The 85,069-nt window shown below is 56.1% G+C and carries 53 protein-coding genes; 30 read left to right on the forward strand and 23 right to left on the reverse strand.

The genetic code is table 11. The annotated features are described in order from the left end of the window. From SFX18_04290 to SFX18_04340, 11 genes are all read left to right on the forward strand, one after another. Positions 1-1,919: hypothetical protein (locus tag SFX18_04290; GenBank protein MDX1962346.1), on the forward strand; the 1,919-nt coding region annotated here is incomplete at its 5' end. Then, the gene (locus SFX18_04295; protein MDX1962347.1) at positions 1,916-4,552 is read left to right on the forward strand and encodes a hypothetical protein; all 2,637 of its coding nucleotides are present in this window, start codon (positions 1,916-1,918) and stop codon (positions 4,550-4,552) included. The genes SFX18_04290 and SFX18_04295, both read left to right, overlap by 4 nt. A 71-nt stretch (positions 4,553-4,623) precedes the next feature. Next, positions 4,624-7,143 carry a hypothetical protein gene (locus tag SFX18_04300; protein MDX1962348.1) on the forward strand — a complete coding sequence of 840 codons (2,520 nt, stop codon included), beginning with the start codon at positions 4,624-4,626 and terminating at the stop codon, positions 7,141-7,143. Between the two features lie 373 nt (positions 7,144-7,516). Continuing rightward, positions 7,517-9,751, forward strand: a complete 2,235-nt coding sequence (locus tag SFX18_04305; protein MDX1962349.1) for a hypothetical protein — start codon at positions 7,517-7,519, stop codon at positions 9,749-9,751. A 62-nt stretch (positions 9,752-9,813) separates the two neighbouring features. Continuing rightward, positions 9,814-11,139 (forward strand): hypothetical protein, encoded by a 1,326-nt coding sequence (locus SFX18_04310; GenBank protein ID MDX1962350.1) that lies wholly within the window; start codon positions 9,814-9,816, stop codon positions 11,137-11,139. A gap of 240 nt (positions 11,140-11,379) precedes the next feature. Then, positions 11,380-12,585, forward strand: a complete 1,206-nt coding sequence (locus SFX18_04315) for an NPCBM/NEW2 domain-containing protein (GenBank protein MDX1962351.1) — start codon at positions 11,380-11,382, stop codon at positions 12,583-12,585. 102 nt (positions 12,586-12,687) lie between these two features. After that, the gene (locus SFX18_04320; protein MDX1962352.1) at positions 12,688-14,718 is read left to right on the forward strand and encodes a trypsin-like peptidase domain-containing protein; all 2,031 of its coding nucleotides are present in this window, start codon (positions 12,688-12,690) and stop codon (positions 14,716-14,718) included. 79 nt (positions 14,719-14,797) lie between these two features. Beyond that, a complete protein-coding gene (locus SFX18_04325) occupies positions 14,798-15,880 on the forward strand; it encodes a trypsin-like peptidase domain-containing protein (GenBank protein MDX1962353.1) in 1,083 nt (360 codons plus the stop codon). A 63-nt stretch (positions 15,881-15,943) separates the two neighbouring features. Continuing rightward, positions 15,944-17,986 (forward strand): PDZ domain-containing protein, encoded by a 2,043-nt coding sequence (locus SFX18_04330; protein ID MDX1962354.1) that lies wholly within the window; start codon positions 15,944-15,946, stop codon positions 17,984-17,986. A 149-nt stretch (positions 17,987-18,135) separates the two neighbouring features. Beyond that, complete coding sequence (locus SFX18_04335) at positions 18,136-18,435, forward strand: hypothetical protein (GenBank protein ID MDX1962355.1); 300 nt, start codon at positions 18,136-18,138, stop codon at positions 18,433-18,435. A 141-nt stretch (positions 18,436-18,576) separates the two neighbouring features. Next, positions 18,577-19,521, forward strand: coding sequence for a DnaJ C-terminal domain-containing protein (locus tag SFX18_04340; GenBank protein ID MDX1962356.1), 945 nt, complete (start codon positions 18,577-18,579; stop codon positions 19,519-19,521). A 15-nt stretch (positions 19,522-19,536) separates the two neighbouring features. On the opposite strand, the gene SFX18_04345 is transcribed toward SFX18_04340, so the two are convergent. The 8 genes from SFX18_04345 to SFX18_04380 form a co-directional block, all read right to left on the reverse strand. Next, on the reverse strand, positions 19,537-20,718 hold the full coding sequence (locus SFX18_04345) for a tRNA adenylyltransferase (protein MDX1962357.1): 1,182 nt from the start codon (positions 20,716-20,718) through the stop codon (positions 19,537-19,539). A 56-nt stretch (positions 20,719-20,774) separates the two neighbouring features. Next, positions 20,775-21,344 carry a hypothetical protein gene (locus SFX18_04350; GenBank protein MDX1962358.1) on the reverse strand — a complete coding sequence of 190 codons (570 nt, stop codon included), beginning with the start codon at positions 21,342-21,344 and terminating at the stop codon, positions 20,775-20,777. Positions 21,345-21,493: 149 nt separating this feature from the next. Further along, positions 21,494-23,305 (reverse strand): ABC-2 transporter permease, encoded by a 1,812-nt coding sequence (locus tag SFX18_04355; protein MDX1962359.1) that lies wholly within the window; start codon positions 23,303-23,305, stop codon positions 21,494-21,496. Continuing rightward, a complete protein-coding gene (locus tag SFX18_04360) occupies positions 23,302-24,261 on the reverse strand; it encodes an ABC transporter ATP-binding protein (GenBank protein MDX1962360.1) in 960 nt (319 codons plus the stop codon). The genes SFX18_04355 and SFX18_04360 overlap by 4 nt, the downstream gene beginning before the upstream one ends. Positions 24,262-24,484: 223 nt before the next feature. Beyond that, the gene (locus tag SFX18_04365) at positions 24,485-26,710 is read right to left on the reverse strand and encodes a hypothetical protein (GenBank protein MDX1962361.1); all 2,226 of its coding nucleotides are present in this window, start codon (positions 26,708-26,710) and stop codon (positions 24,485-24,487) included. Positions 26,711-26,811: 101 nt separating this feature from the next. Continuing rightward, positions 26,812-27,105: a hypothetical protein gene (locus tag SFX18_04370; protein ID MDX1962362.1), complete on the reverse strand. Its 294-nt coding sequence runs from the start codon at positions 27,103-27,105 to the stop codon at positions 26,812-26,814. Between the two features lie 260 nt (positions 27,106-27,365). After that, a complete protein-coding gene (locus tag SFX18_04375) occupies positions 27,366-28,070 on the reverse strand; it encodes a transglutaminase-like domain-containing protein (protein ID MDX1962363.1) in 705 nt (234 codons plus the stop codon). Between the two features lie 301 nt (positions 28,071-28,371). Continuing rightward, positions 28,372-30,486: a S46 family peptidase gene (locus tag SFX18_04380; protein MDX1962364.1), complete on the reverse strand. Its 2,115-nt coding sequence runs from the start codon at positions 30,484-30,486 to the stop codon at positions 28,372-28,374. 258 nt (positions 30,487-30,744) lie between these two features. On the opposite strand from SFX18_04380, the gene SFX18_04385 reads away from it, so the two are divergent. After that, positions 30,745-31,074: a hypothetical protein gene (locus SFX18_04385; protein ID MDX1962365.1), complete on the forward strand. Its 330-nt coding sequence runs from the start codon at positions 30,745-30,747 to the stop codon at positions 31,072-31,074. Positions 31,075-31,325: 251 nt separating this feature from the next. Here SFX18_04385 and cls read toward each other — a convergent pair whose 3' ends face one another. Continuing rightward, complete coding sequence (gene cls, locus SFX18_04390) at positions 31,326-32,810, reverse strand: cardiolipin synthase (GenBank protein ID MDX1962366.1); 1,485 nt, start codon at positions 32,808-32,810, stop codon at positions 31,326-31,328. 190 nt (positions 32,811-33,000) lie between these two features. Between cls and SFX18_04395 the strand changes: the two genes are divergently transcribed. After that, positions 33,001-34,830 carry an ABC transporter ATP-binding protein gene (locus tag SFX18_04395; GenBank protein ID MDX1962367.1) on the forward strand — a complete coding sequence of 610 codons (1,830 nt, stop codon included), beginning with the start codon at positions 33,001-33,003 and terminating at the stop codon, positions 34,828-34,830. Between the two features lie 55 nt (positions 34,831-34,885). After that, positions 34,886-36,703, forward strand: a complete 1,818-nt coding sequence (locus tag SFX18_04400) for an ABC transporter ATP-binding protein (GenBank protein ID MDX1962368.1) — start codon at positions 34,886-34,888, stop codon at positions 36,701-36,703. A gap of 92 nt (positions 36,704-36,795) precedes the next feature. Here the strand turns inward: SFX18_04400 and SFX18_04405 are convergent, their stop codons facing one another. From SFX18_04405 to tsaB, 4 genes are all read right to left on the reverse strand, one after another. Continuing rightward, positions 36,796-37,731, reverse strand: coding sequence for an SGNH/GDSL hydrolase family protein (locus tag SFX18_04405; protein MDX1962369.1), 936 nt, complete (start codon positions 37,729-37,731; stop codon positions 36,796-36,798). Positions 37,732-38,054: 323 nt separating this feature from the next. Then, entirely contained in the window at positions 38,055-38,270 is a 216-nt protein-coding gene (locus SFX18_04410) for a type II toxin-antitoxin system HicB family antitoxin (protein MDX1962370.1), read from the reverse strand. 397 nt (positions 38,271-38,667) lie between these two features. Further along, positions 38,668-42,111 carry a pyruvate carboxylase gene (locus tag SFX18_04415; protein MDX1962371.1) on the reverse strand — a complete coding sequence of 1,148 codons (3,444 nt, stop codon included), beginning with the start codon at positions 42,109-42,111 and terminating at the stop codon, positions 38,668-38,670. Positions 42,112-42,371: 260 nt separating this feature from the next. Then, positions 42,372-43,079 carry a tRNA (adenosine(37)-N6)-threonylcarbamoyltransferase complex dimerization subunit type 1 TsaB gene (gene tsaB, locus SFX18_04420; protein MDX1962372.1) on the reverse strand — a complete coding sequence of 236 codons (708 nt, stop codon included), beginning with the start codon at positions 43,077-43,079 and terminating at the stop codon, positions 42,372-42,374. A gap of 239 nt (positions 43,080-43,318) precedes the next feature. Between tsaB and SFX18_04425 the strand changes: the two genes are divergently transcribed. The 11 genes from SFX18_04425 (at position 43,319) to SFX18_04475 (ending at position 58,706) form a co-directional block, all read left to right on the forward strand. Beyond that, on the forward strand, positions 43,319-44,362 hold the full coding sequence (locus SFX18_04425; GenBank protein ID MDX1962373.1) for a linear amide C-N hydrolase: 1,044 nt from the start codon (positions 43,319-43,321) through the stop codon (positions 44,360-44,362). Between the two features lie 327 nt (positions 44,363-44,689). Next, positions 44,690-45,442 carry a metallophosphoesterase family protein gene (locus SFX18_04430; protein MDX1962374.1) on the forward strand — a complete coding sequence of 251 codons (753 nt, stop codon included), beginning with the start codon at positions 44,690-44,692 and terminating at the stop codon, positions 45,440-45,442. Between the two features lie 243 nt (positions 45,443-45,685). Next, a complete protein-coding gene (locus tag SFX18_04435) occupies positions 45,686-48,175 on the forward strand; it encodes a YidC/Oxa1 family insertase periplasmic-domain containing protein (GenBank protein ID MDX1962375.1) in 2,490 nt (829 codons plus the stop codon). A gap of 53 nt (positions 48,176-48,228) precedes the next feature. Beyond that, positions 48,229-49,713, forward strand: a complete 1,485-nt coding sequence (locus SFX18_04440; GenBank protein ID MDX1962376.1) for a GTPase — start codon at positions 48,229-48,231, stop codon at positions 49,711-49,713. A gap of 319 nt (positions 49,714-50,032) precedes the next feature. Then, positions 50,033-50,500, forward strand: coding sequence for a helix-turn-helix domain-containing protein (locus SFX18_04445; protein MDX1962377.1), 468 nt, complete (start codon positions 50,033-50,035; stop codon positions 50,498-50,500). Further along, the gene (locus tag SFX18_04450) at positions 50,500-51,072 is read left to right on the forward strand and encodes a PIN domain-containing protein (protein ID MDX1962378.1); all 573 of its coding nucleotides are present in this window, start codon (positions 50,500-50,502) and stop codon (positions 51,070-51,072) included. The genes SFX18_04445 and SFX18_04450 overlap by 1 nt, the downstream gene beginning before the upstream one ends. 381 nt (positions 51,073-51,453) lie before the next feature. Further along, positions 51,454-53,139 carry a glycosyltransferase gene (locus SFX18_04455; GenBank protein MDX1962379.1) on the forward strand — a complete coding sequence of 562 codons (1,686 nt, stop codon included), beginning with the start codon at positions 51,454-51,456 and terminating at the stop codon, positions 53,137-53,139. Between the two features lie 324 nt (positions 53,140-53,463). After that, positions 53,464-53,853 (forward strand): hypothetical protein, encoded by a 390-nt coding sequence (locus SFX18_04460; GenBank protein MDX1962380.1) that lies wholly within the window; start codon positions 53,464-53,466, stop codon positions 53,851-53,853. 60 nt (positions 53,854-53,913) lie between these two features. Next, the gene (locus SFX18_04465; protein ID MDX1962381.1) at positions 53,914-54,348 is read left to right on the forward strand and encodes a hypothetical protein; all 435 of its coding nucleotides are present in this window, start codon (positions 53,914-53,916) and stop codon (positions 54,346-54,348) included. Between the two features lie 68 nt (positions 54,349-54,416). Beyond that, complete coding sequence (locus SFX18_04470) at positions 54,417-54,932, forward strand: hypothetical protein (GenBank protein ID MDX1962382.1); 516 nt, start codon at positions 54,417-54,419, stop codon at positions 54,930-54,932. A gap of 204 nt (positions 54,933-55,136) precedes the next feature. Beyond that, a complete protein-coding gene (locus SFX18_04475; GenBank protein ID MDX1962383.1) occupies positions 55,137-58,706 on the forward strand; it encodes a class I tRNA ligase family protein in 3,570 nt (1,189 codons plus the stop codon). A gap of 129 nt (positions 58,707-58,835) precedes the next feature. Here the strand turns inward: SFX18_04475 and SFX18_04480 are convergent, their stop codons facing one another. The 4 genes from SFX18_04480 to SFX18_04495 all read right to left on the reverse strand — a co-directional run bounded on the left by SFX18_04480 (position 58,836) and on the right by SFX18_04495 (position 63,331). Continuing rightward, positions 58,836-59,129 (reverse strand): type II toxin-antitoxin system RelE/ParE family toxin, encoded by a 294-nt coding sequence (locus SFX18_04480; protein MDX1962384.1) that lies wholly within the window; start codon positions 59,127-59,129, stop codon positions 58,836-58,838. Then, positions 59,122-59,361, reverse strand: a complete 240-nt coding sequence (locus SFX18_04485) for an addiction module protein (protein MDX1962385.1) — start codon at positions 59,359-59,361, stop codon at positions 59,122-59,124. The genes SFX18_04480 and SFX18_04485 overlap by 8 nt, the downstream gene beginning before the upstream one ends. Positions 59,362-59,664: 303 nt before the next feature. Then, positions 59,665-60,954 (reverse strand): thymidine phosphorylase, encoded by a 1,290-nt coding sequence (locus SFX18_04490; protein MDX1962386.1) that lies wholly within the window; start codon positions 60,952-60,954, stop codon positions 59,665-59,667. A 148-nt stretch (positions 60,955-61,102) separates the two neighbouring features. Further along, complete coding sequence (locus SFX18_04495; GenBank protein MDX1962387.1) at positions 61,103-63,331, reverse strand: HEAT repeat domain-containing protein; 2,229 nt, start codon at positions 63,329-63,331, stop codon at positions 61,103-61,105. A 661-nt stretch (positions 63,332-63,992) separates the two neighbouring features. On the opposite strand from SFX18_04495, the gene SFX18_04500 reads away from it, so the two are divergent. Both SFX18_04500 and comJ read left to right on the forward strand, forming a co-directional pair. Beyond that, on the forward strand, positions 63,993-65,657 hold the full coding sequence (locus tag SFX18_04500; protein ID MDX1962388.1) for a hypothetical protein: 1,665 nt from the start codon (positions 63,993-63,995) through the stop codon (positions 65,655-65,657). 309 nt (positions 65,658-65,966) lie between these two features. Further along, the gene (comJ, locus tag SFX18_04505) at positions 65,967-66,446 is read left to right on the forward strand and encodes a competence protein ComJ (GenBank protein MDX1962389.1); all 480 of its coding nucleotides are present in this window, start codon (positions 65,967-65,969) and stop codon (positions 66,444-66,446) included. Between the two features lie 110 nt (positions 66,447-66,556). Here comJ and SFX18_04510 read toward each other — a convergent pair whose 3' ends face one another. From SFX18_04510 to SFX18_04535, 6 genes are all read right to left on the reverse strand, one after another. Next, entirely contained in the window at positions 66,557-67,411 is an 855-nt protein-coding gene (locus SFX18_04510) for a purine-nucleoside phosphorylase (GenBank protein ID MDX1962390.1), read from the reverse strand. Positions 67,412-67,426: 15 nt separating this feature from the next. Then, positions 67,427-67,564, reverse strand: coding sequence for a hypothetical protein (locus SFX18_04515; GenBank protein ID MDX1962391.1), 138 nt, complete (start codon positions 67,562-67,564; stop codon positions 67,427-67,429). A gap of 325 nt (positions 67,565-67,889) precedes the next feature. Continuing rightward, positions 67,890-68,717: a DUF3445 domain-containing protein gene (locus SFX18_04520; GenBank protein ID MDX1962392.1), complete on the reverse strand. Its 828-nt coding sequence runs from the start codon at positions 68,715-68,717 to the stop codon at positions 67,890-67,892. A gap of 142 nt (positions 68,718-68,859) precedes the next feature. Next, the gene (locus tag SFX18_04525; protein MDX1962393.1) at positions 68,860-72,420 is read right to left on the reverse strand and encodes a LamG-like jellyroll fold domain-containing protein; all 3,561 of its coding nucleotides are present in this window, start codon (positions 72,418-72,420) and stop codon (positions 68,860-68,862) included. Positions 72,421-74,513: 2,093 nt separating this feature from the next. Further along, complete coding sequence (locus SFX18_04530; GenBank protein ID MDX1962394.1) at positions 74,514-75,617, reverse strand: cis-3-hydroxy-L-proline dehydratase; 1,104 nt, start codon at positions 75,615-75,617, stop codon at positions 74,514-74,516. Between the two features lie 225 nt (positions 75,618-75,842). Beyond that, a complete protein-coding gene (locus SFX18_04535; protein MDX1962395.1) occupies positions 75,843-76,655 on the reverse strand; it encodes a metallopeptidase in 813 nt (270 codons plus the stop codon). Positions 76,656-76,910: 255 nt separating this feature from the next. On the opposite strand from SFX18_04535, the gene SFX18_04540 reads away from it, so the two are divergent. The 3 genes from SFX18_04540 to SFX18_04550 form a co-directional block, all read left to right on the forward strand. Beyond that, positions 76,911-78,032 (forward strand): endonuclease/exonuclease/phosphatase family protein, encoded by a 1,122-nt coding sequence (locus SFX18_04540; GenBank protein MDX1962396.1) that lies wholly within the window; start codon positions 76,911-76,913, stop codon positions 78,030-78,032. A 581-nt stretch (positions 78,033-78,613) separates the two neighbouring features. Next, on the forward strand, positions 78,614-83,014 hold the full coding sequence (locus SFX18_04545) for an autotransporter-associated beta strand repeat-containing protein (protein MDX1962397.1): 4,401 nt from the start codon (positions 78,614-78,616) through the stop codon (positions 83,012-83,014). Between the two features lie 219 nt (positions 83,015-83,233). After that, positions 83,234-85,069: hypothetical protein (locus SFX18_04550; GenBank protein ID MDX1962398.1), on the forward strand; the 1,836-nt coding region annotated here is incomplete at its 3' end.

Raw genomic sequence — 85,069 nt, forward strand, 5'->3', positions numbered from 1 at the left:
TGCTGCGGGAGGATCGTCGCGGCCAAGACCAAGAGGCGACCGTGCTGCGGTTTTCGCAATGCGCCCTCAAAGGGCAGGCCCGGCGGCCCGACCTGGAAGCGCGGCTGGACGGCAAACTGGCCGACAAATTCGCCACCACCCTGGACCCCCTGGCTCCCACGGACCTGGCCACCGGGCCGCAACCCGTGCTCGAAGCCGTGCACAGCATGGTCCAAGAATCAGATCGCAATTATGTGGTGCACGTCGTGTCGGATTTTCGGGCCAAGGACTGGACCGAAACCGCGGCCCTGGAACAAGCGATTAAATCTCTTAATACATCCGGCGTTGAGCCTAACTTTATCACCGTGGTGGACCAGCGGCGTCCCAACCTGAGCTTGGTCAGCTTGCGGGTCTTGCCGGGAGCAAGGGCCGAAAATGTCCCCATAGGCGTGGAACTGGCGTTGGCAAATCTGGGGACCGAACAAGTCAAAAACGTTCCGGTAGCGATTATTGTCGATGATAAAAAGCCCGGGTTTGTCGAGCAATTTGAATCAATCAAACCAGGAGAAACCGCCTTTAAAAAGTTTGAAATCGGCAAGCTCAAGGCGGGACAACACACGATCCTAGCCAAAGTGGAAAACCCCAAACCGACCGAGGACACCTTGCCTCCGGACAATCAGCGGCAAACCACGCTCGAGATCGAAGCGGCCGCCCGCATCCTGTTAATCGAAGGGGCCAAGGTCGATTCCACTAATAAGACCGCCGTGGACACGCATTATTTGCAAATGGCCCTGGATCAAAAAGCGGCGGGATTGCAAACCACCACCGCCGATCCCCGCATTTTGCGCGATCCCAAGGTAAAACTGACGGACTTTCACGCGATCTTCGTGGCTAATGTCCGCCGTCTGGAAGAATCCGAGCTTAAGGCGCTCGAGGACTACGCCCGCGCGGGGGGCGGGGTGGCGTTTTTTATGGGGGACGAGGTTGATCCGCAGTATTACACCCAGCGGTTGTACAATAAGGGGGCGGGGATCTTTCCGGTTCCGCTGGTCGATACCACGATTCTACCGCCCAAAAAAGACGATCGACCGGATTTGATTTTTACGCCCCACGAAATCTTTTTTGACAATGTGCAGGACGCCTCGGCCGGGCGGGGGGGGGACGTGACTACGGCGTTTTTGCAGGCGGTGCTGGTTCAGCGTTATTTGGCCGTGGAAAAAGGTTGGGCCCCCTCGGCCAAGAGCACGGCCAAAATTATCGCCAAGTTGCGGAATGGCGCGCCGTTGATCCTGGAGAGCCGGTTTGGCGATGGGCGAATTTTGACGTTTCTCAGCGCGGCCAGTCCCGCCATGAAAAATGACGATCCAGCCACCATTTGGAATAACTGGGGGCGCGGCAATCCTAGTTTTCCCACCACCATTCAGCAAAGCCAGCGGTTTTTATCCGTCTGGAAACAGACCGATCCCATTCGTTTGGTCGGCTCGCCCATCCTCTGGGAAAGCCCGCCTGTGGAAAATCTGCTGGAGGATGTCGAGATCGAAACGCCCTACAGCGGCGTGCTGGCCACTTCCAAGGTGAAAATCGACAAAGCCAAAAATCCCTGGCGGCTCCAATACACCGACACCAACCTTGCGGGATTGTATTTCTTGGGATTTACCCGCCCCGATGGCAAAAAATTCACGCTCCGTTATCCCTACAATATCGACCCGCGCGAGGGAGACCTGGCCACGGTAAGCGGCCAGACCCTGACCGAGAGAATGCCCGACGCCAAATTTGTGTTTGTCAGTCGGGACGCCAGCGCCGCGGCCAGCGGCGACCGCGATAAAAACAATATCAGCATTTGGGTTTTGTACCTTTTGATTGCGCTGCTGGTTGGCGAACAGATTTTGGCTTATTCGGCCAGTTATCACTTGCCCTCGCGAACGGGGGGTGCGCCATGACGCAGGCAATCTCACTATCAATGGAAGGGATGGCAAATTTGTCAGGCATTCTCGGTTTTCCATTGCTATTGGGGCAAACACTTCCCCCCCGCTACGAATTTGCCCGGCTGCAGACCTTTACCGAAAACTGGCATTACGCCCTGTTGGCTGTCGTCTGCGCCGCGGTCATTGGATTTGTCATTTATATGTATCGCCGCGACAGCGCCGAACTCCACCCCGGCGTGGGCGTGGCGCTGATGTTCTTGCGATTGGTTGCGTTTACGGGATTGCTGTTGCATTTTTTACATCTGGAAAAGCGCGACCCGCGGGTCGCGGTGGAACATTCGCAGGTGTTGGTCGCCATCGACAGCAGCGTTAGCATGGATCGCGCCGATATGTCGCCGGGGGGAGGGACCAGCGGCCCGGGACGGTTAGAGGCGGTGATCGAGTTTTTAAAAACCAGCCCCTGGTTGGATGAGTTGCGCAAACAGCACGAGGTGCTGCTGTACCGCTTTGATAACGAACGGCGGGCCATCGCCCGGCTGCCTAAGTTAAATACTCCCGCCGCCACCGGAAATAATGCTCCCCCATCAACCGCCACCACGGGTCCAGAACCCGGCGGTACGGCCGGGACTGGCGGTATTTCCGGATTGAACAATGGCGAATACACCCTGCGCCCCCAGGACATCCGCTGGGAAGAATTGACGGCAAATAAGGGGACGGAATCGCGCTATGGGCAGATGTTACGCGAATTCATCGCCGACCAAGGAAAGCAGCCCACGCTGTCCGCTTTGCTCTTGATTGGCGATTTTGCCCATAACTCGGGCCTTGCTCCGGATATCGCGGCCAAGGACGCCGCCGCCGCCAAATTGCCTGTGCATACCGTGGGCGTGGGTTCCGCGGAAGTCCCGGTCAATATCAGCATCGCGGACTTTCGCGTGCCGCCGCGGGCCTATCCGCGGGATAAGTTCAAAATCGGGGCGCTGTTAACCGCACGGGGACTGCCCCGACGCGGCGCTGGTACGGACGCCCAACAGGGCAGTTGCACGGTGACCGCGGACCTCTATATGAAGCCCGCCGCCGCCGATGGCAAGGAATCCGCCGATCCTGGGACGCTGGTCACAAGTCAAACGCTGAATTTGCGCGAAGGGACCGAGGAACCGTTCGAACATGAATTGCCGGGATTGCCCGATCCCGGCAAATTGACTTTTACTTTGGTGCTCAAGGGGAGCGACCTTGCCAAGGACGCCAACAAGGCGGACAACCAGGCCCAGGGTGACCTAGAGATCGTGGCCCGTTCCAATCGGGTGCTGCTATTTGCAGGCGGACCGATGCGCGAATACCAGTTTTTGCGCAATCAGTTGCATCGGGACAAATTCTCGGAGGTCCACATCTGCCTGCAAAGCGCGGAAGAGGGGATATCCCAGGACACGGGAAAAATTTTGGACTACTTTCCGCAAACGCGCGAGGAACTCGCCCAATACGATGTGATCGTGGCTTTTGATCCCAATTGGCAGGAATTGACCGAGGAACAAATTAAGCTGTTGGATGATTGGGTGGCCAAGGATTCGGGGGGCTTGGTGCTGATTGCCGGGCCGGTATTTATGGACGAATGGTTACAGACGGACGAGCGCACTCGCAAACAGCTTAAAACAATTCGTTCGCTCTACCCGGTCGAATTTGACAGTCGACTGAGCGCGATCAACAACTCCAAATTCGAAAACGAAACCGCTTGGCCGATCGAGTTTACCCCGGAAGGACGCTTGGCCGACTTTTTGTGGCTAGGTTCCACGGCCGAAGAGAGCGAACAAAACTGGCAGGACTTTACTGGCGTGTATGGTTTTTACCAGGTTCGCGGGCCAAAGCCGGGCGCGCTGGTGTATGGGTATTTTTCCAATCCCGACGCCTCCAGCACCAGCGGCAAGCCGGTCTACATGGCGGAACAGTTTTGGGGGTCGGGCCGGGTGTTTTATCTGGGAAGCGGTGAAATGTGGCGGCTGCGACGGTTGGGGGATGGTTATGTCGAGCAGTTCTATACAAAGCTGATGCGGCATGTCTCGCAGGGGCGGTTGTTGCGCGGGTCGCGCCAGGGGGCGTTGCTGCTCGACAGAGAGCGTTATGTCCAGGGAAGCCAGATCCCCTTGCGGGCCACCCTGCAGAACAGCCGGTACGAACCATTAGAGGCCGCCAGTGTCGAGGCCCGCGTGCTCTTGCCGGATTTAACTTCAAAGACCGTCCTCTTAAAAGCGACCCCCGACCGGCCGGGGTTGTTTAGCGGATTTTTTAACCCGCTGACCGTGGGGACGTATCAACTGCAACTTCCCATTCCCGACACCGACGAAATATTAACCAAACGGATTCAGATTACCGCCCCGCAGTTAGAGGTGGATAATCCCCAACGAAACGATGCCGTGGGCAAGACCATCGCCGATTTGACGGGGGGAAAATACTATGTCGGGTTGGCTGACTTACTGGGCAATACCGAGCGTGGCGTGCCACCGCTGGCGTCGCTGCTGACCGACCAAACGCGGGAGAAACGCGAATACGGCGTGGACCAGGACTTTGAGCGGGAATGGCTCAAGTGGCTCATGATCGGCATTGTGACGGCGCTTTGCCTGGAATGGATTATCCGCCGAGTTTGCCGTCTGGCTTGATTCCTACTTTCGATGCGTAATTTACCCGCTGATACCTTAAACTTTCATTGCAGATTTTTACTTCCAGACGCATGGCCACCGCTTCCGCACACGACCGCGCATTTTCGCAACTTTCCGAATTGCTCTCGAGCGTCCGCGCGCGATTGAGACGGCATATTTGGCTGGAAGGGGCGTTGGCCATCTTAGCGCTCTTGTTTGCCGCTTTTTGGGTCACCCTGGGGATTGATTGGACCTTTGAGCCTCCTCCCTGGGTGCGGGGCCTCATGTTGGGGGTGGTGGGGGCGGGGGTCTGTTTTTTTATCGAGCGTTATTGGCTGCGGCGTCTGCGAGTGCCGGTCACCACTAACAATCTGGCGGTGCTGCTGGAACGGCGTTATGGAAACTTTCGGGACAGTCTGATCACCACGGTCGAGCTGGACGCCCAGCCCGTCCATGCCGGGCAGTTCCATCCCGACATGCTGGCCGCGACGCGCGGGATGGCGCTTGACCAGGTGCGGGAAGTGTCAATCGACCGCCTGTTTGATCGTACGGCCCTGACGCAAAAGTTTTTATTGGCGGCGCTCTTGGGGGGCGGGATGCTGGTATTTGCCCTTAATGCGGCGGAGCCGTTTCAGGTTTGGGTGCGGCGGTGCTTGTTATTATCCCCGGAACTTTGGCCGCGCAAGACGGCGCTGTCGATCACCGGTTTTGCCGATAAGGTCGAAAAGGTCGGCCGCGGGGGGGAGTACACCATCGTGGTGCAGGCCGATCCAGCCAAGGTCGTGCCGGAAAAAGTCCTGATCCGCTATCAATACGAAGACGGTCTGCGGGAATCCCAACCCATGGAAGCGGCCCGCGTTACCGCCCCGGGGGAGCCGCGCTTATTTACATTCAAAATGGCGGACCTAAAGCAATCCGTCGCGTTTGACATTAGCGGCGGGGACGCCCGTCTCAGCGGTTACCAGATCAAAGTGGTGGATAACCCGGCTGTCGTCGAAAAAGCCATCCAGCAGACGTTTCCCGGCTATATGGGCCTGTCGCCAGCAACGGTCAAGGTGACCGACGCCCAGCAAATTCGCCTGGCGACAAACGCCGTCATTCGCGCCCGTACAAATAAGCCCCTGGCATCGCTGCGTGTCCAGCGCATCCAGGGGGAAGACGCCGCTACTGAATCGCTGGGCTATCGGTTGATCGATCCCACGCAGTTTGAGGTTGTGTTGGGGCCGGTGCTGGCCGACCAGACCATTACCTTTTCCCTGACCGACACTGATGGCATCACCAGCCGTGATCCGGCGCGGTTGATGCTTAGCGTGTTGCCGGATGAGCCTCCCCAGGTGGGACTGCGCCTGACGGGTATCGGCAACGCCATCACGCCGCAGGCCCGGCTTCCCCTGGTCGGGACACTCAATGATGATTACGGAATATCGCGCGTCTGGGTGGAATATCAAATCGAACAATCGGCCGACTTGCATCAACGGGAATTGATTTTGCCCCCTCCGCGCGGTTCGGAAAGTGTCAAAACCGTGGATTGGAATCCGCAGACCGTTCCCGACCGGTACAAGGAATACACCGACGAAGCGCAATACCTGGGGCTGGACCTAGAGCGGTTGCGGCAAGCGGCCGAAGCGGCAAAGAAAAATGCCGCGGCGGCGCCTGCACCGGCTGTGCCTACACCAGCTGCGCCGGAATCCGCCGCACAGCCCGATCAAAACCCGGCCGCCGCCGGACCAGGGGCCGATGCCCCTACCGCCACCCCGCTCACGGTCAAAGTGGGCCAAAAGTTGGTTGTATTAACCAAGGCTCTGGATAATTCGACCTTGGAAAAGGGGCCATTTTTGGGGGCGGGAGAACGTTATACCCTGGAGGTGGTCTCGCCAGAGACCTTGGCCGCCATGCTCGAGGCGCGGGAAGTCGCCTTAAGGCAGCGTTTCGAGCGGATCATCGAGGAATTCAACATTACGCGCGATGACTTGTACGCGATGCAGTTCACCATTCGGCAAAAATCGACCGAGACGGACCTGGACGAGTTGGAACGCGGCATGACCGAAGGAGCCCCCGGCACGGAGAACGCCGCGGGTACGGGCACCGCACCGACACCGGCGGAACAACTGGAAATTCTCAGCCTGGAACGGCAGGAACTGACCAACCGCTCTCTGGAAAAACTGGAACGCAGCTCCTTTGAAACACTCACCGTGGCGAACGCGTTTTTGGACATCTTGGCCGAATTCGAAAACAACCGCATCGGCAATGAGCAAATCGATCAGCGTTTACGGCAGGAAATCGCCCAACCGTTAATCAATATTGCTGAAAAAATCGTTCCCCCCGCAACCACGGCCCAGCCGGTCAACAGCCAGCGGGAATCCCTGAAGGAACTCTTGGAACAGTTTAAGGCGGTTATCAACGACCCGGTGGCGGGTCCGCGGCGGCAAGCCGAATGTGTCGAACTGGCCGACAAGATTCTTTCCGAAATGCGGGGAGTCCTGGATAAGATGCTGGAACTCGAGGATTATAACGCCCTGTTGGCAAAGCTGCGTAAGCTGATTGAGGAACAAAATCAACTCAATGATAAAACTCGCCAGGAGCAAAAGCGGCAACTTTTGGAAGGAACCTAGGCAGGGCGCGGAGGGCCAGGGAGGATGGCAATGACACAAAGCCGCCGATGCTAGCGGCGGGTATAGGGGGGGCACAGGGGCAGGGGGGTGGCGTTGCCCTGGAAGGCCTCACTTTTTCGGTATAATTGGAACTTTTTTACCCCTTGGGGTACTAAGTATTAACCAGAATTTGCTAGCCAGCTTTTGGTCAAATATGTTAAATTGATGAAAATTGTGTTTGCGCGGTATAATTTGGCATGAAAAGTGTTGGTTAACCTGGAATTTGGGATTTCCCCCCCTTTTCCGGGCTTATGATGGCTAGCTGCCTAGGAACTAGGCGATCCGACGCTCTTACCCCTTTCAAAGTCCACTTTTGCTAGCTTCTGGGTCCTCTATGCACTCCTCCCCACGCCTCATTTGGAATGTTTTTTTAAGTCTGCTCTTGGGGATTGGTCTGGTTAAACTGGCCCTAGCCCAACAAGAGGGGGAAGAGTCGACCACCCCCGTGATCAAGGGTTCGCTGCCGCAAACGCAGGAACGCCTGGGGAACGAATTTCAAGATATCGAAAAGCTGATTTCCCGCTTAGCGCAGTCTTATGCCAAACAAGACCCTAAAAAGGCGGAGATCTTGCGACAGGCGTTTTCCACCAGCAAGCAAACGGGGATTGCGCTCAAATTTGACGAAATCGCGGCCTTGCTGCAGGAAGGGGAGTTTGCCAACGCGGGCAAGGGGCAGGGCCAATTGCAAAAAGACCTGCAAAAATTGCTGGAACTGCTGCAAAGCGGGGACCAACAAAAGGAGATCGATGACGAAAAAGCCCGGCTCAAGGAATACATTGCCCGGCTGCAGCGGCTGATTAAGGACCAAGAAGGCAAAATCGCCCAGAATGAAGGGGGGGTGGACCCGCGTGAACTGGCCACCCAGCAGAACAACACCGCGGACAAGACGGGTCAACTGGCGGACGACATTGCCAAAACCGAGGGCAAAAACGGCAAGAACCAATCGGGCGAGCAAGATTCCGGCAACAACCAAAATGGCAAAAACGCCAACGGCAAAAACGAGTCCGGCGATAATAAATCCGGGGATCGCAAGAATGGTGACAGTAAATCGGGCGATGCAAAATCCGGTGACTCTAAATCGGGCGATTCCAAATCCGGCGACAGTAAAAATGGCGACAGTAAATCCGGTGATAGTGAAAAGGGAAACAGTGAAAAAGGAAACAGCGAATCTGGCAAAAACGAATCGGGCGACAGTAAATCCGGTGACTCTAAATCGGGTGATTCCAAATCCGGTGACAGTAAAAATGGCGACAGTAAATCTGGTGATAGTGAAAAAGGAAACAGTGAAAATGGAAACAGCGAATCGGGCAAATCCGAATCGGGCAAATCCGAATCGGGCGACAGTAAATCCGGCGACTCAAAATCAGGGGACAGCAAGTCCGGGGATAGCAAATCCGGAGATAGTAAGTCCGGGGATAGCGAAAGTGGCAAATCCGAGTCCGGCAAAAGCGAGTCTGGTAAAAGCGAATCTGGCAAGTCTGAATCGGGAAAGAGCAAGTCCGGCAATAGCAAATCCGGCGACTCTAAATCGGGCGAGTCCAAATCCGGCGACAGTAAGTCAGGAAATAGCGAATCAGGGGATAGCGAATCGGGAAATACCGAAAGCGAAGGGGGCGAATCAGGCAATAGCCAATCGGGTGACAGCAAATCCGGGGATAGCAAGTCCGGGGATTCCATCACCCGCCGCGGGGATCAATCGGGTGAAGAGGGCGAAAACGCCGAACCCCCTCCCGCCGGCTCGGAAGACGTACCCGCCCGTAAGCGGTTAAAAGCCGCCGAAGAACGGATGCGCGAGGCCAAAATCAAGCTGGAAAACGCCAAGCGTACCCAAGCCCTCGATGCGCAAAAGAAAGCCCTCCAAGAACTTCAGGCTGCCAAGCAAGAATTGGAAGAGATTTTACGCCAGTTGCGAGAAGAAGAATTGGAGCGGGTGTTGGCCCAATTGGAGGCCCGCTTTCGCAAGATGCTGCAACTGCAAATTCAAGTCTACATGGCAACCAAGGGGATGGACAACCGCCCGGACGAGGAGCGGGGCCGCGACTTTGAAGTGGAAGCGGTCAAACTTAGCAAGCGTGAAAAAGTCATCATGGACGAATGCGATAAAGCGCTCATGGTGCTCAAGGAAGAAGGCTCCGGCGTCGCCTTTGCCGAGGCCGCGGAACTCATGCGCGAAGACATGGGGGGAGTCGCCAACCGACTCGAACGAACGAATGTGGGCGTGGTCACCCAGGGACTGGAAGAAGACATTATTCGCGCCCTTGAGGAAATGATCGCCGCCCTGCAAAAAGCCCAAAAAGAATTGCAGGCGGGAAAAGGTGGCGGCGGGGGAGGCGGGGGCGGACAACCGGATGACCAGCCCCTGGTTGATAAAATCGCCGAACTAAAAATGATTCGCTCCATGCAAGAACGCATTTTGCTGCGCACCCAGCGTTATGGCAAATTGCTGCAAGGCCCTGATGTCGAACAAGCGGAAAAACCCGAATTGGTCGAAGCGATACAGGGATTGGGAGAGCGCGAAGAGCGTTTGCACAAGGTTACCCGCGATATTGTGGTTGGACGCACCGAATAACCCGGCCTGGTTTTGCTTTTTTGGATGAGACGACATATTTTCCTTGGCGAGGCGGATTACTCATGAAACTGAAATTATTGCGACAACAGGGCCTGTGGGTCTGCCAGGCAGCAAGTGTGATGGCAGACCGTAAAACGGCAGTCCAAAAGGGGACGGCCTTGGTGGCTTGTTGGGGCGTGGCGTTGTTCATCGTCGCAGGTTCTTTATTTGCCCAGGATGCCCCCGCACCCGCGTCAGATCCGGCAGTGCCCGCCTCTGATCCGGCAGTGCCCGCGACGACCCCAGCTACGCCGACACCAACCACGCCCGCGGAAACGCCTGCGCCTGGCGCGGTTCCCACACCCCCCGCCGAGTCCCCCCCGCTAATTCAATCCAATTTTGGCGCGAATGAATTCACCAGTCAGGCCTCTTGGTCAATCCCCACGGCGGCCACGGCGCGGCGGCAGTTAATGGAATATCTGGACCAAATCCAAGCGACCGCGCAGCAGCGAGATCAAGTATTGACCCTGTGGCCCGAGACGGAATCGGGGGCCTTGCAGCCTGGAGAGATGCTTGACCGTTTGGCCGGCAGCCTGGCCGTGGTGGATCCCCGGGTGGCGGCCTTAGCGGATTTTTGCCGTCAACACCGGTCTGAGCGACTCTCCTGGAACTTTGACTGGCTCAACGATAGCGCCACGCATCCATTTGTCTCCCGCAACCTGCGGGTCTATTTTGGCCGTTGGTTGACCCAAGAGCGCTATTACGAGGAATCGCTGCTCATGTTGGAAAAACTGCAACCGACCGAGGTGCTGGATCCGATCTCGTTGTTGTTTTTTCAAAGTGTGAACTATCACACCCTGCTTTTCAAAAACGAAGGCCTGCAGACCATTGCCAAACTTTTTCAGCGGGCCGAGGAACTGCCTAAGCGCTATCGCTACCTGGGCTTGAGTATGCAACTGGATTTGCAGGGTCTCAAGGAGGATTCATTAGACCACGTGTCGCGGCGGATGAGCGATATTCAGCGGCGGCTCGATTTTGGCCGATCCGGCAAAAAGGTCCAGGGGGAAGAGCGAAAAGTGATTGCCGCCTTGGATAAACTCATCGAAGAATTAGAGAAAGAGAAAAACGGCCAAGGTCAGGGACAAGGCCAGGGCCAGGGTCAAGGGCAGGGACAGGGATCGGGCCCGCCAAATGGCATACAATCCAGCGGCCCCGCCAGCGAGAGCCAGATCGCGCGTGGCAAGGGGAACGGCGATAACGCCCGTAAAAATATCGGCAGCAAATCGGGCTGGGGAACGTTGCCAGCCAAGGAACGGGAAGAAGCCCTTCAGCAAATGGGGAAGGATTTTCCTTCGCATTACCGCGAAATTGTCGAGGAATACTTTCGCCGCCTGGCGGAGGCCGAATAATCCCGCTCCGGATTTTCGCACTGCAAGGCGATTTTGCCTATAATGGACACAATGAGGCACCCAGGCTGGGCGGGATGCCAATACTCGGTGGTTCCGGTGAACTTGCCGGTAGGTGACTTGCCAGGCAGGGACCGATTGTATTAGGCGGTATCCCGGCCAAGGCAGCCTCCCCGGGGGCATTGAATGCTACCGGCGCGGCAGTTGCCAGTTTTTAATGTAAATTTCCCGCGGGAATTATCCATGCAAGTATTTTGGGCCATCTTATCAGGCGTTTTATTGGCGGCTAGCGATGGGGATTGGACCGTTGCCACCATGGATGGCCAGAACATCCAGGGTAAAATAGGCAGCTTTTCCCCCACGGCCTTGGAGCTGACCACTCCCGCGGGTTCCACGGTTTCCATTCGCGCCAATCAGCTCAAGACGCTTACACCCCTGGTCGCTCCCGCTCCCTCCCTTACAAAGCCCGCGGTCTGGGTGGAGTTATTGGACCGCACGCGTTTGGCCGCACTCACCTTTGAGACCAAAGGCCAATTCGCGCAAGTTGAGTTACTGAATGGGGAAAAATTGGAGATTCCCCTCGCCGAATTGGCCACGGTTCAGTTTAGCGAAGAATTTAACCCCGATTTGCGCGCCAAGCAGGCGGAGGCCGCGGGGGATCAAATTGGCGTGAAAAAGAAAGCCAGTGTGGATTATCTCGAAGGCGTTCTGGGGGACGTAACCCGGGACGCGGTCAATTTTAAACTGGATGGCGACAACATTCCCGTGAATCGCAATAAAATAGCCAATCTGATCTATGTTGCTAAAAATCCCCGGGAATTCGACGCGCCCTTCGGTTTATTAATCGACTCCATGGGTGCGGAATATGCCGTGGCCAGATTGACACTCACCCCCGCAAAATTTCAAGTAACAACTTTAGCGGGCATCACGGTGGGGGTGCCGCGGGACACCGTGCGCAAGTGGGACTTTAGCGGCGGCAAACAGCAGTATCTTAGTGAATTAACCCACGAGAGCATCGCCGTCACTCCTAATCCTCTCTTGTATAAGGCGGATGTGCCCAATTTGGCGTTATATTTTGCCCCGCGATTTGATCGAGGGCATTTTGGCGAAAAATTTTTATTAGAGGGGCAGGAGTATGCCAAGGGAATCGGTTTGTCCACCAAAACCGAATTGATCTACAAACTTCCCCCCGGATACAAACGCCTGCAGGGACTGGTTGGCCTGGATGATGAAGTGGGGGATGAGGGGGAAGTATTATTCGTCATTTTGGCCGATGGCAAAGAACTGCTCCGGCAAGTGGTCCGTGGCGCGGATAAGCCGCTAGGTGTGGATGTCAGTATTGCCAATGTGCGCAAGTTGACATTAATCGCCGATTATGGCGAAGGGGCTCCACTGGCGTTGGACCTGGGGGATAAACTGAATTTTGTCGACGCGCGTTTGATAAAGTAACACTTGATTTTCCCCGCCGATATCCGCCGCCGCGGTGGATGTCCCAATTCGTGAGGCTGCTTTTACCCCCGCGATCATTTCCCTTCCTTTTGAAAGCTGGCTATGACAAAGATTCTTATATCCGGGATGACGCGCCGAAAAATCGCGGTCACAAGCGGGTTATTGTTGGCCGGGTTCATTTGGGGTGGGGGATGGTTTGCTCCGACACATTCTCCCGCCGCCGAACTCGATCCCGCCGTCGCCCAGCTAGAAGCCGCGCGCATCGCCGCCGTGAATAAGGCGCAGCCCAGCGTGGTGGCCGTCTTTGCCAAAGGGGGCGAAGGGGGTGGCTCTGGCGTGGTCATAACGCCCGACGGCTACGCCCTGACCAACTTTCACGTGGCCAAACCCTGTGGCAACTTCATGAAATGCGGACTCCCCGATGGCAAGTTATATGACGCGGTCATCGTGGGAATTGATCCCGTGGGGGATGTCGCGCTGATTAAGCTGCATGGGCGGGAGGATTTTCCCGTGGCGGAAATGGCCGACAGCGACCAGGTGCAGGTGGGGGACTGGTGCTTTGCCATGGGAAATCCGTTTTTGTTTGCGACCGATTTTACGCCGACCATTTCCTATGGCGTGATCTCGGGGACGCATCGCTATCAGTATCCGGCGGGGACGCTCTTGGAGTATGCCGACTGCCTACAGACCGATGCCGCGATCAATCCCGGCAACTCCGGCGGGCCCCTCTTTGACGCCGCCGGACGGCTCATTGGCATCAACGGGCGCGGCTCTTTTGAAAAACGCGGACGCGTAAATGTGGGCGTGGGTTACGCGATTTCCATCAATCAAATCAAAAAATTCCTGGGGGCATTGCGTAGCGGGAGAATTTTAGACCATGCGACCATGGGGGCTCAACTCAGCACGTCCGACACCGGCAAAGTGGTGGTAACAAATATACTGGAGGAATCGGACGCGTTTCGGCGGGGATTACGCCCCGATGACGAAGTTTTATCGTTCGCGGGCAAGCCCGTGAAAACCGTCAACGGTTTTAAAAACATCCTGGGGACCATTCCCCGGGATTGGAGGGTGCCGCTCACTTTTCGCCGCGAAAATGAGGAATTTAGCATTTTAGTTCGCCTGCGCGGCGTCCATCGCGAGGACGAATTGGCGGCGATCATGGCCGGCGAAGGGGAAGAAAAGCCTCCCGGCAAAAGGCCGGATGGACCCCCGCCAGAGAAAAAACCGGCGATCCCCGGTTTGCCCCTGGAAAAATTGTTTGGCAAGGAAAAAGAAGATGGTCCCCCGGCGGAGCTAAAAAAGCAGTTTGAGGCACGCACCGGTTATGCCAACTATTTTTTTAACAAGCTGGAACAAGACCGCCTGTGGCGGCAATTGAATCAACTGGGGGACTTTAAGGATTTATCCGGCACCTGGAAGCTATCCGGCGAGGTTGGACCCCGCGCCCCGTTTGAATTCGAACTCGGCCCGCAATCGGCCAAGGCGACGCTGCCGGTCGGAGATACCGAAATCGATGTGACGGGTGGTTTGGCCGAGGCGCTGAATCCCCCCGGCAGCGGCGGACTGTTGGCCGCGCTGCACCTGTGGAAAAAATACGTCGTGGGGGGACCGGCTAAATTTGGCAAGTTGGTTTACCTGGGCCAGTTGCCCTTGGCCAATCGACCGGACCTATGCGATGTGCTGGTCGGCACCACCGACGAGGTGGATATCCGCTTTTACTTTGATCCGCAAAGCCATTTGCTGACCGCCCTCGAGTTATTCACCGATGAAGCCAACGATCCCTGCGAGGTGTACTTTGATGGTTATCAAGAAATCGAAGGACGCCAGTGGCCGCGGCAGTTGACTGTGCAGTACGGCGACCGGACGTTTGGCGTGTTTCCCCTGACAAAAGTCGTGGCGGAATCCGCACTCAAAAAACCTGATGAAAAAGCCGCGGCCGCGCCCGCCACTGCCGGTGCGGCAGCGGAAAACGCCGCCACCATGAAAGATCCTCCCGCCGCTGATTCAGCGGAACCCGCGACCACAGAGGAAAAAACTACTCCGGCCGATTCCACCCCCGAAAAGCCCGCCGCCGACCCCTTTGGCGATTCTGCTCCCAGCGAAAAAACTCCCCCCACGGAACCGGGCAAATAGCCGCTTTCCCGGATATCACGCGTGATGGCCCGTAAGGCACGTTTCCAACTTGAGTTCCCTTTATTCATTAACATTATCCATGTCCTCCCGACTTTATTTTTGCCTTGCCGGGCGACACCTGGCGGTTTTGATTTTGGCCGCGCTTTGGGCGGGGTCAGCGCTGGATTGCCCGGGGGGGACAAATTTGCCCCAGATTATTCGCGACGCGCAGGCCAAGCAAGTCAAGTTATACGGGGCGGGTGGGTTTCGCGGGTTAGAATCCTACCAGTCTGGTTTTTTAATTTCGCCGGCGGGGCATATCTTGACGGCGTACAGTTATGTTTTGGATGCGGACTATATCACGGCCACCCTGGACGACGGGCGCAAGTTTGAAGCCAAGTTGTTGGGGGCCGATCCCAAATTGGAAGTCGCGGTGCTAAAAATCGAAGCCCCCGACAAAGAACTACCTTTTTATGATTTGACCCAGGTGGCCACGGCCGTTCCCGGGACGCGGGTGCTGGCGTTTAGCAATTTGTACGGCGTGGCCACTGGCGACGAACCGGTCAGCGTGCAGCGGGGCGTGGTTTCCTCCTCCACAAATTTAGAAGCCCGCCGCGGCGGCTATGACACCTTGTATAACGGTCCGGTCTATGTACTGGACGCCATGACCAACAATCCCGGAGCCGCGGGGGGAGCGCTCGTTAACTTGCGGGGCGAACTGCTGGGCATGCTGGGCAAAGAACTGCGCAACGCCCGCAATAACATCTGGCTAAACTACGCGGTCCCGATTTCCGCGCTAACCGAGGCGATCGAACGAATCAAATCCGGCAAAGCGCCCCCCGTGGGTAATGACCGGCCCAACCGCAAATTGCCCAACCCGCTCACGCTAAAGGCTTTGGGGATTGTGCTGGTCCCGAATGTCTTGGAACGCACGCCGCCGTTTATTGACGAGGTGCAATCCGGTTCACCCGCGGCGCGGGCGGGTCTGATGGCTGATGATCTGATCTTGTTTGTGGATGAACAATTGGTGCAGTCATGCCAGGCGCTCAATCGCTTGCTCGAGCGGATCGAACTGGAAACCCCGGTTAAGGTCATCATCATGCGTGAACGGATGCAGGTTCAGGAATTATTGGAAGTCACGTTGCAAGTGACCGCCGAACCTGCCGCCGCGGCCAACCCCTAGGGTTGCGATTGATCGGGGTTGTTGTGCTTTTCACCCTACAAAATTTTACCAACGGCTGATCGTATGTTTTGCGTGTTTGGGAATTGGCGAACTTGGTTGTTACTTGCCGCCGCGCTGTTGGTTGGCCCCGCTGTCGGCCGTTCCCAAGAATCGCCCCCCGGCGTCGATCCGTACGAAGCCGCCATCCAGGCCGCCGCTGAAAGCGTGGCTCCCCTGCTGGTGCGCATCGAGACACTCGGCGGATTTGAAAAAGTGGGTGACACCTTGATCGGGTCGGGGCCTACGACGGGTCTGGTGGTCAGCGCCGAAGGGCACATTCTTTCCAGCGCGTTCAACTTTGCCCAAAAGCCCGCGCAAATCCTGGTGTATCTGCCTGATAATACCCGTTATCCCGCGCAGTTGGTCGCCACGGATCATGGACATAACGTCGTTTTGCTAAAGATCGAAACCGATCGCCAGTTGCCGCTTCCCTCGGCCGCTCCGGCGGCGGAGATTGCCGTGGGACAAACGGCGATCGCCGTGGGGCGGGCCTTTGACGGCGATAAGCCAAACCTCTCTGTTGGCGTGGTAAGCGCGGTAAATCGTATTTGGGGCCGCGCCATCCAGACCGATGCCAAAATCTCCCCCAACAATTACGGCGGTCCGCTGATTGATCTGCGCGGCAGGGTGTTGGGCATACTTACACCGCTTAGCTTGACCCCCGGGGCGGATGACGCCGGTGTCGAATTGTACGATTCCGGGATTGGTTTTGCCGTTCCGCTGGCTTCCCTCGAGCGCGTCCTGCCGCGACTGAAAAAAGGGGAAGACCTGTATCCGGGGCTAATGGGTATCAGCCTCAAGGGGGGAGACCTGTATGGCACTCCCGCGGTGATCTCCGCGGTGCAGCCCAACACTCCCGCGTATGCGGCGGGATTTAAGGCGGGGGACACCGTGGTAATGATCAATGAAAAGCCGATCACCCGCCAGGCCGAGTTAAAGCATGCCCTGGGGCCGTTTTTTGCCGGGGATACCGTCACCGTCACGGTGAAGCGTGGAAAAAAGGAGACTCTGGAGCGGCAGATTAAGCTGATCGCCAAATTGGCCAAATACCAACACCCCTTTTTGGGGATCTTGCCGTTACGGGCCGCTGATCAGGAAAATGTAAAGGAAAAAGAGGACGCGGCGGACAATGAAAACAAACCGGCAAGCTCCAACGAAGGTGGCTTGGTGGTGCGGTCCGTGTATCCCGATTCCCCCGCCGCCAAAGGAGGCGTGCAACCGGGGGACGTGGTCATTTACGCGGATGAAAAGCCCATTGAGGAACGCGCGGCCTTGGCGGATTATTTAAATTCCCTGACAGTCGCGGACAAAGTCACACTGCGCGTGCGTCGCGCCGGGGGAGAGCATACCATCGCCTGCACCCTGGACAAACTGCCCGAAACCGTTCCGCTGGATTTACCCCCCGCGCGCCAGCCAGCGACGCCCCCCGCCGGAGATCCCCCCCGCACCGGCTTGATCACCTTTAAACTGCCCGAAATCGCCAATGAATGTGTCGCCTACGTTCCAGAAAGTTATCAAGCCAACGTGCCGCACGGTTTGGTGATCTGGCTGCATCCCGCTGGCGCTTATAAAAACGAGGAATTAGCCGCCCAATGGAAGGATCTCTGCTCCAAATATGACCTGATATTGGTTGCTCCCAAAAGCGCTGATGTGACACGCTGGCAAAAAAGCGAGTTGGAGTTCATTCGCAAGGCAGCGGACGACATCATGGCCAAATATAATATCGACCGCCCGCGGATCACCGCCATCGGCCAGGATGGCGGGGGAGCCATGGCGGCACTCTTGGCGGCGCAGCATCGCGCACTGGTGCGGGGTGTGGTGTTGATCAACTCCCTGCTGCCCAACGGCATCAAAATTCCCGAAAATGACCCTAATTATCGCCTTGCCATGGTATTGGCGGGGCCGGGATTGGGAAAGACCGGCGAAAAATATCAGGAACTGGTAAAAAAACTGCGTGACATGAATTATCCCGTCAGCGTGCTCAATCAAGGGGAAGTCGGGCGTCCCCTGACGGAACGCGAACTACTGGAGGTGATTCGCTGGCAAGATTGTTTGGATCGATTGTAATTTTTTCCAGGGACGCCATTCAACCGGCATCCAGGATTCCATTATTCGGGGGTAAATTGCCGTCTCGACGCCCGTTCTTTTTTTACCCTTGGTAAACCAGTTCCACGATTGAAACTTACCGGTGGTATTGCCCGGACGCCATGCCTTTTATGTTATCTCGACAACAAAGCCTGGGCTGGTTGGCGGCGGGGCTATTGTTGGCGGCGGGGGTGCTGGCCTGGAACCCCTGGGGTGGGGGCCATACCGAACATGCTGCTTATTCGCTGGTGCGGATGGGAGTTTTGGTGGGAATCTTATGGCTGGCGTGGCCAGACCTGCGGCGGCTCAATCCTTGGATGGTGGGGTTGGGCATGGGGGCGGGGTTGAGCCTGATTCTGTGGCCAAAGGTCTTTCCCGTGCTGGCGGTCCTCTTGGTGGCGGTTTATTTTTTGCGGCCCCGCTCGGCATAAGGGCCTTTCCGCAGCCCGATTGTGGCACACGCAGGATTTGCTAAAATTATATATTCACCGCCGCGTGGCGGAAAATCTTCCGTAAAAAACGGCAGTCAGCAAACTAATCCCAACTCTCCGCCCCGGGGCGGAATTCTTGGCATGGCCGAAGATTACTATAGTTTACTGGGCGTGCCCCGCACGGCGACCAGCGCGGAAATCCTCAAGGCGTATCGCGGCCTGGCGCGCAAGCACCATCCCGACCTCAATCCCGACGATAAGCAGGCCAAACAAAAGTTTCAGCAAATCCAAAAAGCTTTTGAAACGTTGAATGACGCCGAGAAGCGAAAGTTGTACGACCAGTTTGGAGCCGATTATGAGCAACTCGGTGCCGGTGGCAGGCCGGGGGGTGGAGCTCCTTACGGCGGGGAATGGTCGGGAACCATGCCGGAGGGATTTGAGGGGATCGATCTAGGGGATTTATTGCGGGGATTTGGCATGGGCGGGGGGCCGACGCCCGATCCCGTTCGCGGGACCAAGACCCGCGCCCGTCGCGGTCGCGCGGCGCAACCGGGTGACGACGTGCAGCGTGAAATCCTGGTCCCGTTTACCACGGCGGTTTTGGGGGGCAGCCTGGATGTGCCGGTCCAGCGGCCCGATGGCACGCTCGAGACCCTGGCCGTAAAAATCCCAGCGGGAATCGCCGCGGGGGGCAAAATTCGCTTGCGGGGCAAGGGAGGCCCCGGCGTCAACGGCGGTCCGGCGGGAGATCTGCTGCTGATCGCCAAGCTGGGGGGGCATCCCTATTTTAGCCGGGACGAACTGGATTTAGAGGTCAAGCTGCCCATCACCCTGGCCGAGGCGCTCCACGGTGCCAAGGTGGATGTGCCGACACCGGCAGGAGTGATCGCGCTAAAGATTCCCCCCGGGACAAATAGCGGCCGCCGCTTGAGGGCCAAGGGGCGGGGCATTGCCAAGGGGGACGGTACCACCGGCGATTTATACGCCGTGGTCCAAATTCAACTCCCTGAGGAAATTTCCCCGCAACTGCGCGCCGCCATAGACCAACTTCCAGAGGAAAATCCGCGCCAGGACCTAAAGTGGTAATCCGGCGGGACTTTTTTACGCCGCTTCATACAGCTCGCGAAGTTGCCGCAGCGCTAGGGGTAGTTGCCGCGGCGGCTGGCGGGGTTGACCGGCCCGCCGTTCGCATTCAGTCAACAACCGCAAGTCCGCATACGCGTCATGGGTTTCTAATTGGCGCGCTAATAACAATTCCCGCGGCTCCCGAAGTTCTCCCCGCAACAGCGGCAAATGCCGGATCAACCACTCTTGGCGGGGACTCATGATCCCCTCCAGCGCGTCCAATCCGGCGGCGACGGGGTCTTCCAGATCAATGGCCAATCCCACATCAGCCACCAGCGCGACCAGGGCCAGTTCCGTATCGGCCGGGCGGGCGCGGCGAACTTCCTCAAAAAACGCGAGCGCGTGCTCGAGCGCTGTCCCGGCCTGGGGGTCGCCGGTTTGTCCCCGCGGGGAATGCGGGACCCGGGCCAGCGGTTCGAGCAGCAGTTCAAATATTTGAAACCGGTCGATTTTGGCTTCCGCCTCTAACACCTCTTGCTCGAGGCAGGCGTCGGGATATTCATCGGCCAGCAAGCGGGTCAATTCGGCGATGCTGGCCCGTTCGATCGGTCGCCCCGTGATAGAGCTTTTGAGCACGGTATTGGCCTGGTTGGCCGGATAGAGGGTCAGTTCATAGGGATATTCGCCCACAATATGCAGATGCGTAAAGATTCGTTCGCCCGCCTCCTTTTTGACCCGTTTGCGCTCGATAGAATACGCGATCCCCGCGGCGGCCAGTGCGGCGGTGACGGGTTCCAGGGCGTCGGCAAACAGATGCACGTCAATATCCGATCCTTGGCGGATTGATCCGGACAGTACGCTGCCGATCAATCGGGGGCGAAAATTCGCCAGGATACGCATCAATCGCAGGGCCGCCAACCGCATCCGCCGCAACGCCCCCGAATTCTGTTCTCCCTCCAGCATCCGCGTGAGCGACTGCAACTGGCCGCGAACCTCGGCGTTGCTGGGCAGGTCCCGCGGGCGGACATCCGCCCCGCAGAGCCGCCGCGCGGCTTTGAGCTTGGCCCGTAGATATTCGGATTCGTCCCGCTCGTACATCAGACGGGCGGCCTCGTGGGCGATTTGCTGGCGGAGTTTGCCGGACATGGTCACCGTCCCTGGTGAAAAGAACAGGCGGGAAAAAGCACATACAGCGGCCGCGTGGTTGGGGTCGGGCATGCGCCGCCGGGCGCGCCAAAATTTTGGCCGGAATGTCGCGGCCCACACGGGTCGGCTTATTTTTTGCCGGGCTTCGCGGTTTCCTCTGTGGCGGCATCGTCATCCCGCGGCTTTTCCTCCACGATCTCAATTTGTGCGGGATCGCGGATTTCGATTTCGGGTTTTCCCTTGTGCATTTCAATCTTGCCCGTAACGCGAATCAGCTTGCCCGCAAAATGCAGCGCGGGATCGTCAATCTGGGCTTCTTTAAACTTTTCCAGATCCTTGGGAAAAATCACCACCTGAAAGTTGTCCTTGTCCTTGTAGTTTCCCTTGGAATTTAAAAAACAGGGGGATTTTTCGTTTTTTAAGTTCGACGACAGCACCTTAAATTCCACCACGCATAATTTGCCAACGTGGTCGGCCGCTTCCGCCAGCTTGATGGGGTGCGGTTTTTCCTGGTCGGCTTCCTGATCGGTGGCTTCCTTTTTAGGGGCTTTTTTATCGGCACCGCCCGCCGGGGGGGCTGGCTCCGCGGCTTGAACCACGCCCGGGGCGTGTTGCCACAACTCTATCGCCCCGCAGATGGCCCATGACAGACAAAACAACCGGGCAAATCGGCAAATCATCAGATGTGGCCCGCGCATGGAGGTGGTCCCCGGGGTTGGTAGCAAAGTGGTAATAAAAAAAGTTCAACCGCGCTTGGACGTTTATGCCAACTATTGTAAACCGACCGGAAAAATTTCGCCTAGGGAATTTGCCAAATTTTGCCGCCCCACCCTTAACAATGGCCTATTTATGGCTCCGACGAGTCCCAGGGGCTGGCGGGGCGGTGCAGTTGGGCCCGCGCTTGTTCGGCCTGGTCGAGGGCGACGCGTGTGGGGACCATTAGCCGTTCTTGCCGCATTTCGGCCATGATTCCGGGCAAATTAGCCAGCAGGCAGGCCCCTCCCGCCACTAGGACAAAGACCACCGGCGACTCCCGGTCGTAAATTCGATTTGCCGAATTCGAATACTCCAGAATAATCATCCAAAACGGATTGGTCCAATAGATCAAGGAATCCGCCGATACCACCGGGCGATCCAAAAAAACCAGATAAATCATCGGCCAGCCGATCCCGCACAGGATCATCAGCACATGCACCAAAATCCGCAAAAAAAACGAGCCGACATACGATCGCTGGGCATAGCGCAGAAAGATCGCCCCCAGGCCGAGGTACAGCATAAGATATCCGCCGATCATGAGCGCGACGCGGGTCATGCTAAAATTTAGTCTCCAGGACTGATAATAGTTATTTAAATTTGAAGTCTGCAAACTGGAAAACCAATAATATTCCAAAAACACAAACATCGCCGCCACGGCGATATAGTTGGCCAGCGCGTACAAATATCCCCGTCCCGGACCGGGGTACAGCCAGCTAAAAAAGACTTTGGCAAGCTCTGACCGGGGTAGTTCCCGCTTGACCCGGGGGGAGAGCAAATCGGATTCGCCGGTGGCGAATACGCCCATGATGTACCAATAGGCGGCGGAAACCAGAAACAGCAGGCGCATGATCAACTGGGCCTCGCCGGGGGAGTTATCGTTGATGATCAGTTGCAGCAGCGCGCAGGCCCAGCCAAAGAATAGCGCGTGCTGGATGACTGTCCAGACCCGCAGCGCGGTGGCCCGGTTGTCGCTGGGAAAAGTGATTTGCGATGCCCCGGCTAGATAAAACAGATAGCCGGTGGTGGTGATTGCCAGGATTAATCCGACCTGCACAATCCAATAGAGGGGAGTCTCTAACCCGCGGGAAAAGACTTGGCTTTGGATTAACTCGTACATCAGGGGCTGGCAGCCATAAAAGGCCAAAAACAGGCCAATGATCAGACCCACCATGACCAGCGTTTGCCAAAAGCGTTCCTTGGTCACGGTGGCCAGCATGAGCGCCGCGGTGGTGAATAAAAGCGACGCCAACACCAAATAAAGCAATACAAAACCGATCGTGGGAAAGTCAATCCCCCGCAGCATGTAGGTAAAGGTCAAACAAGGGACGACCGCGCTAAAATAGAGCAGCATTTGCACGACCGCGCTGGCGAATTTACCCCCCACGATCTGTCGAGGAGTCAGGTTGGTGACGGAGAGTAGCTCAAACGTCTTGTCCTCGGTCTCGGTCGCGAGCGAGCGAAAGGCCATAAACGGCACAATAATCAACAACGGAAAAGAAAGGATCGCGCTGTATCCCTGAAAGACAAAATCTCCGGGGGTTTGCTGCTGTTGGCCGGAACGGATCCACGTTGCGCTAAAAAACGACCAGATCCAGCAGGCCCCCAACATCAGCAAAAAGGTAATGAGGAATTGCCGGCTTTTGAGCGCTTGGCGGCATTCCTTGACCAAGATGGGGTTAAACCATTCCCCGGCGGTTTCCAACGTATCGTCGATCGCGTTGGCCCAGCCGCGCGGCGCGAGGCCCAGGGGAATATCAAGCGCGGCGGCTCCTCCCGCGGTACCCATCGTGGCTGTCGGGTGGGAAATAGCTGACCCTATACCACCGAGTCCCTCCCGGCCCCGGGATGTTAAGTCCGACTCGACGGCATCCGGGCCTGGGGAAATTGAAATGGGATCGCTCATTGGACTAGCCCCTTGGTGACTTGGATAAAGACTTCTTCGAGGGATTTCTTTTGCGCGCCAAAGGCCACCACGGGAAAATCCGCCAGGATGAGTTGCCGCAGCAGGGCGGCCTCGTCCAGTTCGTTCCCTTCCAGGGCAAAGCTAAGCGTTTCGCCGCTGCGCTGCACTTCGGCGATTTTGCCGGTGGCCAGCAGCCATTCGCGCGCCGCGGCGGCCCCTCCATCACCCAGCACGCGCAGGCGAATCCAGACCCGCCGGTCGTCCCCCGATTGTTCATGGGTCAGGCGCTCTGGCGGACCGACGTACAAGATGCGTCCCTGTTCGATAATTCCCACCAGGTCGCACATTTCGCCCAATTCGCTGAGGATGTGAGAGCTGATAAGGATTGTTTTGCCATCGGCGGCAAGCTGGCGGATCATTTCCCGCAGTTCGATCCGCGCCCGGGGGTCCAGCCCCGCGGCGGGTTCGTCCATGATCAGCACCGCCGGGTCATGGATGATGGTGCGTCCCAGGCAAAGCCGCTGCTTCATCCCTTTGCTCAGGCCGGTGATCGGTTTATCGGCCAGTTGATCAAGCTGGGTAAAGTGCATCACGCGGGAGAGCGCGCGGCGGCGGTCGGTCCCCCGCAGGCCGTAGGAGCGGGCAAAAAAGTCCAGGTATTCACGGACGTTGACGTTTGGATAAACGCCAAAGCTATCCGGCATAAAGCCCAGCCGCGCGCGGACGCGGTCGGGATCATTGATGGATGAAAATCCATCCACAAAGGCATCGCCATAGTTAGGCAGTTCCAACGTGGCCAAGATCCGCATGCTGGTGGTTTTGCCCGCGCCATTTGGCCCGATATAGCCAAAGACCTGGCCCCGGGGCACGCAAAACGAAATATCATTGACCGCCTTGGTCTTGCCAAAGGAGCGGTGCAAATGACGAAACTCGATCATCGGTTGCGTGGCTATCATGGAAGTTGCTTCAATTACAAATTACAAATTAAGAATTACGAATTGATTCGCAATCATAAATCGTTCTGACTGCCGCGACCCACGATTCTCGACCCTTAACCCGCCGATGCCATCGGCGGCTTTGTTAATTTCAGGCTCAATCCCCAACGACATATCTGCCTCCCGTCTCCCGTCTCCCGCCTGCCTTCTCCCGTCTCTCGCAACCCGCCTCCCGCGACTCGCCTCACCATTTTCCAATCACCAAATGCAGTCCATGCGGTTCCACACTAGCGGCGGTCCCCAACTCCAGATCGGGTTGCTGCTCTAAAATGGCGTAGTAGGTCCGTCGGGGGGCGGAGTCGGTCAAGCTCAACCAACGGCCGTTGATGGCCGCCTCCAGGGGATCGCCTTGCGGCAGGCCCCCCGTGGGATCAACCAAAGAGGGAAAGGGATTGCTGGTGCTCGAGTTGTACCCGCCGCTGATAAAAAAATCCAAATCCGCCCCTTTGGCAAAATCGACACACTGCTGATTGACACTCCCCGCGGGAATAGCGGTGGCGTTGGCCGCGGCATTATCTTCAAGATTGGCCAGGACATGCCAATTCCCCTGTTCATCCTTGATCAGCGCTTTTAAAATTTTGGACCCCAGCAAGTTTTGCACCCGCAACGTTCCGGAGCTGTCGGCGAACTTTAACTGACGACGGCTGGTCTGGACCCGGTTGGTCAAAAATTGCACCGGCACGCGGGAAAGCAGCCACCCCTGCCTGAGCGATTGGATCTTCCGCGAGTTTGCATCCCCCTCCGCCAGCCAATCCAGCCGCAATTCATTTCGGGAATTATGATCTTGCCTAATGAGCGGGTAGATCGCGGTCTGGTCGGAAAACGCCAGCCCCGCGCTGGGGGCGATACCCGCAAAGTACGACAACCGTCCCCGGACAATTTGCCGTTCGGCCGATTGATCCAGCCAGGTGACGCTGCGGGTCCGCAGGCGCACCCCCAAGCCGTCAGAATACAAGGTATACAACAATAATCCGCTGGTAATAACCAACGCGCTTAGCGGGATGGTTATGAGCAGCCAACTCAGCCTCTTTTTGCGGATCAAATAAAACAAATTCATCGGGCCGATAAATAGCACAAACAGCGTGATCAATATTTGAAACGCGGTGATCGGTGGTTCTCCCACGCCGGCGATATAAAAATCGGTGGGGTTGGAAGAATGGGGGGAAGAGCTGGACTCGACCCCTTGTTGTTGCGACCAAGTGGGAAGGTGATGCAAAATTGGCGTGTAGTCGGGGTTGTTGTTTGCCTCGACCGCCACGCCGATCACCCAGCCGCTGCCAAACGGGCGGCAGGCGATCAACGTATCCGCGGGCCAGCCAGCTTGAATCAGCCGCTGCCGGTAATCGTCCGTCTGGGCGCCGGAATGGGGATTTTGCAGGCGATCCGGCACTTTCCAACCGGAAAAGGCTTTTTCATTTTCAGCCGCTTGATTCGCGGGCACATTTTCCACCCAATCATCCACCTTTTGCCAGATACTTCCTTGGGTTGGATCCGGTGGAAGCTCCTGCTCCACGACCAAGAACCCCCCGCTGGCAACCCAGTCCCGCAGCGCGCGGGCTTGGGGGGGGAAATTCTTTTGTAGGTTGGTCAGGTCGTCGGGCCTGGCCAAGGTTGCCACTAGCGTGGAATACCCTAGCCAGTTGGTGGGAAGTTCCGACAGCGAGGAAAGTTGCGTCTCTTGAAAATTGGGGTTTTGGTACATTAAAAATGATGTCGGTTGCCCCTGGGAACGGGTATTGGCAATTTGCAAATGGGAATTTGCCATGGCGGGAGAAGTGGCCACGCGTAGGACATGGGTTTGGAAACTATCCCCCCCCACGGTCTGATAATTTGGAGGGATCTGAAAATCCGAAAGAGTCAGAAATGGCGAGGTATTATTAAACTGTCCCCGCTGATTTACAAAGTAAAAGTTTTGAAAAGAAAGTTCGGGCACGGGCTTGCCGTCGATGGAAGTTTCAAAATCATAATTGCCATAAAAAAACGACGCCGGAACCAGCATGCTATGTGCTGATTTGGCATTGGCCGGCAAAATCATCCTGTCGGAAATGCGCCAGGAGTTTTGCGAAAGCCGATGGCTGTAGACAAATTGAATTTCCCGATCGACGGCCACGGGAGCGGTGGTTTTTACCGTAATTCGCAACGGACGATAACCTGGACCATCCGGCCAGGTGTTGTCCAGTTCTAATTCTAATTGCGAGGGATTGGCAACGGGTACCGAACCGGGAGGAAAATTAATCGAGAAATTGGTTAGCCCCTGCGCCGTGGATCCGGGATTAAGTGTGGAATTAGGATTAACAGACGATTGCTGAAAACCCGGGAGATAAATTTTTACTCCCTGCGCCGCCGCCGGGAAAGCGGCGCAAAACGCCACGCAGACCGACGCCAAGATGGTTATCGTCCAAGTTCGCATGCCCACGACCCGTTATAAAAAGGGTAAAAACAAAGCCGAGGATGGTGTCGGCGGTGTGAGTATCATGGGTTGTGGCCCATTGAGATTTTGCCTGTGCCGCGTTATTCGTTTTCCGAGATATTGGCCGGTCGCATGCCGACGGGGGATTCTTGTTCCGCGCCCGGGACCATGGCCGGTGTGACCGAGCGGCGAAACGGGGTCAATAGCCCCATGGCATAGACTAGCCCGAATAGTAATGCCGCCGAGAGGGCGCTGGCCAGCAGCAACAACCCCGCCGCCGCGGCCCCATACATCCAACTGCGGTCGCTTTGAAATAAGGTAATACAAAAGAGCAGTAACGCGCCGATCAGAATACCCAGGAGCAACCGGCTCAGAGTGAATTGCGGCAATAGCATGCTGGATTTCCGTAATAGTAAATATACATGGGCGAAAAGCGCGGGATTTGGGATCGTTGTCGCTGGCTCCAATATAAAGATATTTTCCCGCCACTGCAAAAGAGAAACCGGTCAAAGCCGAATCGCCAACGCAGTCCCGCCCAAGCATGTATTCCGCCTGCAACCATTCGCTCCGTGGTTAAAAATCTTGGCAAATGGTCAAAACCCCCCCTTCCGGGCCAGTATTTCCGATAGGGCCGTTTTCTTGATTTGAAACGGAATCAATCCCGAGGCACAACTTGCAAGGGGCGTAAAAACGCCTCGATCACTTGCCGCTGGCGCTCCTCCCCGGTCTGTTGAAATACGGTCCACAGATTTAACAAAATGCGTCCCAGCCATTGCGGGTGCGCGGCAAGCGGAAGTTCATCCCATGTGAGTTGAATGGACTGCCCCAGCACGCGCGAAAGCTGCTCGGCGGCTTCCGCGGTGGAGAGCAGTCGTCCCCCGGCAAAGGGATCAATAAGTTGCCAATCGGTCGTGGCAGAGCCGTCCGCCATGACCGCCGCCAAAAAATGCCCCGGCGTGTTGACCCCCTCCACCACTAAGCCCACGCGCTCGGCGACGGCTTTGTAGACCAGCGTTAACAGCACCGGCAAACCCCTCCGCCGCTCCAAGACCAGGGGCAAATAACTCATTTGCGGCTGATAATAATTTTCGGGATCGCCACGAAATCCCAGCGTGGCAAATAATTCTTCGTGCAAGTGGGCCAATACCGCCGTCGGCGCGCGGCTGGTCAAGGGACGAATCACCGTGGAGGCGATATCGTCAAGTTGGCGAAGTGACTGATCGGGATGCCAGTCGCTGTTGACCTGCCAGGCAATTGCCCCCACCCCCCGCACCAGCGAGTCCGTCTGGTCCAGTGTGGCCAGTTGCGCCTGGTAAAATTGCCAGACCTCGGGCCGGATCAGGTGGGGAGAAATTGGCATGGTCATTTATTGGCAACAAGTCGGAAAGACGGTTTCGGCGTCATTGCGAATCGTTAAATTCTTCAAGCAGCCTAAAGTTTATTCGATTTCCAACTCACAGATAGCAACATGCGATTGATCCCACAGGCCATTTGTAAATGTGGGCCATAGGCCCAACCTATCCCAGCCTAGGGCAAGCGCAGCGTCGCCCTAGGTTAATAGAAACCACAATAAGCAGGGTCATCGGCCCGATTCATCCGCCTCGACCCACGGTAATTTGGCGGCCAGTTCCTTGGATTTGAAGCTGCGGCCCCCACGACAATTACTTACCTTTCCGCAGTTCCTCCACCAACTCGCGGGCGTCGTACACTTTATCCAACGCTTCGATGATTCCCGCCGAATGAACCGAAACCGCGCGGGCCTGGGTGTCGGAATAGGCAAAATCAAGCACTAATGACTGGATATTGCCATCAAAGATGATCCCCACGATTTCGCCCGCGCGATTTACCACCGGGCTACCGCTATTACCGCCGATGATGTCCGCCGTGCTTATAAAGTTAAACGGCGTATCAAGGCGCAGGCGATCCTTGGCCTTGATCCAACTTTCGGGAAGTTGAAACGGGTATTTATTGTCATGCTTTTGCGCATGTTCAAAGGCCCCTCCCAGCGTGGTCCACGGAGGGACCACCGTGCCGTCCGGCTCTGTAAAGCCACGCACCGTCCCAAAGGCCAGCCGCAGGGTAAACGTGGCGTCGGGATAGACGCTGGTCCCGGCGGTGGCAAAACGGGCTTTGGCGATTTTAGCATACGCCTGGCGCAGTGGTTCCTCCAGGACCGACTCCATCGTCTTGCGCACTTCGCGGGCGGCCGGATCCACCAACAATGCGAGCTTGATCATCGGGTCTTCGCTGGCCTTGATCGCCGCCAAGCCCCCATCAAAGAGTTCCTGCCGATAGGCAATATCCCGCAATTTGCTGCCGCGAATCAGTTCCGCCGCCCGTTCCCGGGGGGATTTGCCCGCTAGCACCTGGGCCAGCAGTTCGTGCCGCCGTTGGCTGGTGGCGGAATCGGGCTGCACCGCCCAGCCATCACCGGCTTGCATTTCCTGGTACAAGCCCAGGGAGTCGGCCAATTTGGCGATTTCCAGTGCTTCGTAAAGAGGCGCGGCGGAAAAGAGTTCTTGCTTGAGCGAGTCCAAGGCGGATTCGCGGTACTCGCGCAGGCGTTCGGCGTTGGGTTTTTCCCGCTCGATCGCCAGGCGCACCAGATCGCGGGCGATGTCAAAATAGCGGGAATCAAACGCCTCCGCCCGCTCCAACAGCAGCAATTCAAAGTAAATCGGTTTGATCCCCGCCAAACCGTCGGCAATTTCGGTCCAGGCGGCGGCGTTCTCTGATTGGGAGGGATCGTTTTTGAGAGTGGCCCGCAGGTGGTTCTCGGCGGCGACTTTGGCCTGCATCACGGCGGGATCTTGCAAGCCCGCCAACCCCCCCAACCGCGCTTTGCGGCTATTTTGAATGCCAAACAATTCATCCTGGGCCTGGAGCGCGTTTTCGGCATTGCGGTCGCTGTAGTTCTTTAATAGGACTTCGCGCCGTTTGAGCAAATTAAGCTGCCAGGGGAATGTCCAATCTCGCATAAATTCCAGATGGGCGACGGTGTTTTGGCGATCGGTCTTGCCGGGATGGCCGGCGACAAAGACCAGCTCATTTTCCGCCGCGCCGTGCGCGCTCCAGGTCAGATGGTGAGGCACCTGGGCGGGTTGGCCGTTTTCGTACGCGCGAAAAAAGCAAATATCCAAGTCATAGCGGGGAAATTCAAAATTGTCCGGATCCCCACCAAAGAACGCGATCTTGTGTTCCGGGGCAAAGACCAGCCGCACATCGGTGTATTGCTTATAAGAGTACAGATGATATTCGCCCCCCTGGTACAGGGTGACCACATCGCTGCGCAGGCCGGTTTTTTCCTTGGCCGATTGTTCGATGGTGTTCATCGCGGCGCGGCGGGCTTTTTCGGCGTCGGCGGAGGACATTCCGTCCTTGACCGCCGCCATGACCTGGGGCGTGACATCCTCAATTTTGACCAGAACATTTAGTTCCAGATCGAGGCACTTGATTTCTTGATCCAGGGACCGGGCATGAAAACCGTCGTTGAGATAGTCGTGCTCGGGAGAGCTCAACTTGGCCAGCGCGTCCGCCCCAACGTGATGATTGGTCATGACCAATCCCCGTGGCGAGACAAACGATCCGCTGCCGCCGCTATTAAAGCGCACCGCCGATTGCCGCAGATGGGACAGCCACTCGGCGGAGGGGGAAAAATCATAGCGCTCCCGCAGGGTGGCCAATGGCGGATTGGTAAAGAGCCACATCCCCTCATCGGCGCTCAGCCGGGGTGCGTGTGATAATAGAAAGGTGGTTGGCATCAACAGGGAGGCCATAAACAACCCGAAGGAAAAGAAAGTTGATCGTAAATTCGAGGCGGATGCCATAAAAATATTCCAAGAAAACTAGGCGCAATTGTGGGTTACGAAAGAAATGATTCTCCCGCACACGCCTATTTTATCGGTTGTCTGTGGAAATGCCAGAGCGGAGGTAGCGGGGCGGAGAACAACCAAATCATTTTCGCGGGGCGAATAAATCTCGACAAATTATCTGTTTCCGATAAAATAATGATATCACTAAATGGAGTTTAAATGATGCAACGCGATCAAGTCTTACACGCCGCCATGGCATTACCAGTAATAGATCGTGAATATGTGATTCTCGCGCTGGAAAAAAGTTTGGTGCAAGTTGACACACCACAGCCCGATGAAATTCGAGAATCCGAATCGGGTTTATTCGACCAGGATTTGCTAGAGGAATTACAATCGCGTTCCGCTGGTTATCGTAATGGAACGATTCAGGCCCGATCCGCAGAAGAAGTGTTAGCCGATCTGCAAAGCTCGCTAGCGGACGAAATCCATTGTGAATATTCGGATTTTAGCCGACGCGCAAGCGGAGATTCAGGCTGCGCAACAGTATTTTAATTCCCAGCAAGATGGACTAGGGCGGCGTTTTATAGACGAATTATGGGAAACATTCGGAAGGATCAAAAAACGCCCCTATATGTTTGGGAAACTAGAAACTTTGCCCCCAAGCTCCCCGTATCGCAGAGGGTTGCTAAAAACTTTTCGTTATGCGGTCATCTATTAAATATTACTGGACGAAATTCTAGTCGTGGCGGTGTGTCATACCAGTCGTAAGCCAAATTATTGGCTGCGTAGAAAAAAGTAACCCCCTACAGCATCGGCGAAAAGAGCCGCGCGACCCCGTCCCGCAGTTTTATCAGCCACTGACGCCTGTGAAGTGCGTCCCGGGTGATCCGCACGGCCCCCGCGATTCGCCGATCCGCGTGAACCAACAATTCGCGAACAAGTGTTTCGTCGTAACATTCCACATTAAATTCAAAATTCAGCCGCAGGCTACGCGGGTCCCAATTTGCCGAGCCAAACAACGTCCACACGCCATCCACCACCAGTAGCTTGGAATGATCAAAGATGCCAGGCGTTTTCCAGACGCGGCAGTCCCGCTCGAGGACAAGCGGCAAAGTCCCCTGGCACGCCCATTGCACCAATTGCAGATTATTGGTGGCGGGCAAAATGATATCTACCCGCACGCCGCGTAAGACGGCGACGTGCAGGGCCTCGATCAAGGTGTCATCCGGCAGAAAATACGGGGTCATGATGACGATACGCTGTTTAGCCAGGGTGATCGCCGCGACCAGCGTGGTGCGCAGTTCGCCCCGGTCCTCGTCGGGTCCCGAGGGAGCTCCGCGGGCCAGCATTTTTCCCGCCGGTGAAATTTCGGGAAACCAGCGTTCATTGTCTAATATTTCCTGCGTGGTGAAGTACCAGTCCTCCGCAAAGGCCTCTTGCAGTTGTCCCACCACCGGCCCCGCGCACAAAAAGTGCAAATCCTCAAGCGGGGCGCAGCGGTGCGGGTCCTCGCCGCAGGTCCCCGCGCGAATGTTCATCCCGCCGGTAAATCCCGTTTGACCGTCGATAACCATGATTTTGCGATGCAGGCGCAAATTGCTATAGGCAAACCGCGTCGGCAAGAACGTCCGCATAAAGCATTCGACCTGCACCCCTGCCGCGCGCAAGGGCCCCACCACGGTAGGCCAACTGTACCGCGAACCCACATCATCGATCAGCACGCGGACCGCCACGCCGCGCTGCACCGCCGCCGCTAGCGCGGCGATAAACTGCTTTCCTAAAAGATCGTTATCAAAAATATAGGTGCATAGATTGATTGAATCGCGCGCGTCGCCTATCGCCGCCAGCATTTCCGCATAGGCCAGCTTTCCTCCCCACAACGGCCGGCAGTTGTTTCCCTCTAACAATGGTTGTTCCGTGAGTGTGTCTAACAACGGCACCAGCGATTCCAGGTGGCGCGCGGCGGCGGGAAGATTTTCTCCCGAGGGTTCGGCGGGTACCCGCGATTCTTTATAAAAAGTCCGCTGGTATGATTTTCGCGACCGTAGGCGTTTGGCTTTACGTTCGATCCGATTAACGCCAAACAAGATATACAACACCGCGCCAATCAGGGGGGTCAAATAAATCAGGCCCACCCATAAGATCGCGGAGCGCGTGTCCCGCTTGTTTAAGACAGCGTGAATGCCGCACCCAAATTCTAATAAAAATCCCCCCGCCGCCACGAGCACCACCCACGACTCGGAAAGCCAGGCCATCATCTCTGAGTTGGCAAAAAGCGGGTATGGCATAAATATTGCTATGTTTGTGGGAGTTTGCCAGGTAATCGTCTCGCTTGATAGGCAGCGCGGGCGGATCGCCCACATTGCCGGATCAGGGGCATTGCCATATCAAGGAGGGGGAATTTTTGCTACTGTAAGGTAAATTGCCAAATTGTGTAACAGTTATTGTGATGTTTCCCGCCGCCTGTGTAACTCTCCCGTGAGTCCCCCCCCCGCGAAATCGACCCCGGCTCCCTCTTCCTGGGCGTTATTGTTACGTCTGCTCGGCCTCGGGTGGAAGTACCGCCTGGCATGTCTGCATGTGCTGGCGCAGCAGCTACTTTTGGTGGGGTTGTCGCTGGGGCAACTGTATTTAGCCGGATTGGGGATCGATGTGATTCGGTGGCAATTAGACTCCGCGGCCCAGGCAAATCCCTGGCCCGCCTGGCTGGAGTTTCCCCGGGCGTGGAGTCCGCTCACCCAGGTGGCGGCGATCGCGGGGGTGATTTTATTCGCGGCGGTGTTCCACGCGGTGATGCGGTACCGGGCAACCATCGTCATGACCCGCTTGGCGCAAATGAAAATTGTGTTTCAGTTGCGGACCGCCGTTTATGACAAATTGCAGCGGCTCAGTTTTCGTTTTTTTGACGCGAACCAAAGCGGTTCCATCATTAATCGCGTTACCGGCGATGTGCAAGCCGTGCGGATGTTTATCGACGGCGTGCTGATCCAAGTGCTGACGGTCGGATTATCTTTGGCCTTGTATCTGGCCTATATGCTGAGCATCCATGTATGGCTGACGCTGGCCTGTTTGGCCACGACGCCGCTCTTATGGCTGGGCGCGGTGGTCTTTTCGCGGATTGTGCGTCCCCAATACCAGCAAAACAGCAAACTGGTCGATCAGATCATGCTGGTCCTTTCGGAAAATGTGCAGGGGCAATCCGTGGTCAAGGGCTTTGGCCGGCAAGCGGCGGAGATCGAGAAATTTGCCGCCGCCAACGCCGCCGTCCGCGACCAAAAAAATCAAATCTTTGCCACTGTCTCTTGGTTCCAGCCTTTAATGGGGTTTTTGACCCAAATTAACATGGTCGTGTTGCTGGGTTATGGGGGATATCTGGTTGTTTCGCGTCAACTAGAGTTAGGCCTAGGCCTGTTCGTGTTTGCCAAACTCTTGCACGAGTTTGCCAACCAGGTCGGCCAAATCACCAATATAGCCAATTCCATCCAGGCCAGCTTTACCGGCGCTGAACGGGTGTTCGAGATTTTGGATACGCCGTTGGAGGTGCAAAATCCCCCCGCGCCCCGGATACCCCCGGTCCTCTTGGGAGAAGTCCAGTTTGAGAATGTCAATTTTCAGTATCTATCTGGCACACCCATCCTGCAGCAAGTTGAATTTACCGCCCGACCGGGGCAGTGCGTGGCGATTTTGGGGGCGACCGGCGCGGGTAAAAGCACGCTGGTCAGCCTCATCCCGCGATTTTATGACGCCACCGCGGGGCGCATCCTGGTGGATGGGCTGGATGTCCGCGAGTGGGACCTGGACGTGCTACGCCGCAATGTGGGCCTGGTGTTTCAAGAGAGCTTTTTGTTTAGTAATACGGTGGCGGCGAATATCGCGTTTGGCCATCCGGGGGCGACCCGCGAACAGATCGAGCGAGCGGCAAAAATTGCCGCCGCGCATGAGTTTATTGTGGATTTGCCACACGGGTACGACACGGTTATTGGCGAATACGGCACGGACCTTTCTGGTGGGCAGCGGCAACGGTTGGCCATCGCGCGGGCGGTGCTGCTGGAACCGACGATCTTGATCATGGATGACGCCCTGGCCGCGGTCGATCCCGAGACCGAAGGGGAAATCGTGGCCGCCATGGAAAGCGCCATGCGCGGCCGAACGACGTTTGTCATTGCGCACAGATTAAGCACGATCCGACGCGCGGATTTGGTGTTGGTATTGCAAAATGGAAAAATTATCCAGCGCGGCACGCCAGCGGATTTGTTAGAGACCGCGGGACACTACCGCGCCGTGGCGGAACTACAGCTAAGTAATTAAGAATTAAAAATTAAGAATTAAGAATTACCGCACTCCTCCAAACACCACTTCCACCGTGTCCGCCACCGCCTACAGCTATCAGCGCACTCTCACCCGCGTGGAAAAGCGCGAGGATGAGGAATACGAGCAGCGTCCGCTGGACTATGCGCTGGTGCGGCGGATCATGGGCTATATTCGTCCCTATGCCCGCGAGCGCAACCTGCTGTTTATCAGTTGTCTACTGCGGGCGGTGCAGCTTCCCGCGCTGGCGGCGATCATAGCCATGGCGATCAAGGGCCCAATCGCCGCGGGGGACATGACCGGCGTGGTGTGGCACATGCTGGCGTTTTTGGCCTTGGCGGCATTCACGTCTTATACGTTCCACTATCGCCAAAAGCTGTCGCTGGTCCTGGGGGAGGCCGTGGTCCATGACCTGCGCAACGATCTCTTTCGCCATTTACAAACCATGCCCATGGCCTTCTTTCACCGGACCAAGCTAGGCCGCATTATCAGCCGCATGGCGTCCGATGTTGAGGAAGTCCGCCTAGGCGTGCAAGAAGTCCTGTTTATCGCGGTGGTGTCGCTGGGTCAGATGGTCATTTCCGCCGCGTTCATGTTGTATTATGACGCGGGGCTGTTTCTGTTGGTCTTGGCCATGGCACCCGGTTTGTGGTTGATCAATCGCACCTTTCATAAAAGCATGAGCGATGTCCTGCGCCGCCTGCGCGAGTCCTTTAGCCGGGTGACCGCCACCCTGGCCGAAAGCGTTAACGGCATCCGCGTGACGCAAGGGTACGTCCGCCAGGATACCAACGCCCGGATGTTTGGCGAACTTTTGGGGGATCACGCGCGCTACAACTATCAATACAGTCGAATTAACGGCATCTTCTTACCGCTGTTGGATCTCAACAATCAGGCGCTGGTCGCGGTGTTGTTAATTATCGGCGGGTGGCGGGCGCTCGCCCCCGAACCGACCATTGCGGTGGGGGATCTGGTCGGCTTTTTCTTTATGGCCCACACGTTCTTTGGTCCGATCACCATATTGGGCAATCAATACAATCAAGCCTTGACCAGCATGGCGGGGGCGGAGCGGGTTTTTAAACTATTGGACACGCCCCCCGACTGGCGGGATGATCCCCAGGCGACGGAACTAACGGATTTTCAAGGGAAAGTGGAGTTTCGCGGCATTACATTTGGTTACGACCCCGCCCGGCCCGTCCTGCACGACATTTGCTTTACTGCCCAGCCGGGGGAATCGATCGCGCTGGTGGGCCATACGGGGAGTGGCAAAACGTCCATCATTAACCTGCTGGCCAAGTTTTATCTACCACAAAGCGGCGAACTCTTGTTGGATGGCCGCGACATCCGCCAAATCACGGGTGAATCACTGCACCAGCGGATCGCGCTCGTCCTACAGATGAATTTTTTGTTTTCCGGCAGTGTCGCCCACAATATCCGTTATGGACGGTTGGACGCGACGGATGAGCAGATTGAGGATGTCCTGCGGCGGTTGAATTGTTGGGACCTGATCGCGAAGTTGCCGCAGGGGTTGGAGACGCCGGTGGGAGAGCGCGGTTCGCTGATTTCGCTGGGACAGCGGCAAGTGATCTGTTTTGCCCGGGCGCTGATCGCCGATCCGCGAATCTTAATTTTGGACGAGGCGACCAGCAGCGTCGATGCCCTGACCGAGGCGCGGTTGCAACTAGCCCTGGGCGTGCTCATGCGCGGGCGGACCAGCTTTGTCATCGCCCACCGGCTGAGCACCATCCGCCAAGCCAACCAGGTGTTGATGCTGGATCATGGGCGGATCGTGGAACGGGGGACGCATGCGGAGTTGCTGGCTGCGGCGGGACCCTACGCCCGGTTGTACGAGCGATTTTTGGCGGGGCGGTAGGGGGGGAATTTCACTATAAAAATTATGCTCGTACCGAACATTGTGCGAATACAAGCCCAGAGGGCTGAAATCTTTATAGTTTCTACAGAAATTTAATTATGTGTTTGTGTATAAAAGTATATGCTACTCGCCAAGATTAACATTAGTAAATATCCCGGTTCCGGCACCAGCAAGGCCGCCTGGGCACCTAGGATCGTGTGGACGCGGCCCGTGGGATGCACGCCATCAAAAAAGACGTAACTGTCGGGGTCGGGCGTGACCAACTCGTAGGCCAGGCCAAAGTTGGGGTCCAGTAATGTCGCCGAATCGGTCGTATTGACAAAGCCGAATGCCGCGGGATCGGCGAGGACATCATCAAACAATCCCTGCACATCCAATAAGTAAAATTGCGCATTGTAGCGTGTGGCCAGCACGCCCAGTGCACCGGGTAACATGGCGTTAAACTCAGCCGCAGCCGCATCCAGGACGCCGGAGAGCGGGGTGGTGCGATAGCTGGGCGTCAGCCCTAGCGGGGGCAAATTGGGGACGATGAATTCCCGTGCGCCAGCCAGTGCCAAACGCTCCAGCACATCGCCGAGTGCCTCAACCACACTGCTAGGTGTAATGCCGGCCGTGGGATTATCCGCCGCAAAGAACAGGTCATTGGCCCCGCCCCAGACAGTGAACAGATCGCCGGGCTGGGGCGAATGCACTGCCAAGTACCGCGTGGCCTGGGTTTGCAGATCCGGCGCGCCAAAGGGAGAACTTCCCGCGATACGCGCGCCGCCGTAGGCATAATTTGTCCCGCCAGTCAGGCTGGGCGTGGGTGCCGACTGGCCGATGGCGCGGGCCAAATGCTCGATCCAAACCGGCCCGCTGCTAAATCGTCCCGGAAAGTACGGGGGGGCGGGGGGAACAAAGCCATTGGTGGCCGCGCGAAAATTGCCGGTATCCGACAGACTATCTCCCAAGGAGATAATCGCGGCGGGGACGGGAGTAACCTGCAAGAGTAGGCAAAATACCGCAGAAATCAGAAGCTGTTTAAGCATGGGATATTTGGCTTCCGTGAAAATATGGCAGATCCGCGGCAATAAGCAGAAATTACATGAGAGCATAACAATGTTTAAACTTATTGTCATGTTACTGCAACTACAACAACGCGCGAAAATCCTCCCTGCTCAACTCACAATCCCGCAATATCTTGCTGAGTAATCCTGGGCCAATAGTTTCGCCACTATGAACCGGAATTACTGTGGCGCGACCGTCAGGATGCTTAAAAAAATGATGGCTACCACGCACCCACTCTTCATTAAAACCGATGCTGTGATCGCCTTAATGATTTCCATTCCCGTGAGTGCCGGAAGCTTTCCGCTCATGATGCAACCGTTACGCGTTGCACGCCCACAAATTCCAGTCCTACACCAGAATATTCCTCGCTGTCTTGATATAAGCAGATCGCCTCGCGAATCCGCTCGATCAGTTCATCCAGGGATTGGGCTTGGGTATGGCAGCCGGGTAAAGCGGGAACCGAGGCGATGAAGAATCCCTCTTCGTCGCGCTCAATTACCACATGAAATTCTTTGCTCATGATAATTACCAGTTATGGTTGTAAAATGCCTTGTGTCAGTGATGCAATGCAATACTTTGAATTATCGCTTAAAAGTAAGTGATTTCAAGCATGGACAATTTCTGAGGTAGGCCAAAGTTATTAAATCATGCGATAGGAGAATCCCGTAATTACGAGCAAGCTGACGACTCTGCATAGTTTTAGGCCAGTTTGGTTGGTTAGATATTGTCGAAAAATATTGTTAATCTCCGACATATTCTAACTAGGCGAAAACATGTGGGTGGAAAGTTGAAATGGATCAGTTGTATAAAAATCGTGCCGCCTATTCACACATCCTTCCCACCATTCGCCTTCACAGTTTTTGCAACTAGCTACAAATTCTGCATTTTTCATTCTGAATTCTTAATTGTCAGCCCCCCTACTCCAGCACCGCCAGCAGTTCCCCCGCTTCGACCGGCGTTCCTGGTTTGACCAGCATCTCGGCGATGCGTCCTTCCTGTTCCGCGTACAGTGTCGTTTCCATCTTCATCGCCTCCAGCGTGATCAGCTTTTGCCCCTTGGCCACCTGATCCCCCGGCTTGGCCGCGACCAAGACCACCAGCCCCGGCATGGGGGCGGCGATTTGCTTAGGGTTATTGGGATCGGCCTTCGGCCGCTTGGTGATTTCCCCCTCCAGGGATTTATCGATGACGGTCACACTGCGCGGTTGGCCGTTCAGCTCAAAAAAGACCGTCCGGCTGCCATCGGCGTGTGGCTCGCTCACGGTCAAAAACCGCACAATCAGTGTTTTGCCCCGCTCGATTTCTAGCGTTAGCTCTTCGCCGGTTTGCTGCCCATACAAAAAATACGGCGTGGGTAGTGTGCTGGTGTCGGCATATTTTAGTACGTGCTGGCAAAAATCTTGATACACCCGCGGATACAGCACATAGGTGATCGTTTCTTGGCTAGTTGGCGCGCGGCCCAGAATCGGTTGCAGTTTTTCCGCCGCAGCGGCCAGGTCGGCTGGCGGCAGCGATTCCCCCGGGCGGCCCGTCATCGCGGGCGTGTCTCGCAAAATCCGTTGCATCACCTGCGGCGGAAAGCCACCCGGCGGCTGGCCCATGCGTCCCCCGACTAGGTCAATCACCGACTCGGGAAAGGCAAATTCGCGGTCGGATCGCAGCAAATCCGCGCACGTCAGATTGTTTGTCACCAAAAATAGGGCCAAATCACCCACTGATTTACTCGTGGGCGTGACTTTGACGATGTCGCCCACAAGCTGGTTAACCTCGGCATAGGCTTGGCAGACTTCTTCCCAGCGGTTGGACAATCCAAGCGCGCGGGCTTGCTCCTGCAGGTTGGTAAATTGACCGCCGGGCATTTCGTGCAGGTACAAGTCGGCGTCGCTGGCCCGCATATCGCTTTCAAAGGGGACGTAATACTGCCGCACATCCTGCCAATAGTGGGCCAGGCGGCGAAGTTGTTCGTGGTCAACGGTGGTGGAGCGGGGCGTGTGGCGCAGGGCCTCGACCAGGGCGTTCAGGTTGGGTTGGGATGTCAAACCGCTAAACGGGGCTAGCGCTCCGTCAATGACATCCACTCCGGCGTCGGCCGCCTGCAGCAAACTGGCTCCGCTTATGCCGCTGGTGTCGTGCGTATGGAAATGGATGGGGATGCCGATTTCTTGCTTGAGTGCTGCGACCAGTTGTTTCGCGGCGTAGGGTTTGCACAGGCCCGCCATGTCCTTGATGGCCAAAAAGTGAGCCCCCATTTTTTCTAGTTCCTTGGCCAATTCGACATAGTACTTGAGGTTATACTTGGGCCGGGCGGGATCGAGAATATCGCCGGTGTAGCAGATCGCCGCTTCGCAGATACCGCCGTGGCGTAGGACTCCTTCCATGGCCACGCGCATGTTAGGGACCCAGTTAAGCGGGTCGAAGATGCGAAACACGTCCATGCCCGCCTGGACGCATTCGCGGATAAAGACATCCACGACGTTGTCGGGATAATTGGTGTAGCCCACGGCGTTGCTGGCGCGCAGGAGCATCTGAAAGAGAATGTTGGGGATTTTTTCGCGTAATTGCGCCAGCCGCTGCCAGGGACATTCCTTGAGGAACCGCATACTGGTGTCAAAGGTCGCTCCTCCCCACATTTCCAGGGAAAAGAGTTGCGGGGCCATGCGGGCATACGCGTCGGCGATTTGCAGCATGTCATAGGTCCGCATGCGCGTGGCTAAGAGCGACTGATGCGCATCGCGCATGGTGGTATCAGTGACAAAGACCTGGTCCTGCTGGCGCACCCAGGCGGCGAATTTGGCCGGGCCCAGCTTTTTTAGTTGATCACGGGTCCCTGACGCGGGAGTAACCGTGGCGTCGTATGTCGGCAAGCGCGCGGGATCGCGAAAGGTCGCCCGGGGACGGTCCTTGACCAGGCTGTTGCCATTGACGATCACCTCGCCCAGAAACTGTAGGAGTTTGGTCGCGCGGTCCTTGCGGGAAGTAAACTGAAACAGTTCGGGGGTTTCGTCGATAAACCGGGTGGTGCACTGGCCAGCTAAAAATTTGGGATTCAGGATCAGATTGACTAGGAATGGCACATTGGTTTTTACGCCCCGGACGCGAAATTCTTGCAGACAGCGTTCCATTCGGCGGGCGGATTCCTCAAGAGTGCGGCCCCGGGCGCAGACCTTGACCAAGAGCGAATCATAATAAGGAGTCACAAGTGCGCCGCTAAACGCCGTCCCGGCGTCCAGGCGAATGCCCAACCCGCTAGCGGAACGATAAGCAGTCATTCGGCCATAATCCGGCACAAACCGGTTTTCGGGATCTTCGGTCGTGACGCGGCATTGAATGCAAAAACCGCTAGTCTGTATGGCTCCCTGATTCCCCAGGCCAATCGCGGGATCGGATAGTTTTAGCCCCTGCGCTACCAAGATTTGCGTGCGGACAATATCCAGGCCGGTCACTTCCTCGGTCACGGTATGTTCCACCTGAATGCGGGGATTGACCTCGATAAAGTAAAACTGATTAGTGTCGGCATCGACCAGGAATTCCACCGTTCCCGCGTTTTGATATTTTACCGCCCGGCCAATCGCCAGCGCGGCGTCGCATAGTTGCTTCCGCAGGTTTGAATCCAGATTGGGGGCGGGGGCGATTTCGACCACCTTTTGATGCCGCCGCTGCAGCGTGCAATCCCGTTCCCAAAGGTGCACCAGATTGCCGTGCGCATCCCCCATGATTTGGACTTCGATGTGTCGTGCCCGGGCGACAAACTTTTCCAAAAAGACATCCCCGCTGCCAAACGCGGCGTTTGCCTCGCGTTGGGCGCTTTCAAGTTGCGGAGCCAGTTCCGCGGCGGTCTGCACGATCCGCATGCCGCGCCCGCCGCCGCCATGCGCCGCCTTTAACATGATGGGGTAGCCCAGCCCGTCGGCCAGTTGGGTTGCTTCGGCCAGGTCCTTAACCGGGGAAGAACTGCCAGCTAGGATCGGCACGTTGGCCAGGCGGGCAATATCCCGCGCGGCGGTTTTGTCCCCCAGCTTTTGCAGGGACTCCAGCTTGGGTCCGACAAAGATAATGCCATTGGCGTCGCAAGCGCGGCGCAATTCGGGATTTTCGCTGAGGAAACCATAACCGGGGTGAATGGCGTCGATCTGGTGCGCTTTGCAGATCGCCATGATTCCCGGTATGTCCAGGTAGGCGCGGATCGGCTCCCCCGCCTTGCCGATTAAGTACGATTCATCGGCCTTGAAACGATGCAGCGCGTAGCGATCCTCGTGGGAATAAATAGCCACCGTCCGAATGCCCAGCTCGTGGGCGGTGCGAAAGACGCGAATGGCGATCTCGCTACGATTGGCAACCAGCAGTTTGCGAATAGTGGGCATAGTCTGCGCGCGGAAGGGAATTGCGGGTGCGGTGAAAACTCGGGCCAAACGGGCAACATATTCCATAGTGCGCCCTGGGCCACATTATGGGGGATGCCGCGAAAATTAGGAATAGAGGGGGGGCGGGGAAGATCGCGGAGTCTAATTACAAAGCCGCCGATGGTATCGGCGGAGGTTTATTCGAGGTAATTCATACCAATTATAATTTCCTAGCAGGCAAAGCACTGCTGTAAATGACAGCTGTTGCGCCCTCTTTTCCCCTACCGCCGGGCTTCTTCCGCGTAACTGGGCCGCATATAGAGCGGTAAGAGTTGGAAGGGATCTTCGGTTTCGCCACGCGCATGTCGGGCCACCACTAGTTTGCCGATGGTTGTTGCGGAGGGGAGCCAGGTCTCCGCGGGAGCCGGGGTTATCCCATTCGGTAACACCACATCGGGGCGTGACAGAACCGACCCTGCCGCCACCGTTCCCGGGGATAAATGATCCAGCCAAGCTGCAATCGATAGCAGTTGCGGCTCTTTTTCATTGCCAAGGATTGCCCATGCGCTACCGGATAAATGATAAGTTGCCTGAAAAACTTGTTGCCGCAGGGCGTCAATTGCCACGGAGATGGCGGAAGAGTCTGATTTGCCTGACTGTTTCAAATGGTCAGCCACTTGCGTCGCAATGGCGTCAGTGGTTAACACCCCCAGCACGGGAATGCGCAATCCATAGGCCAGCGTCTTGGCCAGGGTCACTCCAATCCGCAAACCCGTAAACGACCCCGGTCCCGTGGCAACGGCCAGCAAATCCAGACTAGCGGATCGCCAGCCGAGTTGTTGTAGCAATCGATCAATCGCCGGAGCCAGGGTTATCCCGCTAGGAGGCCGCAATGGTAACACCAACGAATCTTGGACCTGATCTCCGACCAGACAGGCGATCGAACCGGGAGGATGGGAAGTTTCTACTGCAAGGGTGCGAAGCGACATGGTCGAAAGGGTTGGGTGCGGTCCGACGCGAAGGAAAGATGTCAGCGGGGGGGATCAATCGGTGGAAAGAAATTGATAAAGTCGGGGAAGGAGGAGTAGGATGAAAAGCATAAAATGGTATAAGATGAACAATAGAATGGTCGGATCGCGGTTACTTTCAGTGTAGCGACCCGCGCCCCCGCTGGCCAAGCATGTTTAAGCCGATTTCTAGAACAACCATTCCCTGACCAAACTCACCAATGCGCTCGCTACTTTTTTATTTTGTGTTGATATCCGGCATTGCTTTTAGTGATTCGCTCGCGCGGTCATGTTCGCGGGTGTTATGGAATGACAATGGTCGGATCACGTTGGTGGGACGCAACATGGATTGGTTTGAGGACTTAAAAAGCAATATCTGGCAGCTTCCGCGGGGAATGCGGCGGAACGGTCTTACACCCCAAAATCCGCTTGCCTGGACCAGCAAATATGGCAGCGTGGTGATCACGGCCTATGACTCGGCGACGGCCGATGGTATCAACGAAGCCGGCTTGGCCGCCCATATGTTGTATTTGCCCGAGACCAAAACCGCCCCCCGGGACGAAAAAATCCCGGGCCTGTCCATTAGTCTTTGGCTGCAATATTATTTGGACAATTTTGCCACGGTTACAGAAGCGGTCGATTCCTTTGAGAAACAACCATATCAACTGCAGATGGCCGTGGAGCCGGGCAGCGGCAAGGCGGGAACCATTCACATCGCCCTGAACGATGGGACGGGGGATTCGGCAATTTTGGAATGCATCGACGGAAAAATTGTGATTTATCACAGCCGTGAATATGTGGTGATGACCAATCAACCCACCTTTGATAAGCAATTGGAAAATCTGCGTCAGTATCGGGGTTTTGGCGGGGAAAAACGGCTGCCGGGAACCCATGAGCCAGCGGATCGATTTGTGCGCGGGGCATATTATGTAAAAAATCTTCCCCGCCCCCAAACCGACCGCGAAGCCATTGCCGCTTTATTAAGCGTGATGCGGAATGTTTCCGCTCCCTTTGGCATCGCCGATCCCGAGCGTCCCAATGTCTCTACCACGATTTGGCGCACGATTACCGATTTGGATCATCGAGTGCTCTATTTTGACAGCGTGCTTAGTCCGCAAATATTTTGGATCAGCCTGGGCAAGCTGGATTTTTCAGCCGGCCAGCCCGTGCGCAAGCTAACGGTCGTGGACAACTATGACTTGCAAGGCGAAGTGTCCGGCCAGTTTGTTCCCGCTCCCATGTTTGAATTTTTGTGCCCGGAATAAGGGTGGCATTTTTTCGGCTTTTTTTTAGGGATAAATCGAGGTCAGTCGCCATGCACGGAGCCATTATTTCGCTTTGCCATGCTGGCCACTTCCCGTTCAGGAGGAATCTGCGGCTTTTGACCTTTGTTTTTTGGAGTTTTCAGTCGCTTTTTTGGCCAAAATCCCCATTCCGCGACGTATATCAGCGTACAATTTGGGGAATCTTGCCGTTTTTCCTTTCCAGCTAGGCTAACTGCGGTAAATATCCTAAAATAGTCAGTTTTACCCGGACGCGGGCTATTATTTCGCCTCCCTCGGTTTTAACATTTGTCGCATAACGGACCCCCTGTGAAACGCGCTTTGATCAGTGACGTACATGGCAATTTAGAAGCCCTGGAGGCTGTGCTGGCGGACATTCGCGCGCAAGGAATTGACGAAATTTTTTGTCTCGGCGATATCATTGGCTATGGCCCCAATCCCTGTGAGTGCGTCGATAAGGTGATGAAGCACTGTCGGATCACCATCTTGGGAAATCATGACCAGGGGGCGTTGTTTGATCCGGATGGTTTTAACAAAAACGCCGAACGGGCGATCTTTTGGACGCGCGAGCAACTGGAATCATCCCGCGTCAATATTGAAAATCGCAGCCTTCGCTGGGAGTTTTTAGGGGAATTGCCCCGCAGTCACCGGGAAAACGGCTTTTTATTTGTGCATGGGTCGCCCCGCAATCCGTTAAATGAATACGTCTTTCCCGAAGACGTTTACATGACCAAAAAAATGGAAAAGCTCTTTTCCTTGATTGAAAAGACCTGCTTTCAGGGGCATACCCATGTGCCGGGTATCTTTACCCAAAGCCTGAATTTCATCAGCCCCGAGGAAGTGAATTACCGATACCCCCTCCCCGCCGAAAAGATCATGGTCAATGTTGGCTCGGTAGGCCAGCCGCGCGACGGAGACCGCCGGGCCTGTTATGTGATCTTAGAAGACAACCTGATCACCTTTCGTCGGATTGATTACCCTGCGGAAGAAACCCGTGCAAAAATATATAATATCCCCGATTTGGACAATAACTTGGGGGATCGGCTCCTCTCGGGCCGCTAAGTTTTACCTTTATTTCCCGCTGGTGACAGTTCGCCCGGGCGTGGCTCAATCGCTGGTAGCTGGCCAATTTTTCCTTCCAGGGGGCGAATAAACCCTACTGCAAGTTTGTAATTTGGCCTGCCGAACCCCCCCGTGAATGGATAAAATTAGTTTTAGAGGTGGCATCACGCCTCTGAATGGAATTCTGTTAATAGTGGAATCCCATAACACCCACGCAGCCAATTCTCTTTGGAAAATTCCCCAGTGGATCGACGGTTTATCTTATTTTTGACGATCAGTTTTGCGATCTTGATCACCAGCCAGGCGCTCAATCGGTGGCTGTATCCCCCGAAAGATCCCCCCCCCGTCAAAAAAATCGCCAAGAATGGTAAAAATGACCCCGCCAAAGGCCAACCGGCTAAGGGGGCGGAGAAAAACGGCCCCGGTGATAATCCGGCCCTGCCTGCCAATCCCGCCGTGGACGACGATCCGGCGCGGGCCGAGGCCAAGCCGCGGGACATCGTCCCCGCCGCCTGGTATAGCCTGGGTGGGATGGACGAAAAACACCGTTTGCATGTCACACTGACCAATCGGGGGGCGGCGATCGAACGGGTCGAAATTCCCAGTATGGTCAATTTAGAAGATCACTTGGCCTTTGGCATGACCAAGGCCGGCCCCAACGGCGAAAAATTCTTTTGGAATCGCGCGGCCTACGTGGGGACGATTACTCCCACTCCCGCCCAGCCCGCCGGGGTAACTGTCAACACCGTCAGCGCGGGGACGCCCGCGGCACGGGCCGGATTGCAGGTTGGCGACGTGATCCGCACGGTCAAGACCGATAGCCTGGAATTTGCCATACGCGGCGTGGTGGACTGGAATCACGCCCTGCAGCAAATCCGTCCCGAAACGGTCATCACGCTGGAGATTTTGCGCAAGAACATGGCGGGAGAGCCTACCCCGCAAACCGTGCTGGTCAATTCCGTCTGGTCCCCCGTGCAGGTCATTCGCCCTGAATGGAAAAACCATCCCTTGACCGTGGTCGAGGCGGGTAAGCACGATCCCTACTCATTAAACATGCGCCTGGCCGAATTGGACGGCCAGCAACTGGAAGAACCAATCGCCGAAGCCGTCGATAATTCCCTTCCCCCCAAGAATTTCAAGCTGGAGTTGGCGGGCGCGGAATTGAGCCAGGTCTATTGGCAAGGCCGCCAGGTCAACGAGAACGAAGTGGAATTTACCACGGAATTGCCCGCTAGCCGCATTCGGGCGATCAAACGTTATCGTTTAACCCCCGCCGAACCGGGAAAGCCCGCGGGATACCTGTTGCGGGTCGAGGTGGCGTTTGAAAATCTGGACAATGCGCCGCATGTGCTGGCCTATCAATTGCTGGGTCCCAATAGCCTTACCATCGAGGGATGGTGGTACGCGTTTAAAAATCGGATTTCGACGGACATGTGGCAGGGGATTGGGCTGCGGGACATGGCCTGGAGTTTTGAGAATTCGGCGGCCAGGCTGGTTGGCTCGTTGGATATTGTGAATAAAAAAGCGCTGAATGTCTGGAAAAGCGAGGATGAAGCCGCGCTGGTGTATGCCGGGTGCGACTGTCAGTATTTTGCCGCGGTGCTGATCCCCCGGCGGGCCGGGGCGGCCCCCTGGTTAGCGCGGATTGAACCAGCGCTCGTGGGGGATGTGCCAATCCCCGATGAAAAAAAGCTGGCCAATGTGACCGCGCTGCTGACGTCCAATCAACTTAAGCTTCCCCCCGGGCAGACCGTGACTCACGCGTATGACCTGTTTGTGGGGCCAAAAAAGTCCGAATTACTCGCCCAGGTGCAGTCCGACCCGGTGGCGGCGGATGCCGAGCCCACATCCCTTTCCGGTTTGTTTTATTTAGGCTGGATGATCTTTGCGATCCCCGCGTCGCTGATGCTTTGGATATTGCACTTTTTTCACACGCTAATTCCCAATTATGGCGTCAATATCGTGATGCTGACCATATTGGTCCGTTCGTGCATGTTTCCGCTAAGCAAAAAGCAGGCCCTCTCCGCGCAAAAGATGCAGGAAATCCAGCCCGAGATGAACCGGCTAAAGGAAAAATACAAGGACAACCGCGAAGAACAGGGAAAAAAGCTGCAAGAATTGTTTCGCAAGCACAATTACAATCCTTTTGGCGGATGCCTGCTCGCTTTTGTCCAGTTGCCGATTTTTATGGGCCTGTACCGGGCCTTGATGATTGATCCGGAGCTGCGCGGCGCGCCCCTGTTTGGTGAGTCGATCTACTGGTGCAGCAACCTGAGCGCGCCGGACATGCTGTGGAACTGGGAGCCCTATTTGCCTCTGTTCCTGTCTAGTCCGCATGGTTACCTGGGGCCATTTTTGAATATATTGCCGCTGATCACGGTGTCGCTATTTGTCATTCAACAAAAGGCGATCTTACCGCCGCCAACCGATGAGCAATCGGCCATGCAGCAAAAAATGATGAAGTACATGACGATCCTCATGGGCTTTTTATTTTATAATGTTCCTAGTGGGCTCTGCCTGTACTTTATTGCTTCCAGTTGTTGGAGCATGGTCGAACGCAAAGTGATCAAGAACATGACGGGCTATCATCCCGGCCAGGCGGCTCCGACATCTGAAAAAAAAATGGCGGAGACTGCGACCCCCGGTAAAAACGGCCAGGCCAATGGTACGACCAATGGCGCCCTGGGAGGCCAGCGAAAAGATAAAAAGAAAAAGCAACGCGATAATCGGTAGTGGTTAGTGATGAGTGGAGAGTGGTTAGTAGGGGGCAGAGACTCAATTATCCCATGCACGTTTTGGCCGCCGATACCATCGCCGCGACTGCATCGGCGCCTGGCGTCTCGGTGCGGGGTATTATCCGGCTCAGCGGCCCGCGGTTGCCTGCGGTTTTACGCCAATTTCTATTAGCGGGCGGGGTGGCTGCCCCTTTTGATCCCTGGCCCGGTTCCCCACGAGCTTATCCTCTTTTATGGCAAGTCTTTACCCCGCAGGGAGATGCATTGTCGCCATCCCCCTTGGCAAAGCTTCCCACGGTCCCATTGCTGGTGTATTTGTGGCCCACGGGGCGTAGTTATACTGGCCAGCCTTTGTGCGAACTGCATTTTCCCGGCAGTCCCGCGCTAGGGGCCATCTTATTAAAGTATGTCCTGGCGGCGGGAGCCCGGCTGGCCCAGCCGGGGGAATTCACCCTCCGCGCGTTTCTAGCCGGAAAACTCGATCTGCTGCAAGCGGAAGCGGTGCTGGGCGTCATCGACGCCGCGGGGGAACAACCCCTGCGAACGGCGCTCCGTCAATTGGCCGGAGGGGTGTCGCGGCCCTTAGAGGAATTACGGCAAAACTTACTAAATCTCTTGGCGGATTTGGAGGCGGGGTTGGACTTTGTGGACGAAGATTTGCAGTTTATCTCTAATGATCGAATTCTAGCTGAACTACAGTCCGCCGAAACTCTACTAGCACTGTTAGGCCGGCAATTGCGCACCCGGGCGAATCCCGCCGAGTTGCCGCAAGTGGTGCTCTATGGCCGACCCAACGCCGGAAAAAGCCAACTATTTAACGCTTTGGCGGGTCAAGCGGCGGCAATCGTCTCGCCTTTGGCGGGGACCACGCGGGACTACCTGCGGGCAGAGGTGGATTGTGCGGGAACGCGCGTGGAACTGATTGATACGGCGGGTCTAGAGACTGTGGAAGCCCCCGATCAGTTCCAAGCGTCACGGGATGTATCAGATTGCCACACCGGGGCAGTAGCGGGGGATAACTCCCAAAATGCAAAAATTAGTGTCGCGGCCCAGGGGTTTACCCTCGATCAATTGCATACCGCCGATTTGTGTCTGCTTTGTCTGGATTTATCCCAGCCGCTCACCCCCCGCGATGAACAGGAACTAGCCCATCTAACCGACAATTTCCGGGGTCGGACCTTTGTGGTAGGGACCAAGGCGGATTTGCCGCGGCAACTGCGAGGCGAAGAGAGCTGGCTGCCGACCAGTGGCATGACCGGCCAAGGGCTGCCGGAATTGCGGGCCGCCATTCGAGAGGCCCTGGGGGAGCAACCCGCCTCGGTGGTGGGGGCGACCGCGGTTCGCTGCGAAGAGACGCTAAGGGGGTGCCAGGGGCATATTTCCAGCGCGCGGCAACTGGCCCAAACCCAGGCCGGCGAGGAATTACTGGCCGCGGAAGTTCGGGCCGCGCTCGACGAATTGGGCCAGATGACCGGCGCTATCTATACCGAGGATTTGCTGGACCGGATTTTTAGCCGTTTTTGCATTGGCAAATGAGACGTGTTTCTTACTGATTCTTGGTGGAATTCCACTAGTTGGGTGGGGAAATGGAAGGGAAATGGCTGATCATGGCTCCAGGGGTAGCAAAATCGCCTGGAGGCTTCCTGCCATAAATCGCTGGGAAATAAAAGCGAGTGTCCGCTACGACGCTAGCCAGGAGGGGTTACTTCACGCATTTCGAGGCCGCGCCTTCCATTGGGGTGACAAGCTCCATGCGAGGGGTGTTGAGTGAGGATTTCGAGTGATTCGAGTATTGCGTCTATTTCGATTCTGTGGTAGAATTCCTTTTGTTGGGCCTAAAAAGAGGAGGATAACCATGTCCACGTTAATCCCGGAGAACTTCGAGACTGTTGCCCCCAGTGAGGCCGATGCTTTACTGGCCCGCGAGTCGAGCCGTCTGTTGTCCACCCGCAAACTTGGCAAGCGTTCCAGCATCCGACTCTGCCTTGATGATGGCGACGAGGGCGAAGCGGTAGTCGTGCCCACATCCGCCGTGCGGCTGTTCTTACACCTTCTTACGGAAATGTCCCAAGGCAACTCCGTATGCCTGATTCCAATCCACGCGGAACTCACGACCCAGCAAGCGGCTGACCTGCTCAACGTCTCCCGGCCCTATGTGGTCAAGCTGCTCGACGAGGGTAAGATTCCGTCCCGCTCCGTCGGAAAGTATCGCCGTGTGCGCTTTGATGACCTGATGGCCTACAAGCGGAAGGAGGACGATGCGCGAGCCAAGATCGCGGATGACCTCACGGCCTTGTCCCAAGAACTGGGGATGTATGACTGATGCAGCACCCCGTTATCGCTCTGTGCGATGCGAACGTCTTATACCCGGCAGCGCTGCGCGACTTGTTTGTACGGCTGTCGTTAGCGGGATTGGTGGCTTTTCGTTGCACGGATCGGATCCATGAGGAATGGATGCGAAACGTGATTCAAAACTACCCCGACATTACCCGCGAGAAGGTCGAGCGGGTTCGCGATCTGATGAACTTGGCCATTCCCAGCGGGATGGTGACGGGATACGAAGACCTGATAGATTCCCTGACCTTGCCCGACCCCGACGACCGCCACGTCCTCGCGGCGGCGATACGGGCGAATGCCGAAGTCATTATCACTTTCAACCTGAAGGACTTCCCGGCCACGGTCCTAGCCAGCAACAACATCGAAGCGCAGCACCCGGACGAATTTCTGGTGTCATTGTTCATGGCCGCTCCTGGTCCAGTTTGCGGTGCCGTCAAACGGCAGCGGGAGGGACTGCGAAACCCGCCTAAGTCCGCTGTGGAATTGCTCGCCACGTTGGAGAGCCAGGGCTTGGTCCAGACGGTCAGCCAGTTGCGGCAATTCGCTGGTTTGCTGTGAACTTTTGACTCCGCGGAACCCAATTTCGGGCCGGAAGGGATATTGCTATATACTATGCAAAATCGGCGACCCTAGCATTCGCCCTTTGAGCCATGGACTTCAAGCATTACTATCCACTCCGCGTAAATCAGCCCAATCCGCTATTTTTGTCTTCCTAGCTGACCTTGGCTGTGGCGGATCACATCCGCCCTACGGGGAATGCTAGCACGCTCTCTCTGATCGCTCTTGGCCGGTTGGCGGATTTCCGCTACAGTCTCGGCCCAGAGATTCTGTTTTCTGGCAAATTACCCTAGCCATGGTGACTGCGGGGGCAAGCTAGCCCAAGCTGTCGCTTTTCGGCCAGGAAATTTCCTTTCCCTTTTCCCAATCAAAATTATCGCCATGTCTCCCAATTCTCCCGTGCAGCGATTGACCGTGGCTGTGATCGTTCGCGATGCCGAAAGCGCCTTGGCGGCGACGCTGGATTCCGTGCGGGAACTGGCGGATGAGATCGTCGTGGTCGATACCGGTTCGCGGGATCGAACGCTGGAAATCGCCCGCCGTCGCGCGACCAAAGTGTGCGAATTCCCCTGGTGTGATGATTTTTCCGCGGCCCGCAACGCCGCCTGGCCGCTCATGACGGGGGATTGGGTGTTGTGGCTGGACGCGGGCGAAACCGTGTCCGCGGAATCCGCGGCCCAGATTCGCCAATTTGTGGATAGGCAGGCGCGGCCGGAATGTGGGTATTTGCTGCTCATTCAAATTTCCGCCGCGGCGGCGTCGCTCGCCGCAACGACTGATTTGACACAGCCGGAACTTGCCGCCAATTATGAACAAGCCGCCCGATTGCGGTTACTCCCCCGTCGTGGCGATTTGCGCTATGTCGGTTTGGTGCGCGAGCAAATCCATTTTGACGCGCAGCGGGGAATGCTGGAAGTCTGCGTCGCTCCGGGGATCATTCAGCGTCAATCCGCCCCCAACGAATCTCAATTACGGCAGGCCCGCGCCGCGCGGAACTTGCGCTTGGCCGAACGGGAAGACCGCCAAACGGGAGCCAGCGCCCGGCTCGAATTGGTCCGGGGGGACGCCTATCTGGTCCAGGGCCAGCCCGAGCAAGCGCGGTTGGCCTATCGTCGCGGTGTCGAACTGGCCGAGCGCGGCAGCGCGGAAATGCTAGAGGCTTATTATGGTTGGCTAACCGCCTGTGATGAAATTTCCACGGCCAAGGACGAACAACTGGCCGTGGCGGCCGCCGCGCTCGAGATCTTTCCCCTGGATGCCCAATTGCACTGCGCGGTGGGGACTTATTTGCTGGCGCGGGGCCGGGCGGATTTGGCGGCCAGGTCCTTTCAAATGGCCGCGGAACATGGCCAAATCAATTTGGAAACCTGGCACCTGGTCGGTTTGGCCGAAATTTCCGCCAGTTGTTGGGCTAAAGCCCTGGAAATGCTGGGCCAGACGGAACAGGCGTTAAAGCTGCTCGAACGGTTGGCTTTATCGGAAGACGCGTCGGAACGGCTCTTGAGGCAACTGTTGGATTTTTATATCGCCCGTGATCGTCGGCAAGCGGCGCTAGAGCTGGTGCGTCGCCTGCCGATGGAGCTATCCGCGCGGGAACTACTGCGAACCGTGGTGCGGGGCGCATGCCTGGCCGCCCAGGGAAATTTTGCCGCGGCGCTTCCATTTTTGCGCGCCGCGTATGATGGGGGGTGCCGGGAAAATCTGTGCTATGTCTGGCTGGCAAACTGCCTGCAAGAACTGGGGCTGCATGGGGAGGTGTCTCCAATATTGGCGGATTGGCAACGGCACTGGCCCCGCTCGGCGGAATATCGCCGGAAAGTGCGCGAAAGCGGCGCGCGTGTCATGGCCACCCCCGTGGCGCCCCGGGTGGGCGGGACACCGCCCGCGGAAAATACCCGGCAACAGCGAGTATTTCGGCATGATCCCCTTCCCCTGGCAACCGGGCCTGCGCCTTTTTCCCCCCCATTGGCCCTGCCAACGGCGGGAAGCGCCGCGCAATATTTGACCATGGGGAATCAGCTTTACCCCGCCGAGGGGATGGCGTTTCAGCAATTTGCCCTTTCTTAATCGGTTTTTCACGCATCATCCCGACAATTTGCCAATGATGGTTCCATGGGAGGGAAGAATTACGGGATGGGAGGAACGCCGTTGCAGGACTGGTCCGACACGTTGCCAACGTCCAGCGTCCCTCCTGGCATGGGTCCATCTACTGCAAACACTCAACCGAATCTGAAAATTTGGGCGCGCGAACGGGCTACTCCCCCAGCTGATCGAGTAAAACTGCTCCTTGACAAATAACGTTGGGCTTTTTAACACTACAAGGGTGCCGCTGGGGACGTCCTATCGCGTTTCCAGCATTTTTTTCATGTTGGCGTTTAATCGGAATCCCTTATGTCTGTCAAGTTATTAGATATCCCCCCGATTTTCACGGCGGATGGGCAAGCGGGGAGTCCCCCTGTCCCCGGAATCGGCGGCCAAATCCGCTGGCACGCCATTAGCGCCGAAGAGGATGATGACGAAACCGACGATGACGATGGGGATGATGACGACGACGACGATGATGACGATTTGGATGACGATGTCCTGCCCGGAGAAGAGCCCCTGACCGTGGAGGACGACGAGTTTTTTGATGAGGATGACTTTGACGACGACTTCGACGATGACTTTGAAGAAGAGTATGAGGAATTAGAGGCCGACTTTGACGATGCCGAAGTTGATGAAAAAGAATCTGGCGGTGAAGGGGACGATGAAAGCATGGAATTTGCCGATGATGATTTTTAGCGTCCAGGGGCGCGAATCCGCCGCGGCTGGTCGGAACGCTATCGCAAAAAGGACTTTGCCATGAATAAACCCTTCAATTGCCAACCCCCGGTTTGCTCCAAATCCCCCGCGCGCTGGATTGGCGAATTGGACGAGAGCGAGTTTGAAATTCAGTTTTACCAGCAAATTCTGGAAAAACAGCCAAATGATGTGCTGGTGTTACGTCAGTTGGGTGAGCAACTGGCCAAAACCGGCAAAGTGGCCAAGACGCTCGAACTGGACCTCCGCCTGGTCAAATTACGCCCCCGGGACGAAGTCGCCCGTTATAATCTCGCCTGCAGCCTGGCAAAAATGGGCCAATGCGACCAGGCCATCGCCGAATTGGCCGTTTCGCTGGAACTGGGGTATGCCGATTGGGAACATATCGAGTCCGACGTCGACCTGGACAATCTTCGGGGGTTAGGCGGTTTCCGGCGGTTGTTAACATCCTGGAAAAAGACGCTGCCACGCTCCTAAGTGGTTCGATTTTTTGTTGGTTATAGATCTTTTTTGTTATCTCCCACCCCGCGCAAACGAGGATATCGATGAGCTGGCAAAATAGGCATGGGCTCTGGTTCTTGGGCATGGGGTTGGTGGCGCTGCTAATGGGAGGGTGCGGATCCGCCGGAGAAACGCTAGCCACGCGGCAACTCGAGCAGGTGGAGAAATTGGTGAGCATTACCAAAACAATCCAAGATGACGCCACGGCCAAGAAAGCCATCGCCGAATTACAACCCGTAATGCGCGCCATCCGCGACACTCAGGCGGAGTTTGACAAGCTCGACTTATCGAGCGAGGAAAAGCTGAAACTGCGCAATAAGTATCAAGAAAACCCCACCCTGACCGTCAAGCTGCAGCAAGAAGCGGTCCGACTGGGGCATTTACCCCTGGCCGAGGAGAATGTGCGCACCCTGGTGGGGCTGTTACTCAATAAAGAGCTTTCAGTAACAACAACGGAAAACGGGACACCGAGCGCAGCGACGGGTAACGAAAAGTCAAGCGCCGCAACGGTTGACGGGGAATCGAGCACCCCCGCGGGAAAAGCTGAAAAATCAGAATAAAAAAAGTGCTAAATTCAATTCCGCCCGCGCTTCCTAAATGAATTCTTATTTGGCGTGATTTTTACCGATCCGCCGGGATAGAGCCACTACCGTGGCAAGCGGGGCCACTTCTGTCAAAGTGGGAAATAAAGTAAAATAAGCTCTTTATACTCCTGGTAGGGGGACTAGGAGCCTCGATGATCAATTTTGCGGTAGGTTGGCCACATGTTTGCAGCGGTGCCCGGTCAGATTCGCTTTCCTGAATTGGAAGAACGCATTGGCGAATTTTGGAAATCGAACCAAATCTACCAGCAATCCCTGGCCAACCGGGCGGGCGCGCCCCGTTTTGTCTTTTTTGAAGGCCCCCCTACGGCCAACGGCATGCCGCATCCCGGGCACTGCCTGACCCGCGCGATCAAGGACCTGTACCCCCGCTACAAGACCATGCGCGGGTTTCTGTGCGAACGCAAAGCCGGCTGGGACACGCATGGCCTGCCGGTGGAGGTGGAAGTTTGCAAAGAACTGGGCATCCACAGTAAGGAAGAGATCGAAGCCTTTGGCATTGAGCCGTTCATTCACAAGTGCCAGGCCAGCGTCTGGCGGTACATGCAGCAGTGGGAACGCCTGACGGAGCGGCTGGGCTTTTGGGTCGATCTCCGCCAAGCGTACGTGACCTACCATCAAACCTTTGTCGAAAGTGTTTGGTGGTCGCTCAAGCAACTCTTTGAGCGGGGGCTGCTATACCAGGGACACAAGATCGTCTGGTGGTGGGCCCAGGGGGGGACCGCGCTCAGTAGCGGCGAAGTGGGCCAGGGGTACCGCCAAGTCGCCGACCCCAGCGTGTATGTCAAGTTCCCCATCGTCATGGACGACCGCGCGCGGGAATTGGGCATTCCCGAGGGGACCAGCTTGCTGGTCTGGACGACAACCCCCTGGACGCTGCCCAGCAATCAATTCGCGGCGGTGAATCCGGAGTTGGAATATGTGGTCGTGGTTGATTCCAGGCAACCAGGCCAGCCGCTTTTAGTGGCGGAGTCGCTGCGGGAAGCATTGGCCGATAAATTCAAGTCCGAATTTCAGATCACGTCCCGATACTCTGGCACACAGTTAGTTGGCCTGTGCTATTTGCCACCATTTGATATTTATATCAACAGAAATGATTCTAGGGAAAGTAACTCGGCGGATAACTACTCTCGCAAGACGCTGGCTTGGAAGCTCGTTGCGGCGGACTTTGTCACCACCGACAGCGGCTCCGGCGCGGTCCATATTGCCCCCGCGTTTGGCGAAGTTGACTTTCAAGTTCTCTTGGAGGAGCAATCCCGGGCAAAGAATGGCTCCGGACCCCAGTTAATCAACTGCGTCGGCCCCGATGGCAAATTCACCGCCGAAGGCCCCGACTATTGTCGCGGCCGCTGGGTGAAGGACTGCGATCGGGACATCATTCGCGATCTCAAATCGCGCGGTCTGCTCGTGCATCAAGAGCAATACCTGCATGACTACCCCTTTTGCTGGCGGGCCGAAAACGACCCCCTGATCCAGTATCCGCGGCGGAGTTGGTTTATTCGCACATCCCAGTTCAAGGACCAAATGCTGGCCAACAACGCCCAGATCAATTGGCTGCCGGAACATATCCGCGACGGGCGGTTTGGCAACTTTTTGGCCACCAATGTCGATTGGGCCTTATCCCGTGAACGCTACTGGGGCACGCCGCTGCCGATCTGGGTCTGTGATGCAACAGGCCAGATGGAAGCCGTTTGCAATTATGCCGAATTGCTCTCTAAGCCTGGTGTGACAGGGACCGAAGTTTGGGAACAGGCCGTTGCCGCCGCGCGCGCGGCAGGGCAGGAACTGGTGGAGGACCTAAAAGTTCACAAGCCGTATATCGACGCCATCACTTACGATTCCCCCTTTGCCACCGGGCCGGATGGACTGCCCGCGCGGATGCGCCGCGTGCCGGATGTGATCGATTGCTGGTATGACAGCGGGGCGATGCCCTTTGCCCAATGGGGTTATCAGGGGGAAGCGGGGGGAACGAGCGGCGGGGAAGGGGCCGCTGCGGCGGCCCGTGAAAAATTTCACCAGCAGTTTCCCGCCGACTTTATTAGCGAGGCGATCGACCAGACCCGCGGTTGGTTTTATAGCCAATTGGCCATTAGCACGCTCCTCTTTGGCGAAAAACCCGCAAATGCTGGCCAAACCCCCGCCCGGCAGTTTGACCCCCAGCGCGACGCGCCGCAGACCCAATATCCTAAGGCTCCTTCAGCCAGTGCGCTCGCGACGGGATTTGCTCCAACCTATCCGCACCCTTTTAAAAACTGCATCGTGCTGGGCCTGATGCTAGGGGAGGATGGGCAAAAAATGTCCAAGAGCAAGCGGAACTACCGCGAGCCCAACGAGATTTTTGACAAATACGGAGCGGACGCCTTGCGCTGGTATTTTTACGCCACGCAGCCCCCCTGGACGACGATCCGTTACAGCGAGCAAGCGATCAAGGAAAGCGTTCCGGACTTTTTATTACGGCTCTGGAATGTGTATAGCTTTTTTGTGATCTATGCCAATATCGACGGCTTTGATCCAGCCGCGCGGCTCTTGGGCGATGTGGCGCAGCTCGAGCCGGATATTTTACGGACGGCGCGGGGTTACCGACCGATCAGCCAGCGAAACGAACTGGACCGCTGGATCTGTAGTGAATTGCACCGGACGGCGGCGGGGGTGATCGCGCGCATGGACCAATATGATAATTTTGGCGCATGCGGCCTGTTAAAGGAATTTGTGGACGCGCTGTCCAATTGGTATGTGCGCCGCAGCCGGGACCGCTTTTGGAGTAATGACAAGGAATCGCCCGAAAAGCTGGACGCCTATTGGACCCTGTATGAGTCGCTGTTGACCGCGGCCAAGTTGATCGCGCCGTTTACGCCGTTTCTGGCCGAGGAATTGTGGCAAAAGCTGGCCGCGGAACCATTTGGCAACCGCGCGGTGGAGAGTGTGCATCTGTGCGATTATCCCACCGGCGAAGCGGATTTTATAGACGAAGCCTTATCCCTGCGGATGAATCTGGTGCGGGAAATCGCCTCCCTAGGCCGGGCCGCGCGGGGGAGCGCAAAGCTAAAAGTCCGCCAACCGCTGGCCAAGGTGGAGGTTGTCCTGGCCGATCCGGCGCAGCAGGACTGGCTAGAGCGGCACCAGGGACTCATTGCCGAGGAACTGAACGTGCTGCAGGTGGAATTCACCCGCCATGCCGAACAGTATATCGACTACACAGTGCTGCCGGATCTGAAAAAACTTGGTCCTAAAATTGGCAAGCGGTTGCCACTGCTCAAGCAGGCCCTCGCCACCGCCGACGCCGCGAAACTACTGGCGGAGATGCAAGAGCGCGGCAGCGTGACGCTGCCATTGGCGGATGGGCCGCTGGAACTGACCAGCGACGAGCTGTTGATTCGCCTGCAGGCCAAGCCGGGCTGGACCGCCGCGCAGGGGACCGCGTGCGTGGTGGTCCTGGCGACGGAATTGACGCCCGAACTGCTTCGCGCCGGTTATGCGCGGGAGATCGTCCACACGGTGCAAAGCCTGCGTAAGGATTTGGAACTGGAGTACACCGATCGGATCGAAATATTGACCGCCAGCGACGACGGGCAAATTCTGGCCACTTTAACGGAACATGGCCCCTACATCCAGGCCGAAACCCTGGCAACGGCAATCTTGCCCCGGCTTGACACCACTTCTCCGCGCCGCGCTAGCGCAGTCGAGACCCTCTCTCTAGGGGAGGGACCCATAGAAATCGCGATTCGGGTGTGAGGCGTAGCGGTGAGTTCTCCCGTAACGGCGAGTTTTTACTCGCCGGAGTACCTCTGTAGCGAAACTTGCCAAGGTTTCGTGCTCTCAACTACCACCTGGTAGCATTACTATTCAGATTAAATTCCAGCACTAGCGCTCAGACCAATATCCCGGCTCCCTGCTAGTGTGGGCAATGGCCACAACCAGGCATTCATCGTTATGCAATATACGATAAATAATTTGAAATGGAAACCTTTTTAATAAGTAGTAGTGATGGCGTTCATCACATTTTGGATAACGAAAAGGGTCAGCCGCGATTGCAATCATGGCCTGATTGACAAAAAACTCAAAGTTAATTGCAGCTGTTTTACTGCGAGCGGCATACCACCGCAGAGATTCCAGATAATCCGACTCCGCTTCCTGGCTAAATAAGATATTACTCATGCAGTTCCACCAACTTACGCGCGTTTTCCTGGACTTCCCCCCAAGGTTTGGACGAGCTGCGTCCCGCATCATAATTTGCGGATCGCTGTTGGGCTGCGGCTATCCACGCAGGGCTGGGCAATACCCAATCCTCCGGTGAAAGTTCTTCCCACAATGTTTCCAGCATACGCAGCCGGTCGGATGCTGACAAACCACGAGCCGCTGTGAGGATTTCATCATAAACAGGTGGCATGGATTTGCTCCTTAACCAATGATAATCAAACAATATGTGAATGTCGTGCGCGCTGAGATGCAATTGGCTAATTGTTTTGAATATATCTATTCTACTTTTACCTACTTGCTACTGCCAGTGTGAGTCGGAATGCCTTGATGTCTAAGGTTGGTTCCAGTCCTCCCGTCTCTGGCTTTATCCGGAGCCCCTGCTGGCTTGTCCAGCCGTATTAAGTCAATTAAAAAAATAAGAATGAAAAATGAAGAATTGTGAATTATCATTCCCCATTCCGCCTTCTGCCTTCATACTTCATCATTTCCGTTTTCACATCCGCTCCACAATTAATTCCGGCGGTGCTACCCGTTCCGGGCCAATCGTCCAGGACGTTTGCACCAGCTCCCGCGCGTGGGCCGCTTTATCCGGCGGGGCAAACATTTTAGCCAGCGGCTGGCCCCGCTCCACCCGGTCCCCTAATCGCACCAGAATTTCCAGCCCCGTCGAGTGATCCAGCCGGTCGGTCTGTACCTTGCGCCCTCCGCCCAATTCGATGATTGCCAGACCCAGTTGTTCGGCGTTGCAGGCGGTAATGTAGCCGCTCTCACCAGCCAGAACGTCCGCCGCGGGAGCGACCGTCAGCCGCGCCGCGGGATCCCCCCCCTGGGCGGCTACCATTTGGCAGTATTTTTCGTAGGCGCGGCCGCTGGAGAGATGCCCGGTGAGGATTTGGCTCGCCGCCGGCGCGTCTGTCGCGCGCTGCGTCATGACCAACACTTCGACGCAGAGGGCCAGCGTGATTTCCCGCAAGTCCGCCGGACCCCCCCCCTGTAACATTTCCACCGCTTCCAGCACTTCGACCGCGTTGCCGACCATTCGGCCATTCGGCTGGCTCATATCCGTCAAAAGGGCCGTGGTCTGGACGCCCATGCGCCGCCCCGTGGCCACCAGCGAATGCGCGAGGGCGCGGGCGTCGGCCAGAGTTTTCATAAAGGCGCCGCTCCCCCATTTGACATCGAGGACGAGCGCGCTGGGGTTTTCAGCCAGCTTTTTGCTCATGATACTGGCGGTGATCAGGGCCAGGGAGGGGACGGTGCCGGTCACGTCGCGCAGGGCGTATAGTTTTTTATCGGCGGGGGCTAGTTCGGCGCACGCGCCGGTAATCACACACCCGACGCTATTCACCACCGTTTGCATTTCGGCGATCGACAAATCCGTGCGAAAGCCGGGGATGGACTCCAGCTTGTCCAGGGTGCCGCCTGTCGCCCCCAGCCCGCGCCCCGACAGCATCGGCACCCGCAAGTCGCAACAGGCCAACAGCGGCGCGAGAATCAGTGATGATTTGTCGCCGATACCGCCAGTCGAATGCTTATCCACCGGCGGCGGCCCGTCCGCCGGCCACTGCAGGATACTGCCGCTGTGCAGCATCGTCGCCGTCAGACTGGCGATTTCGTCGGTGGTCATCCCGCGGCAGAGGATCGCCATCGCCAGGGCTGACATTTGATAATCGGGAATCGTGCCGGCGGTAAAGCCACTAATAAAGTCGCGAATCTCATGGGCGTGCAAGACATGCCCATCACGCTTGCGGGCGATCACGGCGGCGGGGGAAAAGGGGGGCATGGGGGAATGCAGAGGTAAGAATGCAGAATGATGAATAATGAAGGCAGAATTGCGGAACGGGGGTTTGGGGCGAGGTGGGAGACGGGAGGGTGAATTGTAGGAGGCGACTCTGTCGCCGAAGCAATCTCTATTTTTCAGTCCGCGCTCTTCAATGATTTAAGTCTGACGCGATTTGCGGCAGCAAACCTAGCTTGGTCAATTCACCTTCGGCAGCGGAAAATAACTTGCAAAACGTCTGTCGGTGCTTTTGATAGCTTTCCGCAGAGGTTTCACGGTCGCAATTATACTTGCTTTCCTGATACTCCTTAATCAAGTCTTGCATGCACTTTATCAATAGGTCCTGTGCTTGCTTTATTTTTCCGTTGTTAGCCCAGATTTCCGCGAGGACATCCATTTCTTCCCAGCGAAAATAGTTGGGGCTGTTGTCCAGGAATTTGGTGAAAAAGGATTCAGCTAATTCATGATTTCCCGCAAGGTATGCGGCATTGCCAAGTTGGGTCAAACCCATATTATTTTGCCAAAATGGAGTAAGCTGATCAATTGCCAGCAGGATATCATGTGGCTTGTTCAAACTAGCCAGCGCCGCGGTATAATCTGAAAAATATCGTTGAATCACGCCATCAAGTCGATAGTAAGTGAATTGGCACTCTGAGGGAGCATCCTTCGCTGTTTGTAAGAACTGGTAATAGACGTCTTTCCAGACTTCGGCGGGTGATTGATTCCGTAGGGTTGTCAGGGCCTGAACATAATCCGCAAGGTGCTGGGCAAGCGGTCCACTTTCATGGGCCTTGGCCCTCAGTGTTGGATCGGCGACTGTTGCCGCATCCAAAAGCTTTTCGTAGGCCGTGACAATCTGTTCTGGCGATCGAGGGGGAGTGTTTCTCTTCAAGTATTTTGCTCGCTCCGCCTCATGCCCCAAGCCCAACAATTCCCGACCGATGTGCAGGGACAGGATGTAGGATTCAGTGAAGTCCGCGGGTTGCTCGGCCGTAGGATACCAACGGCTCCGCGGCCCATCCAGGACGGCAAAACCTGGTTGTTCGGCGTATGTTCCACTTGCCAATGCCACCAGCCGCGCGGGGTAGCCCAACTGCGGAGAGATTTCCGCAATGTGGCGGATGGCGGGTTGCTCAAGTTTGCCATGCCTCCATTGTTGGAGCAGGGATTCGTATTCACGGGCGTCCGTCACGTCGGAAACATCGATCAAGTTTTGATGCTCCAGCTCCCAGCAGCAATGAATGGCGTAAATGTCCTCGGGCGGACGTTCGCGCATCGACTTTGTAAAGAAACACCAAGTCATGCTCCCCACCAGGCCGATATTAGAATCATCCTCCGCGAGTCCCGTCTGATCGCGGACTGTGTAACGAATGAGCCAGAATGGTTTGAGCAATCGTTCCGGCGGCCATTCCAACCAGCGATGATCGACAATTTCCAGCGAATCCGGGGGATGACCAAGTTCATTGGGATGGGCCAGCCAGTTAGAGAAATTCGCCAGCGCCTGAAAATCTGGATCGAGGCAGACCGCCGGGATCAGCTCTTCCCGGCCCAGCTCGTGCAGGTAGCGTATCGCAACCTGGGAGTGATTGTAGTCCTCGCAATATCGGATGAGCACCTTAAATCCCGCTTCTCGCCCCACTTTTGCCGCCGCCCAGGCTGCTTCGAGCTGCACGCCGGGGTCGGGATGTTCCATTGCCAGTCGGAGGAGTTGATCCCGCGTGGCTGGATTAATAAATGGCAGGGCGGCCGTGGCGCTATGCGCGTAACTGTAGTTTTCGGGATTGGTATCCGACAGCCAGGCACGCAGCCTTTCCCAGCCCGCCGCATCGTCAAAAGGATGCTCATCCAGTTGGTCCGCCAGCGCTGATTGATTAGCGGAATCGAGCAGCGCTACCGCGATAAAACCGGCTGGCAAGGGATTGGTTAGCTCTTTATAGAGTTGGCCGCGATGCGGATGGTCGGCGGAAAAGTTTGCCAGAATGACATGCCACATATAGTCATCCGGCGCCACGGGGCGTTTGGCGGCGGTAATGATTCGCTGCAAACCTTGGCCAGTACCATACATGGCAAATATTTTCAGAATGAATAAGAAACTGTCTTTCTCTAGAATATTTTCCTTTGTTAGCCAATCATCGACGATTTTGAATAAGAGAGCTAACCCTTGTTGTGCAAACACATCAAACGCGGGAACGTCCCCCCCCGCGACATCCTGAAAGAGGCCGATCAACGCGCGCAGGCGAGAGGATTTTTCTGGATCAGTGTCAGGTTGCTGGGCAACTTGGGCTAACGTACGGCAGACAGCGGTTGCGTCGGCCTTGGTCTCGATGGAATAGTCCCCTAATTCATGAATCTCATGGAATAAATCCCCGTCGGATTTCATCCCACGATCGATGGCTCTGATTAATGGGCTGCTAAACACCTTGTTCTCCAAAATCAAATAGTCGCCAGGAATTCCTGGTTAAAACCAGCCTTCCCTCAAATTTGCTTGACGGCCACAAAAATTCTCCCTTATATTAACAAGATCGCTTCTCCGTGCGAACCGGCACTCTGCCGGGGTTGATATTTTGGGGGTAGATTCGTTTTTTTACGGCAATTTTTCGCCCATGTGAAACCGTACTCCTCTCACTCCATGAGAGGGAAGTTACTGTACTCCCGTCACTCCGTGAGTGAAAACTACAGTACTCCTCTTACTCCGTGAGAGCAGGGTCATTGTAATGCTCTCATTCATGAGGGAATGTGCCTGTGAGGGTAAACAACCACCAAGCCGCCGCTGGTATCGGCCGCAGTAGGTCCCGTCCGCCGGACGGGGCAAGCGCGGAGGGGCAGGGGACGCGGGACGCGAGAGTAGGTCCCGTCCGCCGGTCGAGACTGGTGCGATGAGGCAGGGGACGCGAGTGGCAGGGCGAGGGTTGCGGGGACATATTTGCTTTTACGGCTGATGTGATAGAAGCAGGGGGGCGGAAGTGCCGGGGTGAATTGTAGGAGGCGACTCCGTCCCCGAAAATTCATAATTTTAATTCTTAGTTTCCAGAGGGTGCATTATGCAATCTCAATCATTCACTCGCTCAGCGGTAGTGATTTTGCTCACCAGTGTCTGCTGGACGAGTTGCGGATTGACAATTGGCCAGGAGCAGGGGGCGCAACCCGCGGCCGCGGCGCGGGATGCCACCAAGTCTGCCCCCCCGTTCACCATCTCCCAGGAAACGACCTACATCACCGAGCCCCTCAACCCGAATGGCTACCCCGATTATGTCGCCGCCGTGAATAAGGAATTATCCAAAGGCGTAACGCCAGAAAATAATGGGGCGGCGGTGGTCCTGGCGATTATCGATCCGCATGCCGAACCAAAAAGCGACAATCTTTATAAGCTGCTAAAAGTCGAGCGTCCCACCAGCGGCTATTTGCAAAGTTATAAAACGTTCATTTCCGAAAAATTGACTCGCGATGGCTATGAAGCGGATACCGCGGCGTATTTAGCCACGGAAAAGCGACTAGAGGACCAATTTGACGCGGCTCTGACCCGGCCTTGGACGGAAGAAGAATTCCCCCCTGTGGCGGAATGGCTCAAACAGCAGCAACCCGCCCTCGAAACGTTTAAGAAAATTCGCCAAAAGGACCGCTGGTTTGTGCCTTTGGAGCTCGATCCTGAGCGATTGTCCTTCATGGAAATTAGACTATCTTTACAGCATCAAATGCGTGACATCGCCTGTGCGCAAGCAATTTTGGCTCTCCGCGAAATCGGTCATCAACGATACGCCCAAGCGGCGGAAGTGATCGCGGACTCGCTGCATTGGTTACGGATATCGCAACCTGCTTGGGCGTTTATAGAGAAAATCATAAATGTAAACAATCACTCTACCGCGCATGATGCTCCACTAATGCATTTGACTTATGCCGCGCCAAGCGGCGCAATTGATGTCGAAGGACTGGTAAAGCTGCATGGTTCAATTGATAAATCAACTTGGAACAAGATATTGCATCATTATGATCGTATGAATATTTTGAGCATTATGTGTGAAATGGCCCAATACGGATACAACTGGTCGACGATTCCAGGTGAAAAACTGACTGTTGGCGCTGATCAGCAGTTTAATGACACTGTGGATTTTGACGTTATGTTGCAAACGATAAATGGCTATTACGACCGCAAGGAGGAAATTCTACGGCTATCAACAGCCGAAGAACGTTGGAAAGCATTTGAAGAGCTAAAGCAGAAAGTGGCTAAAGATCGACAAGGCATCAAGGATTCTGGACTTTTGTACAAAGCCATGCTTGTGAGTATGTCAAAAGAGGAACGATCGCGTGCCTGTGCCGCCTTAACTTATACTATTATGACCACCGGTTTCAATCACGGTATTCAAATGAAACTTCTCCAACGGCTAGAACTTCAAGCCAACCTGCAACGGGCCAATCTGGCGCTGGTGCGCTATCGGGCTAAGCATGGTAAATACCCGCTCGATTTCGCGGAACTAAAGTCCGAAGGTATTGAAGCTTTGCCACGCGAATTAATTGTGGAGGGCCCGATCAAATACAAGACCGATGGTGACAATTTTGTGTTGTGGAGTATCGGTTACGACGAAAACGACAGTGGTGGATATAACGGGTATGACCAAGCTGATCATCTCCACGATGACTACGCCGTCTTTTCCCCCGCATGGCAGCCAAAACCACCCCCCAAGATGGAAACTGAGGACGGGGAAAAATGAGTGAGAGAAAAGTGGCCAGGATGAGGGACTATAGACGTAGGTAGCGGGGTTAAAGCTGGCTTTGCCACCCGGCTAGCGCTGTTATGCCGCCAATGGCATCGGCGTAGAAACAACAACCACCCGAGCGGCGTGCGTCAGTCCGTTGGTAATGCCCTTCTCAACTGTAACACTGCATATTCTTGACGCCCAGCGTCATTCACCCCTATATTACCAAGATCGCTGCTCCGTGCGAACCAGCGTTCTGTAGGTGCCCACTTGGCCTTGATCAGTAGATATCGATTTTGCGGCTGACATTAGAACCCACAAATCATGCCTCTTATACATCGTGTGTCACTTGACATCTTTGCTGACTATCATCAGTTCTACCTAGCTGACGGTGGTATGAAGTGGGAAATTCCCATAGATTGGACTGACAAGGATATACAAAATGGAGCGCTTGTCACCGATAGCGTTATCGCTGTCTCTCCAGCGCGTAATATGACTGTCCCTGTTGATATTGAATTATATGACCAGCCGCAAGAAATCGACCTTCAGAACGTAGATCACGCGTTTACCTGTTCATTAGAACTGCCAACGGGACATTTGCAGGTTCAAGAATGCGCTGGGCCTGAGAGATGCTATCTTACGGTTCCAAATGGTATCTACACCGTTCATGTACTCTTCAGTAAGCTTGCAGAAATTAGCGAAGACGGCCTAGAAGGCAAGGACCAGTACAAAATATTGCTTTGGCCCGGCAGCCGTCAACCGCTCAATGTCCTTAAGCAATGGCAAGGGAATTGGAGGGGTTAGTTGTGCGACTCAAAATTTGGTCGAGTACTATTCTTTCGCTGTCAGTGACAAATCCTGTAAATTAGCTGACTCATAACTCTGAATTCTTACCCTCGCATTCACCTCGCTTCTCAACCTTCCTTCCCCACTCGTCGCGGCGTTGATTTGTACTTTTCCAGCACACCCAGCACCAGCGCGCGTAGCTTTGGTTCCGCCGCGTGGGCCGTGGCGATGATCTTGGGGACGTCGGCCACTTCCAGGCAATCGGGAAAGCACATGTCCGTGATGATCGAAAATCCGACCGTCCGCAGCCCGCAATGGGCGGCCACGATCACCTCGGGCACGGTGGACATGCCGACCACATCCGCCCCGATCTGCCGCAAAAAGCGGTATTCCGCCCGTGTCTCCAGGTTGGGTCCGCTGACCGCGACCAGCACGCCACGATGGGCGATGATGTTGTTTTTGCGCGCGACTTCCAGGGCCACCTCGTTGAGGGCGTGGTCGTAGGGCTGGCTCATATCGGGAAAGCGCGGCCCCAGGCGTTCGTCGTTGATGCCAATCAGCGGGTTCCCCCCCATGAGGTTGATATGGTCGTCGATGACCATGATGTGTCCCAGCCCATAAAAGGGATTCATGCCACCCACGGCGTTGCTGACCACCAGCAGTTCCGCCCCCAGGGCCTGCATCACGCGGACCGGCAGCGTGATCTGTTTGAGGGGGTACCCCTCGTACATGTGAAACCGCCCCTCCATGGCCAGCACCGACAGTCCGCATAGTTTGCCGCAAACAAGCCTCCCGCGATGGCTAGTGGCGGTGGACTGGGGAAAATGGGGGATGTCGGTATATTCGATGCTGGCTTCGATCTGAATTTGCTCAACCAGGCTCCCCAGGCCGGTCCCCAGGATAATTCCCGCCTGCGGAGGGTGGTTCCAGTGCGAGCGGATAAAGCGGACGGCGTCCTGGATTTTGTCAAAAAGATCAAGCATGGCGGGTAAAATAAGTTAATACGATAGGTTGGCGGGACGGCCATTGCTGGCGGCGGTGAGAAAATTCATACGGCTGAAGTTGCACACGCTAGTCAAAACGCAGGCTGGCGGCACTGGCTGCCGATACGTCAACCGGTAAACGGCATTGGGCATATCTTATCGCATCTGGGGGAGAGTTTCAATTCTGGCGGATTGACGGTGTAGTAGGTCCCGTCCGCCGGACGGGATCAGGGATGTAAAGTCAAAGATGTTTCACTTGTGGAAAATTGTAGGAGAACTTGCTAAATGTTCCGGCTGGAATGAGCGTTCAAGCGCTGACCAGAATTCTGGCGAATTCTGCTACATGGCTGACCAGAATGGCGAATTCTGCTACTGCCTGGCGCAGGAGAATCAGCCGCGTAGCGGCGGCGGATTGTAGCCGGGGGTGCAAACCCCCGGAATGATAATGCTAAAAACTATTCTGCCGGGCCGCGGCCTACTATTTCCAATCGTCCGGCGGATCAGTCGCGGTGTCCGACTCGGCAGCGCGCAGCAGCAAGATGATCGCCTCCCGCGCGTCGGTCAGGCCTTTGTATTCCGCCGGTGCGTAAGGCATGGTCTCTAGCAGCCGCGCTAGTCCGGCGGCGGTCGCAGGTGATTCCAGCACCCGCCGTAGCGGCACGACCTCCATGCGAATGGCAAAGAGAATGCTACGGCTAATCGGCAGCTTGAGTAATAGCTGATGTTCCAGTCGTATCCAAAACTCGTCGACCACCACGGTTTTACCCAGTGGCGGGCGCGGACGGTCGGGGTGTTGGTTTAGGTCGGGAACTCGGCTGTAACCGGCGTTTTCGCGTAGCCAGGCAACGCCGGGGGACATTCGGGCAAAAAATGTCTCTATCTTGCTGTCAAGCTCCGCGTTTAGCCCCGGCACGGGATGGTGCGTTTCGCTCATCGTCCGCTGAAGCTTGTCGCGCAATGCCCACGAGCTGGGAAAGCAGACCACGCCGCCGATGAGCCGATGATCCCCTTTGTCGTCCGGGTGCATCCAGGCAAAGTCGGCTTCCCAACCACGCCCCAACTCTAACAACTGTGCCCACGGCGGGAGAGCGGGGTTAATGGAGACGCCCAGCGTTTGAGCCAGTTCCACCGTCTCCCGCAGGGGGGAATGGGCGGCATCGGTCAGTGCCGCGTATTTCTCGGGGTCTTCATCCAGCCAGTGCGCCCGTTCCCGGCGCACCGCGTCCGTGGGATCGCGCCGGGCAAAAAATGCCTCCACATTTCCCGGCCTCAGCCCCATGACCCATTTGTGTTTCGCGTCGGCCATGAGTCGCCCCCAATCCGGCCCGCCGCCGCGGTTGAACGGTGTTGGTATGTCATGTGAGATCATGCTGCCGCGACTCCCCAAGGTGCCGCCTCATTGATGTGTTGACATGCCCCGTCCGGCGGATGGGACCACAAAATGCCAATCACTCTCCTCGTGTGGTATCACCACCGTCGCTTAATGAATATCCGCGCACTTCTTCCGCGGACAGAACCCGTCCAAGTACGAGGACATCATCAAAGATCACCGTTCCGGTACCCCCGCCCGGCCCCAGATCCAGTCCCAGGCGGTTGCTGCTGCTGGTTCGGCGGGTGAGATTCCCGGCGCCCGCGAGTCGGCCGTCGAGGTAGAGCCGGTGCCCGCCGTCGCCGACCGTGCTAACAACATGATGCCACTCGCCGTCATTCACGCTCTCCGCCGCTATGATCGGGTCGGCGTTTTGCAGGCGGAATTGCGGCTTGCCCCCTTCCAACATCAGCGTATGGTCGCTCCAGCGGTTGTTGTAGCTGCTGTACCGTTTAGCCTCGCACAATCGCAGGTTCGGGGCAGTCGTTTTAAACCAAAAGGCGACGGAGTAGTTGGTGTCCGGCAATCGCAACTCCTCATCGATGGCGAATATGGCCGGTCCAAATTCCCCCTTCGCGGTGAGTTCGATGCCATGGCCGGTCTGACCAGGGCTCCGCCGCGCGTCGCCCGTCAGCCGCCCAAACACATCTCCACCGGCCGCGCTCCAAAAAAGGGAGGCGTCTTGATCTTCAAAATTGAACCGGGCGAGTACCTCGGGCCGCTTCTCCGTCACCACTTCCACCGCCGTTTTCTCGCCGACCGCCGTGGGGTGTAAAAACTCGGGCAGTACCGCCCGACGGTCAAGGCTGGGCGTGTCGTGGCTAAGAGCGATGGCAGCTTCTCCCTTTTTGAACCCGCATTCGAGTTTCAGGTCCACGCGCTGTCCAGCTGCCAGACGGACGCGGGTATAGCTATGTTCTTGTGTTGAATCAATGACGAGATGGCCATTGAGCCATAATTTGGTAAAAGTCGGCTTGCCTCTGTCCCGCCATGGAAAGTTGCCGCGCACCTCAAAACGCAGGTCTTCATTCGTGGCGGCTTCGTATTGACCGGTCCATCTCGCGCTGAACGTGTCCGCGGTGATGGCCTTGTCCGGCGCGCCTTGTCCCCAGTTAAAATAGACGAGCTGGTCCTCGCGGGTGATAACCGGCGAACCGGAACAGTCCGGTGTGTTAAAGTACTCGCCTATCAGTCCGGTGCCGTTGCGTTTGGCAACTGATTTTACGGTGTCATGCAGAACAAATTTACCTTCCTGGCGATGCCAGCCCTCCCAGCCGGTTATGCGATAGATGGGCGCTCCGCCGCCGCTGTTGAGCGCAAAGTAAAGCACCTCGCCGGTCTTGGGATCCGTATGGAGCCGACCGCACGGGTATTCGTTGGCATTATACATGCCGTAGGCTTCCTTGGGACTATAGTCGGTCGGCACGCGCAGCAGTTCGTCCACGTACAGTCCATCCTCTGTCCAGACCGTCGGGCGGGCTGTTTCTTCGTCGGAGGCATCACCCCAAATGACGCACCCCTGGGCGAGTCCCACCAACCCCCGGGCCATAGCGGTGCTGCCGGTCTCGTGGTCGTTGTCCGGGCTATGCCGGCCGACGCTCCAAAGTAGTTTGCCGGCATTATCCCACTTCACTAACCGGTCGATCGCGGAACAAGAGTTGTAGTACCACGCGCCGTGGTTTTCCGAGCCTTCGTGGGGGTTTTTTGCCCCTTCGGCAAAGCTGCCATAAGTGTTGCCGGCCGGGTCATGGCGATAGTCTCCGGGGAAATAATTACCTCCCGCTTCGGATATGCCGGGGAGCTGGGCGGACGGCATATCGCGGTAAATGGGTGTGCCCCCCTGGGTGATATTTTCCGGGTCGAACCGTTTTGCGGGTTGGTAATCCGTGGGCGCTGGAGTGGTGAACAGCGTTAATGTCAGGGGATTGATCCGACCGCCGATTTGGTGGCCTATCATCCAGTCAAGCTCATTATCGGCGGCTTGACCGTCATCGTTTAGGTCCACCCATAGGTACGCCCTCCGCTTATTATCGCGCCAAGAACTAGCAACACATGGGCGGATGGTTTTGGCCTTTGGGTCATAGATCACCAGCGAAAGACCGCCGTGTAAAGCCCCCCCCTGGATGTATACCCGGCCTTCCTTTTCAAAGAGATCGGGTACTTGCGGCACCGTTGAGAACGGGTTGGAGGCGAATACATCCTGGTACACCTCTGCCACGCGCCACGTCTTTTTCGCATAGTCCACCTCCCACCTTACCAGCCCCTGTTGCGGCGCATTGGCCAGTGTCCAGACAAACCGCGGATCGGCAGGTTCCGGGCAAGCAATCACACCGTAGTGCTGCGCTCCGTACCACTCGCGGAGGAGTCTCCCTTCGGCGTCAAAGCGAGCCGTGCGACGGGGAGGAGTATGATGCCCTTCGGTAACAATGAATCCTCCTTCATGATCGGCTTCGATGTCCGAGATGCCGCGAAAGTTGGTTGGCACGTACACGCCGTCGCCGCGCCCCGCGGGCAGACCGTATTCCTTGAGCAAGTTGCCCGACGAATCAAATCGTTTTACTTGATGTCGCGGATTTGTGTTTGAAAACATAAGACTATTTTCGGCGACTAGGATATTTCCCGATTTTGGATCCGCCGCCAGTCGCCAAGGGTGCAGTAATTGATCGGCGGAGATGACCACCTTTGGTTCTTTCTGATCGCGTGTGAACGAAACCACCGCTCCGCCAGAGATCGCGTACGCGATACCATCTTTTCCGCCGGCAATGCCCGCCAGTTTGGTAAAACCTTTTGCCGTATCGATCAATTTTCCGTCTTTCCCGCTGTACCAGCATACCGCATCGTACTGGGGAAACGCGGCCAGGATCAGATCGCCGCTTGCATCAGCCGCGAGGTCGGCGGGGCACTTCTCTATCCTGAGCATCCGTTTTTCCTCGTCCTTGGCGGACGGCGGAGGAGTGTAGCCTTCCCACCCTAAATTCCAAGGTTGGGGCGACGTGTCACCCCCAGTGAATACCTTGCCCGTCTTGGCGTCGTATCCGTATAAATCGCCATTCGGCATTAATTCATAGAGTCGCCCGTTCACGAGTGTGATTGCGAGGGTCGGTTGTGCCCATGGATCGGCTGACCAGCGATCATTCACCCACAAATGCTTACCGTTTAGATCGGTTTTTACGGCGTAATGCGCGCCCTCGTTGGCAGCGCCGACACGGTACAGGCCGGTGGAGTCGATTGCCGCCCCGACGGGGGCCTCGTGGTTGCCGGTGGCCCGTTCCCACGCCGGGTCAACGTTTTGGCCTATTTGCATGAGGTACTCCGCCCGCAGACCGGTCGTGGCGAGAAGTTTCCATGAGTAGTCGCCGGGTGGCAGCGGATTACCGTAGCGGTCCATGCCGTCCCAGAACGCGGTGTGCTTGCCGGCCGTATGCGGAGCGCCCGTAAATAAAGTGCGCACAAGTCGACCGTCATTCTGATAAATCGCTAGCGATAAACGCTGGGCTTTGGACAGGTCGAAGTTAATAACCGCGCCGGAAAGCGAGTCTGGCAGCACCGGACGTTCGGCTTGCACGCCGGTCCACATAGCCAACGAGAAAATTATCAATACCAAAGCGAATAAACTTCGACGAATCATCGTGTTAGGCATGAAAATCCTCAACGACAAAGAACTATGGGTCAATTGTGCGCGTGGCGGATCAGGAATAGACGGTTGCTGAAATTGCCTTATGACCTCGAACGTAGCGCTATTTCAGGATAGCGACAGTCACAACCGTATTATCGTAGATTGGCACGACAGCGATAGTTCGTATCGTACCTGTGGGAAAAACTGGAGTCAACAAAATGCACATTCACACGTGGGATACGCTGTCGCCTGGAAAAGTAAGACCGCCACTGGATAAAATCCAGAGCCAAGGCAGTCATCGGTGATCATAAACACCGTAACCGCCGATGGCTGCGGCGGTTTACCTTGTGTTAAACAAGAAAATGAAAATTAAGCGATAGAGGGCTAAACGTGTTCTGCCGCTGTAATTGTTACGATTTATTTAGCTGCGACGCGCAGCGGAGCGAATTGAGAAACCTGAAAATCGTTTATCATAGAGTTGCGGAGAAGACACCGAGGGGCATGGAGAAAATGGGATAGAAAAAATCTTTTACCGAACAGCAACTTGGATTATAGTGGCTACCGTTTAACAAATGGATGCTTATTCTCTGTTCGTTCGTCCGAACAGATCATCACAAGGGATTTTCCGAGGGCGGACGCAAAGCCCAGTTCATACCAAACGGTGGGATTACAAAACATTGTGCCAAGGTGTGAGTCTCTTTAAGTTTACCACATGCGTCAGCGGGCCGGAGCGAAGCGTGTTGATTATGAAAACCGACCCGCCGCTAGCTCCGTTGCTTGCGATTATTAGGCCGTGTGTTGGTACTGCTTTCTCTGTTCAATACTGCGTGCAAACGCCTACGCGTGTACCGTTGCAACAGAATTGGGTAGACGTTGACCACAATGTTGCCCAAGCTGAGGTAAACCGCCCAGCCTGGCCAGCCGATGCTCCACGCCCAAGCCGCGGACACGATTCCAAGCAATAACAATACGATGTGTCCGCGTTCGCTTTGCTCCGTGCGCAAGAGGAAGTCAGCAGCGGAACGACGGCCGCGAATCACACGAAAGTTAGGATCTCTTCGGCGTTCCCAACGGTTTGCGAGATCCCCGTTGGGAGCGAATTTGCGAAAAATGAGCACGCCGAGCGACTCGTAAAGCCGACCCGTATGTTCAAATCGTCGAACGGCGAAGTAGGCACTTGGCAAGATCCACCAGAGTGAGATACAAGCTATGACCAGGAGCGCGAACCACGCCCCGGGAAGAAAGTCACCGGATGGATACGCGAAAGGTCTCAGCGGGCCCCAGACGTACAGCCAAAACATCAGAAGGGGGCCTAACCAGCCTCCGGCCATACTCGCAAAGGGCAAGATATTTATTCCATGCGTTGGCGGGTCATGGCCTAGTCTGTCGCTTCGTGACATAGATGGGCTATCTCAACCAAGAACGTCGAAAAATAATCAGCATCCAGAAATCCGCGTATTCCAACACACAATATTCTGCATAGCCGTAGCTTATTGTCAACCAAATTTAATCAATAGTTTGCCACACGGAAATTCTGTAGAATTCTGCGCTTCCAAACTATACTTGATTTGTGTATTCGCCCATACCAGATTCGTTTTCCTGGCTGATCCCTGCCTTGCCATGGCTAAAAATCAGCTTGCTATGGAGCTACATCGACGGACATGCTTGCCGGGGTACAGATCCCAGTTAAGAGAAACTACGGCCAACACTCTATTTGCTAATTCGACCACACCCCACTCCTCCAAGGCCCTCGACCCAGCCATCCCCCAAGGGAATGCTTTTGGCAAATTGAAAACCACTATCGGGAGGTGGAGAAGGGGGAAATGGGAAAGTATGAATGCGGAAAGCAGAATGAATTCACTTATGTATTGCTGTTCGTACTACTGGTTCCCTTGCTACACAGTGCCTGTCGACGGGTGGACGCCATGCCACCAGTTGCCTGCTCTGTGTCCTTAGGTTCCTGCCGCTGCGCTTCGTAATAAATCTATTTTTTAGTGCTCCTTGACTCCGCGCTCCGCTGCGCGTCGCGGCTAAACAAAAACCAGCAACCAAAAACCATAACGCCAGCTAGTCCCGTCCGGCGGACGGGACCTACACTGGTTCCCGGCGGACGGGGCTTACTCCACCACCACCAGCGGGTCCCCCCAGACTTCCCATCGCGGTTCCACGCCCAGGCCCGGCGCGGTCGATGCCGCCAGTCGACCCTGCACCCGCTGCGGCGCGCCGGCCGCGGTGCTGACCGTCACGTAACTGTTAAAATCCGTGCTGGAAAAGAGCAACTCCGTCGGCGTGCTATGGGCCAGATGGGCGATCGCCGCCGTGGCAATGTCACCCCCCCAACTGTCCTCCAGCGTCATCGCGATCCCCAGCGTCGCGCACAGGTCGCGCGCTTGGGCGGTCTTGGTCAGGCCCCCCAGCTTGCTGATTTTGAGATTGACCACGTCCATGGCCAGGTCGCGCTGCGCTTTCAGTAGTATTTCCAAGCTGTCGATGTTTTCATCCAGGATAAAGGGCAAATCCGTATGCCGCCGCACGTTCAGGCATTCCTCATAAGTCAGGCAGGGCTGTTCAATGTAAACATCGACATCGCGCACCGCGCGGACCACGCGCATCGCCTCGTGCTGGGTCCAGCCGGTGTTAGCGTCCGCCGCCAGGCGGTCGCCGGGCTGCAACTGCGCGGCGACGGCATGGATCCGCGCAATATCGACATCCGGGTCGCCGCCGACTTTGAGCTGAAAGCGTCGATACCCCTGCGCGCGGTATTCGGCCACGCGGGAGGCCATTTTCTCGGGTGCTTCCTGCGAGATCGCGCGGTACAAGTGAAAATCCTCGCCATACCGCCCCCCCAATAGCTCGCACACGGGCAGGCCCGCCGCCTGGCCCAGGATGTCCCAACAGGCGATGTCCAGGCCGCTTTTGACATATGGGTGTCCCTTGAGCGCGGCGTCCATCAGGCGGTTGAGCTTGCCCAGTTGCCGGGGGTCCGCCCCCAGCAGGTGCGGTCCCAGTTCGCGAATACCCGCGCGGACGCCGTTGGCATAAGCGGGCAGATAAAACGGCCCCAGGGGACAGACCTCGCCATGGCCAGTCAGACCGGAGTCGGTCTCCACGCGGACCAGTGTGCTGTCAAAGATGGTCACGGACTTGCCGCCGGACCATTTGTAGGTGGTCTCATGCAGGGGTAATTCCGCGCGATAAGCTAGGATCCGAGTAATTTTCATGGGTGTGCGAATGGGAGAAAAAATGACAGATACAGCAGGGATCCGTGAACGTGACAGGGGAAAGCATGCGGCGCGGCTAACCAAAAACCAAATACCAGCAACCAAATACTCCGCCGATACCATCGGCGGCTTTGTAGAGCGTAACCAAATGCCAAAAATCAGCAACCAAATACCAAACTCCAAAAAACCACTCCGCCAAACTCCGTTCGGCGACGGAGTCGCCTCCTACTTCATCCAAATCTCCTCCATCAATTGCAAAATTTCCGGTTCGCTCTCGATCAATTCGCCCCGATTGAACGGAAAGAAATCATTCGCTCCAAAGTACGCCTCGGTCATTTCGGCAAAAAACTCCATCTGGTTGGTTAACGCATAGTGCTTGACCCGTTTGCCGTCATACAACAGCGCTTTTTCTCCCCGGCCGCTCGCTTTGTACTTGTTATACGCTTCCAAGATGCGTGGATCGTCAAAACCGTGCACCTGGTCATGATACGCGTGGGCCAGTTCGTGCAGTACGCACCACGGCTGTTCGCGAATATCGCGGCTATTCAAAAGTTCGCTGGCACGGGGGATATGGACGCATTTTTCCAGATCGGCCGCATAGCCGTTATCCGTCAGCCAATCAGCGCTGGGATGGTACTGCATGGTTCCCAACTCGCCATGACTTTGGTCCAGGACAATCGTGACCTGCCGCAGCTTTTTTAGCTTTTCGGGGGGCACTACGACCGCGATGTCGCGCAGCTTGGCCTCCAGTTGAAAGAGAATGTCGCTCCCCCTGGCCGCGCCCGGACCATGCAGCAGCCGATCATCAACCCGCACCGTCCAACCGGCAAGTTCCCGCTTGGTGTGCGCTGTGGGTTTATTGGATTGCTCTTTTGTGGCAGGTGGATCGGAATCGTTTTCCGCGGACTCCTCCGCCACAATAACAGAATGTCCCATGAGTAAAAGCAACCCCACTCCCACGCAGACGCGCCAAGTGCGACGGCACATGGCTAGCCACCCGTTGTTTTCTCCGCAACCCAGCACAGATTGAAACGTCATCAGTGATCCTTACAAAAGATGGGGAGGATAAAATGCCGCACTCGATTTGCTACTTATCAGTGATTTCGCCCGTGAGCGCCTTTCACTGCTGAGCGTCGGCCGCTCCTATTTGCAGGGGAGAAATCAAACGATTATGATAGATTTTGGATGTGGTGGATGATAGTCTCATTCCCGCTCTGCGCAATAAATACCGTGCGGGCCAGCTATAAATATCATTCCCTCCAATCACGCAGTTTCATTTTAATTGAGTTTTCGATGAATAATCGTTCCTTGGCGATCAGTGCGGGTGTGTGGTGCTGCGGTTTGTGGTTATCGGGCTGGGCATGCATCATGCAGGTTAAGGGCGTTGATTTTGGGGTGGGAACTCCCCCCGCGACCAACGCATCAAGCAGTAGTGCCAAATCGGCGGACTCGCTGCCGAACAGCGGCCATCCGTTAAAAATCATGACCTTTAACGCGGAAAACCTGACCGCCCCCGCGGCCCGGGTAAAGCTGGAACGCTATCGCTGGGAAATCGCCCGCACCGCCCACCTGGAACGCGTGGCCGACGTGATCGAGGCCGCCAATCCCGATGTGGTAAACCTGCTCGAGAGCACGACGGCGGAGGCGGTGGAACTGTTGGTCAAAATCCTGCACGAAAAAGGATTTACCGACTATCGCGGCTATCATGTGGACAGCAGCGACACATTTACCGGATTTGACGTGGCCGTGATCAGCAAATTTCCCCTGGACACGGTCGATGGGAAAACCATCCGCCATTTTGGGACCGAGGAGGACCACCCCTATAAAGGGGAGTTTTATAGCAAGGATGCTGGCGGCACGGTTCGCCAACGGCTGGCCGGTATTAGCCGCCATTCGCTTTATTATATTACCATTCATGGGCGGAAATACGGCTTTTTGGGCCTACATCTGAAGGCGATTCCCGACGACGCCCCTTCCAACGCCCTCCGAACGCACGAGGCGGGCATCGCCCAAAAGATCATCACCGAGGAAATCCTCAAACGGGGCTATCAGCCAATCGTACTGGGCGATCTGAATGATTATGACCCGGACATTCCCGATCGGGACGAAGAACGTAGCACCCAAACAAACGTGCTAAAAATGCTTAAGGATTATGATTCAGCGACACAGGGGGATGAGTTGGTCAACGTGGCGGAAAAAATTGTACGGCAGGCGGACCGCTATACAAATCTGTGGGACCGGAACGAAAACGGCGTCAGCGACCCTGGTGACGTGAGGACGATGATTGACCACATTTTGCTCCCCCGCGACTTGGCCCCCCATATCACTCGGGCGTTTATTTTTCACAGTTCATCGGTCGAAACCTCGGACCATTGGCCAGTGGTGGTGGAAATCCTCCTACCCATGGAAAACTAGTGGAAAATGATCAAAAACCAAAAGGGTGGGTAAATTGCTAGCGGCTTGCTAGGGAATCAAGTTGAAATTATGTGAAAACTAACGTAATCCTAACATTCCTTTACCTCATTTTTTAACAGGCTTGGATTATAATCTGTTCGCACATGAAATTGCGTCGGGTCTGGAACGCCCCCGCAATTCTGTCAGAGGCAAGGCCAACATTAGGCACCCTGCGCGTGGGTAACGTGACACGGGTGCGCTAGTTTCTGGGGCAAAAAGGCAAAAATCAGGCCGCGAGTGAACGCATACTGTTTTTTGCCAAATTCGATTACGGAAAATGTCCGCTAAGTGGGTTCTTTGGGTTGGGAACCCCGAACATCGGCCGCATGGTGGTCCCGCGCGATAAAAGTCCGCGGCTAGATGAATCGTGGGGAGGCTGACGCCCAAGGAACATATAGGTCCGATCAATTTGTCGGGTCGGATTGCTTTTTTAAGTCGCGGGCCTACTTAACGGAGAGAGTGGACAGGGAAGAAGACAAAAATCAGTCCACATTTTGAACAAGACACAAACAGGGTATTACTTTTTTTCACAGGAATTCTCGATGAGTCGCAACACACGCAAGATTGCTCGCCGATTGGGTCTGGTATCGTTGGGCCTGCTGGCCTTGAGCGCTAACACCACGTATGGCGCGGTAGTTTTTAGCAACCCGATCACGGGAACGAACCCCAACTTGGATAATCCCTACACGACGGGTCAGGTTTTTGATTCCAACATTACGGTGACGGGTATTGGCCGCGGTGCGGGTGCGCTCGGTTCTAGTGCCAATGATCGCTACAACGCAAATAGTTGGAATACGACGACACTTGATACCGATGCTTATTTCACCTGGACGATGCAGCCAAATTCGGGTTTTGAGATTGATTTTTCATCCTTAGATTTCACGTATCGTAGCTCTTCTTCAACAAGTGCTTCATTTTTAGAATTGCGTTCCAGCGCGGATGGCTTTACTAGTTCAATTTACAACCAGACGATTACAACATTCGGTGGAGGCGGCGTTTCCACAAGTGCCAATCTGGCGATTCCATCATTGCAAAATATCACAACGCCGATTGAGTTTAGGCTTTATGGTTGGTCAACGGTTACCACCAATCCCAATGGCTCCCTAAGCATCAACGACTTCACCTTTAACGGCGCGGTTAATTCCCTGGGTGGCCCCCCGACTGGCAGCTTTTGGGACCCGAATGGCGCAACCGCGGGCATCGGCGGCAGCGGCACCTGGGATAGTGTTAGCAATATCTGGGCGATCGACAACACCGGTACGTCCGTCGGCCTGCAAAATGTCAACCAGCCCGCCAAGTTCGAAGGGACCGCCGGCATCGTGACAGTTAGTGGGATTGTCTCTCCGGCGTCGGGGCTGACTTTTAATACAAACGGGTACACGATCACCGGCGGGACCGAGATCACACTCGCGGGATTGACCTCTGCGGCCAATTCGATTGTTACGCCCACGGGAATTACCGCCACCATAGAAAGCGTCTTGGGGGGGACCACGGGCTTTACCAAAACCGGTCCCGGCATTCTCAATCTGTTCACTCCGGCAACCGTGACCGGGCATGTCACGGTCAACGACGGCACCCTGATATATGGAGCGGCGGATTTACTGCCGGATTCCAACGATCTGATCATCGACGGCGCAACGGTTGATATTGGCGTCCATAATGATAGCGTAAATGAACTGGTGGTGCTGAATGGCGCGAATTTATCCGGCACCGGCACGATCAGTACGACCTCGTTTGAGGTTGGCTCCGGCATCATCAATGCCAATGTGGGGGGGGCCGGAAACTTTATCAAGTTTAGCACCGGCACCGCGACCCTGGGGGGAGCCAACACATTCACCGGCAATACCACGGTGGCCAACGGCGTTGTGGAACTCAATTCTCCAGAAGTGCAGGGGGTATCGGGTCCCTTGGGAAATGTCGATGCGAGCACGGTGGAAACCCTGTTTTTGACCGGCGGGACACTCAAGTATTCCATTTTGAACCAGTTCGACTATTCCGGTCGCTTTAGCGGTAATCCCGATCAACGTTACAATGTCAATACCAACGGCCAAAATGTGACCTGGGCCGCTTCTAACCTGATTAGCACTGGCGGCATCCTAAATAAGAGCGGGAATGGCACGTTGACTGTCTCGGGGGTCAATGCTTACACCGGCGGTTCCAACATCACTGGCGGCAGTCTTGTGGCGACGGACGCTAGTTCCCTGGGGACGGGGACCGTGAGCGTGGTTGATGCCAACCTCTATGTGGCAAATGGCGTCACCCTGGCGAATAATCTGGTCCTGGGGACAACTGGCTCACCAGGGCAGGTGCTGCTGGCAGGTTGGGATTTTAGTCCGATAGTCGGCGCGCCGGGCTTCTTTGGCGCTTCACCCTATGCCGCCACCCAAACCCACCCGCAAATTACCTCTAGCGGTCTGGTGCGGGGAACGGGATTTACATTTGGCAATTTTTCCGGGGCATCCTTTGCCTGGGGTGCTCCAGGATTTGACAGTGTGGACGCGGCGGCGACCATTGCCGCGAATAAGGAAGTGACCTTTACCATTGTCACCTCCGACACGACCAGCTTGACCCAAATCGCCCCCTACACCACCCGTCAGTCCAGCACTGGTGCCAAGACTGGTCAGTGGCAATATTCTGTCGGCGCGGGTCCCTTTGTGGATTTGGGTGGCCCGATCACCTGGGGCCCAGTCCAAGGCAACCCCGGCAATCCCCAGGCCGCTATCGAGTTGAATGGCATCTCCGCCCTGCAAAACTTGCCATCCGGGACCACCGTGACCTTCCGGCTGCTCAATTACGGGGGTGTTGACGCGATGGGACAACCATCTGCCACCGGCACGTGGTACTTTAACGACTTTTCCCAAACCTCCGATATTGACCTGCAAGTGCAGGGTTTGGTGGGAAATACCAATCCCACGGTCATTCCCGCCGCTGCGGGGATTAACACCGCTGGGACGGCCATATTTACCGGGAATGTGACCGCCCAAGCGGCCGCGTCCGTGACCGCCGCCGCGGGGGGAACCGCCGAGTTTCAGGGTGTGATCTCGGGGAATGGCGGCATCGATAAGATTGGTCCCGGAACGGTTATCTTTACCAATGCCAACACCTACCTGGGCAATACCAATGTTGACGCCGGCACGCTGTTGATTAACAACACCACCGGTAGCGGCACGGGGATTGGCGGCATCGCGGTCAACGCCAACGCCACATTGGGGGGGACCGGTATTATTAGCGGTGTGGTCACTCCCGCGGTGAATGGCATTATTGCTCCCGGCTCGAACGGGGTTGGCACCCTGACCCTGGATGGGGGGTTAACACTCAATTCCGCCATCCTCAATTTTGAATTGGGCGCGGTGGGGACCAACGACTTGCTGCAGTTGAATGCTAGCGCCTTGGATGCCGGCGGTACCAGCACGTTTAACTTTACCAATGTGGGCGGCTTTGGCCTGGGGACCTATACCCTGATCGATTATGGCACCTTGCTGGGGTCCGTGGGCAATTTTAGCATCAGCAATCCGACGCTGGGGGGCTTTAGTCTGAGCTTGGCAAATTCTGGTACCGCCATCGTGTTAAATGTCACCCCCGGTGGCCCGGCGTTTAACGAATGGATCGGCGCATCGGGGGCGAACTGGACCACGGCGGGGAGCTGGTCTCCCGCTGGCGCGCCGAACAGCGCGACGGCCGAGGCGCGGTTTTTGGGGATGGGGGATTCCCCCGTCGTCCTCGACGCTAACCAGACTGTCAACAAACTGACGTTTAATACAGTCGACAATTACTTTATTTCCGGGACTCCTGGCCGTGTGCTAAGTTTGGCTGGAACCAACCCCACCATCTCGGTTAATGGTGGCGCCACTCAAAGCATCGAGACCAGTATCAATCTGGGAAATAACACCGCCGTGAACATCGTGAATGGTACGCTGGTCTTTGAACAAATCACCGGTGAAACCAGTGTCATCGGCACCAATGTTGTGGCGACGATCTCTCCAGAGTCGACGTTGGAATTAGGTGGGGAAAATAGCGCTCTGGGAAGCACCGCCGGCAATAAGACCAAGGTTGTGACGGTAAACTTTGCCAGTATCCTGAGTGTGACCGGAGGGAACCAGGTGGTGGGGCATGTGAGCGGGCCGGGGACGGGCGCGGGCACGGCGGTGGGTTCGACGACGATCTCGTCGCAGGCCAGCCTGACGGCGAATGGCTTGCGACAAAACAGTCTGACCCTGGCGGCGGGGACAGGCACGGCGTTTACCCGGTTTAACGCGGCGACGGTGGACGGCGGGGCCAATGGCCTGGTGGTGCTGGACAGCGTGGCGGCGGACGTGCCAGCATTAACACTGGGTAACGAAAGCTACCTGGACCTGAACGACAACGATTTGGTGTTGTTCTATGGCGGCACGACCAACGATCCCAATCCGCTGGCGACGATCACGCAGTACGTGGACAACTTTTATGCCAATGGCAGCGCGCCGGGGGCTGGCGTGCCGGTGATTGGCAGTAGCACGGTGGAGAATTCGGGCGGCAGCCGGATCTTGATCCCCGTGGACAACGCCAACAGCCAGTTTGGCAACGTGGGGAATCCGTTTTATGACCTGACCTTGGGTGATGCCAACCTGGGGACCGGGTTTAACCAGGTGATTGTCCGCTTTACCTATCCGGGGGACTATAACCTGGATGGGCAGGTGGATGGCGCGGACTACGTTGTGGTGGATAGCAACCTGGGGACCACCACGCCGGGCCTGTCCGGCGGTTGGACACTGGGTGATGGCGACTTTGACGGGTTGATCACTCCCGCGGATTACCTGCCGATTGATAGCAACTTTGGCAGCGGCGTGGGGAACCCCCTGGGAGGCAACCCCGTCGTGAGCGCCATCCCCGAACCGAGCGCCTGGCTCCTGGGAAGCCTGGCCGCCATCGGCCTGGGTGCCTGGAGTCGGCGGCGAAAGGCCTAATTGGCCCATTCCACGCACCACCACCAATTTGCCAGGACTGCTTACTGCAATAATGACAAGCCCCAACCGGGAGACCGGCTGGGGCTTTTTTTCTTGATAAATCAAGAAAAGGGCGCTCTTCCGACGCGCCTAATTGCTGCAAAGAGAATACCTGCTGGGTAGAATGTGAAATTGAAAGTGGTCGCTATTGCCCAACAAATCAATTGGAAAGGTTATCCCATGCGCCGCAAAGCCTTCTTGAGCACCTTGGCTCTTTTTTTTGCCCCGTTGTTATCCGCTTCGGCGGAGACCGTGCCTGTGACATTTACGCTAGGTGCGCCGAGCGGCACCAATAATATCATTTCCATCAAAATAGATTTGTTGAGTGTCTTTAACCGCAGCGATACCGAGACCACCGTTGCCAGCGGCACGCTGAATTCGAACCTAGAGATCGACTTTGATCCCGCGACCCGCGCGCCCACCACGACTGGAATTGCGTTTGTGGGGGACACGCCGGGAAACGTATCGTTTACGAATATGAATTTTTTGTTGGATTTGCCGTTTCCTTTTCCTGATCAAACGGTTGTTACCAACAATTTGCGGGGTACCTTGAACACCGTGGGGGTGGGGCCGGTCTCCGCGGGGGTCGTCCCGATGGAGGCCCATGATGTGATTCTTAATCAAGGGACGCTGACTTATGCCGGTCTGGCGGCGGGTAGCCTGGATGTGACGGCGGAGCCAGTGATCGCGGATGCCACCGGCAGCGGCATGTTGACGATAACCAAACTCTCCGATACCTGGACCAGTTCTACTTATAGCGCGACGTTAAATGTGCCGTTTGCCTTTATGGATACGGTGCTTGAGGAAACAACGCCCGTCGCCTATACGGTGAATCTGACCGCCAGCGGGAATTTCGTGGGGTCGGGTAATTTCACCCAAAACTTCACCCCCACGGCCGGGTATTGGGACACGAGCTTGGATCCAGGATTGCAGACAAATTCGGCGACATGGGGGACCGGGGTGGGGAATTGGAGTCTGAGTCCCGCGGGAAATAATCCCCGGCTAAATTGGTTTAATGGCGTGGAAGCGATCTTTAGCCCTTCGGGAAACACGTTGATATCTGTCATGGGAACAGTCGAAGCGAGCAATTTGACATTCTTGGGATCAGGATACACGCTGATGGCGGGGATTGTCCAACTCAATTCCGGCACGATCCGCACCGATTTTAACACGACAATCAACTCCACGCTGTCAGGTACTAATGGTCTGACAAAAATCGGCCCCGCTACGCTCATCCTGGGACGTGGCAACTCCTACACCGGCACGACCAATATTAACGTCGGCACGATCCTGGCCAATAACGGTATCTCTGGGTCGGCCACGGGAGACGATCCCGTTAACGTCGCCGCCAATGCCGGCGTGGGAGGGATAGGAGCGATTTCGGGTTTGGTGACTGTCAACCCGGGGGGGGCGCTGAATCTCGGCGCCAATGGTTTTGGCACGCTGATCTTGCGTGGCGGGCTGGTGCTCAATTCGGCCAGCTTGAATTTTGATTTGGGCTTGAGCGGCGGCAGTGATATGGTTCAACTCCATTCGACCGCGCTCACCGCGAATGGTGTTAATCAATTTAACTTCACCAACATGCTTGGTTTTGGCGTGGGTAGCTACTCCCTGATTGATTACGGGACTTTTACGGGGAGCCTGGCTAATTTTAGTCTGGCCCAAACCATGTTGGGGGGGCTGATGTTATCCCTGGAAGATACCGGCAGCGCGATCGTATTGAATGTGGCTCCCGCCGGTCCCCCCGAATGGATCGGCGCATCGGGGGCGAACTGGACCACGGCGGGGAGTTGGTCTCCCGCCAGCGCGCCGAACAGCGCGACGGCCGAGGCTCGGTTTTTGGGGATGGGGGGCAGCCCGGTCAATCTGGATGCCAGCCAAACCGTCAATAAGTTGACTTTCAACACGGGCGTGGATTACACGCTTAGTGGACCCGCGGCCAATGTGCTCAGCCTGGCGGGGACCAATCCTGTGATTAGCACGGCGGGCGCCGGTGATCAAAATTTATCTGTCAGC

Source organism: Pirellulales bacterium (genome assembly GCA_033762255.1).
Lineage (GTDB): Bacteria > Planctomycetota > Planctomycetia > Pirellulales > JALHPA01 > JANRLT01.

Bases quoted from the DNA above. Each gene is read 5' to 3' on its own strand.
- SFX18_04295 (MDX1962347.1), top strand. From the start codon at position 1,916: ATGACGCAGGCAATCTCACTATCAATGGAAGGGATGGCAAATTTGTCA.
- SFX18_04300 (MDX1962348.1), top strand. From the start codon at position 4,624: ATGGCCACCGCTTCCGCACACGACCGCGCATTTTCGCAACTTTCCGAA.
- SFX18_04305 (MDX1962349.1), top strand. From the start codon at position 7,517: ATGCACTCCTCCCCACGCCTCATTTGGAATGTTTTTTTAAGTCTGCTC.
- SFX18_04310 (MDX1962350.1), top strand. From the start codon at position 9,814: ATGAAACTGAAATTATTGCGACAACAGGGCCTGTGGGTCTGCCAGGCA.
- SFX18_04315 (MDX1962351.1), top strand. From the start codon at position 11,380: ATGCAAGTATTTTGGGCCATCTTATCAGGCGTTTTATTGGCGGCTAGC.
- SFX18_04320 (MDX1962352.1), top strand. From the start codon at position 12,688: ATGACAAAGATTCTTATATCCGGGATGACGCGCCGAAAAATCGCGGTC.
- SFX18_04325 (MDX1962353.1), top strand. From the start codon at position 14,798: ATGTCCTCCCGACTTTATTTTTGCCTTGCCGGGCGACACCTGGCGGTT.
- SFX18_04330 (MDX1962354.1), top strand. From the start codon at position 15,944: ATGTTTTGCGTGTTTGGGAATTGGCGAACTTGGTTGTTACTTGCCGCC.
- SFX18_04335 (MDX1962355.1), top strand. From the start codon at position 18,136: ATGTTATCTCGACAACAAAGCCTGGGCTGGTTGGCGGCGGGGCTATTG.
- SFX18_04340 (MDX1962356.1), top strand. From the start codon at position 18,577: ATGGCCGAAGATTACTATAGTTTACTGGGCGTGCCCCGCACGGCGACC.
- SFX18_04345 (MDX1962357.1), bottom strand. From the start codon at position 20,718: ATGCCCGACCCCAACCACGCGGCCGCTGTATGTGCTTTTTCCCGCCTG.
- SFX18_04350 (MDX1962358.1), bottom strand. From the start codon at position 21,344: ATGCGCGGGCCACATCTGATGATTTGCCGATTTGCCCGGTTGTTTTGT.
- SFX18_04355 (MDX1962359.1), bottom strand. From the start codon at position 23,305: ATGAGCGATCCCATTTCAATTTCCCCAGGCCCGGATGCCGTCGAGTCG.
- SFX18_04360 (MDX1962360.1), bottom strand. From the start codon at position 24,261: ATGATAGCCACGCAACCGATGATCGAGTTTCGTCATTTGCACCGCTCC.
- SFX18_04365 (MDX1962361.1), bottom strand. From the start codon at position 26,710: ATGCGAACTTGGACGATAACCATCTTGGCGTCGGTCTGCGTGGCGTTT.
- SFX18_04370 (MDX1962362.1), bottom strand. From the start codon at position 27,105: ATGCTATTGCCGCAATTCACTCTGAGCCGGTTGCTCCTGGGTATTCTG.
- SFX18_04375 (MDX1962363.1), bottom strand. From the start codon at position 28,070: ATGCCAATTTCTCCCCACCTGATCCGGCCCGAGGTCTGGCAATTTTAC.
- SFX18_04380 (MDX1962364.1), bottom strand. From the start codon at position 30,486: ATGGCCTCCCTGTTGATGCCAACCACCTTTCTATTATCACACGCACCC.
- SFX18_04385 (MDX1962365.1), top strand. From the start codon at position 30,745: ATGCAACGCGATCAAGTCTTACACGCCGCCATGGCATTACCAGTAATA.
- cls (MDX1962366.1), bottom strand. From the start codon at position 32,810: ATGCCATACCCGCTTTTTGCCAACTCAGAGATGATGGCCTGGCTTTCC.
- SFX18_04405 (MDX1962369.1), bottom strand. From the start codon at position 37,731: ATGCTTAAACAGCTTCTGATTTCTGCGGTATTTTGCCTACTCTTGCAG.
- SFX18_04410 (MDX1962370.1), bottom strand. From the start codon at position 38,270: ATGAGCAAAGAATTTCATGTGGTAATTGAGCGCGACGAAGAGGGATTC.
- SFX18_04415 (MDX1962371.1), bottom strand. From the start codon at position 42,111: ATGCCCACTATTCGCAAACTGCTGGTTGCCAATCGTAGCGAGATCGCC.
- tsaB (MDX1962372.1), bottom strand. From the start codon at position 43,079: ATGTCGCTTCGCACCCTTGCAGTAGAAACTTCCCATCCTCCCGGTTCG.
- SFX18_04425 (MDX1962373.1), top strand. From the start codon at position 43,319: ATGCGCTCGCTACTTTTTTATTTTGTGTTGATATCCGGCATTGCTTTT.
- SFX18_04440 (MDX1962376.1), top strand. From the start codon at position 48,229: ATGCACGTTTTGGCCGCCGATACCATCGCCGCGACTGCATCGGCGCCT.
- SFX18_04445 (MDX1962377.1), top strand. From the start codon at position 50,033: ATGTCCACGTTAATCCCGGAGAACTTCGAGACTGTTGCCCCCAGTGAG.
- SFX18_04450 (MDX1962378.1), top strand. From the start codon at position 50,500: ATGCAGCACCCCGTTATCGCTCTGTGCGATGCGAACGTCTTATACCCG.
- SFX18_04455 (MDX1962379.1), top strand. From the start codon at position 51,454: ATGTCTCCCAATTCTCCCGTGCAGCGATTGACCGTGGCTGTGATCGTT.
- SFX18_04460 (MDX1962380.1), top strand. From the start codon at position 53,464: ATGTCTGTCAAGTTATTAGATATCCCCCCGATTTTCACGGCGGATGGG.
- SFX18_04465 (MDX1962381.1), top strand. From the start codon at position 53,914: ATGAATAAACCCTTCAATTGCCAACCCCCGGTTTGCTCCAAATCCCCC.
- SFX18_04470 (MDX1962382.1), top strand. From the start codon at position 54,417: ATGAGCTGGCAAAATAGGCATGGGCTCTGGTTCTTGGGCATGGGGTTG.
- SFX18_04475 (MDX1962383.1), top strand. From the start codon at position 55,137: ATGTTTGCAGCGGTGCCCGGTCAGATTCGCTTTCCTGAATTGGAAGAA.
- SFX18_04480 (MDX1962384.1), bottom strand. From the start codon at position 59,129: ATGAGTAATATCTTATTTAGCCAGGAAGCGGAGTCGGATTATCTGGAA.
- SFX18_04485 (MDX1962385.1), bottom strand. From the start codon at position 59,361: ATGCCACCTGTTTATGATGAAATCCTCACAGCGGCTCGTGGTTTGTCA.
- SFX18_04490 (MDX1962386.1), bottom strand. From the start codon at position 60,954: ATGCCCCCCTTTTCCCCCGCCGCCGTGATCGCCCGCAAGCGTGATGGG.
- SFX18_04495 (MDX1962387.1), bottom strand. From the start codon at position 63,331: ATGAAATCCGACGGGGATTTATTCCATGAGATTCATGAATTAGGGGAC.
- SFX18_04500 (MDX1962388.1), top strand. From the start codon at position 63,993: ATGCAATCTCAATCATTCACTCGCTCAGCGGTAGTGATTTTGCTCACC.
- comJ (MDX1962389.1), top strand. From the start codon at position 65,967: ATGCCTCTTATACATCGTGTGTCACTTGACATCTTTGCTGACTATCAT.
- SFX18_04510 (MDX1962390.1), bottom strand. From the start codon at position 67,411: ATGCTTGATCTTTTTGACAAAATCCAGGACGCCGTCCGCTTTATCCGC.
- SFX18_04515 (MDX1962391.1), bottom strand. From the start codon at position 67,564: ATGCCCAATGCCGTTTACCGGTTGACGTATCGGCAGCCAGTGCCGCCA.
- SFX18_04520 (MDX1962392.1), bottom strand. From the start codon at position 68,717: ATGGCCGACGCGAAACACAAATGGGTCATGGGGCTGAGGCCGGGAAAT.
- SFX18_04525 (MDX1962393.1), bottom strand. From the start codon at position 72,420: ATGCCTAACACGATGATTCGTCGAAGTTTATTCGCTTTGGTATTGATA.
- SFX18_04530 (MDX1962394.1), bottom strand. From the start codon at position 75,617: ATGAAAATTACTCGGATCCTAGCTTATCGCGCGGAATTACCCCTGCAT.
- SFX18_04535 (MDX1962395.1), bottom strand. From the start codon at position 76,655: ATGACGTTTCAATCTGTGCTGGGTTGCGGAGAAAACAACGGGTGGCTA.
- SFX18_04540 (MDX1962396.1), top strand. From the start codon at position 76,911: ATGAATAATCGTTCCTTGGCGATCAGTGCGGGTGTGTGGTGCTGCGGT.
- SFX18_04545 (MDX1962397.1), top strand. From the start codon at position 78,614: ATGAGTCGCAACACACGCAAGATTGCTCGCCGATTGGGTCTGGTATCG.